Below are 115,343 nucleotides of genomic sequence, written 5' to 3' on the forward strand. Positions count from 1 at the left end.
TGACCGCCATCAACGACAAGGCGGGCAAGCCGGCGAAGACCGTCGTGCTGGTGCATGAGGATGGGCTGTTCGGCTCCGGCCTCGCCAAGCTGCTGCAGGCCGAGTTGCCCAAGCGCGGTTTCGAGGTTCTGGAGACCATCGCCCATCCGACACCGGCGCGCGACATGTCCAACGTGGCGCTGCGCATCCGCTCGCTGAACCCCGATCTGGTCATTCCGTCCAACTACTATGGCGAGTTTGTGCTGCTCGCCCGCACCATGCAGCAGCAGCGCATCAAGCCGAAGGGCGTTTATGCGATCCTGGGCGGGGCCGCGTCGAACGGGCGCTTCGTCAAGGAGTTCCCGCAGGCCGCCCAGAACGTCATCGATTGCAACCACTGGCACGATCCGAAGAATCCGAAGGCACTGGCCCTGCGCAAGACGGTGGAAGGGCAGGGCAAGTCCTTCGCCTACAATGTCTCGCTGAACTATTCGAACGTTCTGCTGCTGGCCGATGCCATCGAGCGTGCCGCCTCCACCGACCGCAAGAAGATCATCGAGGCGCTGAACGCCTCCCGCTTCGCCGGCCACATCATGCCCTATGGCCCGACCAAGTTCGTCAACGGCCAGAACGAGGGCGCCACCCCGATCAACACCCAGATCCAGGGTGAGGACATCAAAGTGATCTATCCGGAGGCATTCGCCGAGGCGAAGGCCAACTTCCCGGCGGCCTGATCGTTTTTTTTCGCCGTCGCACCTCCGCATTCCCCCCACCCGCCCGCGACGCCGCAATCCGGCACATCGCGGAGCGGGTGAGGGGATCATTCCCCTCATGCGCGGGCTGCCATGTATTCACCTCAGATCATCCTGGAAGCGTCGCTGAACGGTCTGATGACCGGCGCGGTCTATGCCCTGATCGCGCTTGGCCTGACGCTGATCTACGGCGTGCTCCACATCATCAACTTCGCCCACGGCGCGCTGCTGACCTGCGCGATGTTCGCGGTCTGGATCGCCTGGGCGGTGTTGGGGATGGACCCCTATCTGGTCATCCTGCCGCTGGTACCGCTGATGTTCGCTCTCGGCTACGGCCTGCAGCGCTTCGTCATCGGGCCGGCCAGCCATGGCGACGACGGCAACATCCTGCTGGTCACGCTGGGCCTGTCCATCGTGCTGGAGAATGTGCTGCTGGCGCTGTTCCAGTCCGACACCCGCACGCTCGACACCGACTATTCCTTCCAGGTGGTGGCGCTGGGGCCGCTGCTGCTCAGCTACCCGCGGCTGATCGGGCTGGGGGTGGCGGTGGCGGTGACCGGGCTCTTGTGGCTGGTGCTGAACCGCACCGATACCGGCAAGGCGATCCGCGCCGTCGCCAAGGAGAAGCTGGGCGCCAATCTTGTCGGCATCGACGTGCCCCATGTCTATGCCGTGACCTTCGGGTTGGGCTGCGCCTGTCTTGCCGTCGCGGCGGGGCTGTTGATGCCGACCTTCTATGTCAACCCGCGCATCGGCGGCGCCTTCGTGCTGGTCGCCTTCACGGTGGTGGTGCTGGGCGGCATGGGATCCATCCCCGGCGCGCTGCTGGGCGGCCTGTTCATCGGCGTGGTGGAGAGCCTGTGCGGGCTGTTCCTGGGCGACAGCCTGGGCCAGCTCGGCATCTTCCTGATCTTCATCGCCGTGCTGCTGGTGCGGCCGACCGGACTGTTCGGAGCCAAGGCATGACCGCGCGCGACCTGATCCCGATCGCCGTCCTGACCATCCTGGCGGCTCTGCTGCCGCTGGTGGTGACCTCCAGCCCGGTGCTGAACTTCCTGGTCTTCATGCTGATCGTGGCGCTGGGCGCGCAGGGTTGGAACATCCTGGGCGGCTTCGGCGGCCAGTTCAGCTTCGGTCATGCCGCCTTCTTCGGCACCGGCGCCTATGTGACGGCGATCCTGCAACTGCGCTACGGCGTCAATGCCTGGGCCGGGCTGCTGCTGGCGACGGTGGCCGGCGGCGTGGTCGGCTGGGTGATCGGCTTCCTCAGCTTCCGCTCCGGCCTGCGCGGGTCATATTTCGCGCTGGTGACGCTGGCCTTCGCCGAGGTGTTCCGTATCCTCGCCAACGCCACGCCCTTCACCGGCGGCGCCGCCGGCCTGCTGATAAAGCTGGATGTCCGGGCCGCAAACCTGCAATTCGACGACCGCGCCGTCTTCTATTGGCTGGTGCTGGCCCTCGTCGCCGGGGTGCTGCTGCTGACGCGCTGGATCCAGCGGTCGCGCTTCGGGGCGCAACTTGTGGCGGTGCGCGAGAACGAGGACGCGGCCAAGGCGCTGGGCGTGAATTCCCTCAAGGTGAAGCTGCGCGCCATCGCCCTGTCCGGTGCGGTGACGGCGCTGTCGGGCTGCCTCTATGCGCAATACTTCCTCTACATCGACGCCAACATCGCCTATGGCAGCTGGATTTCGGTGGAGCTTCTGCTGGCCCCGATCATCGGCGGCGTCGGCACCGTATTCGGCCCTGTGGTCGGGGCGCTGACCCTGCACGGGCTGGGCGAGGTCGCCAAGCAGTTCGCCGGCCGCATTCCCGGCATCGACCTGATCGTCTTCGGCGGCGTGCTGGTGCTGGCCGTGGCCTTTGCCCGCGGCGGCATCCTGGGCCTGCTGGAGCGGATGCGCGACCGTGGCCGGGGGATGATGGCGCGCGGACCCAAGGAGGTTTCCCATGCTGGCCGTTGACGGCGTTTCCAAGCGGTTCGGCGGGCTGATGGCGGTGGACAGCGCGACGCTGTCGCTGCAACCCGGCGGCATCATCGGGCTGATCGGTCCGAATGGAGCCGGCAAGACCACGCTGTTCTCGATGATCTCCGGCTTCATCGCACCCACCGACGGACGCATCCGCTTCGAGGGCACCGACATCACCGCCGAGGAACCGCATCGCCGGGCGGAGCGCGGCATCGGCCGCACCTTCCAGATCGTCCAGCCCTTCGCCGGGCTGACGGTGTGCGAGAACATCGCCGTCGGCGCCTATCTGCGCCATGCCAAGCGCGCCGACGCCACCGCCAAGGCACGCGAGGTGGCACGGCGCGTCGGGCTGGGTTCCGAGCTGGATCGGCCGGCCGGCGGGTTGACGGTGGCTGGGCGCAAACGGCTGGAACTGGCCCGCTCGCTCGCCACCGAGCCCAAGCTGCTGCTGCTGGACGAGGTGCTGGCCGGACTGAACCCATCGGAGATCCGCGACATCATCCCGGTGATCCGGGGCATCCGCGACGAAGGGGTGACGATCCTGATGATCGAACACGTCATGCAGGCGGTGATGAACCTGTGCGAGCGCGTGTATGTGCTGGCCCAGGGCCGCATGATCGCCGAAGGGCAGCCCACCGTCGTCTGCGCCGACACCCGCGTGATCGAGGCCTATCTCGGCCACGGCGCCGCCGCTCGTCTGAAGGCGGAGGGGGCGGCCCATGGCTGAGCAGCTTTTGGAAATCCGCGGGCTGAAAACCGGCTATGGCGCCACCGAGGTGCTGCGCGGCATCGACATGGCCGTGCATGCCGGCGAGATCGTCACGGTGCTGGGCTCCAACGGCGTCGGCAAGACCACGCTGAACAAGGTTCTGTCGGGTGTGCTGCCGCCCTGGACCGGCGAGATCCATTTCGGCGGCAAGCGCATCGACGGCAAATCCGCCGCGCGCATCGTCGAGGAGGGTCTGATCCAGGTGCCGGAAGGCCGCAAGATCTTCCCCAACCTGTCGATCCGCGAGAATCTGGAACTCGGCAGCTACCGCCGCGGCAAGCCGAACCGGGCGCGGAACCTGGAGCGCATCTTTGCCACCTTCCCCCGATTGAAGGAGCGCGAGGCACAGTTCGCCGGCACCCTGTCGGGCGGCGAGCAGCAGATGCTGGCGATCGGCCGCGGCATGATGGCGGAGCCGCGTCTGCTGATCCTCGACGAACCGTCGCTCGGCCTCTCGCCGCTGGTGGTGGAGGAGATGTTCGGGCTGATCCGCAAGCTGAACGCCGAAGGGCTGGCGATCCTGCTGGTGGAGCAGAACGTCGTCCAGTCGCTGGAGGTCGCCCGCCGGGCCTACATCCTCGAAAACGGCGTCTTCGCGCTGTCGGGACCGTCCGACGAGATCGCGCGCGACCCCGAATTGAAACGCACCTATCTGGGACTGTGAGCGATGCCCGCTCCGGCCCTGTCCCGACATCTTCCAACCCTGACCCGGCGCTGCCGCGACGGCTTCGCTGACCGGCACCGGGGGGAGCGCTTGACATGACCGTCCCCAGCATCAGTTTCCGGGACCGACTGGCCCAGGACCGCGTCGTCCTGGCGCCCGGAGTCTATGACGCCTTCACCGCTTCGATGGCAACCGCCGCCGGGTTCGAGGCGCTGTACCTGTCGGGTGCCGCCATCGCCTATACCCGGCTCGGCCGGCCCGACATCGGGCTGGTTTCGGTCAGCGAGGTGGCGGACACCATCGCCTTGGTGCGCGACCGGGTGCCGACGCCGCTGATCGTCGATGCCGACACCGGGTACGGCAACGCGCTGAACGTGCAGCGTACCGTGCGCATGTTCGAACGGGCCGGCGCCACCGCCCTGCAGCTTGAAGACCAGAGCTTCCCCAAGCGCTGCGGCCACCTGACCGACAAGGCGGTGATCCCCGCCGGCGAGATGGCCGGCAAGATCAAGGCGGCGGTCGATGCCCGCGCCAGTGAAGCCACGCTCATCATCGCCCGCACCGACGCGGTGGCGGTGGAAGGCGTCCCGGCGGCGCTGGACCGCGCCCGTCTCTACGTCGAGGCCGGGGCCGACGTGCTGTTCGTCGAGGCGCCCAAGAGCCGGGAGCAACTGTCCGCCATCGCCACCGACCTGGGCGGCATCCGCCCGCTGCTCGCCAACATGGTGGAGGGCGGGCAGACGCCGATCAGTTCGGCGTCCGAACTGGGCGAGTTGGGCTACCGGCTGGTGATCTTCCCCGGCGGCATCGTGCGAGCGCTCGCTCGGCAGGCGCAGGACTATTACGGATCGCTGGCGCAGCATGGCACCACCCAGCCCTTCCGCGACCGCATGTTCGATTTCAACGCGCTGAACGAGCTGATCGGCACGCCCGAAATGCTGGCGCTCGGCGAGACTTATAAGGACTTCACACCCGCCAAGCGGGAGGACGCAGTATGACCACCAGAACCACCGCAATCGACCCCGTCACGCTGGCTGTCCTGAAGGGCCGGCTGGAGCAGATCGCCGACGAGATGGACGCGACGCTCTACCGCTCCGCCTTCAACCCGATCATCGCCGAGGCGCGCGACGCCTGCCATGGCCTTTACCATGCGGAAACCGGCGCGACGCTGGTGCAGGGCACCAACGGCCTGCCGATCTTCGTCGGCGCCATGGCCTTCGCGGTCAAGGCGGTGATCGACAAGGTGGCGCGCGAGGGCGACCTGCATCCCGACGACATCTTCCTGTTCAACGACCCCTATGACGGCGGCACCCACCTGAACGACTTCCGTCTGGTGCGGCCGATCTTCCGCAACGGGCAGCTGTTCTGCTGGATGGCGTCGGTCGGCCACTGGCTCGACATCGGCGGCAACGTGCCGGGCAACTTCAACGCCCGCGCCACCGACAGCTTCCAGGAAGGCGTGCGCATCCCGCCGGTGAAGCTGGTCAAGGCCGGCGTGATGAACCACGACCTGCTGGCGATCCTCGCCGCCAATTCGCGCGTGCCGGTGTCGAACTACGGCGACCTGAACGGCCAGCTGAACGCGCTGGATCTGGGCGTGCGCCGCCTGACCGAACTGCTGGACGACCATGGCGAGGAGACGGTCGCCGCCGCCTTCGACGCCTTCACCGCGCGGGCCGACGCGCTGATGCGCAGCGCCATCGGCAAACTGCCGGACGGTGTCTACAGCTTCGAGGATTATCTCGATAATGACGGCATCACGGCGGACCGGCTGCTGATCGCGCTGGACCTGACCATCGCCGGCGACCGGATGACGCTGGACTTCTCGCGCTCGTCGGCCCCCTGCGCCGGGCCGCTGAACATCGCCTATTCCACCGCCGTCGCCTGCTGCTATGTCGCGCTGAAGCATGTCTTCACCGACGTGCCGGCCAATGCCGGCTGCCTCAACCCGATCACCTTCGTCATCCCCGAAAGCACGCTTCTGGCGGTGAAGCCGCCGAAGCCGGTGGGCGGCTATACCGAGACCATCCTGCGGGTGATCGGCGTGGTGTTCGGCGCACTCGCCCTGGCCGATCCGGCCCGCGCCACCGCCGCGCCCTTCGGCACCATCAACGCGCTGTCGCTGGCCGGTCACCGCAAGGACGGGTCGCGCTGGGTGATGTTCTCCTTCTTTGGCGGGGGCTTGGGCGGCAATCCGGAGACGGACGGGCTGAACCACGCCAACAACCCGATCTCCACCGCCACCATCCCGCCGGTGGAAATCCTGGAGGCGGCCTATCCGGTGATGTTCACCCAATGGGCGCTGCGCCCGGACTCCGCCGGTGCCGGCCTGCATCGCGGCGGGCTGGGTGCGGTCTATGAGATCGAGGCGCTGACCGATGCCGACGTCTTCCTGCTGGGCGAGCGCGGCGTCTTCGCGCCCTTCGGCGTGGCCGGCGGCACCCCTGCGGCGCTGAACCGTTTCACCTGGCAGAGCGACGAGGGCGAGAAGTCGCCGCCGCTCGCCTCCAAGGTCACGGACGTGAAGATCCGCGACGGCCAGCGCGTTCGGCTGGAGACGCCGGGCGGCGGCGGCTGGGGCGACCCGAAGCGGCGCGATGCGGAGGCCGTGGCCCGCGACGTGCGGCTCGGCTATCTCGGCCGTGAGACTGCGCGCAGCGCCTATGGTGTGGCACTGACCGACGACGGCGCGCTCGACATCGCCGCCACCGCGACCCTGCGCGAATCCTCCGCCGCCTGACGACACCGGAAGCAAGACCATGAGCAACGGCATTTCCAAGGGTGCAATCGTCGGCGTCGATGTCGGCGGCACCTTCACCGACCTGTTCCATTACGACGAGGCGCGCGGCAGCTTCCGCACCGCCAAGGTCCCCTCCAACCGCGGCGACGAGGCAGTCGGCTTCCTCGCCGGCCTGCAGAGCTTCGGGCCGGTCGCCGAACTGGGGTCCATCGTCCACGGCACCACCGTCGGCACCAACGCGCTGCTGGAGCGCAAGGGTGCCAAGGTCGGGCTGATCACCACCGCCGGCTTCCGCGACGTGCTGGAGATGCGCCGCCGCGATCGCCGCCACACCTGGGGCCTGTGGGGCGATTTCGTCCCCGTCGTCGACCGCGACATGCGGCTGGAGGTGGCGGAGCGCACGCTGGCCGACGGCACCATCCGCACCGAAATCGATCCGGAGGAGGTCCGCGCCGCCGCCCGCCGGCTGGCCGACCAGGGGGCGGAGGCGCTCGCCATCGTCTTCATCAACGCCTACGCCAACCCGGCCAACGAACTGGCGGCGCTGGGGGCGGCGCGCGAGGTCTGGCCGAACGCCAACCTGGAATGTTCCTCCCGCATCCTGCCGGAAATCCGGGAGTTCGAGCGCACCTCCACCACCGCGCTGAACGCCTATCTCCAGCCGGTGGTCGGCAGCTATCTTGCCAAGCTCGACAATGCGTTGGCGGGTGAGGGGTTCGGTGGGCGCTTCCACATCGTCCAGTCGAACGGCGGCGTGATGTCCACCGACACCGCCCGGCGGCTGCCGGTGCGCACCGCCCTGTCGGGGCCGGCGGCCGGCGTCATCGCCGCGGCGGCGATCTCCAAGGCGGCGGGTTTCCCCAACGTCATCACCGGCGACCTAGGCGGCACCAGCTTCGACGTGTCGCTGGTGGTGGAGGGGCAGACCATGCTGGCCGCCCAGACCACCATCGATTTCGGTCTGGTCGTCCGCACCCCGATGATCGAGATCACCACCATCGGCGCCGGCGGCGGCTCCATCGCCGGGGTCGATCCCGGCGGCATGCTGCAGGTCGGGCCGGAGAGCGCCGGCTCGCGGCCGGGGCCGGTCTGCTATGGCCAGGGCAACACCCGCCCGACGCTGACCGACGCCAACGTGCTGCTCGGCCGCATCAATGCCGAGCGCCCAATCGGCGGCAAGTTGGCGCGGCTGGACGTCGATGCCGCCCGCACGGCAATCGCCACCCATGTCGCCGAGCCGCTCGGCCTCGACGTCATGGCGGCGGCGGAGGCGGTGGTGCGCATCGCCAACAGCAAGATGGCCGGCGCCATCCGCCTCGTCTCCATCGAGCGCGGCCACAACCCGGCCAAGTTCGCCGCCGTGCCCTTCGGTGGCGGCGGCGCGCTGCATGTCGGCGCGCTGATCAAGGAGGTCGGCTTGAAGGCGGCGCTGGTGCCGCGCTTCCCCGGCGTGACCTCGGCGCTCGGCTGCGTCATCGCCGACATCCGCCATGATCAGGTGCAGACGGTCAACCTGCCGCTGGCGGGCATCGACGCGCGCTCGCTCGACCGCCGCATGGTGGAGGAGGCGGCCGCCGCCCGCGCCGTGGTGGAATCCGCCGGGCTCAGCGTCGATCGCATTGACCTCGTCTTCGAACTCGACATGCACTACATCGGCCAGACCCACACGGTCGCCGTGCCGCTGCCGGTGTCGGTAGAGAACGGTACCACCGGGATCGACGAGGCGACCATCCGCGCCGCCTTCGAACGCGCCTATCAGGCCTCCTTCAGCCGGCTGCTGCCGGGCGTCGGTGCCAAGATCGTCAACCTGCGCACCGCCGCCATCGGCCGCCGTCCGCATTTCGACCTCTCCGCCCTCGCTCCGGCGGCCGGCACGACGGTAGCGGGCGCCCATGCCGGGTCGCGGCCGGTGTGGTTCGACGGGGCCTGGCACGAGACTGCCGTCTACAACCGCCTCGACCTGCCGGTCGGCGCGTTGATCCAGGGTCCGGCGATCCTTGAGCAGCCGGACGCCACCACCGTGATCGACCCCGACCTGTCCGCCCGCGTCGACGCCTACGGCAACGTCATCGTGGAAAGGAGCGCCCGATGAGCGCCACCGCGATCCCTGTCGAGCGCACCGCCCTGCTGGTCTGCGACCTACAGAACGACTTCATCCACCCCGACGGCGCCTATGGCCGTGCCGGGCAGACGGCGCCGGAAATCCTGGCCCTGCCGGGGCGGGTGAAGCCGCTGGCCGACCTGCTGCGTGCGCGGGGCGGCTGGGTCATCTCCACCAACTTCACCCTGGTGCCCGGCCGCGGCGGCGAGCCGATGATCTCGCCCCATCTGAAGGCTCTGCGCCCCTTCCTGACCAAGGGCGATTTCATGCCCGGTGGTTGGGGGCATCGTACCGTCGACGCGCTCCAGCCGGTCGATGTGGAGGTGGAGAAGGTCGCCTATTCCGCCTTCTACATGTCGCGGCTGGAATGGGTGCTGCGGAAATGCGGGGTGGAGCGGCTGCTGGTCTGCGGGATCGTCACCAACGGCGGCGTCGCCTCGACCGTGCGCGACGCCCATGTCCGCGAGTTCGACACCATCCTGCTGGAGGACGGCTGCGCCGCCTTCAGCCGTGAGGTGCATGAGGTCTCCGTCGCCGCCCTGCGCCCGGTCTGCCGGGTTGCGACCGTCGCAACGATGCTGGAGGAGGTGGCAAGCCAATGAGCCGCATCCTGCCCGCCGACGGCGTGGAATTCGAGTTCACCGTTCCCGTCGTCGTGATCGGCGGCGGGGCGGCCGGGATGATCGCCGCCCTCGCCGCCCACGAGCAGGGCGCCGGCGTGCTTGTGCTGGAGCGCGATGCGCTGCCCCAGGGCTCCACCGCCCTGTCGGCCGGGCTGATCCCGGCACCGGGCACCCGCTGGCAGCGCGCTGCCGGAATCGAGGACAGTCCGGAGCGCTTCGCCGCCGACATCATCGCCAAGGCGAAGGGCGAGCCGGACCCGGCGGAGGTCGCCCGCGTCGCGCAGGCCGTGGGGCCGGCGCTGGAATGGCTGGCCGACCGCTACGGGCTGCCATTCTCGGTGGTGGACAATTTCAGCTATCCCGGCCACAGCGCGCGGCGCATGCACGGGCTGCCCAGCCGGTCGGGGGCGGAACTGATCGACCGGCTGCGTGGAGCCGTCGAGACCGCTGGCATCGACGTGCTGTGCGAGGCGCATGTCACGGCGCTGTACGCAGACGGTGCGCAGGTACGCGGCGTTGAGATCACGCGGCCCGACGGAAGCGTCGAGCGGGTCGGCTGCGGCGCGCTGGTGCTCGCCTGCAACGGCTATGGCGGCAACAGGGCGCTGGTGGAGCGGCATGTGCCGGAACTGGCCGACGCGCTCTATTTCGGTCATCCCGGCAACCAGGGCGACGCGCTGCTGTGGGGGCAGGCGCTGGGCGCCGCCACCCGGCACCTGTCGGGGCACCAGGGTCATGGCTCCGTCGCGCATCCCGCCGGCATCCTCGTCACCTGGGCGACGATCACCGAAGGCGGCGTGCAGGTGAACGCGGAGGGCCGGCGTTTCTCCAACGAGGCGCAGGGCTACTCGGAGCAGGCCGCCATCGTGCTGCGCCAGCCCGACGGCATCGCCTGGACCGTCTTCGACGAGCGCATCGCCGGCATCGCCCGCCAGTTCGAGGATTTCCGGCAGGCCGAGGCGATGGGCGCGGTGCTGACCGCCGACACGCCCGTCGAACTTGCCCGTCTGATGAAGATCGACGCCGACGCTTTGGCTGCCACGCTCGCCGGGAACGACCGGTTGAAGGCGGAGGGAGGAACGGACGGATTCGGCCGCAGCTTCGCCGGCTCGGCCCCGCTGGTTCCGCCCTACCGGGCCGTCCGCGTCACCGGTGCGTTGTTCCATACCCAGGGCGGGCTGGTCGTCGATGACGATGCGCGCGTTCTGGATAGCCGAGGCACCCCGCTGCCCAACCTCCATGCCGCCGGCGGCGCCGCTTGCGGCGTCTCGGGATCGAAGGCGTCCGGCTATCTGTCCGGCAACGGCCTGCTGACCGCGGTGGCGCTGGGGCGCATCGCCGGGACGGCCGCGGCCCGTGCCGTCAAGGAGAAAACCCAATGACGCAACAGCCACGCAGCCTGTTCGAGAAGGTCTGGGACGCCCATGTCGTGGCGATCCGGCCGGACGGTCAGTCCCTGCTCGCCATCGACCGTCATTTCCTGCATGAGGGGTCCTTCCACGCCTTCGGCATGATCGACCATGCCGGCCGCAAGGTGCGCCGACCGGAGCTGACCTTCGCCGTCGCCGACCATTACGTGCCGTCGCACAGCCGGTCCAAGCCCATCGCCGACCCAGAGATCGCCAACATGGTGACGATGCTTGAGGCAAATGCCGGCCGCCATGGTCTGCGCCATTTCGGCCTGCACGACCCGGCGCAGGGCATCGTCCATGTGCTGGCGCCGGAACAGGGACTGACCCTGCCCGGCCTGACCATCGTCTGCGGCGACAGCCACACCTCGACACACGGCGCCTTCGGGGCATTGGCCTTCGGCATCGGCGCCACCGAGGTGTCGCATGTCCTGGCGACCCAGACCCTGTGGCAGCGCCGGCCGAAGACCATGCGCGTCACCGTGGATGGCGTGCTGGGGCCGCATGTGACGGCAAAGGACCTGATCCTGGCGGTGATCGCCGCCATCGGCGCCGACGGGGCCGCCGGCCATGTCATCGAATATGCCGGCAGCGCCATCCGCGCCCTGTCGATGGAAGGCCGTCTGACCGTCTGCAACATGTCGATCGAAGCGGGCGCGCGGGCCGGGATGATCGCCCCCGACGACACCACCTTCTCCTGGGTCGAGGAACGACCCTATGCCCCCAAGGGCGCGTTGTTCGACCGGGCGGTGGAGCATTGGCGGAGCCTGCCCAGCGATCCGGGTGCCGTCTTCGACCGCGAGGTGACGCTGGATGCCGCCAGCATCGCCCCGGCCGTCACCTGGGGCACCAGCCCGGAAACCGCGGTTCCGGTCACGGCGACCGTGCCCGATCCGGGGGCGGAGAGCGACCCGGTGCGCGCCGGCCAGATGCGCAAGATGCTGGACTACATGGGCCTTGCCCCCGGCATGGCGCTGGAGGACGTTGCCATCGACCGCGTCTTCATCGGCTCCTGCACCAACGCCCGGCTGGAGGACCTGCGCGCCGCCGCCGCCGTGCTGCGCGGCCGGCGCGCCGTGGTGCCGGGGCTGGTGGTTCCGGGATCGGTCCCGGTGCGCCGTCAGGCGGAGGCGGAGGGGCTGGACCGCGTCTTCATCGACGCCGGGCTGGAATGGGGGGAGCCGGGCTGCTCCATGTGCGTGGGCATCAACGGCGACCTCGTTCCGGCGGGGGAGCGCTGCGCCTCCACCACCAACCGCAATTTCCCAGGCCGTCAGGGACCGAACGCCCGCACGCATCTGATGAGCCCGGCGATGGCCGCCGCCGCCGCCGCGACCGGCAGGCTTACTGACGTCCGCAAGCTGGGAGCCGTATGAATGGACCCCTTCATCACGTTGACCGCACCGGCGGTGCCGCTCGACATCGCCAACATCGACACCGACCAGCTTCTGCCAGCCCGCTTCCTGAAGAAACCGCGCAGCGCCGGCTACGGCAACTTCCTGTTCCATGACGAGCGCAAGCCGGGCTTCCCGCTGGACGACCCGGCCTATGCCGGGGCGGCCGTCCTGGTGAGCGACCGGAATTTCGGCTGCGGCTCCTCGCGGGAGGGGGCGGTCTATGCGCTGGTGGACGGGGGCTTCCGCTGTGTCGTCGCCCCCAGCTTCGGCGACATCTTCGCCGCCAATGCCGCCAAGAACGGCCTGCTGACCGTCACCCTGCCGGAGAACGCGGTGGCCACCCTGCGCCGCCAGTTGCAGGAAGCGCCGGGCGCCGCCGTCACCGTGGATTTGCCGGCCCAGATCCTGACCGGTCCGGACGGACGGCCGCTGCCCTTCGCCATCGACGCCTTCAAGAAGGAGTGCCTGATCGAAGGGCTCGACGACGTGGCGCTGACGCTGCGCCACCAGGACGCCATCGACCTCTTCGACCGGCGCGACGCCGAGCGGCGGCCGTGGGTGGTACCGGGGGTGGTGCCGGGCGCGGTCTGAGCGGCGGCGCCTTACCCCTGGCCGCTCCGCTCCTCGTCGGAAACGCCGTAGACCGGCAGGTCGGGTTCGATGCCCAGCACCTCCGCGGCGATGCGGGCGACGTTGCCGTTGACGGGGGGCGGGGCGATGTTCACACCCTCTTTCAGGGCATTGGTGACGATCTCCAGCACCTTGAGGCGGGCGAACCATTTGGAGTTCGCCTCCACCGCATGCCAGGGCGCCTCGGGGGTGGAGGTGCGGTCGAACATCGCCTCGGCCGCCTTGACGTAATCGTCCCATTTGGCGCGGTTGCGCAGATCCTCCTCCGTCAGCTTCCAGCGCTTATAGGGATTCTTCATCCGCTCGCGGAAGCGTTCCAGCTGTTCTTCCGGGGTGATGTGCAGGAACAGCTTGATGATGCGCACGCCGTCGTCGGTCAGCAGCCGTTCGAACTCGTTGATCTCGTCATAGGCGCGCTTCCACTGATCCTTGGTGGCGAATTTCTCCACCCGCTCGACCATGACCCGGCCATACCAGGACCGGTCGAAGATGGCGAAGGTGCCGGCCGCCGGCAGCTTGGTCCAGAAGCGGTACAGGTAATGCTTTCCCTGTTCCTCCGCCGTGGGGGAGGAAATCGGCCAGACATGGAAGCCGCGGGGGTCGAGCGGTTCGGTCATGCGGCGAATGGCCCCGCCCTTGCCGGCAGCGTCCCAGCCTTCGAACACCACGATGGCGCGGCGTTTCTCGTGCCAATAGGTCTGCTGGATGTGCAGCAACTCCTTCTGCAGCTTGCCGAGTCGGCGGTCGTACTCCTCCGCCGTTTCGATCCGCACCTTCTTCTGGTCCAGTTTACCGAGGCGGATTTTCGAGACCTTGCCGGGCTTCTCGGCCATTAGGTGCATCCTGTGCTGGTGGTATCCGTTGCGGGTTGCCATATGCGGCAGGCGGAACCTTCGCCGCCCCAGCCGGTTGACCGGCGGGAGCAAGGTGTCGGCCGCTGTCGGGCATCGGTGCATTCCGGAGGGGAACGGCGCCGATGCCGCTTCGTCGATCCCACAACGGGGACCGGCGGCTGTCAACGGAGAAGCAGGGCCAAGGAAGGGGGTTCCATGAGTATCGTCGGACCACGCATCTACAACCTGTTTCCGACCCTGGTCGGTCCGGTCCGCGATTGGACCGGGCACCTGCCGCGGATCCAGGGGATGGGATTCGACTGGATCTTCCTGAACCCGATCCATCAGCCGGGTTTCTCCGGCAGCCTTTATGCTGTGAAGGATCCCTATCGGCTGCATGACGCGCTCCGCGGCGGCTCGCATGAGAGCGACGACGAGTTGCTGCGCCGCTTCATCGGGGAGGCCGGGGCGCACGGCCAGTCGGTGATGATGGATTTCGTCATCAATCACACCTCTCGTGATGCGCTGCTGGTCGACCGTCACCCCGACTGGTACAAGCGCGGCCCCGACGGCGACCTGCACCGTCCGGGTGCCGTCGATCCCAACAACACCGCCCATGTCACGGTGTGGGGCGACCTCGCCTCGCTGGACTATGACCGGGCGGAGTCGCGGGCCGGGCTGATCGGCTACTGGTCGGACTATCTGCGCCATTACATCGCGCTGGGCGTGAAGGGCTTCCGCTGCGACGCCGCCTATCAGGTGCCGGCGGAGGTGTGGAAGAGCCTGATCGACGCTGCCCACGCCGTGAATCCGGAGGTGAAGTTCTTCGCCGAGACGCTGGGCTGCACGGTGGAGCAGGTGCGCGAGCTGTGCGGCGCCGGCTTCGATTTCCTGTTCAACAGTGCCAAATGGTGGGACTTCAAGGCCGACTGGCTGCTGGACCAGTATGACGAGTTCCGCTGGATCGCGCCGTCCATCGCCTTCCCGGAAAGCCACGACACCGACCGCCTGGCGGCGGAGGTCGGCAGCCAGGACGCGGTGCGGCTGGCCGCCCAGTTGAAGATGCATTATCTGTTCGCCGCCAGTTTCTCCACCGGCGTGCTGATGCCGGTCGGCTACGAATACGGCTTCACCCGCAAGCTGGACGTGGTGCGCACCAGCCCCGCCGACTGGGAGCAGCCGAAGCTGGACCTGACCGGCTTCATCGGCGCGGTCAACGCCATGAAGGCCGCCACCCCGGCCCTGAACGTCGAGGGGCCGCAGCGCCGCGTGACCTCGCCGCACAGCCCGGTGCTGGGGCTGATCCGGCAGGTGGACGGCGCCGCGCTCGACCAGCCCGACGGCTGCGCCATCCTGGTGCTGAACCCCGACGAGAACCGGCCGCACATGCTGGATGTCGGCCCGGTGCTGGCGGCCACCGGCGGCACCTATGAGGCGTTCGAGGATGTGACGCCGGAGGCGGAACCGCTGCCGATGGAACCCGGCGCTCCGATGACGCTGCGCCCGATGGAACTGCGCGTCTTCCGCGCCCGCGCCGCCCGCAGCCACCCGGTCGAACTCCACGACGTGGAGGAGCGGGAGTGGATGGATTCCATCGCCGCCGGCCGGATGACCATCGAGAATGTCTATCCGGAGTTGGATGGCGGCCGCTTCGCCATCAAGCGCGCGGTCGGGGACGTGATGGAGGTGTGGGCCGACATCTACACCGACGGTACCTTCGTTCTCGCGGCCTCCGTCATGTACAAGGCGAACGGCGACGAGGAGTGGAGCGAGGCGCCGATGCGCTTCCACCAGAACGACCGCTGGGTCGGGCGCGTGCCGCTGACCCGCAACGCCCGTTACACCTACAGCATCGAGGCGTGGCGCGACGTCTGGGAAAGCTGGCGCGCCGACTTCAAGAAGAAGGTCGATGCCGGCATGGTCGTCGATCTGGAACTGGTGGAGGGCCGCCGCTTCGTCGAACAGGCGTTGGACCTGAACCATGGTGACGGCCGCGCCGCGCTGGAGGCGGTGATCGAGCGGATGCAGTCGCTGGCCGGCCGCGACGCCGTCGACTACGCCCTGTCGGACGAGCCGCGCCGCATCATGAAGCAGTATGGCGAGCGGCAGTACAAGTCGCGCTATGTCCGCGAACTGGAGGTCTATGTCGACCGCACCGCCGGCGCCTATTCGGCGTGGTTCGAGATCTTCCCGCGTTCCGCCTCGCCCGACCCGTCGCGGCCGGGCAACTTCGACGACGTGGTGAACCTGCTGCCCATGGTGCGGGACATGGGTTTCGACGTTCTGTATTTCCCGCCGATCCACCCGATCGGCCGCGCCTTCCGCAAGGGCAAGAACAACACGCTGAATCCCGGTCCCGACGATCCCGGCGTGCCCTATGCCATCGGCGCGGAGGAGGGCGGGCACGACGCCATCGACCCGATGATCGGCGACTTCGACAGCTTCCGCCGGCTGGTGCGCGAAGCCAAGCGCCATGGCATCGAGATCGCGCTGGACTTCGCCGTGCAATGCTCCCCCGACCATCCCTGGGTGAAGGAGCATCCGCACTGGTTCTACTGGCGGCCCGACGGCACCATCCGCTATGCCGAGAATCCGCCGAAGAAGTACCAGGACATCGTCAATGTCAGCTTCTACCGGCAGTCCTATCCGGATCTGTGGTACGCGCTGCGCGACGTGGTGCTGATGTGGTGCAAGGAGGGTGTGCGCATCTTCCGCGTCGACAACCCGCACACCAAGCCCTTCCCCTTCTGGGAATGGATGATCCGCGAGGTGCAGGACCGCTACCCCGACGCCCTGTTCCTGGCCGAGGCCTTCACCCGGCCGAAGCTGATGAAGCGGCTGGCCAAGGTCGGCTTCACCCAGTCCTACAGCTACTTCACCTGGCGCACCACCAAGCCGGAGCTGACCGAATACCTGACGGAGCTGACGCAGGGTGAATCGCGCGAGTACATGCGGCCCAACTTCTTCGCCAACACACCCGACATCCTCCCGCCGATCCTGACCCATGGCGGCCGGCCGGCGCATATGATGCGGGCGGTTCTGGCGGCGACGCTGGCCGGTGTCTACGGTCTCTATGGTCCCTATCTGCTGTGCGAGGCGGAAGCCTATCCCGGCAAGGAGGAATACAACCACTCGGAGAAGTACGAAGTCCGGCATTGGGATTGGAACAAGCCCGGCAACATCCGCGACTACGTCACCGCCATCAACCGGATCCGCCGCGAGAACCCGGCGCTGCAGCAGTTCACCAACCTGCGCTTCTACAACGCCTTCGACGACAACATCCTGCTGTACGGCAAGATGACGGAGGCCAAGGACAACGTGATCCTGATCGCGGTGAACCTCGATCCCCACAACGGCCATGGCGGGACCATCGAGATTCCGCTGTGGGAACTGGGTCTGCCCGACGGCGCCCATGTTCAGGTGGAGGACCTGTTCAGCGGCCACCGTTTCACCTGGATCGGCAAGTTCCAGCATGTCTGGCTGGACCCCCACCGCAACCCCGCGGCGATCTGGCGGATCGTGCCGCCGGGGGTGTGAGGACGTTCTGGCACCCGATGCCCAAACTCCAGACAAAAAAAGCGGCCCCGCAGGGCCGCTTTTCTCAATCCCGTCCGTCCAGCGAAGTCACCGCCGCCGGATCATCGTCACGCCGCCGACGGTCTTGTCGAGGAAGGCGATCATGGTGTCCGGCTTCGGCCCGACCGATGAGGCGGCGAACGCCATCCACCAGCGCGCCATCGGGGTGGTCCAACCGTAGCGGTCGGCGATGATCTGGACATCCATGGTAGAGGACATGGTCGACTGGGCGGTCGTCGGCGCGCGGAGGGCGCCGGACGGGGTAACCTGGGATTCGACGCTGTGCATGGTTCCTCCCAACGGGGACGTTCGGTGTCCGCTTATGCGGTACCTTAGCCCTCAACCGCTGAAAGTGGCAGAGTTGCTTTGGTCCTAAGGGGTACTATACCTTTGGCTGCGAAGGTCCCATGCCCCGGACTGCGCCTTTCAGGTAGGCGGAAGCGGCAATCCGCCGGCCCAAGCCACGATCGCCACCAGGGCCGCCCGGTTGGCCGGCCGGAACAGCAGCGCCAGCCGCACCCACAGCGGCGAAACCTTGAATTCGGCCGCTATTTCCTCGACTTCGGCCGGGGACAACCGCAGGCCGGGAGCAGGGTCTTCACTCAGATCTTCACGCATTGCCAACCTTCCGCGAGTGCCGTCGGTCATGATGGATAAGGAACAATCCGTCTGACCGGCGATCGCGCAGCCGCGTGTGACAAATTGTAGCGCCCTTTACTTGGCCGCCAGCAGGGCCCTTGGCGCCCGGTCGGCACCGCTGGCCAGCGGCACCTTGGGGTTCCCGATCCAGGCGATGACGTCGTTGACGACCAGCTTGCCCTTCAGGTCGCGCAGCAGCATGTGGTAGCCGTCCGGATAGACGGCGACGACATGACGCCCGCCCGCCTCGAAATCCTTCAGCGCGCGTTCCACCGGCCGCGGCGGCAGAACCTCCTCATGGGCGCCGTAGAGCACCAGCGAGGGGGTTTGCAGGCGCTGGCAGGCGTCGAGCGCGGACCCCATCAGATCGGTCAGCCCTTCCAGCGCATCGACGCGCGAGCCCTTGATGACCATCGGGTCGCGGCCCAGCGCCCGCAGCATCTCGATGTTGTCGGACGGATGGATGCCGAGGTCCTGCGGCGGATGCACCACCATGCCCGGCACCAGATTGTAGGTGATCCACAGGGCGGCGCGCGGGAAGAAGCCCATCGCCTGCCGGCCCCAGACGGCGGGGGCGACCAGGATGGTGCCGTCGACCTTGGGCGGGTTGGGCCCGGTCATCGCGGTCAGCACCACCGCCCCGCCCATGCTCTCGCCCATCAGATAGACCGGAACGCCGGGATGGCGCCTGCGCACCATGTCCACCGCTGTGCGGGCATCGCTGACCAGGGTCGGGGTGCCGGCCCAGACGCCGCGTTCGCGGGTGGCGCCGAAACCGCGCTGGTCGTAGGCGTAGGTGGCGATGCCGGCCGCGGCGAAATCGCGGCCGGCGCCGTCGAAGGCGTTGGAATAATCGTTGTAGCCGTGCAGGGCCACCACCACGGCCCGCACGCGGCCATCGGCCGGAAGCCAGGTGCGCATCGGCAGTTCGAAGCCGTCGGCGGCGATCAGCACGCGGTCGTTCAGCTGCGGCTGGACGACGGCCGTTCCCATCGGCTGGAAATCCGCGGCACAGCCGCCAAGCAGAAGCCCCAACCCCAGAACAGCCGCCAAGCCGACAGCCGCCGATCCGCTATGCCGCATGGATTACCCCTGTGTCGCTGTGCGCACCACCCGTCAGTTGGAGGAATATATCCTCGAGATCCGATTCCTCGGTCGTGACATCGACGATCCCGATTCCCGAAGCGGCAAGAGCGGACAGGATGGCGCCGGCGCGCTGGCGGCTCGGCTGATAGCGGACGACCAACCGCCGCGGTTCCGGCAATTCCACCGTATAGCCTTCCAGCGACGGCGGCGGGGCGGTCAGGTCGCGCTCCAGCGTCAGGCACAGCGCCTTGTTGTCCACCCGGCGCAGCAGGGTCGTCTTCGGCTCGCACGCCACCACCTGCCCGTGGTTGATGATGGCGATGGTGTCGCACAGCTCCTCCGCCTCCTGCAGGTAGTGGGTGGTCAGCAGGACGGTGGTGCCGGACTTGTTGAGCTGGCGGACATACTCCCAGAGCTGGCGGCGCAGCTCCACGTCGACGCCGGCGGTCGGCTCGTCGAGGATCAGCACGGGCGGGGTGTGGACCAGCGCCTTGGCGACCATCAGCCGGCGCTTCATGCCGCCGGACAGCGAGCGGGCATGGGCATCGGCCTTGTCGGCCAGCCCGACCGCCTCCAGCAGTTCGTCCGTCCGGCGTTCCCTCTTCGGCACGCCATAGAGGCCGGCCTGAAGCTCCAGCATCTCGCGCGGGGTGAAGAAGGGGTCCATGTTCAGTTCCTGCGGCACCACGCCGATGGAGGCGCGGGCGCGACGCGGATGCTCCGACACCTCGTGGCCCCAGATGGTGGCAGTGCCGCCGGTCTTGTTCACCAGCCCGGCGAGGATGTTGATCATCGTCGACTTGCCGGCACCGTTGGGGCCGAGCAGCCCGAACAGGGACCCGCGCGGAATGGCGAGGTCGATGCCCTTCAGCGCATGCTTCGGCCCGGCCTTGCCGGTCGGCTGGTAGATCTTGGTCAGGCCGCGCAGCTCCACCGCATTGGCCGGGAGCGAGACGGGCGTGGGGGTATCGGTGGGCGCGGCCATTGATCCTGAACCATGATGTTTGCGGTTGACGAAAAAGCCCACGAGTCCGGTGGTTTCCCCCGTTGATCCGCGGCGCGCGATGGGTATCATCCGGCCCGCGCGCGCGGAACCCTGATCGGGGGCCCGGACAGCGGGCGTGTCCACGATGGCGTGAACCGGCGCGCCTGTCAAAACAGAGGATGACTGCCATGCAGCCGACCGAGACGATCCTTGTTGAAACCTCGACCGTCGGATGCGACGGCGGCGGCGGCGCCCTGGGCCATCCGCTGGTCTATCTGACGCTGGATCGCGAGGGGCAGGTCGAATGCCCCTACTGCTCGCGCCTGTACAAGCTGAAGGAAGGCGCCAAGGTCGCCCACGGGCACTGATTGCGCTCCGGTCCTGCCGGCGGGCCGATCAGACCCGGCCGGCCAGCAGGACCAGCACCGCCAGGGCCAGCAGCGCCGACAGCCCCTGCCAGAAGGCCAGCGGGTTGCGGTCGATCAGCGGCCGGCGCCGCGTTCCGGCGGCATGCTTGCGCGGGTGGCGCAGGTCGTACAGGAACTCCGACAATTCCTGATAGCGCTTTGCCGGGTCCGGATGGACCGCCTTGCGCAGCACCCCGTCGATCCAGGCGGGGATGTCCCGCTGGTCGCTGAGCGCCGTGCGGTAGGCCAGCTTGCGCTGGCGCGCCCGCGTGGTGGCGGTCGCCGCATCGGCGCCGTAGGGCAGGCGGCCGGTCAGCATCTGATAGGCGATGACCCCCAGGGCATAGAGATCGGAAGCCGGTGTCCCGCCTTCGCCCAGCAGATATTCGGGCGCGGTGTATTGCAGGGTGCCGAGGATTTCGCCGTGGTCGGCGTCCGGCATGGTCTCCAGGATGCCGGGGACCAGGACCGATCCGAAATCGACGATCTTCACGGTCCCGGTCCGGTCGATCATCACATTGTCGGGCCGCAGATCCTGGTGCAGCATCTCCAACCGGTGGAAGGCCTGCAGCCCCTTGCCGATCTGCTCGACGATGGCGCGGACGGTGGGCAGGTCGGGATCGGGATGGTCCCGCATCCACTGGGTCAGCGTCTGCCCGTCCAGATAGTCGGTGACGACATAGAGGTGGCGGCGCGGCCGGCTCTGAGGCGGGGCCTTCAGCACATGCGGGCTGTTGATCCGCCGGGCGATCCACTCCTCCATCAGGAAGCGGCGCAGATGGGCGCGGTCGTCGCGCCGGTCGATGGCCGGCACCTTCAGCGCCACCGCCGGACCCGCCGCTCCGTCCTGGGCCAGATAGACATGGCTGCGGCTGCTGGCATGCAACTCGCGCAGGATGCGGTAGCCTTCGAATTCCTCCCCCGGTTCCAGCAGGGGCGGCGGGGGCAGATCGGACAGCCGGGATAACAGGTCGCCGGCATCCGCATCGGGGATCGCGTCGATTCGCACGATCTGGAGCGTCAGATTGTCGGTGCTGCCCCGCCGTAACGCCTCCTCCACCGCGAGTCGGGCCGCGCGGTCGAGGTCGTCGGCATGGTCGGCGATCGCGTTGATCAAAAAATCGGCATCGACATGCTCATAGACGCCGTCGGTGGCCAGCAGGAAGATGTCGCCGGCTTCCACCGGCAGATCCCGGCAATCGATCTCCACATGCGGCACCACGCCCATCGCCCGGCCGAGATAGCTGACCTCCGACGACACCACCACCCGGTGGTCGGTGGTCAATTGTTCCAGCGCGCAGCCGGCGATGCGGTAGATGCGGGAATCGCCGACATGGAACAGATGCGCTGTGGCCGATTTCAACACCAGCGCGCTGAGCGTGCAGGCAAAGCCGCGGTCCTGGTCGTAGCGGTATTCGCTGCGCCGGTTCTGGGCGTGCAGCCAACTGTTCGCCGCCGCCAGCACCCGCTGCGCCGAGGTCCTCACCGACCAGCTTTCCGGCGTGCAGTAATAGTCGGTTAGGAAGCTCTTCACCGCGGTTTCGCTGGCGATGTGGCTGACCCGGCTGCTGCTGATGCCGTCGGCCAGCGCCACCGCGATCCCCTTCATGCCCAACAGCGGCGGCGTCGGGATCAACGCCCCGTGGAAATCCTGGTTGGACTCCTTGCGCCCCTTGTCGGAGCACTGGCCGATGGAGATCCGCAGCTCTTTCAAGATGTCGGCACTTGGCACGATGTCGGCCCTTGGCAAGAAAAACCCCGGCCCAAGGCGGACCGGGGTGGTGACGGGATGACGGTCAGGGTGCCTTATTCAGCGGGCTGCAGGCCGGTTTGATGCAGGCGGCGCTTCGGCGCCGTGCGGACATGGGTGGCGTAGAGCGTCAGCCCGGTGAAGGCCAGACCGCCGACCAGATTGCCCAGCACCGTCGGCAGCTCGTTCCAGATCATGTAGTCCATGATCGAGAATTTGCCGCCCATCAGCATCGCCGACGGGAACAGGAACATGTTCACCACCGAATGCTCGAAGGTCATGCCGAAGAACAGCATGATCGGCATCCACATGGCGATCACCTTGCCGCTGACCGAGGTGGAGATCATCGCGCCGACGACGCCGGTGGAGACCATCCAGTTGCACAGCACGCCGCGCAGGAAGATGGTCAGCATGCCGGCGGCGCCATACTGGGCATAGCCGAGCGTCCGGTTCTCGCCGATGTGCGAGATGACCGACCCGACCTTGTCCGGCGGGGTGGAGAAGCCATAGGTGAAGACCACGGCCATCATCACCGCGACCGTCAGCGCGCCCAGGAAGTTGCCGATGAACACCAGCCCCCAGTTGCGCAGCACGCCGCCGATGGTGACGCCCGGCCGCTTGTCGATCAGCGCCAGCGGCGACAGCACGAAAACGCCGGTCAGCAGGTCGAAGCCCAGCAGATACAGCATGCAGAAGCCGACTGGGAACAGGATGGCGCCGATGATCGGGAAGCCCGTCTGGACCGTGACCGTGACGGCGAAGACCGCCGCCAGCGCCAGGATCGCCCCGGCCATAAAGGCGCGGATGACGGTGTCGCGGGTGGACATGAAAATCTTGGATTCGCCGGCATCCACCATTTTGGTGACGAACTCGGAGGGCACCAGATACGACATGACGAGTCCCCTTGGAACAAGCGCTGAAGGAACGGCACGCAGCGTCCGGTGGAGCCCGTGCGGCACCGGTCCGGTGCGGGGCGGGGGAGGGAAGACGCGCTGCGTGTGATTTGGGTGCGGGCCCCGGTCTTTGGTCCCGCGCGGGTCAAACCGCCGTTGGCTTGAACGGGAAACCGCTTTGCACGCGATGTGCCAAACGCGCAGATGCCGGAAACCCGGCGGGTTTCGCCCATCGCCCTTCCTGTCGCGGTGCGGTGCGGAACCGCAGTTGCCCAAAGACTGTGCTGCGATGAATAAAAAACAGCCATTTGTATAAGAACGATTGTGAGACCAGATCGGCTTGATGCCGTCAGCCGTGCCGCGGTTGGATCAAAGTCTTTCAGATTTTTAACCGTGCGAGAGAAGACTATCGTTCTGCATCAATGCTTTGGCCGAAAGCAGGCGACGCCGGCCCGCCTATGGGTCAGGTTCGGTTACCTTTTTGTTATAATTTCCCTTCATATTGTGAGACAGTATCGGCGATGTCGCTTGACGGGTCTCTCCGAACCGGCGTCTACTTTGCCGCGTTGCGGAAAAGTGGAAGTTCCACAATCGTTGTTTGAGTTGCAGGCTTATGTTTTTTCCAGGCGGTTCGGGATTGGCGTCGGATGAGGCGCGCACGATGAGTCACGAGACGGAAGAACAGTATCGCAGCATCTTCGAAAATGCTGTCGAAGGCATCTATCAGACGACTGTCGACGGCCGTTACCTGCGGGTCAATCCGGCACTTGCCGACATCTACGGCTATGCTTCGCCCGAAGACCTGATCGCCAACCTCACCGACATCGCCTGCCAGCTCTATGTCGATCCCGGCAAGCGCGAGGCCTTTGCCGACCTGATGGCCCGCCAGGATCGGGTCCACAGTTTCGAGGCGCGCGTCTTCCGCCGCGACGGCTCCATCATCTGGATCGCGGAAAGCGCACGCTGCGTGCGCGATGCTGCCGGCCGAATCCGCTATTACGAAGGCACCGTCCAGGACATCACCGAACGCAAGCAGCATGAGGAGAAGATCCGGCTGCTCGCCACCGTGTTCGACAGCGTCGCCGACGGCATCCTGATCGTCGATCCCGAACTGACGGTGCAGGCGATCAACCCGGCCTACGAGATCATGACCGGTTTCCAGCGGGAGGAACTGCTGCGCCGGCCGCTGGTCCTCTTCGCCCCCGGCTCGCACGAGCGGGAGTTCATCGACGCCATCTGGACCACCGCGCGGCAGGCCGGGCGCTGGCAGGGGGAGGTCACCAGTTTCCGCCATTCCGGCGACGCCTTCGCCGCCGCCCTGTCGGTGACGTCGGTCCGCGCGCCGAGCGGCGTGCTGGAACATTATGTCCTGACCATCGCCGACATCAGCCAGCGCAAGTCGCAGGAACACCAGATCCGCTATCAGGCCAGCTTCGACCGGCTGACCGACCTGCCCAACCGCTGGCTGGTCTGCGAAAGGCTGGAGGAGGCGATCGTCCGCGCCCAGCGCGGCAAGAGCAAGGTCGCCGTGGCCTTCCTCGACCTCAACCGCTTCAAGCAGGTGAACGACACGCTGGGCCACCATGCCGGCGACGAGCTGCTGAAGCTGGTGGCCCGGCGCCTGCGCAACTGCACCCGCATGACCGACACGGTCGGCCGGCTGGGCGGGGACGAGTTCCTGATCGTCGCCCCCGACGCCGCCGACCGCTCCGCCGGGGCCCGGCTGGTGGAGAAGATCCTCTATTCGATGGCGGAGCCGTTCAGCGTCCATAATCAGGAGCTGTTCTGCGGCGCGTCCATCGGCATCGCCTTCTACCCCGACGACGGCGAGACGGCGGACCAGCTTCTGCGCAACGCCGATCTGGCGATGTACCATGCCAAGCGCAACCCGGAGCACAAATACGTCTTCTACGACAACGGGATGCGCGAGCGGTCGGGCTTCACCCTGGGGCTGGAGAGCGATCTGCGCCGCGCCAGCGGCGGCGACGAGTTCGAACTGCATTTCCAGCCGAAGATCGACCTTGCCGGTAACCGCACCATCGGGGCGGAGGCGCTGATCCGCTGGCGCCACCCGGTGCGCGGCATGGTCAGCCCGGCGGAGTTCATTCCGCTGGCCGAGGAAACCGGTTTGATCTGGGAAATCGGCGCCTGGACGCTGATCGAATCCTGCCGCCGGCTGGCGGGTTGGATCGAGCGCGGTCTGCCGATCCCCTCGGTGTCGGTGAACCTGTCGCCACGCCAGTTCCAGGACGCCCGCCTCGTCGGCTTCGTCCGCAGCGTGGTCGAGTCCGCCGGAATCCCGGCCGACCGGTTGGAACTGGAACTGACCGAAGGTGCCATGATCGGCGACATCGAAAAGGCGGTGACGATCCTCAACGGGCTGAAGGACATCGGCGTCCGCCTGTCCATCGACGATTTCGGCACCGGCTATTCCTCGCTGGCCTATCTGAAGCGCTTCCCCATCGACACGTTGAAGATCGACCGCAGCTTCGTCCGCGACATCGTCAAGTCGACCACCGATCCGGCCATCGTCGGCACCATCGTCAATCTGGCCGAAAGCCTGGGCTTCGACACCATCGCCGAGGGGGTGGAGACGCAGGAGCAGGCCGATATGCTGCGCCTGCAGCGCTGCACCCGCATCCAGGGCTATCTCATCAGCCGGCCGCTGCCGGTCGACCAATTCGAAACCTTCCTGACCAACAGCGTGGTGCCGGCCTGACGCCGGCAAGGGACGGGCGCCGCCATGCCGGCGCCCGTGCGCATTCTCCCAGGATTACGGTGCCGCCCGCTCCAGGAAATACTCCATCTCCTGGATGATGCCGCTCTGCGCGGCCCAGAGTGCGGCCTGGGTGCGGTTGCGGACATTGATGGTCTGCATGATGTGACGGACATGCAGCTTCACCAGATCCTCCGTCATCCCCATCTCGCGCGCGATCTCCTTGTTGCTGCATCCGTCCATGATGAGCTTCAGGATACGGGCGTGGCGCGGGTAGAGGCCGGGATAGCCCAGAAGTTCGCTTTCATGCTGGGCAATCGCCCCATCCTCTCCGCCCCGGCGGAGCGCGGTGGGCGAGAAATAGTCGAAGCATTCTTCCGGCACGACCGGTTCGCCGGCATGGATCAGGCGCAAGGACAGCACGAAGGCGGTCGGAGCCATCCGGTTCAGCAGATAGCCGCGAACGCCGAAGCGCAGGGCCATCCGCATGTGGTGGGCGGAGAATTCGTCGGCGATCATCGCCAGCTTGGCCTGTTCGCCGTACCAGTTGCGGAAGTTCCAGGCGTCGGTCTTCAGAGAGGCGAGGTCGAACAGAACGATGTCCGCCGTCCGTTCGGAACTGCCGTTGCCCGCCGGCGGTTCCAGCGTGACCACGGCCCCGCCGGCCGACATGCCGTCGGAATAACGGTCGGGGCCGCCGTTCGCCCGGCCATTCCACATCGTCTTGGGTGAAAGTCCGGTTGCGAGGCGGCTTTGCGGATCGATGACCTCGAAGCAGTCGTCCAGGATGTTCAGGATGGATTCGCGCAGCAATCGGCTTTGGTTGTGAACAATTACCCGAATGCGATCGGACATGTCCGTCTCCCCCAAGAAATAGACGAATTGGTGGACGGCATCGCGCGGCCGGAAGGCAAGGATTCCCCCCTGGACGCTTTGCTTCGACGTCGATTGCACCGGTGCATTGCAATTCGGGTCTGCCGGATTCTGGTGCCCGGCGTGAAACCCTCGGCCCCCCGTTCGGGCCGTTGCCACCTTTGTCTCCGGTACCTCCGCGCCTGGCCGCGCAATGCCGCATATCCGATGGACGGTGCACGTTGTATCGGTCTTCTCGTGCTCGCCCGATCGAATTTAGATCAAACTATGATCCGGCACTCACGGCATTGTCTGCTGCACTTCTGGAATGATTCCAGGCTCAGTGGGGTGTGAACTCATACTGTCCGGGCAGAGTCCTTCGTCAGAAGGCCGGCAGTAATAAGTCATCCTTGCACGCGAATATGGAAGTGATTACCCGCTAAAGCCATGCCGGTCTCCGGCGGGTATCGCCAAGTGGGGAAGGTCGCAAGCAAAGGAAGCCAAACGATATTGCCGTTCAAAGAAGAAAAAGCTCTTTGCAAGACAACTTATGTTAGATGGCTGGACTTGGGGTCAAGCTGCACTGGGCGAGTTCGTTAGCGATAATATAGACTCTTAAACAGAGTTTGCCAGGACAATTTTCACTGAACATCGAAACGAAAACGGAGCCCCGCCGGGACGGGACTCCGCTTTCGTTCCGACGACCTGCCTGCCGGCTTCCGCCTTACGCCGCCACGTCGTGGGTGATGGCGAAGACGCCGGTGTCCCAGCGGGCGATGGTGGTGTCGAAGCCGCCGACACCGTTCACCACGTCGAAGCCCTGCGTGGTGTTGTGGATCAGGTCCTGGACCGTGTAGTGGCCGTTGGCGAGCTGAAGCTCCACATGGGTGGCCACCGCCTTGCGCGCCGCGGTGTCGTTGAAATCGACCCGGTCGGAGGCGACGACGATCAGCCGGTCCTTCTGGTCGTAGAAGCCGTAGCCGGTGATCTGGGCGTCCGGATCCTTGTCGGTGAAGGTCAGCGGGTAATGGTAGTTCAGCGCCTCGTCGCCGATCAGGACCGGCGCCTTGGCCTTCAGGGCGGCGATCTCGGCGTCGCTGAACAGGTTGTGCCCGTCATAGGTCGCCTGCGGAATGATCCAGGCGCTGGGCGTGCTGGCCTTGGTCATCGACGGCAGGGCCGCGTCGCTGACGTAATAGCCGAAGGTCGCGCCGGCATCATGCAGCTTGGTGATCGGCTCCAGCAGTTCGCCCAGATAGGCGTTGCCGATGGCGTTGCCGTCGGGCTCCAGCGCGTTCATCGCCTTCTCGGCATTGGCGCTGTAATAGAGCGCCGGGCCGAAGGGACGGGTCGGCACGATGTCGCGCAGCATGTCCAGCCAGGGCTGCTTCACCTCGCCCCAATCGTGATAGCTGCGCGACCACTGCTCCGCCGCGCGGCGGACGCCGCCCTGGTCGTCGGCGATCATCGTCCAGCCGCTCTGCAGCCAGGTCTGTTCCAGACGGCCCCAGCCCAGTTCCTCGCGCACCGTACCGGTCACGCCGGTGTAGAGGCTGTTCACCGCACCCCAGTAATCATCTTCCGACGAGGACATCATGTGGCCGAAATGGGCGTCCGGCGCGCGGGCGGCATGGATGCCCAGCATCGCCTGCTCGTAGGAGGCCGGTGCCTGCTTGTGCTGCATCTCGAAGCGTTCGAGGGTCTGCACGTTGAACAGGATGTCCTTCTCGTTCATCTTGTCCGCGATCACGCGGGCATCGACGCCGGCGAATTCGCGCATTGCCGCCGGGGTGAAGGACACCTGGGTGGTCAGCCACGCCGCCTTGCCGGTGTTCTTGACGATGGCGTCATCCAGCGCCTTCCAGCTATAGGCCCAGCCGTCGACGAAGTAATCCAGCCACTGGGTCGGGTGGTTGTCGACGATGTCCGCCGCCTGCTGCGCCAGCGTGCTTCCCGCCACCTTGATGCCGGTTTTGGCGCTGAACTCCGCGATCATGCGGCTGTTGAAGAAGTCCATCACGCCGGAATGCGGGCTGCCGTCGAAGAAGTCGGCCAGTTCATAGCCGCGGGTGCCGGTCAGGGCCGACAGGCGGCCCAGCTTGTCGGCCATCCAGTCGGCGTAATGGGCGGTGCCGCCGGTCCAGCCGGCCGGCGCGTCCTTGGCGTCCAGCGGCATCAGCGGGCTGACATAGCCCCAGCCATAGGGATTGCTGCTGTCGGCGTTCAGGACGTAGCCGTCGGCGTCGCGGCCCAGATACTGCTGATGGGCCTTGACCCAGGACACCCAGGCCTTGTGGCCGCCCAGGCTGGCGAACTCACCGCCGTTCTGCGACTCTGTGAAGGTGTCCTCCCACAGCTGCAAGCCGATCAGCGGCATCACCCCGTCGGACAGATGACCGGCGGCGACGTCGCGGGTTTCCTTGAGATGGGCGGCGTTGGAATAATCGGGCACCGATTCCCAGAACAGGTGCTGCGGCGCCAGCCCGCGGTCGGCGCCCCAGGAGATGGTCGACACATCGGACATCAGCGGCGGCCGGTCGCTGCTGACCCCGGCGCTGGCGCTGTGGTCGTTCTTCGGCAGCGTGGCGGTGGGTGCCGTCGGAGCCGGCGTGGTGGGGGTGGGAGCGGTCGGTGTGGGGGGCGTGGTCGTCGTGGTGCCGGCGAGCATGTCCTTGGTGACGGGAACGCTCAGCGTGCCGTTCCACCAAAGGCCCTGCTGGCCGGAGATGACGTCCTTGCCGTCCAGCGCGCCACGGTCATAAGTGACCCCGGCGGCGGTCGAGGCGACGCTGTGCCCGTTCACCACGACCGAGCCGACATAAAGGCTGCGGTCCTGGCCGTTGACGACGGCGTCGTTGTCGTACTGGACCTGGACCTTGTGCGCCTGGGTCGGGTCGAGATCGACCGTGAATTTGTAGGCGGTCTGGCTGGTGGCGGCCACCTTGGCGTCGCCAACCGCCTTGCCGTCGACGAGAAGCTTGAAGTGCGGCGGCACCCCGCCCGCGCTCTTGCCCCAGGCGTTGACGACGACGCTGTAGGACTTGGTCGCCGCCGGAGCCGCGGTAATGGCATCGTCCGCCGGGAACAGCGACGCCGGCAGCGGCACGTTCAGCGCACCGCCCCAGTAAAGGGCTTCCTGCCCCTTCACCACGTCCTTTCCGTCGACCGCACCCCTGTCATAGGTGACCGACGGATCGGTGGCGGCGATCGACGTGCCGTTCACCGAGACGGCCTGGACGAACAGGTTGCGGTCGACGCCGCCCGAAAGGCCGTCATTGTCGTAGACGATCTGCAGCTTGTGCGCGCTGTCGGCCGCGACCTTGGTGGAGATGGTGTAGCGCCCCAGGCTGCTGCTGTTCACCGTCGCCTGACCGATGGTCGCGCCGTCGAGCTTGAGCGCCAGATGCGGCCAGACGCCGCCGGCTGCTTGTCCCCATGCGTCGATCGCAAAGGTGACATCGATGAGATTGGACCCGGTGAGCGCCATCGGCACGACTCCCATTAATCGGATATTAAGATCTTGCTAGACTGGGTTAACCGTATCGGTTGGATTACCCTGCTCGTTGGGAGTAGTCGCACAGAATTCGCTATAGAATGGAGAGTCAATCTTGGGACATGACTCTGACTCATCTTTGACTCTTCCAAAAAAATCGATTTTGAGTCCGCGAATGTTTTAGTGTCTGAAGGACTGAGTCCAACAACGGCAGTCTTAAGCCTGTTGTGTGGCGTCCGTATCTTTCGTTTGTTTGGCGTGGGTGCCGGCGCCGTGGTCCACTTCGGCACGAACCGCCGCAGATACCGCCGATCAAGCCGGGCAGGAGATCGCCTTATGCGCACCGCTTCCCTGCGCATCGCCGTCGTCACGCAAAAGATCGTCCGGCATGACGGACAGGGGCGCGTGAACGCCGTCGTGGTCGATGAACTGCTCCGCCGTGGGCATGAGGTCGTCGCCATCGCGTCGGAATTGGCGGATGAGTTGGCGCGCCATCCCCGTTTGCGCTGGGTGCCGGTCAGCGGCGGCGGTGTGCCGACGCAGTTGGCGAAGGACCAGCTGTTCGCCTGGCGCGCGAGCCGGGCCCTGGCGCGGGAACGGCAGGCGGGGATAGATCGGGTGGTGGTGAACGGTTTCGTCAGCTGGGCGCGGTCGGACGTGAACGCCGTGCATTTCGTCCACTCCGCCTGGATGCGCTCCGCCACCCATCCGATCCGCAAGGGCGTTTCGCCGTTGTCGCTCTATCGCGCGCTCTACACCCTGCTGAATGTCGGGTTCGAGCGCTGGAGCTTCCGCCGCGCCGGCCGGCTGGTGGCCGTCTCACGGACCGTTGCGGACGAACTGCGTCGGGACGGCATCGAGACTGCCCGGCTGCGGGTGATCGACAATGGCGTCGATGTCCGGGAGTTTCGTCCGGGCACACCCGATCCGACGCTGTTCGGCCTGCCGCCCGGCCGTCCGGTGGCGCTGTTCGTCGGCGACGCCCGCAGCGACCGCAAGAATCTGGACGGGGTGCTGCGCGCGCTTGCCGACGTGCCCGATCTGGCGCTGGCGGTGGTCGGCGACGAGCGCGGCGGCCCGTTCCCGGCAATGGCGCGGGCGCTGGGGGTGGACGATCGGGTCCGTTTCCTCGGCCACCGGCGCGACGTGGCGGCGCTGATGCGGGCGGCCGACCTGTTCGTTTTCCCGACCCGCTATGAACCCTTCGGGCTCGTCCTGCTGGAGGCGGCGGCCAGCGGCCTGCCGGTGGTCACCACCCGGCTGGCCGGCGCCGGCCGTCTGCTGGAGGATGGTGCAGCCATCCTGCTGGATGATCCGGACGCGCATGGGGATCTGGTGCGGGCCATGCACGATCTTGCTGCGGACCCGTCCCTGCGCCGCCGGATGGGCGAGGCGGGCCGCCGCATCGCCGAAAGCCAGGACTGGTCGGTGACGGCCGGACAGTATGCCGATCTGCTGGAGGAACTGGGTCCGGCGGATCAGGCGGTCGACGGGCGGCGGCTGTTGGCCGGGTCGGCATCCTGACCTGCTCCCCTTACCGCAACTCCAGCCTCAGCTCCATGACCACGCTGTCGGTTCCCGGCGCAGCGTCCGCCACCGCGATTCCGACCGGCGCCGCCGCTCCAGGGGTGGGATCGACACGCTGGGGGGTGCCGCCGCCGGGGCGCAGGACGGTGCCCATGCGGATGGCGGCGCGGGTCTTGCCGACCGGCACGGTTCCACCGGTGGCGACGGGAACGATGCCGCCGGCGGCAGCCGTGGTCAGGGCGACGCCGTCGGCCGGGCGGTCGGGCTCCAGCCGGCGCACCCGGTCGTAGTCGCGCTGCACCAGATTGCCGGCATCGACCCCGCCGGCGCCGACCTTGCGGAACTCGCCGGAGCAATCCAGCGCCTCGAACCGGTTGGCGCGGCAGGTGCCGGAGATGGCGAGAGCCGGGGCGAAACCGTCACGGCCCAGGCGGATCAGCCGCTCCGCATCGTCGAAGCGGTTGCCGACGGCGGAGGCGGCGACGATGGCGGCGGTCTCGATGTCGGCGGCGCGGTCGTTGGTGCCGTCGCCGAAGCTGGCGCTGCCGCCGGTGAACTCGTTGCGCTCCAGCGCGCGCACCACGATCAGGCCGGTGACCGGCCGCTTGGCCAGGCGATAGACCGGCAGCAGCGAGCCGCTGCAACCGATCAGGACATTGCCGTACATCTCCGCCATCGGCCCCTGGATCCAACCGTTGCCGCAGGCCTCGAAGGCGCAGTCCAGGAACTTGTTGTTGGACAGGAAGGTCCGCTTCGCCGGCCCGTCCTCCGCCAGGATCGCGTAGGGCGAGAAGCCGAAATGGCAGGAGATGAAGCTGGAATGGTCGATGCCGTTCTCCGGCGCCACAGCGATGGAGGCCAGCGTATTGCCGGCAAGGTCGGTGTCGAGGAACAGATGATCGCCGAAGCTGTCGGTCCCCGCCGACCAAAAGGCGCCGATGTGGTTCTTGGTCAGCTGGCAGGAGATCAGCGAGGAATGATCGCGCCAGACATCCACCCCGGCGCGGAAGCCGAACACCCCGACCCGCTCCAGCAGGAAGCGGGAGGTCAGCGCCAGCCCATCCATGCCCGGCGGCGGGTCGCCCGGCCGATTGCCGGGCTTCGGCCCGCGCAGGCTGATGTGCGCGATGCGGCTGCGCTGATAGCCCTTGTCGTCGTCGCGCACGCCCTGCCGGCTGCCGGCCCGGATTGCGAAGCGTCCGGGGCCCAGATCCTCCGGCCAGGACAGCAGCGAGGCGCGCATGCCGGCGCCGACGATCTCCACCTCGTTGAAGGCGTCGTCGTAGCGGTCGAGGTTGGGCAGGACGATCTCGCCATCCAGCCGGTAATCGCCGGGCGGCACCAGCACCGTCCCGCCCTGTCCGCTGCGCGCCAGTTCCAGCACGGCGCCCTGCAGAGCCGCCCAATCGCATTCCTGGTCCAGGGATCGGACATGCGGATGGACGCGCCGTGCCGCCTCCAGGCTCTTGTAGCGCTCCGACAGGGGATGGCTGCGCCCGTCACCGACGGCGCCGCGTTCGCGGATCGACAGGGCTGGGCCGCTTCTCTGCGGCGGGTCCGGTGCCGGGCGCAATGGCTTGTCCTGGGCGGCTTGGGCGGCAGCGGGCGTCCGGGCGGCGGGCAGGGCGAGGGCGGCCGCCAGCAACGCACGCCTGCCGATGCGGCAGCCGGGACCGCCGGTCATGGCCCGAAGTCCCGCGATCGACGGCCAGGCCGGCCCAGCGAACCGATGCCATCACTGAGCGCCGCGCGATAGACCTGCTCCAGCCGGTCGAGATGGCGGTCCAGCGTGAAGGGCGCGCGCCAGTACCCGTCATGGGCGTTCCGGCCCATCCGCTCCACCTCCGCGTCGTGGGACAGCAGCCGGAGGCAGCGGGCGAGGTCGGCGGCGTCGCCGCTGCGGAACAGAAAGCCGTTCTCTCCGGGCCGCACAGCCTCCGCCGCCGCGCAATTGTCGCTGACGACGATCGGAACGCCGTTCGCCAGCGCCTCGTAGGCGGCGAGCCCGAACGTCTCGTACCACAGCGACGGAACCACCAGGGCCCGCGCCCGCCGCACCTCCTCCAGCACGGCATCGGGCGGCAGCCAGCCGGCAAGTTCCGCATCCGGGTTCAGCCGGCGCACCGCCGCCGCCTCGTCGCCGTCGCCGACGAAGCGCACCGGACAGTTGGCCTGTGCCGCCGCCTCGGCCAGCAAAGCGGCGCCCTTCTCGCGCGACAGGCGGCCAACGAACAGCACGGGGCGGTTGCCGGCGACCGGGGCGGGGCCGCGATCCCTGAGTTCGTCCGGGACTTCCACCGGGTTGGGGACGGGCAGGGTGACGGTGCCGGGCGGCAGATGGCGGGCGACCACCGCGCGCTGCCGGTCGCTGAGCGTCACCAGTGCCATGCCGCCGGTGAAGCCGCCGGCCAACGCCCCCGCCGCATGGCGGGCGGCGCGCCACCATTTGTGGTGCCGGGCGCGGGCGTCGCAGTCGGTGGCGAGACAGCCGGTGGACAGCGCCCGGTGCGGGCAGTTGACGCCCTCGGGAAAGACGAAGAAGGCGCCGTTGGGGCAGAGCGGGAAATAGTCGTGCAGGGTCAGCAGCACCGGCAGGCCGGATTTCCGGCAGACCGGGAAGACGCTGGGCGACAGCGCCTTGGCCCAGCCATGGATATGGACCACCGTGTCGTTTGCCGGGCAGCTGCCGAGCAGGCTTTCCAGCGCGCGCGCCGCCTCCCGGTTCCAGATGCCGCGCAGCGCCGCCTGCACGCGGTCGGCGTTGCCCTTCAGGTCGGGCTGCTCCAGGCAATGGACGGTGATGCCGTCGGTCAGCAGGGCAGGGTCGATGGGAGGGACGGCGGTGAAGAAATGGACCCGGTGGCCGCGCCGGGCCAGCCCGACGGCGCCGGCGATTGCGACCTTCGCCAGCCCGCCGCTGGGATGGGCATGGTCGCAGAGGATGACGATCGTGCTCATCGCAGGGTGCTCATTGCAGGGCGCCGCGATAGACTGCCGCGGTGCGGGCGGCGATGACCGGCCAGTCGAACCGGCTGCGCACCAGCGCCCGGCAGGCGTCGGCGTCCGGCAGCCGGCGGACGCCGGTCAGCGCCTCCGCAAGGCCGATGCCGATGGAGCGTGCGTCGGTCCCGGCCAGCACGAGGTCGCCGTCCAGCCCCTCCACCACCTCTGGCAGGCCGCCTATGGGCGTGACCATCACCGGCGTGCCGGCCGCCAGCGATTCCAGCGCGGTCAGGCCGAAGCCCTCCAGCGCCTGCGACGGCATCACGCACAGGTCGGCGGCGCGGTAGGCGAGCGGAAGATGCGCGTCGGGAACGAAGCCCAGCAGCCGCACGTGGTCCTCCAGCCCCAGCGCGCCGATGCGGTCCTGAAGGGCCGCCGCCTCTGGCCCGCGGCCGGCGACCACCAGCAGAACGTCGGGCACCCGGCGGCGCAGTTCCACCATGGCATCGACCAGGGCAGTCAGCCCCATGCGCTTCACCAGCCGGCGCACCGTCAGCAGGATGGGACGCCCCTGCGGCCAGCCGAGGCGGGCGCGCGCCTGATGGCGGTTGTCGGAAAGGTCGTAGCGGTCGGCATCGACCCCGCCGGGTACCCGGTGGATGCGCTCCGGCTGGATGCCATAGCGCTCGGTCAGGATGGTGGCGAAGGACTGCGACAGGACGACGAAGCGGGCGGCGCGGCGATAGACCAGCCGCTCCACCAGGAATTTCAGCCGCACCGCCAGCGGACCGGCGCCCTCGGCGGCGCTTTCCAGCGCCCAGGGGCCGTGGAAATGGACGACCAGCGGCCGGTTGCGCAAGGCGGGCAGGGCGCCCACCATATTCAGCGCGAAATGGGAGGCGACGAGGTCGGGCGCCTGCCGGCGCAGCGTCTCGGCGATGGCGGTCCGCGCCGCGGCCACCCGGCGCGGCAGCGAGGCGGTCGGCGGTGCGAAGCTGTCGATGCGGGCGCCATTGTCCAGCGTCCGGGAAACGGTGCCGAGCACCAGCCCGGAAAAGGCAATGCCCTGCTGCGGCAGGTAACGGGCGAGGTGGTAGAACATGTTCTCCGCCCCGCCATGGGTCTCCGGAAACCAGCCCAGCCCAAGCTGAAGCACGCTGGTCTCCCGCATCTCCCCCGGCAGCGGGCCGGGCAGGATCAGGCTTCCGTCCATTGCTTGTCCTCTTGGAATTGATGGGCGGGGACAGACGTCGGGACGGCGCCCTGCAGGCCGGCGAGCCCGTAATTCTTGGCCGCAATCGCCATGCCCAGGAAGAACCAGAAGCCGACGCCCGTGACCTTCACCAGCGTGTGTTCGAACACCATGCAGCCGAGCATCGTCAGGGCCGCCGTTTCGGCGCAGCGGGCGAAGGGGTCGGGCGGGGCGCCGCCGCGGCGCAGCATCCCGGCCGTCAGCATGATCAGGCCGGCGACATAGCCGAACGCGCCGGGCCACCCCAGCTCATAGGGCACGCGCAGGATGCCGCTGTCGAAATAGGCCATGACGCCCAGCTGCCCGTCCTCGTTGGTCAGCTTGGTCGCGGTGTCGATGGTGCCGAGCCCGGCGCCGCGCACCTCGGTCAGCGCATAGAACAGGAAGGTGACATAAAACTCCTGCCGGTCCTGGTAGCTGCGGTCATTCTCCATTGAATTCAGCGTGTCGAACCGGGAGACGATGGCCTGATTGACCCTAGGCACGCTCAGCAGCGGCAGGGAGCACAGGACCAGCCCGACGCCGACCGCGATCAGCCGCATCCGGTGGCGGCCGGGCATGGTCAGCATCAGCCAGGTGAAGGTGAACAGCCCGGCCAGCCAGGCCGCGCGCACAAGACTGAGCAGCAGCGAGCCCAGGGCCAGCGCGCCGGCGATCGGAACCAGGATGCCGCGTGCGGCCGGCAGCACGGCCAGCCCCGTGACCAGCAGGAAGGCCAGCGGGCCGGAGGAGTTCATCGTGCTGAACACCCGCACCTGCATCGGCAGCGGCAAGCCCTGGTTGGTCATCCCGACATTGAGGAGCCATCGCGCATCCCAGGCCGGCATGACGAAGTATTGGATCAGTCCATAGCCGCCGACCAGCGCCAGCCCGAGGACGAAGGCGCGCAGCACGGCGTCACGCATCTGCGGGTAGATCGGCCAGTGCAGGGCGACATAGAGCCCCAGCATCACCGGCACCACCCAGTTCAACAGTGCGAAGGTCGCCGCCGCCACGCCGGCCTGGGAGATTCCATTGAAGTAGGCGTAGGAGATGCCAAGCATCACCGGCAGGAAGCCGAAATAGGCGCGGTAGCGCAGCATCGGAAGATACTGCGCGATCACCAGCCCGGTCATGGCGCCGACGACGAAGGGCGTCACCATGATCGGGCTGATGACGCTCCAGCCCGACTGGTAATCGACCAGCCGGCGCACCTCCGGCGTCAGGAACCACAGCCACCACGTGAAGGCGGCGAACCGGGCAGGATCTCGTGTCACCAGCAGCGCGCCGACGGCGAGCGCCCCAATCGGAAAGACGATCTCCAGCACACCGGCCTTGCCCATCAGGACCGGGACCGCCACCAGGAACCAGAAGACCGGTGCCGCCATTCTGTTCAGGGAGGGCAGGCCGCCGGTGCCGTGATGGCCGGTGTCATGATGGGCCGTGCCGTGATGGCCATGCTCCAAGCCGGCTGTGGCGAAGGTCATGCCGCCGTCTCCCGCCAGTCGCGCATTCCCTCCAGCCGGCCGCGCAAGGTGGCGCGCAGCTTCGCCCCGGCATGGCGGTCGCCGCGCAGCGCCAGCCGCGCCCATTGCGCCAGTCCGGGAAACTCGCAGGTCCCCACCAGCATGGCCCAGGCGGCGAAGGCCGCGCGGTTGGCCGGGCCGAAATGGGCCATCAGGGCCAGCGTGTCGTTGAAGGTCGCATTCTCCTGCGCCAGCGGGTGGAAGTGGTTCGCGCCACGCTGGTCGATGTCGAAGCGCACAGCCGGGAAGTGGTCGACCGCCACCAGCGGGTCGTAGACCAGCCGCCACCCCTGGCGGGACAGGCGCAGGCAGAAATCCACCTCGTTGCGGACCTGGGCGCCGCTGCCGCGCAGCCGGGTGTTCAGCCGCTGGCCGTCGATCGCCGCGCGGCGGAAGCTCCAGTTGGCGCCTTTCAGCACGTCGACATCCCGCCCCGGACCGACGCCCAGATGATGGTTGCCGATGACCCGGCCGAACCATTGCAGCCGGCCGACGACCAGGGCCTCCCCGGTTTCCGGCACGCCGTCGTGATAGACATGGTCGCGGCCGCCGACGCCGCCGATGCGCGGATCGGCCCGGTACCAGGCCTCGATCCGCTCGACCCAGTCGGGATGGGGGACGGCGTCGTCGTCGGTGATGGCGACGATGTCGCCGCGGGCATGATCCATGCCGCGGTTGATCGCCGCCACCTGCCCCGGCACGTCGATGCCGGCGACCTCGACCGGCAGGGTGGAGGCATAGCGCCGGGCAACCTCTGCGGACTCCGGATCGGTGTCGCGCACGGTGACGACCACCTGGACCGGCGCCAGCGTCTGCCGGACCAGACCGTCCAGGCAGCCGGCCAACTGGTCCGGCCTGCGATAGGTCGGTACGATCACGGTGACGCCCAGATGTTCGACGGCATGGGGGTCGATCGGGACATGGGAGGCGGGGCGGGGCATGCCGGTGGGGTTGCCAGCGGAATTCATGGTCACGCTCATGCCGGAGCCAGCTCCCGCCCGCGGGCGTCGTTGGCGGCGGCCCGTGCCGGGGCCAGGGCCGGTTCCTCGCCGTTCACCCAGCTGTCGATGGTCTCGCGCAGCCGCGCCTTGAACACCGAACGGTCGAAGCGGGCGGCATAGGCCTGGATGACGGTGGGATTGAAGCGGTGTTCCTGCGCCTCGAAGCGTTGCACCGCCTCGATCAGCGCTTCCGGCGTCTGCTGGTCGAAGAACAGGCCGGACAGGCCGTCCCTCACCGTCTCGGTCGCGCCGCCACGGTTCAGGGCGATCACCGGCCGGCCGGCGGCCATCGCCTCGACGGGGACGATGCCGAAATCCTCGTTGGCGGTGAAGACCAGGGCGCGGCAGGCGGCATATTGCCGGTCCAACTCCTCGGCGGAACAATGGCCCAGCAGTTCCACCGTCGGCCCGGCCATCTGCTTCAGCCGGCGGTACTCCTCGCCCTCGCCGACCACGACCAGCTTGCGGCCCATGCGGTTGAAGGCTTCGATCGCCACGTCGGCGCGCTTGTAGGACACCAGCTGGCTGACGAACAGGTAGTGATCGCCGGGCGGCTCCGCGGTGGCGAAGCGCCGGGTTTCCACCGGCGGGTTGATGACGGTGGAGTCGCGGCGGTAGACCCGCCAGATGCGCTTCGCCACCGTCTCGGAATTGGCGATGAAACGGTCGACCCGCGCCGCCGTCGCCAGATCCCATTGCCGCAGCCGGTGGATGGCATAGGGCATCAGCGGCCGGACGATCGGCCCGGCCGAGTGCAGGTAATCGTGATAGCCGCTCCACACATAGCGCATCGGCGTGTGGCAGTAGCAGACGTGCAGCGCGTCCGGCCTGGTCAGCACCCCCTTCGCCGGCCCGGATTCACTGCTGATGACGAGGTCGTAGGCGCTGAGGTCGAGCTGCTCCAGCGCCAGCGGCATCAGCGGCAGATACTTCTGATACATCCGGTGGGCCATCGGCAGCCGGTCGATGAAGGTCGTGGTGACCTGATGGCTGCGGATGATCGGGGAGATCCGCTCCGGCCGGTAGACGTGGGTGAAGACGTCGGCCTCCGGATACAGCTCGCACAGGGCTTCGATAACCTTCTCCCCCCCGCGCATCCCGACGAGCCAGTAATGGACGATCGCGACTTTCATTGTGGGTCCTCCGGCAAGGGGCAGGCCTTCACTTGGGCCGAGGGTAATTGGGTTCTGGATACTTCCGCTCAGGCGATGCGGCGCAGGCGGTAGGATCGGCCGCTGGGCGGACGGGCGCCGTATTCCAGGTTCGCGTGGTCGCGGGCGTTGACCATCGACAGCACCGCGCCGCCGATCCGCCCGCCGACCTGCCGCACCTGCTTGATGCCGGCGCTGGCAAGGCTGGTGGCGGTCCGCGCCCAGCGCACGACATAGAGGACGCGGTCGGCCAGCGGCGCCAGGATCAGCGCGTCGGACACCGACAGCACCGGCGGCGTGTCGAGGACGACGACGTCGTAGCGTTCGGACAGCTCGACCAGCAGCGACAGCATGGCCTTGGAGCCGAACAGGATCTGCGGCCGGTCGACCGGCCGGCCGGCGGTGATCACCGCCACCCGGCGGCGATCGTCGACCTGCACGACCTGATCCAGCGTCGCATCGCCTTCCAGCAGGTCGGTCAGCCCCTTTGGCGGGCGGGTGCCGCCGAGAAGCCGGTGCACGGCGGGGCGGCGGGTATCGCAGTCGACGATGACGACCCGGCGGCCGGTGTCGGCCAGGAAGGCGGACAGCGCCACCGCCAGCGTGGTCTTGCCTTCGCCCGCGACCGACGAGGTCAGCATCACCACCTCGCCGCCCTTGACGGTGGCCGGCTCGGCGCCGGTGCGGACCAGATGCAGCCGTGCGCAGAGCCGCCAGACCGCCTCGGCGAATTCGCCGCCGCCGGTGTTGGAATAGGGGTCGCGGTTGGCGTCGGAGCGGGCGGACCGCTTGATCCGGCCCAGCAGCGGAACGATGCCGACCGCCGGCAGGCCCAGGACCGCCTCCACCTGATGGGAGCTGTAGACACCGCGCTGGCTGGCGGTCCGCACCAGCGCGACGCCGGTGGCGATGGCGCCGCAGACCACCGCGGCCAGGGCCGCCAGCACGGACTTGCCCGGCCCGACCGGCCCCACCGGGACGTCGGCGGAGGACACGATCCGCACGTCGGGCGTCATCTCCAGCGCCTGGAGCACCTGGGTCTCCTTCAGGCGGGTGACGGCGCGGCGATAGTTGTCGTCGGAAGCGTCGGCCTGCCGCTGAAGCTCGCGCAGCCGCACGTCCGCCTGCAGGTTGTCGAAGGACTCCGTTCGCAGGGCCTCCAGCCGGCGGGACAGGCTCTGGATCTTGGCGATCTGCTGTTCCACCTCGCCCCGCAGGCTGCGGATCACGCGATCCACCTCGGTGGCGAGGGCGGCATTGAGTTCGCGCAGCTCGGCGGCGGGCCGCGCGAGCGCCGGGTGACGGTCGCCATATTGCGCGCGCAGCTCTGCCAGCTGGGCGCTCAGTGCCGTCTGGCGCTGGCGCAGGCCGGTGATCAGCGGGTCGCCGCCGATATCGGCACCGGTCAGCGATTCGGGATTGCCGGGCTGTACGGACTGCAGTTGGCGCAGCCGCCCCTGGGCGTTGGTCAGCGCGGTGCGCGCCTCCGCCAGCTGGGCGTTCAGGGCCGACATCTCTTCGTTCACCAGGGGAGCATCGCGGCCCTTGGCCATGCCGGTCTCGGCACGCATCGCCTCGACGGCGGCGCGGCCGGTGGTGGTCATGTCCTGGCGCAGTTCGTCGAGCCGGCTCTGCAGCCACTCGCTGGCATTCTGGGTGGCCTTGCGCTTCGCCTCCACCTGGATGGCGATGTAGGCGTCGGCGACGGCGTTGGCGGCGCGGGCCGCCAGCTGCGGGTCCTTGGCCTCGACCGCGATGCGGATCGCGCGCGACTGCACGCCGGGGCTGACGCGCAGGTTCTTCTGGAAGGCGTAGATCAGGCGGGCGGTTTCCTTCTCCTCCGCACTGCCGGTCGGAGCGGGCGGGCGCGCGGCCGGCGTCAGCAGGGCGGACAGCGGTTCGGGAAGACCGGACGCCACCTCCGTCAGCAGGGCGCGGCCTTCCTCGAACAGGGGGGTCAGAAGGCCGGGCTTGTCGGGAGTTGCGGCGTATTCCGGCTCGTTCCCCAGATTCAGCATCTCCACCACCCGGCGGGCGAGATCGCGGGATCGCAGGATCTCGACCTCGGTGTTGACGGTGTCGAGATACATTCCCATCGGTTCCGACACCGAGGGGATGTTGATGACGCGGTTCGTATGCGGATCGATCACCACGACGGCCGACGCGCTGTAGAGCGGCGTCATCGCGTTGATCAGCAGCACCGCGGGCAGCCACAGCACCGCGGTCAGCCCAAGGATCAGCCATTTCTGGCGCCACAGCGTCTGTACCAGCCGGCCTACGTTGACCTTATCGGCGCCCGTTCCGACCGGCGGTGCGACAAAGCCGGAGGGGATACCGGCCGTGCCTGGCGGCAATCGGTGTTCCGGTGCGTCCATGGGCTGAACTCCTTCATCTCGACAAACGGTGCGCGGAGGTGCGATGCGGCCGCGATGGTTCAGGCGACCTCTGCCGGGTCTCGGGTGGGCTGACGGGGGGCGGACGGGGCGTCCGGCGCCGGGTCGCCGCGGATCTCCGCCGGCAGCTCCGGGGTTGTCGGGGTGGCCCGTCCCGCCTTCGTCTCGGCCAGGATGCGGGCGTATCGGGCGACGGTGTTGGGCGTGACGTTGACCAGCGTTCCGGTCCCGCCGCCGTCGGCGACGAGCCGGGCGACCTGGAACAGCGCGCGCCCCTTCTCCAGCACCTCGCCCGGCAGCATCCACAGGATGGAATCGATGTTGGACGCCAGCCATCCCGGCCGCCCGCCGCGGGTCAGTCGGCGTTCGGCCGCCCGCACCTGTGCGGTGTTGCGGATGGTGTAGAAGGGCGACCAGCCGTCCCAATCGCCGGCGGTGAAGGGCAGGGCCACGAACTCCCCGTCGACCAGCGCCGGTTCGGCCGAGCCGAAGGCGGCCTTGGTCCACATGTAATCGAAGCCGGCGGAGCGGACGGCGGCGGCGATGTCCTGCCGCAACGGACCGGGGCGGGCGCTGTCATAGGGCCGCCACGCCTCGTAGAAGCGGTCGAGCCGGTAGCGGCGCAGCGCATTGCCGATCATGCGCCGGGCGTCCATGGCCGGAGCCCCGGCCCGCGTCGGCGCCTTGCGGGGCGTGCCCTCCGACGCGGCCTCAACGCTGGCGGCCGGAGTTTCGGACGGGCGCGGACGGGGCGAGATGCGCAGGACGGGCCGGCCCTCCTCCCAATGCAGGCGCGGGGTGCGGCCCGGCACGAGCGGCGAGTCGACCAGCGGCCACCAGCCGCGCGGCATCAGCCCCGGCGGCAGCATGGTCGCCATCTCCGCGCGGGCGTCGGTCAGCAGCCGGGCCAGTTCGTCGCCCGGCATTTCGCCCTCGGCGCAGACGCCGCGGCCGGTGCTGCCCAGCAGAAGCTCCACCCGGCCCAGCACGCCGCCGCGTTCCTCCGGCACCGACAGCAGTGCCAGGTCGGCCGGGCTGGACTGGGTGAGGCTGTCGACGGTGACCACCAGCCCGCAGCGCAGGCCGGTCGCCGCCACCAGATCGAGGATGCGCGGGATGCAGTGAAGTTCGCGGATCATGCCGGACCACAGCACCAGCGTGGTCAGCACCCGCCCCTCCGCCGCCCAGCGGCGCAGGGTGGCGTCGTCGGGTTCGTAATCGGTGAAGGGGCGCGGCGGCTCCGCGATGCGCAGAGGCACGTCGGCCGTGCTGGCGAAGGGTGGATCGGGATCGACGATCTGCAGCCCGCGGCCCAGGCGGCCCAGGGCGAAGAAGTCGTGGTCGTCGAACTGGCGGCCATAGACCGGGTCGGCCCCGTTGCGGATCAGGTCGGCGGCGCGCTCGATCACGTCGGTCTGCGGCCGGCCATAGAGCGGCAGCAGCCGCTTGGCCGCCGCCAGCGGCAGCTGCGCCGCGATCAGATCGGGATCGCCCAGCAGCGTTCCACGGCCCCAGCCGGCATGGCGATGGGCCAGCGCGGCGCTGAAGCTGGCATAGCTTTCCCCTGCCACCCTGCCTTCGACCGCATCGAGGCCGCCGGGGAAGTGACGGGCCCGCACCGGGTCGACGCAATGGCCGGTGAAATGGCGGGCGCCCAGCGCCTCCAGCCTCTGCCGCAGCCCGGCATCGGCACCGACGTCGATGCCGAGGCAGGGCTTCGCCATCAGTTGCGGGTAGAGGAACGGGGCGGCGACGATGCCGAGCGGGGTCTGCGGCGCCATGTCCAGCACCGCGACCTCGTCCGGGATCGGCTGCTCCAGCAGGCGAAAGGCGGCCTCATAGAGCGCGGCCGGGTCGGTGCTGCGCAGGGCGCATTCGCCCCCTGCCTCCACCACCGGCCACAGGGGGGAGGCAGGGTCGCCCAGCGCCACGACGCGGAACCGGGTGGTCAGCCACAGCGCATGGTCCAGGTGCCGGCCGCCGGCCATCAGGCTGCCGGTGCCGGTCGCCTCGGTCCGGTTGCCGTCCTCCCAGCCGCCGAAGTGCCGGCCGCTGCGGCGTCCGTCGTAATAGAGGTCGAAGGCCCAGCCGGCGCGTTCCGCCGCGGCGGCCAGCACCGGCGCGATGGCGACGCGGTGCGGGTCGCCGCCATGGGCAAGGAAAAGGAGCAGGGGCGGTTTGGTCACGATGCGTGCCCCTCCGTGCCCTTGCCGCCGCGCCGGCACCACCACAGGTGCCATTTCGCCACCCCCGGCGGGCCGAAATGATCGGTCTTCTGCAGGGTCAGGCCGGTGGCGGCGATGGCCTTGCGCATTTCCGGCGCCCAGTGGTGGCGGACCAGCGCCTTCCATTCCGGCAGGACGCCGTGGCAGCGCATGGTCGCCAGCAGCCGGTCGGGCCGCCAGCGGTAGTAGCGGGGATAGGCGATCACCCACAGCGGGTTGGCGTTGGTGGTGTCGCAGACGATCCGCCCGCCGGGCTTGACCACCCGCTGCAGTTCGCGCACGCCGGCTTCCAGGTCCGGCAGGTGGCAGAGCAGGTCCATGGCGATGACGATGTCGAAGCTGTCGTCGGCGAAGGGCAGCTTGCGGGCGTCGGCCTGCTGGACGGTCAGGGCCGGGAAACGCTCCTTCGCTTCGGCCAGCATCTCGTGGGAGATGTCGACCAGCGTCACGTCGTGACGGTCGGCGAAGGGACCGGTGATGCGGCCGTATCCGCCGCCGACATCGAGGATGCGCATCCGCGGCAGCCGCTCCAGCTCCGCCGCCACCGCGCGCCGCTTCTCGTCATAGATGCGGTAGAAGGGGGTGGTCGGGTGGTCGGGGCGGAAATGGCGGCGATAGCCGTTGTTGTAGATGCCGGAACCTGCGGCCTGCGACCGCTCCGCCTTGGCGTTCTCCAGCAGGGCGGCGACCTGGGCGGCGACCGTGTCGACATCGAAGCTCTTTGCATGCTCCAGCCCGGCGGCGGCGGCGGCCTTCAGCCCTTCGGGGTCCGCCAGCCGGGCGATCAGCATGTCGCGCAGCGGCTCCGCCTGCCCGGGCGGGACCAGCCAGCCGGTGCGGCCGTTCTCGATGATTTCCGGGAAGCCGCCGCAGTCGCTGGCGACCACCGGCACACCCAGCGCCATCGCCTCCACCACCACGAAGCCGAAGCTTTCCCACAGGGAGGGGACGACCGCCATTTCCGCCCGCGCCACCACGGCCAGCGCGTCGTTGCGCGGCAGGGCGCCGGTGAAATGGACGCGGTCGGCGACCGGAGCGACGTCGCGGCGGAACTGGTCGATGATCGCGGCGCTCGCGGAGTCCTCGCCGCCGATCATCATCAGGTGCAGGTCGGGGTTGGCGGCCAGCACGCCGGGAATGGCGCGGCCCAGAGTGGCGATGCCCTTGCGCCCCTCCAGCCGGCCGAAGAAGGCGATGAAGCGCTTCGGCAGCGCCATCGGCGGCTCGGCCGTCCGGTTCGCCGCCACCGCGGCGAGATCGATGCTGTTGGGGATGACCTGGATCATCTCAGGCGGGATGCGCCAGTAATCGGCCACCCGCCTGGCGATGGCGCGGGTGGAGGCGTAGATCGCCGCGCTGCGTTTGGTCTGGTCGCGTTCGAGCGCGTTCAACAGGTGGGTGTGCGGCACCCAGGGCTGCGTGTTGGTGTCCATCACCAGCCCGGTCGGCGTCGCCAGCCGCGTCACCACGGGGATGGTGCTGAAACGGGTCAGCCACCAGGCGTCGGCGTCGAACTCGGCGGCATGAACCACGTCGGGACGGAAGGCGCGGACCGCGTCGGCCAGCCGGCGGTTGGTCCGGAAGCGGTCCACGACCGCATGCAGATGCGGCCCCGGATCGACGCGGTTCACCGTCACGCCGTCCTCGATGGTGGTGCCGGCCGGCAGGCCGTTGGCCTTCCACGGGGTCACCACCTGGACGGCATGGCCCAGCCGTGCCAGCGCACGGGCCATCGTGTGGGTGTGGGTGGCGATACCGCCGAGCTTTTCGCCGGGTGGGTATTCGGGCGTCAAGAGCGACAGTCGCATTGTGGGTCCCCCAAATCCTTTAGGTTCTGTCATTTGCCTGCGGGTCCGGCCGGAGCGGCGGTCGCCGGAGACGGTTTGGCGAGTGCGATCAGGCGCCGCGGCAAGGCCGCGAGCATTGCCGGGTCGGGAAGGAAGACGCGCCAGGGCAGTCCGGTCGCCCGGCGGTAGAGGGTCGCCGCGGTGGCGAACACCAGCGTGTAGGCCACCGTGGAGACGATGGCCGCGGCCAGGATCCCGCCGCTGCGCAGGAACAGCAGCAGGCCGCCCAGCGTGACCAGCATGCCCAGCAGATTGGCCGTGGTGGCGGTGAAGGGCCTGTTCTCCGCATAGAGCCCGTTCAGCAGGATCGACGCGGCGGCGTAGAGAACGGCGCCCGGCAGCAGAAGCCGCAGCGGAAGCGCGCTGTCGGCGAAGGACGGGCCGTAGACCAGTCCGATGGCGATATCCGCGAAGACGAACAGCCCGCCGCCGAGCAGCCCGCCGATGGCGAAGGTCACCTGCAGGCTGTTCAGCACGAGCGCCCGCCCCGACTGGCCCCGGCGGGTGGCGGCGGGCATCACGACGGTGGCCAGCGCGCCGGACAGGCTGACGATCAGCCAGGACAGGCTGGTCGCCAGGGCGTAGAGCCCGACCTGGGCCGCCGGCAGGAAGGCGGGAATGATCAGCAGGTCCAGCCGCTGGGTGATGACGCCGCCCACCACGTCGCCGTGGGTGCGCAGCGCATACCAGAGCGTCCGCCGGCCGAGCGCCGGATCGGGACGGCCGATCCCGTGGCGGCGGACCAGCAGGGCCGTGGCCATGACCAGCACCAGCGTGCTCATCGCCGCCTGCACGATGACGGCGGCCTCCACCGTGAAGTGGCCGGTGGCCCAAAGGACGCCGTAGAGCGTGGCGACGCCGGCCGGCTGGATGAAGTTCAGCGCGTTGAAGCTGCGGAAATCCTGGTCGCCCAGGATCAGCCCGAGCATCAGCTCCGCCAGAAGGGCCATGGCGATCATCGGCAGGTAGAGCCGCGCCAGTACCAGCGTCTCAACCGGCTGCGCGGCCAGCAGCAGCGGCAGCAGCAGGTAGCCGGTGCCGATCGCCAGCGCCGCCAGCGGCAGCAGGATCAGCGTCCAGGTGCTCAGCAGCCGGCCGCCGGCCGAATGGTCCCGCGACAGCGCGTAGGTGACCGCCTTGCCGCAGCCCATGCCGAACAGCCAGCCCAGCATCTGTATGGTGGTGAGGACGGCGGTCAGCGCACCCCGACCCTCCGGACCGATGGTGCGGGCGACGAGGATTCCCGTCAGCAGTCCTAGCGCCATCGTGGCGGCGGTGACGAGTACAGTCGTCACGCCATGACGGGCGAAGCTGCCCCCCTTCGCCGCCGCCTTGCGTCCGGTCAGACCTTTCAGCATCACGCCTTCACCCCCGTCGAAGTCCCTGAAGTGTGCGCACCGCGTTCTCCCCCGGATTCGTGTTTCTTGTTTTGTCGGCCGGTTGGCCCCCACTAGGGGTGACCATCGTGGGTCATGAATGCCACCAAGAATTAGTTGATCTCTCCAACAATTACTTGGTTACCCTAAAAATTGTCGCAGAGTGGAACAGCGATTTGTGGTCGCCGTTATTAGCTAGGGCGAGCATTTTTGTTGTGCATTGCAAACGGAACGGTAGTGGGGTGTTGGGCGACGGTCAACGCCGCTTTCGGAACTGTTCTTCCCGCACACCGGGGGAGTATTTTTCTTTGATCATCCGTTGCCGGGAACCGCGAGTCTTAGCGTATCTTTCGGGCGTCGGTTATCGGCAACGCCCATGTTCCGGCATCGGGAGTAGTCCGTTGCCGGGTCGGCGGCACACGAGAGGAGAGGGGGAAGCGCGGTTGCGTTTCGCTGCCGGGTGCGGCGGCGGTGACGCAGCCCGTTTGATGCGGGCACCAATGCCCGCCCAGTCGGGCCGGTCCACGAAAGGTTGCGGCCGGGGCAGTTCGCCCAATCGCCGCGGGACGCGCCGGTTCAGTCCGGCCGGTTCAGTCGGCGTCGGCCATCCGCGCGGCGGTGGAACCGCGCACGATGCAGGTGCCACCCAGGACGAGGCGGCGGCGGGGACGGTCCGGTGCTTCCAGCCGTTCGAACAGCAGGGTCATCGCCGATTGGCCGATGTCCTGCACCGGCTGCTCGATGACGGTCAGGCCGGGTCCGACCAGCTCCGTCCAGGGTTCATTGTCGAATCCGGCGACCGCCAGCCCATCGGGGATCGACAGTTTCAGCCGGCGGGCGGCCTTCACCACCCCCATCAGGAACAGGCTGTTGCTGACGATGAAGGCTTCCGGCCGGTCGCGTTCCGCCATCCAGTCCACCACGGCCGCCTCCGCCGCGTCGGCATAAGGGGCGAGGAAGCGGGCGGCCGGAGCCAGGCCGCGGGCCGCCATGGCGGAGCGATAGCCCTCGTACCGCTCCTGGCCGGTGGTGCTGGTGTTGCCGAACAGGCCGGCGATGCGGCGATAACCCTGGGCGTGCAGGTGCTCCACCAGCATGGCCGCGGCGCGCGGGTTGTCCAGGACCACTGCGTCGTGGCGGGCGGTCGGCGCGTTGCGGTCGATCAGCACGACGGGAAAGTCGAGGTCGAGCGTGTCGAGCCGGTCGAGCGTCGCGCGGGTCGGGGCGAAGATCAGGCCGGTGATTCGCTCCTCCTGCATCAGGCGCAGGTACAATTCCTCCCGTTCCGGATTCTCGTCGCTGTTGCACAGGATCACGCGCATGCCGGCGCGATAGGCCGCATCCTCCACCGCGCGGCTGACGGCGGTGAAGAAGGGGTTGCGGATGTCCGAGACAACCAGTCCGATCGTCTGCGAATGCTGCGAGCGCAGCCGCCGTGCCGACAGGTTGGGGCGGTAGCCGGTGGCGCGCACCGCATCCTCCACCCGCTTGCGCAACGCCTCGCTGACCGGGCCGTTGCTCAGCACGCGCGACACGGTGGCGACCGATACGCCGGCGGCCAGGGCCACGTCCTTGATGCTGGCGGTCTTGCCGGAGGCGTTCATCTGCAAACCAGTGGTGGTAGAGGGCACCCCGAACGGGGAGGCGATCTTAGCCGTGCGCGGCCCGGCCTGACCAGAGCGGGTTGGGGCGGGGGCCACTTCTGAAAACGTTTCCAGTGCGATGCCCGGAGCATTCCCCATTTCAGCCCGCTTGACAAGACGCTTCGCCGAAAAAGTGCTTATGCTGCATTGCGGCAGCCGTTGACAGTCCGACTGTAATCGTTTTCACTAGGCATCAAGAGGACAGACAAGAACCTGCGGAGGAGACGGTTGCCATGGCCACCGACACGCACCCCTTGAGCCTTCCCCCCGATCTGATCCGCCTGGGCGCCGCCCCGGCCGGGAAGGAGGCGGCGATCCGCGAGGCGGCGCAGCTGCTGATCGCCGCGGGCTGCATCGACCCCGCCTATGCCGACAGCATGATCCGGCGCGAGACGGTGGCGAACACCTTCCTCGGCCACGGCGTCGCCATCCCGCACGGCATGGTGGACGACCGCAATCTGGTCCGCCGCAACGGCATCGCCATCCTGCAGGTGCCGGACGGCGTGGTGTGGAACGACGGGCAGACCGCCCGGCTGGTCGTCGCGATCGCCGCCCAGTCCGATGCCCACATCGCCATCCTGCGCCGCCTGACCCGCCTGATGCAGGACGAGGTGCGGTTGAACGCCCTCTTCACCACCGGCGATCCCGCCGATCTCGCCGCCGCCCTGTCGGACGACAGCGCCGCCCCGGCCACGCCCGCCACCGAGGCCGGCGACCTTGCGGAAAGCTTCGAATGGGTGGTCGATTATCCGACCGGCCTGCATGCCCGCCCCGCCGCCGCCTGGGTCGAAACCGCCCGCGCAGCATCCGGCCGGGTCCGTATCCGCCATGGCGAGGAGGCCGCCGACGGCAAGACGCTGGTGGCGCTGCTGCAACTCGGCCTGCGCCCCGGCGACCGCATCACCGTGTCCGCCGACGGTCCCGAAGCGCGCGCGGTGCTGAACCGCCTGCGCGCCACCATCACGGGCCTCAGCGCGCGGGAGAAGGCAGATGCCGCAGCCGCGGCGCGCAAGGCGAAGGCCATGGTCCAGGGCTGGACGCCGCCGCCCGCGGCCGGGCGCGAGATGCCGGTGGTCGCCGGTGTCGGCGCCAGTCCCGGCCTCGCCATTGGTCCGGTGCATGTGATGCCGAAGGCCGACCTGACGGTTCCCGACCGGCCGGTACCGCTGCTGGAGGGCGGCAACCGCCTGCACGAGGCGCTGAACCTGACCCGCCAGCAGTTGAAGGCGCTGGCCGACGATACCGCCCGCCGGCTGGGTCCGGCCGAAGCGGGAATCTTCGCAGCGCAAGCGGAGCTGCTGAACGACACCGACGTCATCACGCTCGCCTGCCAGTTGATGGTGGAGGGGCATGGCCCCGGTTGGTCGTGGAACGAGGCGGTGGAGCGCAACGCCGCCAAGCTGGCCGCCAATCCGAACCCGGTGTTGGCCGGCCGTGCCGCCGATCTGCGCGACGTCGGCCGCCGGGTGTTGACCCGCATCGATCCGGACCTGCGCGGCGGCTCCATCCGCGACCTGCCGGACACCCCCTGCATCCTGGTCGCCGACGATCTGTCGCCGTCCGACACCGCAGCCCTCGACATGGGCCGCGTCATCGGTCTGGCGACGGCCCAGGGCGGACCGACCTCCCACACCGCGATCCTGGCCCGCACGCTGGGGCTGCCGGCGATGGTGGCGGGCGGCGGCGCGCTGACCGAGCTTGCCAACGGTACGACCGCCATCCTCGACGGCCAGTCCGGCCGCCTGTACCTCGATCCGCCCGACACCGCTCTGGCCGCCGCGCTTGGCTGGATCGAGGAGCAGCGCGTCAAGAAGGCCCATCAGGAGGAGCGGCGCGGCCTGCCTGCCCGCACCCGCGACGGCCACACGGTGGAGATCGGCGCCAACGTCAACCGCCCGGATCAGGTGCCGGTGGCCCTGTCCCAGGGTGCGGAAGGCGTCGGCCTGATGCGCACCGAGTTCCTGTTCCTTGAGCGCGGCGACGCCCCCAGCGAGGAGGAGCAGTACCAGACCTACCGCGCCATGCTGGAGGCGCTGGACGGCCGTCCGCTGATCGTCCGCGCGCTCGACATCGGCGGCGACAAGCAGGTGCCGCACCTGCAGTTGCCGCACGAGGAGAACCCCTTCCTCGGCGTGCGCGGCGCCCGCCTGCTGCTGCGCCATCCGGAACTGCTGGAACCGCAGCTGCGCGCCCTCTACCGCGCCGCCAAGGGGGCGAAGCCGGATGCGCTGCTGATCATGTTCCCGATGATCACCACGCTGCGCGAGATCGAGGCGCTGCGCGCCGTCTGCGACCGCATCCGGGCGGAACTGGACGCCCCGGCGGTGCCGCTGGGCATCATGGTGGAGGTGCCGGCCGCCGCCATCCAGGCCGACGTGCTGGCCCGCCATGTCGATTTCTTCTCCATCGGCACCAACGACCTGACGCAATACGCGCTGGCCGTCGACCGGCAGCATCCCGAACTGGCGGCGGAGGCCGACAGCCTGCACCCGTCGGTGCTGCGCCTGATCCGCATGACGGTGGAGGGGGCCGCGAAGCATGGCCGCTGGGTCGGCGTCTGCGGCGGCATCGCCGGCGATCCGTTCGGCGCCGCCCTGCTGGCCGGCCTCGGCGTCCGCGAGCTGTCGATGACCCCGCGCGACATCCCCGGCGTCAAGGACCGGTTGCGCGACAGCGACCTCGACGGCCTGCGGGCGCTGGCGCAGCGGGCACTGGACTGCGAATCCTCCGACGAGGTGCGTGCGCTGGAGGGAGAGGCGTCATGACGAAACCCGTCGTCACCGTTACGCTGAACCCGGCCATCGACCAGACCATCACGGTCGAGGCGCTGAAACCCGGCAGCGTCCATCGTGCCAGGGCGGTGCGCCACAATGCCGGCGGCAAGGGCGTCAACGTCGCCAGCTGCCTTGCCGATTGGGGGACGCCGGTGGTCGCCACCGGACTTCTCGGTACCGGCAATGCCGCGCCGTTCGAGGCGCTGTTCCAGGCGAAGGGCATCGCCGACGCCTTCCTGCGGCTGCCGGGCGAAACGCGCGTCAACATCAAGATCGCCGACCTTGCGGCCAACGACACGACGGACATCAACCTGCCGGGCCTCACCGCCGATCCCGGCGCGCTCGGCCGGATGCAGGAGACGGTTCGCCGGCTGGTGGAGCCGGGCACCCCGGTCCTGTTGGCCGGCAGCCTGCCGGACGGACTGCCCACCGACACCTACGCCATTCTGACCGCCGATCTGGCGGCGGCCGGGGCCCGCGTGGTGCTGGACAGCAGCGGGGCGCCGCTGGCGGCGGCGCTGGCCACCACCGGCGCGCTGCCCCATTGCATCAAGCCCAACCGGCATGAACTGGAGGATTGGGCTGGCCGGCCGCTGCCAAGCGACGCCGACCTGCTAGATGCGGCGCGCGGACTCAACCGGCGCGGTGTCGGCGTGGTCGTGGTGTCGCTGGGGGCCGACGGCGCTCTGTTCGTTGATCGCACACGCGCCCTGCATGGCCGGTTGCCGCCGGTCCAGGCGCTGAGCACCGTCGGCGCCGGAGACGCGATGGTGGCGGGGTTGATCGCCGCCTTCCAGCAGGAGGGCGGGCTGGAGGATGTGGCCCGGCTGTCGGTGGCCTTCGCCGCCGCCAAGCTCGGCTGCTTCGGTCCCAACCTGCCCGATCCGGCGACAGTGCGGGCGCTTGCGGCACAGGTGACGCTGACCGGGCTTGACTGACAGTGCCGATGGCATCGGACGGGACTCAAACAGAGTGACAGGCGCGGGCATGAACCCGCCAGGAGGAAACAATGGCGAACCTGTTGGCCGTGATCGCGGCGGGAGACCTTACCACCCAGGCCGTACTGGCCGCCGAAGCCTTGCGCAAGGCGGCATCGTCGGCCGGCCACCGCATCCAGGTGGAAATCCGCACCAGCCTCGGCATCCAGTCCCCGCTCGATCCGGCGGCACCGGCGGCGGCGGACGGCGTGGTCCTGGTCGGCAGCGGCGACCTGGATGAGGGCCGCTTCGGCTCGGTCAAACGCGCTTCCGCTTCGCTGGACGAGGTGCTGCGAAATCCCGGCGCCGTGCTGGCGAGCGTGCTCGGTTCCGTTTCTCCCTCTGCCTCTCCTGCGGCGGCATCTGCGCCGCGCCGCATCGTCGCCATCACGTCCTGCCCGACGGGCATCGCCCACACCTTCATGGCGGCCGAAGGCATCCAGCAGGCGGCGACCGCGCTGGGCCACAAGGTCCGGGTGGAGACGCAGGGCTCGGTCGGTGCGCGCGACACGCTGACCGAGGACGAAATCCGCGAGGCGGACGTCGTCCTGATCGCCGCCGACACCCAGATCGACCTGTCGCGCTTCGCCGGCAAGCGCGTGTTCCTGAGCGGCACCAAGCCCGCCATCAATGACGGCAAGGCCCTGGTCAACCGCGCCCTGGCCGAGGCGAAGACGCACGGCTCGGCAGTCCCGCTTGCCGACGCCGTCGCCGCCGGCAAGGCCGAACGGTCGGCCCAGCGCACCGGCCCCTACAAGCATCTGATGACCGGCGTGTCCTTCATGCTGCCCTTCGTGGTGACGGGCGGCCTGCTGATCGCGCTCGCCTTCGCGCTGGGCGGCATCTACGTCTATGAGGAATCCAACGCGGGGACGCTGGGCTACGCCCTGTTCCAGATCGGCGCCAAGGGAGCCTTCGCACTGATGGTGCCGGCGCTTGCCGGCTACATCGCCTATTCCATCGCCGACCGCCCCGGCATCGCCCCCGGCATGGTGGGCGGCATGCTGGCCGGCAGCATCGGCGCCGGCTTCCTCGGCGGCATCGTCGCCGGCTTCATCGCCGGCTATGGCACCGCCTTCCTCAACCGGCACATCAAGCTGCACCGCAACCTGGAAGGGCTTAAGCCGGTGCTGATCCTGCCGCTGCTGGGATCGCTGCTGACCGGCCTGCTGATGATCTACGTCGTCGGCACGCCCGTGGCGGAAGCGCTGGCGTGGATGAGCGCCTGGCTGAAGGGCATGCAGGGCAGCAGCGCCATCCTGCTCGGCCTGCTGATCGGGGCGATGATGGCTTTCGACATGGGCGGTCCGGTCAACAAGGCGGCCTACGCCTTCTCCACCGGCCTGATCGCCTCGCAGGTCTACACCCCGATGGCCGCCGCCATGGCCGCCGGCATGGTGCCGCCGCTGGGTCTGGCGCTCGCGACCAAGCTGTTCGCCGACCGCTTCACCCATGAGGAGCGCGAGGCCGGCAACGCCGCCGCCGTCCTGGGCATCGCCTTCATCACCGAAGGCGCCATTCCCTTCGCCGCCCGCGATCCGTTGCGCGTCATTCCGGCGCTGATGATCGGCGGCGCGCTGACCGGCGCCATTTCGATGGCGGTGGGGGCTGAGTTGAAGGTGCCCCATGGCGGCATCTTCGTCCTGCCGATCCCGAACGCGGTGACGCATCTGCTGGGCTATGTGGTGGCCCTGGTGGTCGGCACCGTGGTGACCGCGCTGGCGTTGCGCCTCCTGAAGAAGCCGGTCGCCGCCGCTGCCGCTGCACCGAAGGCGGCGGTTCAGGGAGCCGGGGTGCACGCCTGACCTTTACTCCCCCTTTCCTCTCGGGCGTCCTCCCGACCCTGGCCCCTTTCCGCACCCGCGGGGAGGGGCCTTTTTTTGCCGAAGGTTCTTTTTGCTCGAGATTCCGCGCCAGCTTTCGCCGTGCCGTCCGTGTGAACCGTCACGACATCGCCCGGAGTGACCGATCCATGCTCGACGAGAAGCCCGATGTGATGCTGGGCAACATGCTGCTGCATGTGAACCTGCTGGCGCTTGGCACGCTGATGACCAAGATGATGGCGGAGATGTTCCGCAAGGACGACGACCCGGCCGGCAAGGCGGACGAGTGGCTGCGCCTGTTCGAAGCGACCGCCGCGCAGATGACCTTCGCCAGCGAGACGCCGGAGTGGAGCGACCTGACCGCACAGGAGTTCCGCGACGTGCTGATGCAGCACATCCACCGTGCCCGCGCCATGGCGCTGGGGAAGGAATGCGATCCGAACGCCTATCTGCGCCATCATGGCTGATCGGGCGGCTGACCGGAAATCAGGCGACGGCGGCCAGGACCATGACCGCCGCCACGATGCATAGGACGGCAAACGTCAATTGCAGCCGCAGCCCGCGCGGGCTGACCAGGGTCGGCGGCTGGTCGAAATCTTCGGTTGTCGTAAGCCGCTCCAGCGCCTTGCGGCGGAAAAGGCGTTCGGCACCCTGCGGTCCGGCTGCAGTCCGCATCACAGAATCCCTTGTCCTGCGGGATTCGACATGCGCGCCGGCGTTGAAAGCCAAGCAATTTTATTGTTGCGCCGAAACAGTTCCATGTCAGTCCTGACACCGCTTATTGCTTGCACCCCTTTGTTTCGCACGCATAATGGTTAGAGAGCATCCGGATTGTCCAGCGGACTTCGCAGGGTTTCCATCTCTTCCAGAGTGTGCATGATCGGGATCGCTGGCGTGAAGGACCGGGTTGGGATGAACGATGTCACGGCGCCGACTGGCGGCATTGCCGGCCTTCGCGTCGCGCCGTTGTCCGGCAATGCCGCAGCATTCTCCACTCTTGGTTTTCCCCGGCTGGCTCCGGTGCTGAATCAACTGGAGCCGCCCTGGGTGGCCGTGGGCGCCACGGTCGGCGGTCTGCCGGCCGGACTGGCGCTTGGGCAGATACAGGATGACGGGGCACGGCTGCTGTCGCTGACGGTCGCGCGCAGCCTGCGCAACCGCGGCATCGGGCGAACCCTTGCCGAAGGGTGGGGGAGGGCCGCCGCCGCCGCGGGCGCCACCGGTCTGGTCACCGCCTTTTCGGACAAGCTGCCGGAACGCGCGGCGCTGGCCGCCACCCTGTCGGCGGCCGGCTGGACTGCGCCGCGCCTGACCCATGTCCGAGCGATCGGCGAGGCCGCACCGATGGTGGAGGCGGTCGGCCGCTGGCCATCGTTGACCGGCCGGCTGCGCGATCCCGACGGTTTCAGCTTCGATCCCTGGCGGACACCGGACGCCGACGACCGCGCCGCCATCGCCGATCTGGCCGCGGAACCCGAACATCTGCCTCTGATGCATCCCGATGTCCGGGCCGAGCGGATCGAGCCCGCCTGCTCCATCGCGGTGCGGCGGCGGGGTATGCTGGTCGGCTGGGTGCTGGCGGAGCGGGCGGAAAGCGTGCCGCTCGACGGCTATCGCGACCGGCCGGCGATCGATTACCGCAGCGCCTATCTGGCGCGGTCGCTCTGGCACACGGGAATGCTGGTCGGGGCCTATTGGCACGCCTATGCCCGGCAGGTGGCCGCCTTCGGTCCCAACTCCATCGCCATGTTCGGCACCATGTTCCCCCGTATGATGTCGCTGGTCCGCCGCCGCTTCGCCCCGATCTCGCTGCGGGTCGACGAGACCTTCGAGATGATCCGCGAACCCGCGGCCGGTTCGCCGTGATCGCCGGCCGCAGCGCTTCCTTCAGCCCTTCACCCAATCGCCAACAGGAGTGTTTCCGAAATGAGCAGCATTGACTTCGAGCAGATGTACGGCGCCGATGCCATCGCCGCGGCGGCGGAGCGCCTGAAGACCGACGAAGCCTTCCGTGAGGAGGCTCTGGCCGACCTGAACGCGGCCGTGAAGCGCCATTACGATGTCGACCTGCCGATGCCGATGCGGCTGGTCGAGACCGAAGGAGAACTGCTTGCCGTTCCGGCCGACGACAGCCAGCCGGAACTGAGCGACGAGGAACTCGACATGGTTGCCGGTGGCTTCCCGCCCGTCGGATTCGGCCAAAAGGAGGTGAAGAAGGGTTCCGGATTCGGCCGCTGAGGTCTTCCGAACCGGCAGGCGTTGCGTCTCGCGGAGGTGATCCCCGCGGACGCGACCTGCAGCAAGAATGAGCAACTCCCCACCATCCAATTTTGCCCGCCGAGGTCAAGGCCAAGGCCGAAGGCGGACGGCGACGCCCGAATTGCGCCAGGGCGAGATCGCCGAGTGCGGTCTGGCGGCGCTCGGCATCATGCTGGCCCATCACGGCTGTCCGGTTCCCCTGGAAAAGTTGCGGGCCGAGGCGGGGTCGACCCGGCTCGGCGTCAATGCCCGCGCCCTGATCCGCATCGCCCGCGACCACGGCATGGTCGCCCGTGCCTTCCGCACCGAACCGGACCGTCTGTCCTCCCTCGGCTTTCCGCTGATCGCCCACAGCCGCTTCATCCATTTCGTCGTGGTGGAGGCCGAGACCCGCGACGGGCTTCTGGTCAACGATCCGGGCGGCGGGCCGCATGTCATGGGCTGGGACGAGGTCGACGACTCCTTCACCGGCATCGCCATCACCATCCAGCCGCCGGAGTCCGGCGTATACCGACCGCGGGGAGCTTGGCGCCCGCCGACACCGGTGCGGGCGCTGGCGACGCGGCTTCTGCCGCAAGCTGGCGTCGTGGCCGCGATTCTGCTGTCCGCCGCGCTTGGCCGCGCCGCCGGTGTGGGTGCGGCACTCGCGGCCGGACGTTGGGCCGAAGGCGCCGCCGGCTTGGTCCCGCTGACGGGCGCCTGTGCCGCTGCGGTCGCCGCCGGCTGGGGCTGGGGCCGGCTGACCGCGCTTCTGGGCATGAGGCTGGCCGACGACACCGCCGCCGGCGTGTTCGGCCGGCTGCGGCGGATGCCTGCCGTCTGGTTCGCCCGCCGGGATACGGCACAGGTGCTGGAGGTGCCGCTGGCGGGCGGCGCGCTGCGACGGCACATCGGCGCCATCATGCGGCTGGTGGAACTTTCGCTGCTGGTCCTGCCGGTCGGAGCCGCTCTGTGGATCGACGGGTGGACCGGGGCGGTGCTGCTGCTGACCGTCATCGCCGCCCTGGCCGCGCTTGGCAGGGTTCATCTCCGGCGCGGTGCCATGGCGGCACGCCGGGATGCGCCGGCACCGCTGGTTCCGGACGGCGGAACCATCACGACGCTCCACACCCACAGGATGGGTGGGCGCGATGGCGAGGTGCTGGCCCAGCTTGCCGGCCGCCATGCCGTGCAGACCATCTGGGGGCAGAAGTCGGTGGTCCGGCATGCGCGGCTCATGGGGTTGCTCACCGGTATCGCCGGGGCTGGTCTTGCAGCAGTGTTGGTGGCGGGTCTGGCCGCCAACCGGGTAGGCGTCGGCGGGGTGGTGACGCTTGCCATGCTGACGTTGGCGGCACATCGGCAGGTCCTGCGTCTGGACCGCGTCATGCCGGCATTGCAGGATTTGAAAGCCGCCCTGCATCGCCTGGACGATCTGGAGGCGGCGGCAGCCGAGGCGGAGCTTCACCCTGTGGCGGAGCGTCCCGCCGCCCGCCTGTACGTCCAGTCCGTCGGGTTTCAACCATCACCACAGGCGCCGCCGGTGCTGTCCGGAGTCGATTTGCGCCTCGAACCAGGGGAACGGATGGGAGTTTGCGGTCCCTCCGGTTCCGGAAAGTCGGTGCTGGCCAAGCTCGCCTGCGGGCTGCTGGAACCGTCGTCCGGAGGCATTCTGCTGGATGGCCGGCCGGTGGCAACGATTGCCCGCCAATGTCCCGGCGCGGTGGCCCTGGTCGACCGCTCCAGTCCGGTGATCGCCGGCACGGTCGCCGAGAATCTGCGGGTCGGCGATCTTTCCGCAAGCGATGCGGCGCTGGTCACGGCGCTGGAGCAGGTCCGGCTGTGGAGCGATCTGGACCCGCGCGGCGGCCTTTTCCTGGAACTGTCCGAAGGCGGCCCGGAACTCAGCGGCGGACAGCGACGCCGGTTGGCCTTGGCGCGGGTGCTTCTGCGCGATCCGGTCCTGCTGGTGATCGACGATGCTCTGGATGCGCTGGAGCCGGATTTGGCGCGTCGGATTCTCGACGGGCTGCGGCGACCCGACCGCATCGTCCTGGTGATCAGCCGGCGCCCGGCGACGCTGGAGGGCTGTGAACACCGCCTTCAACTCGACCCGTCGGCGGCCGGTGCGGAGACGACGTCGTGACCGGTAAGGCCCGCGACATCGTGGACGGACTGCGCACCCTGATCCGTGACGGGACCCGCGACGGCGGACGGGAAGCGGACTTGCGTGCGGCGGCCCCGGCCTTTGGAATGCGCCTGCGCCGGGTGCGCTTGCCGCCGGGCAGCCGGGGAACGACGCCCTGGTGGCAGCGCGACCAAGGGCCGCTTCTGGCCTTCCGGAAGTCCGACGGCGAACCGGTGCTGCTGCTCCCCGACCGGCGTGGCGGCTATCGTCTGGAGGAGGCCAACGGGCGGTCCCGCCCGCTTGATGCCACTCTCGCCGCGGCGCTTTCCCCCGATGCCTGTGCGCCTGTCCGCACCGGAGGTGTCGGGCCGCTGACGCCTGAACGCTGGCTGAACACCGCGCTGAGCGATGGCCGGGCCGACCGGATGCTGGCGCTGCTCGCGGCGTCCGGCGGTGGCGTGGCGGCGGTGTTGCCGGCGGTGGCGGTGCTGCTGCTGGGCGAGCGCGCCTTGGCGGGCGGCGCGACGGCGGTCACCGCCCTGGCGGGGGTTATTCTGCTCGCGGCGACGGCGGCCGGACTGTGCGAACGGGTGCGGCGGGTCGCCTCGGCACGCTCCGGCGCCGCATCCGACCTCGGGCTGCAAGGCCTGCTGTGGGAGCGGCTTCTGGCCGTAGCGCCCGCCATGCTGCGGGCGGTTCCCGGTGCCGTTCAGGAAGACCGGCTCCGCGACGGCATCACCGCGATGCAGCAGGCGGTCGCACGCCGTCAAGCGATGGTCGAAGCCTTGGTCCGGTTGGGGCCGGCGCTGGCGGTGATGGGATGGGCTGCACCTTGGCCGGCGCTGGCGGGCGGATGCGTGACCATCGTCGGCGGGCTGCTGCCCGCGTGGCTGTTGCGCCGGTCTGCTCGGGCACGGAGGGCGGGGAGGGATGCTGCGGCCGCTTCCTGGCACAGGATCGAACTGCCCTCTGCCAGCCTGCCGCAGCTTCGCCTGCTGGGGGCCGACCTGTGGGCGACCGATCGAGCGATGACGGCCTTGCGCAGGCTGTCCGCTCAGGTCGGCCTCGCGGCGGCACGCAGGGCAGACGCCGATGCGGTCGCACAGGCCCTGATGCTGGGAGTGCCGCTTCTGGTCGGCGGGCTGGCGATGCGGGAGGGCGGCGGCCTGCCCGTCGCAGCTGCCGCAGCCTTGGCGGCGTTGCCGGCGGTACGGGCCGTGCTGGGTTTGGCAGGTGCGTTCGGCCGGCTTACAGGTGGTGAACTTATCGCCGCCCTGCGCCCGCTGCTGGAGGCAGCGCCCGACAGCCCGGTTGGCGCGCCCGATCCGGGACCGGTCGAGCGCCTTGATCTCTGCGACATCACCTTCACCCATCCGGGGGCGCCGGCGCCCTGCCTGCGCGGCGTGTCGCTCGGCCTTGCGCGGGGGCAGGTGGTGGCGGTCGCCGGCCCGTCCGGCAGCGGGAAATCGACCCTGATCGCGCTGGCGCTCGGCCTGCTTCGGCCGGATTCGGGGATAGTGCGGATCAATGGCCGCGACCTTCGCAGCCTGGATGCCGCCGCCGTCCGTGGCCGCATCGGCGCCGTTCTGCAGGACGAGCAGATCGGGGTGGCGACCATCAGGTCGGTCATTCTGGGCATGGCGCCGCTGCCGGTCGAGCGTGCGTGGGAGGCGGCGCGGCTGGTCCGGCTCGACGCCGACATCGCGGCCCTGCCGATGGGCATCCAGACGCTGGTTGGCGAGGACTCCTTCCCGGCCGGATTGATGCAGCGACTGCTGATCGCCCGCGCGCTGGCCCGCGATCCGGACCTTCTGGTTCTCGACGAGGCGACCGCCGCGCTGGACGAGGATATCCAGGCCGCCCTGTTCGCCGACCTGCGCGCCCGCGGCATCGCCGTGCTGGTGGCGAGCCATCGCCCGTCCACCCTCGCGCTCGCCGACCATGTGCTAGACCTGTCCAACTCCGCACCAAGCTGACCGGCCGGCTCCAGGCCGTTCACCGGTATTCCGGCCGCCGCGCCAGCCCGTCCTTCAGGTGCCGGATGGCCGCATGGACCTTCGCCGGCACATGCCGTTTCTGCGGATAGACCGCCCAAACCGCCGTGTTGGGCGGCCGGTGCCGGTCCAGCAGGGAAACCAGCCGTCCCTCCGCCACCGGCCCGCGCACATAATAGTCCGGCAACTGGCACAGCCCGAATCCGCGCAGTGCCGCGTCCAGCACCGAGAATCCGCTGTTGCAGCGCCAGCGCCCGCGCGGGCGGAACAGCCAGTCCTGACCGTTGTCGTCGAACAGCCAATGGTCGGTGGTGCCGATCAGGCATTGATGGGTGGCAAGGCTCGCCAGACTCTCTGGCGCACCATGGCGCTCCAGATAGCTCGGGGCGGCGCACAGATGCATGACGCGCGGGGCGATGCGCGTCGCCACCAGACTCGATTCGCTGAGGCGTCCGAGGCGGATCGCCAGATCATAGCCTTCCTGCACCAGATCGAGCTGGCGGTTGGTCAGTTCCACCTCGACGCTCAATTGCGGGTGGCGCTCCATCAGGTCGTTGATCAGCGGCATGATGAACTGCTCGCCATAGGCGGTGGCGCTGGTCATGCGCAGCAGCCCCTTCACCTCGCTGTCGCTGCCGCCCTGCAATGCGCCGACCGCGAGAAAGGCGTCGTCGCGCTGTTCCGCCAGCCGCTGACAGCGGGCGAGGAAAGCCCGGCCGCTCTCGGTCAGGCTGACCTTGCGGGTGGTGCGGTAGAACAGGCGGGCCTGCAGCCGGTCCTCCAGCCGCGCCACGCTGCGGCTGACATGGGAGGAGGAAACGCGCAGCCGTTCCGCCGCGCGGGAGAAGCTGCCGCTCTCCGCCACCGCCACGAATTCGTCGATGCCGTCCCAGCCGCTCATCGAATTACACCCTGAACCCGCAGCATTATCCCCGTACCGCAAAAATCTATTCCCGAAATCGCCGTTCTGGCAATGACCCGAGGCGTTTACACTGTGGGAATCAAAAAGCCATCCGCATTGGGGAAGGAAACCCACATGGTTCTGTCACGCGCCGCCGTCGCCTGGGAAGCCAACCGTCCGCTGGAGATCGAAGAAGTCGAGGTCGCGGCGCCCAAGGCCGGCGAGGTGATGGTCCGCATCGTCGCCACCGGCGTCTGCCACACCGACGCCTACACGCTGTCCGGCAAGGATTCCGAAGGCGTGTTCCCCTGCATTCTCGGCCATGAGGGCGGCGGCGTGGTGGTGGAGGTCGGCCCCGGCGTCACGTCGGTGGCGGTCGGCGACCACGTCATCCCGCTCTACACGCCGGAATGCGGCAAGTGCAAATTCTGCCTGTCCGGCAAGACCAACCTGTGCCAGGCGATCCGCGCCACCCAGGGCAAGGGCCTGATGCCGGACGGCACCAGCCGCTTCTCCCTCAAGGGCAAGCAGATCGCCCACTATATGGGCACCTCGACCTTCTCCGAATACACGGTGCTGCCGGAGATCGCGCTCGCCAAGATCAACAAGGCCGCCCCGCTGGAGAAGGTCTGCCTGCTGGGCTGCGGCGTCACCACCGGCATGGGCGCGGTGATGAACACCGCGAAGGTGGAGCCCGGTTCGACCGTCGCCGTCTTCGGCCTGGGCGGCATCGGCCTGTCGGCCATCATCGGCGCCACCATGGCGAAGGCCAGCCGCATCATCGGCGTCGACATCAACCCGTCGAAGTTCGAGATCGCCAAGCAACTGGGCGCCACCGACGTCATCAACCCGATGGACTACGACCGCCCGATCCAGGAAGTGCTGGTCGAACTGACCGACGGCGGCGTCGATTACAGCTTCGAGTGCATCGGCAACGTCAAGGTGATGCGCGCCGCGCTGGAATGCTGCCACAAGGGCTGGGGCGAGTCGGTCATCATCGGCGTCGCCGGCGCCGGCGAGGAGATCTCCACCCGTCCGTTCCAGCTGGTCACCGGCCGCGTCTGGCGCGGGTCGGCCTTCGGCGGCGTCAAGGGCCGGTCGGAGCTGCCGGAATATGTGGAGCGCTACCTGCGCGGCGAGTTCGAACTGGACACCTTCATCACCCACACCATGGGTCTGGAGGACATCAACCACGCCTTCGACCTGATGCATGAGGGCAAGAGCATCCGCTCCGTCATCCTCTACAACCAGTAAGGTGACGAGGGCTCCCTTCTCCGCACCGGGCCACCGCACCGGGGGAGGGAGCCTTGCCGCCATCGATTTTCAAAAGGCGTTTCCATGACCGACCCCCTGACCACCCTGTCGGAAGCCCGCGTCTTCGGCGGCCGGCTGAAACGGGTGCGGCACCAGTCCGCGGCGGTGAATTGCGAGATGACCTTCGCGATCTTCCTGCCGCCGCAGGTGGAGGCCGGCGCGACGGTTCCGGTCTTCTATTGGCTGTCGGGCCTGACCTGCACCGACGAGAACTTCACCCTGAAGGCCGGCGCCTTCCGCGTCGCGGCCGAACTCGGCCTCGCCATCGTCGCCCCCGACACCAGCCCGCGCGGGGAGGGGGTGCCCGGCGATCCCGACGGCGCGTGGGACTTCGGCCAGGGCGCCGGATTCTATGTCGATGCGACCGAGGAGCCGTGGGCGCACAACTACCGCATGCACGACTACGTGACGCGGGAACTGCCGGCGCTGATCGAGGCGAATTTCCCGGTCACCGACCGCCGGTCCATCGCCGGCCATTCGATGGGCGGGCATGGCGCGCTGGTCTGCGCGCTGAAGCATCCCGGCTTCTACAAGGCGGTATCGGCCTTCGCCCCGATCGTCAACCCGGCGGCGGTGCCCTGGGGCGAAAAGGCTTTCGGGCGCTATCTGGGGCCTGACCGCGACCGCTGGCTGGAGTGGGACGCCTGTGCACTGATCAGGACCGCGCCGGAGCGGCTGCCGATCCTGATCGATCAGGGCGACCGCGACAGCTTCCTGGAAGCGCAACTGAAGCCGGAGGCGCTGGTCACTGCGGCTCAGGAGGTCGGGCACCCGGTGACGCTACGCATGCAGCCTGGTTACGACCACAGCTATTTCTTCATCAGCACGTTCATCGAGGATCACTTGCGCCACCATGCGGCGGCGCTGGTGGGGTAGGGACTGAATGGGAGGGGTGTCATTGCCCCCTCCCTAACCCTCCCCCGCGTTTCGCGGGAGAGGGAACTCCGCTGCCCTTGCGCTTAACTCCCTCTCCCGCAAAGCGGGGGAGGGTCGGGGAGGGGGCAGAACACCCCCTTTCATTGACACTCGGCGTCAAGCCACCCGCCGCGTCAGGTGGTTGTCCCAGCGGAAGGCCGGCGCCTTGCGCTCCGGACCCGCTTCGGCGCTGACCGACACCGGCTCGATCACGCCCAGCCCGCTGGTCGCCAGATAGCCCTCGCCGTTCGGAGCCAGACCGCAGCCGTCGGCCAAAGCGGTGGAGCCCAGCCACGCACCGTCCGCCGCGTTCCACAGCCCGATGAGCCCGCCCATCGGCGAGCTGGCGGCCACCGTCCTGCCGTCCGACGCGACGCTGCCGATGTAGCCCTGCATGCGCGACAGCACATCCTCCGGTGCGTCGAACAGGCGGACCGCGCCGCCGCCGGGACGGTGGGCGCCGGTCAGGGGCTGCAGCATGCCGATGGGGCGCTCGTCCTGCACGCCGAAGGCGACCCCGCCGTCGTCCAGCAGGGCGATGTGGCGGATGCCGAGGTTGGCATGCTCCTCCGGCAGGCGCACCTTGTCGAGCAGCTTGCCGGTCGCCGCCTCCACATAGGTCAGCGAACTGTCCATGCTGTCGAGGTTCAGCTTGGCCCGGCCGGTGTCCGGGTGGGTGATGACGCCGCCGTTGGCGACGGCCAGGGTCGAGCCGTCGCTCATCAGGATCAGCTCGTGCGGACCAAGCCCATGGGTCGGGATGACGCCGATCCGGCGGTAGCCGTCGGTGGCGTCGTAGACGCCGATGGCGCCCTCCTCGCGCGGGACGTCGTCCTCGGCGACATAAAGGATGCGACCATCGGCGGAATAATCGCCATGGCCGGTGAAGCGGCGGTCGTCGGGTGCCGGCACCACCGGGCCGGGGGTGCCGTCGGCCAGCGACAGGGTCTGGAACCAGCGGCCGGGACGGCGGGCGAAGACGACCGCCTCGGCCACGCCCGGCCGCGGCATGATGGCGTGGGCGCGGCCCGGCGTGGCGGTGGTGAACAGCACCTTGCCGCTGCGGTCCAGCGCCGCGACGCCGAAGCTCGGCTCCGCCCCGGCGGTGGCATAGGCGTTGAGATAAAGCGTGCCGGCGTCCGCCGCATGGGCCTTGCCGGTCAGCACCGCCAGAAGCCCGCCAACGATGCGCCCACCCAAGGTTCGCCCAGCAAAGGCCGGCCCGGCGACCATGCCCAGGATGTTCCTGCGGTCGATCGCCATGGTCAGTCTCCGTCCAGCTCGTTGAAGCCCAGCGTGATGTCCAGCAGCGGGGCCAGCGTGCCCAGCATCTCCACCCGCGCCGCCTTGACCAGCCGCAGCGCACTTTCGGTCTTCTTGCGGTTGGCGGGGTCGGTCACCGCCTTGTCCAGCGGGCCGGGGATCGCCTCCACGGCGCCGATGGCGGCGGCGAAGCTCTCGTCGATCGCCTGCTTGGCGGTTGCGCCGTCGTCGTTGGCCGGCAGCAGCGAGACGAAGCCTGGCCCGCCATGCTCTCCCATCAGCAGGGCGCGCAGCCCCTCCAGGTTCAACGCGATGTTGCGGAGCGACCGGCCGCTGCGCAGCGCCTCCACCACCAACGGCTTGGCGTCCTCGATGCCGGCGCCGAGCGGCGCCATCAGCTTCTGGTCGATTACCACCTGCATGGCGGTGATGGCGGCGGAGTAGAGCGTGTTGACCGCTTCCGAGGCGGTCGGGCCGAGGACGGTCGGCTGGCCGGCGGCGAGCGGGGCCTCCAACTCCTTCCAGCCGTCGCGCGCTTCGGTCGCGATGGCGGCGATGTTGCGGGCGGCGGCGAGGGCCAACTGCCCGCGGTATTTCTTGGCGTCGCTGCCGGTGAAATTGTCCGCGGTGACGCCCTCGTCGAACAGCAGCCGTTCCAACACGGTCAGCCCCTGCACCGCTGCGCTCTGGCGGGCCAGCGCGCCCGGCTGCAGCAGCTTCGGGTCATGGTCGCGCAGCATCTGGCCGATCTGGCGCTGGACCACGCCCGGCCGCTCCGGCCAGAAGGACATGCGGTCGGCGCGCAGGTTCATGGTCAGCGGACCCGGCCGCAGATGCTGCACGGACGCCCAGGCATCGGTGACCTTGGCGTGGGCCGCGCGCGCCTCCTCCAGGCCGGCGGCGGTGGGACCGGCGGCGAAACGGTCGAGCGTGTCGACGTAACCTGTGGCGGCGGCAACCAGCGCGTCGAAGCGCGGCAGGGCATGGGTGCGGACCATGCCGCCCAGGAAGACGGCATCCTTGTCGGACTGGCGGGCGGCGAAGGCCGGCGTCCGCGGCAGCAGAGCCGCCACGGCGGCGGCGGCCGACATCAGTCCAAGCACTATGCGGCGTCGCATACGATCAAATCCCTTCTGCCGTTGGTTCTGCCGTTGGTGTGGATCGAAGCCCCCGCCCTTCCTTTACAAACCCAGCACGAAACGCACCAGCCGTTTCCGCTCCTCGCCCGACAGCGACATGAAGCGGTCCTTCGCCCCCTCCGCCTCGCCGCCGTGCCACAGGATCGCTTCGGCGACGCTGCGGGCGCGCCCGTCATGCAGGAGCGACAGCTGCCCGTCCTTGGCCGCCAGCCGGTTCAGGCCCCACAGCGGCGTGGTGCGCCAGTCCGACCCGCGCGCCTCGCCCATCGGCAGCTCGTCCCCCAATGCCGGGCCGAGGTCGTGGAGAAGCAGGTCGCTGTGCGGGAAGATCTCGCGGTTGGAAAGGGCAGGGTGATCCGGCTCCTCCGCCGTGCGCCAGGAGGGACGGTGGCAGGCGGCGCAGCCGGTGTCGGCGAACAGCGCCGCCCCCGCCTTGTCCTTCGGCGCCTCCAGGCTGCCGTCGGGCGGCAGGTCGCGCAGGTAGCCGTCGATCAGGCCGATGATCGTGCTGGGAATCTCCAGCCCCTCGAACTGCTTGGAATCGCCGTGCGGCGCCTCGCGGCAGGCGGTCTGCGCCGGGGTGCAGTCGCCCCAGGGCTCGCGATAGGCCGGCGTCGACATGCCGATGTCGAGGCTGAAGGCCTCCGAATTCTGATGCTCCAGCGTCGGATGCATCGCCTTCCAGCCGAAACGGCCGACCTGACGCTTGCCGTCCACCGTCACATGGTTCACCCGCCCGGAGACGGCACCGCCGGACGCCTCCTGCCGCGCCGCCTCGGCCTCGATGGCTTCGGCGGGGATGCGGTCGAGCAGGCCCATGCCGTGGACGCGCGGCGGCACGCGGGCGGACATCACCGTCGCCTCGGCCAGCGGGCCATAGCCGAGATCCTCGACGACCGGCGTCGGGTGGCGCAGGCGGACGGTCTCACCGTCGGGAAAGCGGACCTCCTCCTCGCGGTAGGTGACACGGGGGCGGCCTTCTATCACCTGTCCGAGAATGGCGTTGGACTGGATCTGCCGGCCATAGACCGGATCGCTGTTCAGCTTGATCGCATAGCCGACGCCCTGGTCGCCCGCCACCGCCGGATCGGGCGGGCGTCCGCCGCCGGCCCGCGGATGGCAGGTGGCGCAGGAGCGGGCGTTGTAGAGCGGCCCAAGGCCGTCCGCGGCCTGGGTCGCGGTGGGGGCGGCGACCCACTTGCGGCGGAACAGCGCCTCGCCGATGCGGTTGTCGAGGCTGTCGGCGGCCTGGGCGGTGGGGGCGGCGAGGAGGAGCAGGGCGGTCAGGGTGGCGGAACGGACCGCGCGTTTCCAAAGCGGAACGTCATCCCCGCGAAGGCGGGGATCCAGGGTCTGCATGGCGGTACTCGTGGAAAGGTCTGGATCCCCGCCTTCGCGGGGATGACGGGAACTGGTTTCCACTGGATCGGGTTCGGCTTTGCGTCGAAGCATCTCAAACAACGCGGATGTATCCCATCATGCCGGTGTCCTGGTGTTCGATGATGTGGCAGTGGAACATCCAGTCGCCGGGATTGTCGGCCTTGATCGCCACGCGCAGCCGTTCCTTCGGCTCCAGCAGCACCGTGTCGGCATGGTGGGGCACCACCTTGCGGCCGTCGGAGGACAGCACCTTGAAGGTGTAGCCGTGGATGTGGATCGGGTGCAGGTGCGGCGTCAGGTTGGCCAGCTCGAAGATGTAGCTGCGGCCCTTTTCCAGCGTGACCAGCGGCGGCGGCAGATGCTCGTGCCCGCCTTCCGGCCAGCTCTGCTGGTTGATCGCCCAGAAGGTCTTCGCCGACAGGCAAAGCGCGTCGGCATAGGGCAGGCCGGCCAGCACGTCCGGGGCGAAGCTCTGTGCCACCGCCGTGGCGGAGAAGGCCATCGGGATGATCGGCGCGTCCTTCAGGTCCGGTTCGGGAATGGCGGAGGCGGGCAGGGCGCGCGGCTTGAAGCGCTTGTTCGGCCGGGCGGGGCCGACGGCGCGGAAGGTGGCGAGCGGCCGGGGCTCCGCCGAATAGACGTTGGTCAGCCGCAGGGTCTGGCCCGCCTTGGCGGGCGCCCGGAACAGCACGTCGATGCGCATCGCCGGCCCCATCGGCCAGCCGTCCAGCGGGCGGGGCGGCAGCGGATTGCCGTCGACGGCGATGATCCAGGCATCCGCCCCCTCCACCCGCAGATCGACCACGCGCGTGCTGTCGATGTTGTAGAGGCGGGCACGAATGTCGCCGTTGGTGGGCACTTCGATCACCGGATCGATGGCGCCATTGACGGTGGACACGCTGCCGAAGGTGCCGGCGCGCGAGGCGCCGCGGTCGGTCATGAAGGTGCCGAACTTGCCGGTCTTGTCCAGTTGCCAGTCCTTGACCAGACAGACGAGGTCCGCGTCGAATTTGGGCGCGTCCGGCTCCTCGACGATCAGGACGCCGGCAAGGCCGCGGCCCAGAAGTTCCACCGTGTTGCAATGGGGATGGAAGAAGAAGGACCCGGCATCCGGCGGGGTGAACTCGTAGACATGGCGCTCGCCCGGTCTGGTCGGCGGCTGGGTCAGGTAGGGCACGCCGTCTTCCAGGTTCGGCAGGCGGATGCCGTGCCAGTGGACGGAGGTGTGCTCGTCCAGCTCGTTCACCAGCGTGGCGCGCAGCCGCTGGCCCTTGCGCATGCGGATGATCGGGCCGGGGAAGTGGTCGGCATAGGTGATGAGCGGCGATGGCTCCGCCGGTTCGGGCAGGATGCGCTGCATCCGCTGCTTGGCGACCAGTTCGACCTCGACCAGATCACCGGTCGAGGTGACGGGCGCCGGGGCGGCAAGGCCGGGCTGCAGCGCGCCCGCATCGGTAGCTTTCAATCCGGTCCCGCCAAGTGCCGTCGCCGCGACGGCGGCACCTCCGGCACGCAAGAGGGCGCGGCGGGAGAGAGGAACGGCGGGACGATGCGGCATGACGGCGGTCCAAAAACTTCAGGCGGGAAAAGTGCCGGCTCCGGTCCCGCCTCCGTCCCTCGCCGGATCGGCCCGGAAGGGAAGCGCGGGTGGTTCGGTCATGCGCGGGACGGCGCGGGACCGGGCCGGGTTAGACGTGCTTACTTGCCGACCTTCGACGGGTCGTCGAGGCTGTCGGACCCCTTGACCTCGACCGAGACGCCGAGCGCGGCGACGGCGCCTTCCAGCGCCTTCTTCTGGGCGACCAGACCGTCGATGCCGTTGGCGACCAGCTTGTTGCCCTCGTCGTTGTCGGCGGCGATCATCTGGTCGTAGGCCATCTTGCCGCTGTCGGCGGTGTCCTTGATCGCCTGCATCGCCTTCATGGTGTTGCCCATGGCGGTCTTCACCGCGGCGTCGGCGTCGGCGGACTTGGCGGCGACCAGCTGCGACAGCGAGGCGCCCGACACGGTCTTGCCGTCGGTGCGCTTGTAGCTGCCGTTGTAGACGTTCACCATGCCGACTTCGTCGTAATAGTGCGAGTTGTGGGTGTTGTCGGAGAAGCAGTCATGCTCCTCCTCCGGGTCGTGCAGCATCAGGCCGAGCTTCATGCGTTCGCCGGCCAGTTCGCCGTAGCTCAGCGAGCCGAGGCCGGTCAGCATGCGGGCGACGCCCTCGCCCTCCGGCGCCTTGGCGATGGAGACGCGGGCCTTGCCCTTGGCGGCCCAATCGGCCGTCATCTCGGACAGATCGTCGACCAGCATCTGGGTGGCGACCTTCAGGTACTGCGCGCGGCGGTCGCAATGGCCGTTGGTGCAGTCCTTGCCCTTGGCATAGTCGCTGGCCTTGCGCTCGCCCGCGCCGGGACCGGTGCCGTGCAGATCCTGGCCCCACAGCAGGAATTCGATGGCGTGATAGCCGGTGGCGACGTTCGCCTCGACCTTGCCGGCCTCGTGCAGCTTTTCGGCCAGCAGCTCCTTGGTGATCTTGGTGGCGTCGATGGTCTTGCCGCCGGCGGTGATCTTCGGGTTGGCGATGACGTTCGCCTTGGCGTAGGGGTTGCTTTCGCCGCCGGCATAGCCCTCGTCGACATAGTCGATCAGGCCCTCGTCCAGCGGCCAGGCATTCACCTTGCCTTCCCACTCGTCGACGACGGGATTGCCGAAGCGGAAGGCTTCCGTCTGCATGTACGGAACGCGGGCGGCCTTCCAGGCCTCGCGCGCCTTCGCCAGCGTCTCCTCGGTCGGGTTGGCGACCAGGGCGTCCACCGCCTTCTTCAGCGCCTTGGCGCCGTTGGTGGCGTCCTGATAGGCGGCATGGGCGATGTCGGCGTAATTCTTCGCCACGTCCTTGTAAGCCGGACCGGCCGCCTGGGCGGCGAACGGCAGCAGGGCAACGACGGCTACGGCGGCGAAGCCGGCAGCGCGCTTCGACATGGAGGTCTCCTCGAACGTCGGTGGTCGGTAATGGCAGCAAGTGCGACTTATTCTCAGCGAATAACGTCGCGAATCATTCTCACTGTCAAGCCCTATCCGCGTTGGGGGTACTCGGAAAAGCGCATGCCGCCGGTGCCGCGTCGATATGTCCCGGCGCTCAGCCCTGGCCGGGTGGCTGGCAGAGCGCCTGATCCAGGTCGTCGTAAAGATCGTCGGGCGACTCCAGGCCGACCGACAGGCGCAGCAGGTCGCCCGGCACCGGGGAGGTCGGGCCTTCGATGCTGGCGCGATGCTCGATCAGGCTCTCGACCCCGCCGAGCGAGGTGGCGCGGCGCCAAATGCCGACGCGGGCGGCGGCGTCGATGGCGGCCTGGGTGCCGCCCTTCACCCGGATGGACAGCATGCCGCCATAGCCGCCGGTCATCTGGCGCGAGGCGATGCCGTGACCGTGGAAGCCGGGCAGGCCGGGATAGAGCACCTCCGACACCCGCGGATGGGCCGACAGCCGCTCCGCCAACGCCATCGCCGCTGCGCTCTGCCAGCGGACGCGGGCGAACAGGGTGCGCAGGCCGCGCTGCAGAAGCCATGCCTCGAAGCTGCCGAGGATGCCGCCCTGCTGGGTCTGTACCGCCTTGATGCGGCCCCAGAACTCGTCCTTGCGGGCGGTGGTCAGGGTGCCGGCGACGATGTCCGAATGACCGTTCAGGTATTTGGTCGCCGAATGCATGACGATGTCGGCGCCCAGTTCGATCGGCCGGGTCAGCACCGGCGTGGCAACCGTGCTGTCCACCGCCAGCCACGCCCCGGCCTCGTGCGCCAGTTCGGCGACGGCGGCGATGTCGGTGACGGTCCACAGCGGGTTGGCCGGGGTCTCGACCCAGACCAGCCGTGTCTGACCGGGGCGGAGCGCGGAGCGCACCGCGTCGGTATCGCTGGTGTCCACCCCTTCGACCTTCAGCCCCCAGCGGGTGGCTGGTCCATGCACCCAGTTGCGGAAGGCCCAGTACATCACGTCGGGCACCAGCACATGGTCGCCCGGATCCAACGCCTGGAACACGGCGGTCGCCGCCGCCATGCCGGAGGCGAACAGCAGGGTGTCGGCGCCCTTTTCCAGTTCGGTGATCGTCCGCGACGGAATGTCGAAGGTGGGGTTGTCGGCGCGGGCATAGACCCGGCCGCGGCCATAGCCGTTGTCGGGGTCGCGGACATAGGTTGTGGACGGGTGGATCGGCGGAATGACCGCGCCGCTGGCCGCGTCCTCGAAGCCGAGGGCGCCGGCAGCGATGGTTTCGGGACGGTGGGGACGGTCGGTCATTGCCGGGGCACTCCGATATCGGGCCCGGGATCGGGCTTGAGGGGGGCAACAAGGATACGCCCCGCTTCGCCGTCGGCGCAACGTCCCGTCCCGGCTATCCGCTTTTGTCCGGAAGGCTCAGGCGTAACGGGCGATCAGCCGGGCCAGCGGCGGCCCGGACAGCACCACCACGAACAGCCGCAAGGTCTGCAGCGCCAGCACCAGCGGCAAATCCACCCCGCTGCCCAGCGCGATCACCACCACGGAATCGAGCCCGCCCGGACTGGTGGCGAGGAAGGCGGTCAGCGGGTCGGTCGGCAGCAGCGTGACCAGCACCCAGGCCGACAGGCTGCACAGCGCGATCATCAGCCCGGTCGACAGCAGCATCTGCGGCACGGCGCGCATCGCGTGGCGCAGCACCTCGCGGGTGAAGCGCAGGCCGATGCTCCAGCCGATGACGGTGTAGGTGACGGTCAGAAGCAGGTGCGGCAGCTGCAGGGTCACCCCGGCGCCGGCCTGGACCAGCGCACCCAGCACCATCGGCACCAGGAGCGCGCCCGAGGGGATGCGGAACCGCTGGCCGATCCAGCCGCCCAGCCCGGCGACCAGCAGCGTCGCCGCCAGCCCCCGCAGGTCCATCGCCTCCACCGGCGCCACCGGCAGGGCGCCGCCGTCCGGGGCGGCGGTCAGCGCGTGCGTGACCAGCGAAGCGCTGAGTACGACAAGAACCACGCGCAGATACTGCATCACCGCCACCAGCCGCGCGTCCGCGCCGTATTCCCCGGCCATGGCGACCATGGCGGCGGCGGCGCCCGGTGACACCCCCCAGGCGGCAGTGGTGCCGGGCAGGCTGCCGTAGCGGACGAACAGCCAGCCGACGATGCCGCTGACCAGCACCGTCAGCCCGACGGTTCCCAGCATCAGCGGCCAGTTCCGCGCGATGGACAACAGGATCGACGAGGTGACGGCATGGGCGACCAGACAGCCGATGATCGCCTGCGCCATGGTGAAGCCCGAGGGCGGCACCCGGATGGACGCGCCGCCGACCCCGAGCGCGATGGCCCCGATCATCGGCCCGATCAGCCAGGCCGCCGGCAGCCCGACCGCCTCCAGTCCCAACGTCACCGCGGCCGACAGGGCGAGCAGCCCCGCCCATTGCGCCACCGTCCGCGCGCGGAGCTTCGGCCAGCCCCCCTCCGACCCGTCCCTTGTCCCGACCACGAACTCTTACCTTTACGAATGATTTGCGTCCCCGGCATGCTGCCTGCCGCCGGCCTTGCCCGTCCAGCAGGCGAACGGGCGCGGCAGCCATGCGCGGCCGACGTTGAACAGGAGTGCGGAACCGGGGTGCGGGGAGCCCGATCAGCGGGCGGTGCGGATACGGGTCAGGAAATCGCCGACGCCGCGGTTCAGGTCGTCCGCCTGCCGGTGCAGCAGCCCGGCGGCGGCCAGCACCTCCCGGGCGATGCCGCCGGTCTCCGACGAGGATTGCGTCACCTGACCGATGGAGTCGGTGACCCGGCGGGTGCCGACCGCCACCTCCTGCACGTTGCGGGTGATTTCCTGGGTCGCGGCGGTCTGCTGCTCCACCGTGGCGGCCACGGTGGTGACGATCTCGTTGATGTGGGTGATGGTGCGGCCGACCGCGTGGATCGCCTCGGCCGCATTGCCGGCGGCGCTCTGCATGCCGGCGATCTGGCTGGAGATGTCCTCCGTCGCCTTGGCGGTCTGGTTGGCGAGGTGCTTCACCTCGTTGGCGACGACGGCGAAGCCTTTGCCCGCCTCCCCGGCGCGGGCCGCCTCGATGGTGGCGTTCAGCGCCAGCAGGTTGGTCTGGCTGGCGATGTTGCTGATCAGCTTGACCACGTCGCCGATGCGCTTGGCTTCCTCGACCAGCCCGCTGACGGTGCTCTTCGTCCGCTCCGCCTCGTCGACGGCGGAGGAGGAGATGCGGGACGATTCGGTGACGTGGCGGCTGATGTCGGCGATGGAGATGGAGAGCTGTTCGGTCGCCGCGGCCACCGTCTGCATGCTGGACGAGGTGACTTCGGTTTCCGACGCCACGTCGGAGGAGCGGCGGCTGGTGCTGGTGGCGATTTCCGACATGCGCTGGGCATGGGCCTGCATCTGGTTGGAGGCGGCGACCGTGCCCTCCACGATGCCTTTCACGCTGTCCTCGAATGTGCCGGCGAGCCGGTCGAGCGTGGCGCGCTTGCTCTCCTCCTCCGCCTCGCGATAGGTCTCCAGAAGCAGCTCGATGTCGAACCACGCGATCTTGTTCAATGTCTCCAGCTGTGCGGCGCGGGTGCGGCGGGCGGCGGCACCGAACAGGTTGGCGGCCAGACCATCGTCGCCACCGGTGAGGCCAAGCTCGCGGGCGATGTTGGAACTGACGACGTAATGGCAGATCGACACCGCATAGGCGGGGACGCCGTTCCGATAGAACAGGGTCGCGAGCCGTTTCGCGGATTCGGCGAACTCGGCATCGATCCGGCCGGACGCGGCCCGCGTCCAGTGGTCCAGCCGGGCGGCATGAACGTCGGGAAGCTTCAGCGCCGCCTGGATCTCCGGCCAGGCGTCGAAATGCCGGTGCCATTCATTCAGAAGCGCGGGAAGCCGCCGCTCCGCAAATTCGCGGTTGCCCCGAAGCCGGGCCAGATCGTCATTGGTAATGGAGAAGGTGGCAAGTCGCTTCGTCTGCGAATCAGTCAGCTCGGCGGTCATGATTTTCGACGATCCTTGGTTCAGGTGCCTCTCAAGGATCGTTCTACGCAATCTTGGCCGTTCCGGATTGCCGGAGAGCGGTCGCGGATGCCCCCTTTTTCTGCATACGCTGATATGCGTACGAAAGAGTTCAGCGGCCGATCATAGACGGAAGACGGCCTATGAGTCCGTGCACTTTCGACCTGTCATGCGGGTCGCGGGCGCAGGCCGTTCAGCAGAAGGGCGATGGACTGCCGCGAGATCTCCGCCGGGTCCAGGTCACCGTCGGGACGATACCAGCGCGCGACCCAGCTGAGCGCGCCCGACAGGGTGAAGGCGGCGATCTTCGGATCGCAGGGGGCGATGCTGCCCTCTGCGATGCCGCGCTCGATCAGGCTGCGGAATTTCAGGTCGATGCGGCGCTTCAGGCCGCGCAGGGTGCGGCGGCTCTCCTCGGTCAGCGGTTCCTCGCCGACGCGGATCACGCACATGCCGAAATCCATGGTGACGATGCCGACATAGGTGCTCATCACCGCCACCAGCTCGTCATAGGCGCTGCCGCCATGGCCGATCACTTCGCTTGATGCGTTGTCGAGCAGTTCCAGCCCGATCCGCACGCACTCGAACAGGATTTCCTCCTTGTTCTTCACATAATAGTAGATCGTCGGCTTGGTGACGTTCAGCCGCCGGGCGATGTCGTCCAGCGAGGTGGCGTGATAGCCAAGCTCGTTGAACGCCTGCGCCGCGGTTCGCAGCACGGCGATCCGCTTTTCCTCGCGCTCGCTGCGGCGGTCGGCGACGGTCTTCCACGGCGAGTCCGACATCCGGCACAGGCTCCCTTCGATCATTTCCCAAACCATCCCGCGGGGCTTCGCGGCCCATCGCTTTCCCATTTGCCGGTGCCCATGTCCAGGGGCAGCATAAATCCGTTCGTTCAGCAAACTTGTTTCCGTTCCTACTTTCAAGTAACTTAAGTTCCAGCCAGTAAAAAAGAAAGCTGGCCACGCCCGTGCTGCGGTGAGCGGCGCCGGTCGCGAAAACCTGAAAACCGGGAGGACACGCATGCCTATGGACGTTGCGAACAACGCGATCGCCGCGGCGCGCGGCATCAGCATCGGCGGCGCTCTGGCGCGGGCGGCACGGCGGTATGGCGACCGCATCGCGCTTCGCTATGAAGGGCGGGAATGGAGCTTCAGCGATCTGCACACCGCCGCGAAGCGGGTGGCAAGGCGGTTCACGGACATCGGCCTGAAGCGGGGGGATCGGGTGGCGGCCTTCGGGCGCAATTCTGACGCCTATGTCGTGGCGTGGCTGGGCTGCGCGGTCGGCGGCTTCATCCATGTGCCGGTCAACTACGCCCTGACGGGGGAGGAGCTGTCCTACATCCTGACCCAGTCCGGCGCGCGGATGGTGCTGCACGATGCCGATCTCGCCGGCCCTCTGGCCCATGCCGGGAAGACCGCGCGGCTGGAATGGACCGGCACGCTGGCCGCCGGAACCGGCGAGCTGGACGTACTCGCCATCGCAAAGGATGCGGGCGCATCGGCGGACATCGACGTGGTGGTGGATGCCGACACGGTGGTTCAGCTTCTCTACACCTCCGGCACCACCGCGGCGCCGAAGGGCGCGATGATGACCCACGGCAGCCTGCTGGCGGAGTATGAAAGCGCCATCCACGACTGCCGTTTCGCCGAAAGCGACCGGTCGCTGGCGGCGCTGCCGCTCTACCATTCGGCGCAGATGCACGTCTTCCTGATGCCGCAGCTGATGGTCGGCGCAACCACGCTGCTGATCCAGGCCCCGGCGTTGAAACAATGTCTGGAACTGATCGAGGCGCACCGCATCACCTCCTTCTTCGCGCCGCCCACCGTCTGGGTCGGGCTGCTGCGCCATCCCGATTTCGACGCGCATGATCTGGGGTCGCTGGAAAAGCTCTATTACGGCGCCTCGATCATGCCGGTGCCGGTGCTCCAGGAGCTTCGCCGGCGCCTGCCCAACGCCCGCGCCTTCAACTGCTACGGCCAGAGCGAGATCGGCCCGCTCGCCACCGTCCTGGCGCCGGAGGAGCATGAGGAACGCCCCGCCTCCGCCGGCCGCCCGGTGCTGAATGTCGAGACGCGGGTGGTCGATCTGGAAATGAACGATGTGCCGCCGGGCACCCATGGCGAGATCGTCCACCGCTCCCCCCAGCTGATGGTCGGCTATTGGGACAAGGAGCGCGAGACGGAGGAGGCCTTCCAGGGCGGCTGGTTCCATTCCGGCGACGTCGGCTATCTCGACGAGGCCGGCTATCTCTACATCGTTGACCGCATCAAGGACGTCATCAACACCGGCGGCGTGGTGGTCGCCAGCCGCGAGGTGGAGGAGGCGATCTACACCCACCCCGCCGTCGCCGAGGTCGCGGTGGTGGCGCTGCCCGACCCGAAATGGATCGAGGCGGTGACCGCCTTCGTCGTGCTGCGCAGCGGCCAGAGCGTCGATGCCGAGGGGTTGATCGCCCATTGCCGGGGCCATCTGGCGCCCTTCAAGCTGCCCAAGCAGGTGCATTTCGTCGACAGCCTGCCGCGCAACACCGCCGGCAAGCTGCTGAAACGCGAGCTTCGCCGCGCCTATAGCGAGACCGTGGGCGGCGAGACCGCCGCATGAGCGCCTATGAACCGCCGCTGCAATCCGTCCGCTTCCTCGTCAACGAGGTGCTGAAGGCTCCCGCGGCGCTTGCCGCAGCGGGTTGGGAGGACGCGACGCCCGACCTGTTCGACGCGGTGCTGGCCCAGGCCGGGCGGCTGGCGGTGGACGTGTTGCTGCCGCTCGACCGTTCCGGCGATGAAGAGGGCGCGCGGGTGGAGGGCGACGGCGTGCGGATGCCCGCCGGCTTCGGTGAGGCGTGGCGGCACTGGCGCGAGGGCGGCTGGAACGGGCTGGCCGGCGACCCGGCCTATGGCGGGCAGGGAATGCCGGCGCTGCTCGACACGCTGGTGACGGAGATGGTGTGCGCGGCGAACCTCGCCTTCAGCATCACCCCCGGCCTGACCCAGGGCGCCATCCGGGCGCTCGCCGCCCATGGCGACGCGGCGGTGAAGGAGCGCTGCCTGCCGCCGATGCTGGCCGGCGACTGGACCGGCGCCATGGCGCTGACCGAACCGCAGGCCGGCACCGATTTGGGGCTGCTGCGCACGCGGGCGGAACCGGCGGGCGATGGCACCTACCGGTTGGCGGGGCAGAAGATGTTCATCTCCTCGGCCGATCACGACCTGACCGACAACCTCGTGCATCTGGTGCTGGCCCGTCTGCCGGACGCGCCGCCGGGTACCCGCGGCATCAGCCTGTTCGTCGTGCCGAAGCGTCTGTCCGATGGCGCCCGCAATAGCTGGTCGGTGCTGTCGGTCGAACGCAAGATGGGCCTGCATGCCTCGCCGACCTGCGTGGTGTCCTATGATGGCGCCGTCGGCTGGATGGTGGGAGAGCCGCATCGCGGCCTTGCCGCCATGTTCACGATGATGAACCACGAACGGCTGTTCGTCGGCATCCAGGGCATCGGGGTGGGAGAACGCGCGGCACAGGCGGCCTTGACCTATGCTCGGGAGCGCGTGCAGGGCAGGGCGCCCGGTGGTGGCGGAACGGGTGGAGCGGGCGATCCGATCCTGCATCACCCCGACGTAAGGCGGATGGTGCTGACCGCCCGCCTGCTGGCCGATGCCGGACGGGCGCTCGCCGGATGGGTGGCGCTGTGGCTCGACCGCGCCGCCAAGGATCCGTCGCTGGCGGAGGAGGCGGAGGATTGGGCGGCGCTGCTGACCCCGGTGGTGAAGGCAGCCGGCACCGATTTCGGCTTCGAGGCGGCGGTGCTGGCCCAGCAGGTGATGGGCGGCCACGGCTATATCCGCGACAATGGCGTCGAACAGCTGGTCCGCGACGTGCGGGCGACGCAGATCTATGAGGGCACCAACGGCGTCCAGGCGCTCGACCTCGTGCAGCGCAAGCTTGGCCTGCATGGCGGCCGGCCGCTGATGCGGATGCTGGACGCGGTCGAGGATGCGGCGGCGACGCTGGCCGACGATCCGGCGACGGCCGAACTGGCGGAGCCGCTGCGGAGCGCTGCCGACCGGCTGCGCGGCCTCGCCGGCTGGCTGCGGCAGGAGGGGCGCGACCCGCGCGACGGGGCGGCCGGGGCGACCGACCTGTTGCGGCTGACGGCGCTGGTCGCCTATGGCTGGATGTGGGGGCTGACTGCCAGCGCGGCGGCCCAACGGCCGGACGGTTATGACCCGGCATTCCTCGATGCGCGCATCGGGCTGGCCCGCGTCTTCATGACCCGGCTGCTGCCCGAAACCGCCATGCTGGAAGCACGCATCCGCAGCGGCTATGCCGGATTGGACGCGGGGCTGCCCGACCGGTTGGAGGGCGTCGAAGGATAGCGATCCCTCACGCAGCCGCGACGATCAGAACGGCCGCGATCAGCGCCACCGCATCTTCCAGCAGGGCGGCGGGGCGGTCGCGGCCGAAGGCGGCGGCCATGCGCATGCGCGCGGCGTAACCGACGAGCGTGCCTGCGACGGCGCCGATGCCGCCGGCGACCAGACCGTCGACCCAGAATCCGGCATTCGCCCCGATGGCAGCCCCGGCTATGGCGCCGCCGGCGATGCGGCTGGCGAAGGGGAAGGGCAGCTTGCGGCTGGGCGTGGTCGGCAGCTTGTCCACAACCAGCTCCACCACGGCCATCGCGGTGAAGACCCAGGGCGACACCGGGTGTCCGAGGAAGAACAGCCAGCTCCCCGACACATCGAGCCAGCCGCCATAGGCGGCCCAACTGACCGCGGCCGGGGCGAGCAGCGTGCGCGAGCCGGAGACGGCGCCAATCAAAAAGGCGAGGATCAGGGCAGGCATTCTGTCATCCACCGTCAATTACAGAATCGTCAATTACGGGACCGTCCACGCACCGCCCGCAACATCCGTCGGAGAGCCTCGGTTCTGGTACCGGGGCCGCCATGGAACAGGCGCAGGGCCGCCAGCATCAGCGCGTCGTCGCCCTCGCGCGGAGCGTCGAAATGCGGGCGCAACCGCCCCCTGCGCACCGAGACGGTCTTCACCTGCGTCATCTCCAGAAGTCCTTCGGCACCACGGGTGACGCCCCAGCCGCTGGCATGCCGTCCGCCGAAGGGCAGGCGCGGGTCGGCGGTCGGCACGATCAGGTCGTTGATCGTTACCGTCCCGGCATCGATCCGTCCCGCCAGTTCCCGCGCCTGCGCCACCGGCCCGAAGACCGACGCCCCCAGCGCATAGGGGCTGTGGGCTGCCGCCTCCAGTGCCTCCACCATATCCCGGACCGGCACCAGCGACAGGACAGGGGCGAAGATCTCCTCGCGCAGCAACGCCATGCCGGGCCGCGCGTCGGCGAGGATCAGCGGCGTCATGGCGGGGCGCTCCTCCGTCGGCACAATCCCCAGCGCACGCGCCCCCTCCGCCACCGCATCACGCGCCAGGCTGGCAAGCCGCCGTCTGGTCGGCAGGGGCACCGGCACCTGCGGGATCGCGGCGGCGTGACGGACAAGGGCATCCTCCAGACCTGCGGCCATCCCGCGCGGCACGAAGACCCGCCGTGGCGCGATGCAGGTGGCGGAGCCGTTGAGCCGCAGGCCGAAGGCCAGCGCGCGAGCGACCTGCTCCACCTCCGCGCCCTTTAGGACGAAGACGGCGTCGTTGCCCGACAGCTCCATCGTCGAGGGCACCAGATGGCGGGCGAGTTGTTCCGCCACCGCCCGTCCGGTGTCGGCAGATCCGGTCAGCACCAGCTTGTCGATGCCCGCCGCGATGGCCTCGGCCACCGCCCCGGCGGACTCGTCCAGCACCCGGAACAGTCCCGGCGGCAGGCCGGCCTCCTCCAGCCATTCCCCCAGCAGGACCATCGGCGCGCCGCATCCCGGCGCCGGTTTGACCAGCACCCTGTTGCCGGCCACCAGCGCCTGGACCGCCTGCACGCCCGGCAGCAGCAGCGGGTAGTTGGACGGCCCGACGATCAGGACCGCGCCGACCGGCTCCCGCCGCACCTCCGCCTCCACCCCGAACAGCCAGAGCGGACGCCCGCGCCGGCCCAGCCGCCTTGGCGCCAACAGGCCGGCCGCCTCGCGTTCCAGAAACCGGCAGGCCTCAGCCAGCGGCAGGATTTCGGCGCTCACGCTTTCCGCGGCACGTCGGCCCGGTCGTGTTTCCAGTGATCGCACGAGCCTTTCGGCATCGGCCGCGATCCGGTGGCGAAGTCCGCGAATAACCGAAAGTCGTAGTGAAACGCATTGGGCGTTCCACGCCGTATAATCGGCGGATTGCCAATACCTTTCATTTCTTTCCGAAAGGGTTACGACATCAGGGGAAGGGCTGTTGTTGCGATCCATTTTCGACCCGGCTTCGTAACCACGAAGACAGAGTTCGGCAGCGCAGGAGCGTTTGGCAAGCGGATGGAACGACAAGTCGTGATCATCGGCGCGGGACCGGGCGGATTGGCATCCGCGATGCTCCTGGCGCTTACGGGTGCGAAGGTGACGGTGCTGGAGCGGCAGGACCGTATCGGCGGCCGGTCGGCCGGCTTCTCGATGGACGGATACCGCTTCGACACCGGACCAACCTTCTTCCTCTATCCCCGCATTCTGGAGGAGATCTTCGAGGCCTGCGGACGGCGCCTGTCGGACGAGGTCGACCTGATCCGCCTCGACCCGCTCTACCGTCTGGTGTTCGAAGGCGGCGGCGAGTTGCGCGTCCAGGCCCAGATGTCGGCGCTGATGGCGGAGATCGCCAAGCTCAGCCCGCGCGACGCCGAGGGTCTGCCGCGCTTCCTTGCCGACAACCGGGCGAAGATGGAACGCTTCCGCCCGGTTCTGGAATCCGACTTCTCCAGCCCCTGGGCCCTGGCGTCGCTGCCGATGCTGAAGGCGTTGGGCCGGCTGTCTCCGCACCGGTCGGTGGACCGCGACCTGTCCCGCTACTTCCAGGACCCGCGCATCCGCCTCGCCTTCTCGTTCCAGAGCAAATATCTGGGCATGTCGCCCTTCCGCTGCCCCAGCCTGTTCACCATCCTGTCCTTCCTGGAGCATGAACACGGCGTCTTCCACCCCCGTGGCGGGACGGAGGCGGTGATGGAGGCGATGCGCCGCGTGGCGGAAAGCCTGGGCGTCACCGTGCGGCTGAACGAGACGGTGCGCCACATCCGGTTCCAGGGCCGACGCGCCGTCGGCGTGCGGACGGAGGCCGGCGACTATCCGGCCGACGCGCTGGTCATCAATGCCGACTTCGCGCGGGCGATGACGACGCTGGTGCCCGACGACCTGCGCCGGCGCTGGAGCGACGCCCGCCTCGCCACCAAGAAATTCTCCTGCTCCACCTTCATGCTCTATCTGGGCATCGAGGGCAGGGTGGACGGGCTGGACCACCACACCGTTTATCTGGCGGAGGATTACGCCCGCAACCTCGCGGAGATCGAGGAGTGCCGGGAGTTGCCGCGCCGCCCGTCGATTTACGTCCAGAACGCCTGTGTCACCGATCCGGAAATGGCACCGCCCGGCGGCAGCACGCTCTACATCCTGGTGCCGGTCGGGCACCAGCGCGGCCACATCGACTGGAAGGCGGAGGCGCCGCATTACCGCCGGCTCGTGCTGGACCGGCTGGCCGGCTTCGGGCTCGGCGATCTGGAGCGTCGCATCCGGGCGGAGCGGGTGGTGACGCCGGCCGACTGGGAAAGCCGGTTCGCCATCCATCGCGGCGCCACCTTCAATCTGGCGCACAGCCTGGACCAGATGCTCCACCGCCGGCCGCGCAACCGGTTCGAGGATTTGGACGGCGTCTATCTGGTGGGCGGCGGCACCCATCCCGGCAGCGGATTGCCGGTCATCTTCGAAGGCGCACGCATCACGGCACGGCTGCTGGCTCAGGAACTGGGCCTGCCGACGCCCTGGCGCACGAAGACCATAGGTTTGTCCGGCATGCTGCGGCAGGCCGTTGCAGGGGGGATGGCATGACGGATCGGATCGCGGTGATCGGCGGGGGGCTGGGCGGGCTGGCGGCGGCGGTCGTGCTGGCGGCGCGCGGGCACAAGGTGACCCTGCTGGAAAGGAATGCCTGGGTCGGCGGCAAGGCGGCGGTGCTGGAGGACAGCGGCTTCCGCTTCGACATGGGGCCGACCATCCTGACGGTGCCGCGCGTCCTGCGCCGCATCCTGGAAGAAGCCGGCTGCGACCTCGACCGCGAGTTGGAGATGGTGCGGCTGGAGCCGCAATGGCGCTGCTTCTTCGACGACGGCACGGTTCTGGACCTGTCGGAGAATGTCGGGACCATGGCGGCCGAACTGGACCGGCTGGCCCCCGGACGCGGGGCGGGGGAGGGCTATCGCCGCTTCCAGGCGATGTCGGAACGGCTGCACGGCATCTCCGAACGCTTCTTCTTCTGGAAGTCGGTGGAGGATTTGGGCGACACGCTGAACTTCCGCAACAGCTTCAACGCCAGCACCCTGTCCGACGTGCTGGCCCTGCGGATGGGCAGCACGGTGGCGGGCACCATCCGCAACCATGTGCCGGATGCGCGGGCGGCGCAGATGCTGGACCATTTCACCCAGTATGTCGGCTCCTCCCCCTACGGCTCGCCGGCGGTTCTGTGCGCCATCGCCCATATGCAGACCAATGACGGCGTCTGGTATCCGATGGGCGGCACCCGTGCCGTGCCGGCGGCGCTGGAGCGGGTGGCGCGTCGGCTGGGCGTCGACATCCGCACCGACACCGGCGTCCGCCGCCTGCAGGTGGAGCGCGGGCGCGTGGTGGCGGTCGAGACCGACGGGGGCGAGCGCATCCCGGTCTCCGCCGCCGTGTCGAACATGGATTCCGTCCGGACCTACCGGGAGCTGGTCGGGGGTCAACCGGCCAAACGGTTCGCCAGACGACGCAGCTACGAGCCGGCCTGTTCCGGCGTGGTGTTCTATCTGGGGCTGGACCGCGCCTACGATCACCTGCTGCACCACGACTTCGTCTTCTCCCGCGATCCGGAAGAGGAATTCGACTGGATTTATCGTCAGGGAGAACCGGCGCCCGACCCGACCTGCTACATCGCCGCCCCGGCCCGCACCGAGCCGGGCGTCGCGCCAAAGGGCGGCGAGGCGCTGTATGTGCTGGTCCATACCCCCTATCTGCGCGAGCGCCATGATTGGAGCCGCATGCTGCCGGCCTATCGCCGGGTGGTGTTCGACAAGCTGAAGCGCACCGCCGGCATGCCCGATCTGGAGGACCGCATCCGGGTCGAACATGTGCTGACGCCGCAGGACATCCACGACCGCTACAATGTGCTGAACGGCGCCATCTACGGCTTGGCGAGCCACGGCCGCTTCATGGGCGCCTTCAAGCCCGGCAACCGTTCGCGCGATGTGGAGGGGCTGTATCTGGCCGGCGGGGCCGCCCATCCGGGGCCGGGCATGCCGATGGTGCTGATGTCGGGCTGGATCGCCGCCGACAGCCTGGACCAGGACCTGCGCGGCAGCGCCATTCGCGCCGTGGCCTGACGGAAGGCGACGGGAGGCATGACGGAAAGGATGACCGACGATCCGGTTGCGTTACGGTCGCGGCTGCTCTGCTGGTTCTTCGGCGGAGTGATGGCCCGGCGTTTGCGGCGCGGCTTCCATGCCGTGCGGCTAGCGCGGCCGGGTTGGCCGGTGCTGCCGCCGGGCCGACCGGTCATCGTCTATCTGAACCACCCGTCCTGGTGGGATCCCGCCCTGCTGATCGTGATGGGAACCACCCGGTTCCGCGGCCGGCCCGGCTTTGGGCCGATCGATGGGGAGATGTTGCGCCGCTACCGCTTCATGCGCCGGATCGGCCTGTTCGGGCTGGAACCCGGCCGCGCCGGATCCGTCACCTTCCTGCGCACTGCCGAGCATATCCTGGCCGATCCGCGCGCGATGCTGTGGATCACGGCGGAGGGCGCCTTCACCGATCCACGCCGCCGCCCGGTGACCCTGCGGCCGGGAATCGCCCATCTGGTCCGCCGCACGCCCTCGGCCCTGGTGGTGCCCTTGGCCGTCGAATACCCGTTCTGGGACGAACGCACGCCGGAGGCTCTGCTCCGTTTCGGCGAGCCGATGGAGGCCGCCTCCTTCGCCGACCTGCCGGTGCCGGAGATCGCGGCGGATCTGGAAGGGCGGCTGGAGATGGTGATGGACCAGTTGGCGCTCGACGCGCAATGCCGCGACCCGGCGCGTTTCCTGACGCTGATGGAGGGAACGGTGGGGGTCGGCGGGGTTTACGACCTGTGGCGCCGGGCGCGGGCCTGGGCCGGCGGACGCGCTTTTTCCGCGGCACACAGCGAAGGGCAGAGACGGATGCCGGAGCGGGAGGTGAAACGGCCATGAGCGTCATCGACCTGATCGCCGGCCTGTCGCTGGCTCTGGCTCTGCTGCCGCTGGGGCAGGGGATCCTCAACCTGTATCTCTATCGCAGACCGACCGTCGCCCCGCCGCTGGGCACCGCCGTCAGCATCCTGATCCCCGCCCGCAACGAGGAGGCCGGCATCGCCGCCGCCGTCGATGCGGCGCTGCTCAGCCGCGGCGTCGAGGTGGAGGTCGTGGTGCTCGACGACCACTCCACCGACCGCACGGCGGAGATCGTCCGCGCCATCGCCGCCCGCGACCCGCGCGTGCGGCTGGAGCCCGCACCGCCGCTGCCGCCGGGCTGGTCGGGCAAGCAGCATGCCTGTCAGGTGCTTGCCGGCCTGGCGCGCTATCCCGTGCTGCTCTTCCAGGACGCCGACGTGCGGTTGTCCCCCGCCGCGGCCCGTTTGACCAGCGGCGCCCTGCTGTCGGGCGGGAACGGCCTGGTCAGCGGCTTCCCGCGCGAGGAGACCGGGACGCTGGCCGAGGCGCTGGTGATCCCGCTGATCCATTTCCTCCTGCTCGGCTACCTGCCGATGGCGGGAATGCGTCGCACCACCGATCCACGCTTCGGCGCCGCCTGCGGCCAACTGATCGCGGTGAGGAAGGCGGCTTATCTTCAGGCGGGCGGCCATGCCGCCATCGCCGCCTCGCTCCATGACGGGGTGACGCTGCCGCGCGCCTTCCGCCGGGCCGGACAGGGCACCGACCTGTTCGACGCCACCGGCCTTGCCTGCTGCCGGATGTATCGCGGCTGGCGTGAGGTGTGGTCCGGCTTCTCCAAGAACGCGACGGAGGGGATGGCGACCCCGGCCGCCCTGCCGGTCTGGACCCTGCTGCTGTTCGGCGGCCATGTGCTTCCCTGGATACTGCTGGGCTGGACGGCTCTGCACCCGCTGCCCATGGCGGCGGTCGTCATGGCCGGGTTGGCGGCGGCGGCCGGGGTGATCTTCCGCCTGCTGTTGGCTGTCCGATTCCGCCAGAGCGTCGTCGGCGCCCTGCTGCACCCGATCGGAATCCTCGTCATGCTGGCGATTCAATGGTCGGCGCTGCTGCGTGCCCGCCATGGCAAGCCGGCGGAGTGGCGGGGCCGGGCCTATCCGGCCGGGCCGGGACCGGAGGCGCCATGACCCCTTGGCTGCGCCGAAATGGGCACCGCATCTTCCACCCGCTGGCCGGCGCCGACGCCGCCACGCTGGCGACCGTGCTGCGCGACGGCGGCGGGGTCGGGCCGCTGCACCTGCACCGCGTCGCCACCGCGCTGGGGGCCGCCGCGATCCGCGCGCCGTTCGATTTGCTGGAGCAGAGGCGGGTGAAGCGGTTCGCGGGGCAGGGCAGGGCCGCCGGATCGCCGCCGTTGTTCATCCTCGGTCACTGGCGCAGCGGCACCACCCATCTGCTGAACCTGCTGGCCCAGGACCCGCGCTTCGCCGCCCCCGATCCGCTGGCGGTCGGCCTGCCCTGGGGCTTTCTGGGCCTGAGTTCCTTCTGGCGCTCCCGGCTGGAGGAATGGCTGCCGCCCGACCGAATCATCGACGCCATGCCGGTCGACCCCACCTCTCCGCAGGAGGACGAACTGGCCCTCGCCCTGATGCAGCCGCTGTCCTATTACCACGGCATCTTCTTCCCCAAACATCTGCGCCGCGCCTTCCACCAGGGCGTGCTTTTCGAGGATTGCCGCCCGGAGGCCGTCGACCTGTGGCGCCGTCGGATGGCCCTCTACCTGACCAAGATGCAGATCTATTGCGGCGGCCGGCGCCTGCTGATCAAGAATCCGGCCCACACGCCGAAACTGGCGGAGCTGCTGAGGCTGCGCCCCGATGCGCTCTTCGTCCATATCCATCGCGACCCGTACGAGGTCTTCAGTTCCACCCGCCGCATGCTGCTGACCCTGCTGCGGGAGTTCTCGCTGCAATCCTACGATCTGCGGGCGGTGGACGGGCTGGTGCTGGACCTCTACCCGGCGATGATGGCGCGTTTCGACCGCGACCGGGCGCTGTTGCCGCCCGGCCGGCTGGTGGAAATCCGCTATGACCGCTTCGTCGCCGACCCGCTGGAGACGCTGGGCGAGGTCTATGACGGGCTTGCTCTCGGCCCGTTCGAGCCAGTACGGCCGCGGGTCGAGCGCCACCTCGCCGACGTCCGCGACTACCGCCGGGCCCGTCACGACCTGGAGGACACGGCCCGCAGCGCCGTCCGCCGGCGCTGGGCCTTCGCCTTCGACCGCTGGGGCTATTGAGCCGTCAGGCTTCGCCGCGTTCCTCGCGCTTTGCCTGCTGCCACAGCGCTTCCATCTCGTCCAGCGTCGCGTCCTGCGGCTTGCGCCCCACGGTGGACAACAGCGCCTCGATGCGGTGGAAGCGGCGTTCGAACTTGGCGTTGGTGCCGCGCAGCGCCGCCTCCGGCTCCACCTTCAGCCGGCGGGCGAGGTTGACCAGCGCGAACAGCAGGTCGCCCAACTCGTCCGCCACCCGTTCCTGAGCCGAACCGGCGTCCATCTCCGCCCGCAACTCCCGCACCTCCTCCTCGATCTTGTCGAGGATGTCGCGGGCATCCGTCCAGTCGAAGCCGACGCGCGCCGCACGGTTCTGCAGCTTCAGCGCGCGGGTCAGCGCCGGCAGCCCGGCGATCACGCCCTCCAGCGCCGACGGCGCCCGGCCTTCCTCGGCCGCCTTCGCCGCGCGCTCGGCCGCCTTGTGGTCCTCCCAGCGCGAAGTCTGATGGTCCGACGACTTCACCTCTTCCGGTCCGAAGACGTGGGGGTGACGGCGGATCATCTTGTCGGTGATGACGCCGGCCACTTCGTCGAAGTCGAACAGCCCTTCCTCGCGCGCCATCTGGCTGTAATAGACGACCTGGAACAGCAGATCGCCCAGTTCCTCGCGCAGGGCGACCTTGTCGTCCTTCTCGATGGCGTCGGCGACCTCATAGGCCTCTTCGATCGTGTGCGGCGCGATGGAGCGATAAGTCTGCTCCAAATCCCACGGACACCCGCCGTCGGGATTCCGCAGCCGCGCCATCACGTCGAGCAGCCGGTCGATGTTGCGGGTCATGTCGTGCCGTCTCCGATTGCGGGGAGGGGAAAGTCCGGGACGATAGCGGACGGGCGTCGATGGGGGAAGGTTCGCGGTACCGGCACTGACATTCCTACTTTGCGGGCGGGCTTAGCGCACATAACTTTCATTATGGAAAAATATTGCTGATCTTCGGCGATTGTCCCACCCCGGGCGAAGGCCTATACTCACGGCAGGCGCCGGCGTAAATTTGGCCATGCCGGGAACCCTTCGGGGCCGCTGGGATGTGATGGCTCCCAGGCCGGCGCCTCTCAATCCAGCGTTTTTCGGACCAATTCGCCGCGCCGATGAAAGCGCGGAAGGTCGGCGGGTCGCATACGGCGGAAGGATTGCAGGTAAACTTCCTTGCCGTCGCGTGTCGTTTTCAGTGCGGCATACCACCATTTGCCATTGAAATGCGCGACAACAACGTGGTGGTCACGGTCCGCCCGGACCTCGCCACGGTTAAGTACCTCTTGAAGGTATGCGAAAATCTCGGCTGTCCACGCATGGTGCCCATGGGTGTCTCGGGTTCCGCCAGATAGGAAAACGCGCGTCGTCTTTGCCTTCAGATGCGTCTGTATATCAAGCGGCAGCTTGGCGACCACGATCACGCCGGACGCATCTCCCTCCAGAAAATCCTTCACGCCGACCGGTTCCTCACGACGGTTTACGGTGGCGACGCTAACGCAGCCAACGGAGAGGCGAAAGCCCACGCCTGCATACAACCGCGCGACAAATGGCCTGCCCTTCTCCTCCCGCACCGCAGCAATCCAGCCATGCGGCAAGCGTGGCCGCAGGCGAACCCTACCCCCTTGCCGAATTTAGATAGCAAACCTATTAAATAGGAATGCTACAAGATAAGCCTCTGCGCCTTCCGCCCAATTTCGGCCTACACCTGTTCCGCGCCTCCCATCTGTGGCGGCGGGCGGCGAACAAGGTGCTGGCGGACAGCGGGTTTTCCACGTCGGCCATCGCGCCGCTGATGCTGCTGGCCGAACTCGGCGACGGGTTGCGGCAGCGCGAACTGGCGGAGGAGATGGCCGTGGAAGGCCCGTCGCTCGTCCGTCTTCTCGACGGGCTGGAAGCGGCCGGGCTGCTGGAACGGCGCGAGGATGCCTGCGACCGCCGGGCGAAGACCCTGCACATGACCGACGCCGGCCGTCATCTGTTGGTTCAGGTGAACGAGGCGTTGAACGACGTCCGCCAGCGGTTGATGGCAGAGGCGACGGAGGCCGATGTGGAGGCCTGCTATCGCGTGCTTTCCATCATCGAGGCCAACGCCAAGCGTGAACAGACCTGACCGCAGCGTGTTTTCCGGGGACGTGTTTCCGGGGCAGCGCCACGGCCGGTCCCGGCCGCGCTGCGCCTCCGGTCGCATCGTCCGCGGTGATCGAGGAACCCTGACCGTGACATTTCTTCCTTCCTTCCGAGCCATGGCCCGGATCGCCGTGACCCTGCTGGTGACCGTGGCGGCGGTCGGCGGCGGACTGTGGCTTTGGGATTACTATATGAACGAGCCCTGGACCCGAGACGGCCGCGTCCGCGCCGACATCGTCCAGATCTCCTCCGACGTCGCCGGTCTGGTGACCGACGTGCGGGTGGCCGACAACCAGCTGGTCCGCAAGGGCGAGGTGCTGTTCGTCGTCGATCCCGGCCGCTACCGTCTGGCGGAGGAGCAGGCGCAGGCCAACCTCGACAGCGCCAAGGCCGAGCTGGCCTATCGCACCGCCGAGGCACACCGGTACGAGCAGTTGGGCAACAACGTCGTCTCGACCGCGCAACGCCAGGAAGTGATGTCGGCGATGGCCAAGGCCGCGGCCGCAGCCAAGCAGGCTGAGGCCGCACTCGACCTCGCCCGCTTCAACCTCGGCCGCACGGAGGTGAGGGCGACCGTCGACGGCTATGTCACCAACCTGCAGATGAAGGCCGGCAACTATGTCGCCGCCGGGCAGGCGGTGGTGGCGCTGATCGACAGCCATTCCTTCTATGTGATGGGCTATTTCGAAGAGACCAAGCTGCCGCGCATCCGTGTCGGCGCCCCCGTGTCGGTCCGGATCATGGGCGTGAGCACCGAACTGCGCGGCCGGGTCGACAGCATCGCCCGCGCCATCGTCGACCGCGACCGGGCGGAGGGCACCGGGCTGGTCGCCAACGTCAACCCGACCTTCAACTGGGTGCGGCTGGCCCAGCGCATCCCCGTGCGCATCGCCCTGGACGAGGTGCCGGAGTCGCTCCAGCTGGTTGCCGGCCGCACCGCGACGGTGTCGGTGGTGGGCGCGCCCGACGGCACGCCGAAGGTCGCCGAACTGCCGGCCAGGCAGTGAGCGCGCGCCGATGCCCAAAGCCCCTACCCTCGACGAGCTGGTCTTTTCGCTGAAATCCTTCGCCGCCTCCATGCTGGCGCTCTACATCGCCTTCGGCATGGGGCTGCCGCGCCCCTTCTGGGCGATGCTGACCGCCTATGTGGTGTCGAGCCCGCTGTCGGGCACCGTGCGGTCGAAGGCGGTCTATCGCGTCGCCGGCACGGTGGTCGGCAGCATCGCCGCCGTTGTCCTGACGGTGGAGCTGGTCAATGCGCCGGAGCTGCTGTCACTGGCGGTCGGGCTTTGGGTCGGCGGCTGCCTGTTCATCTCGCTGCTGGACCGCACGCCGCGCAGCTACGCCTTCATGCTCGCGGGCTACACCGCCGGGCTGATCGTCTTCCCGGCCGTTTCCAATCCGGAGGCGATCTTCGACACCGGGCTGGCGCGGGTGGAGGAGATCATCCTCGGCATCGTCTGCGCCACCGTCATCCACAGCGTGATCCTGCCGCGCGGTATGGGACCGGTGCTGCTCGGCAAGCTCGATGCCGCCCTGCGCGATGCGGAACGCTGGACGCTGGACGCGCTGGAACAGGTCACCACCGACACGCGCCTGCAAGACCGCCACAGGATGGCGACGGACCTGACCGAACTGCGGGTGATGACCACCCACCTGCCCTACGACACCTCCGACCTGCGCTGGATGACCCGGCCGATGCGGGCCTTGCAGGACCGCATGGTCTATCTGCTGCCGGTGCTGACCGCCGTGCATGACCGGCTGGGTGCGTTGCGGCGACCGGACGGGGCGACGCCGCCGGATGTGGCGCCGGTGGTGGCTGCCGTGCGGGACTGGATCGCTGCCGGCGCCGATGCCGATCCGGCGGACGCCGCCCGGCTGATCGGCTGGCTCGATCGGCTGGAGGCGGAGGAGGCGGGGCGGGCATCGGCCGGCTGGCAGGCGGCGACACGCTTCAGCTTCATCCGGCGCCTGCGGTCTCTGGTGGAGATTCACCGCGACTGCAGGGACCTGCGGGCACACATCGCGACCGGCGACCGCGACCTGCCCGACCATCTCGACCCGCTGGCCCGCAAGCGCTCGCGCGGCGTCTTCCATCTGGACCAGGGCATGGCGGCATGGTCGGCGGCAGCGGCCCTGCTGGGCATCACCATCGTCTGCGCCTTCTGGATCCTGACCGGCTGGTCGTCCGGGTCGGCGGCGGCGATGATGGTGGCGGTGTTCACCTGCTTCTTCGCATCCTTCGACGACCCGGTGCCGGGCATCCGCCTGTTCCTGGTCTACACGCTGGCGTCCATTCCGCTGTCGGCCTTCTATCTGCTGGTGGTGCTGCCGTCCTTCGACAGCTTCCCCATGCTGGTGCTGTGCCTGGCGCCGACGCTGGTGACGCTGGGCGTCTTCGTCGCCCGGCCGGCGACGATGGGCAAGGCGATGGCGCTGATCTTCGGCGTCGGCGGTTCTCTCAGCCTGCTCGACACCGGAAACGGCGATTTCGCGTCCTTCCTGAACAGCAGCACCGGGCAGATCGTCGGCATTGTCACCGCGATGCTGGTCACCCGCATGTGCCGGTCGGTCGGCGCGGCCTGGAGCGCGCGGCGCCTGCTGCACATCGGCTGGCGCGAGATCGCCGATCTGGCGCGGATGCGCGGGGTGCCGGCGAATGACGGCTTCGAAAGCCGCATGCTGGACCGCGTCGGGCTGCTGTCGGCCCGGCTGGCGCAGGCGGGCGGATCGGTGGATGTGGACGCCATCGACGCTGTGCGGGACCTGCGGGTCGGGCTGAATGTGGTGGAGCTTCAGCGTGCACGCCCGGTTCTGGGGGTGGCCGGCGGGGCGGCTCTGGAGCGCCTGCTGCGCGGCATTACCGACCATTTCCGCGCCCTGTCCGCCAAGCGGCCAGTCCCGGCGCCGGCCGGGCTGCTGGACAGCATGGACGACCTGCTGTCGGCCATCGACGACGCCCCGCCCTGCCCCGAGCGCGACCGTGCGGTGGTGGCGCTGGCCGCCCTGCGGCGCGCCCTGTTCCCGGACGCGGCCCTGGAGGCGCAACCGATTGCCCCAGATGGCACCCACGAGTCATTGCGACAGGAAAGGGCACGCGCATGATCGGCGAAATCGACGTCTACGGCCTGTTCCTGCCGCCGCTGCTGATCCTGGCCGTGGTGGCCTGGGCGGTGTCGGCGCTGCTGCGCCGGGGGCTGCGCGCCATCGGCGCCTATGGCTGGGTCTGGCACGCGCCGCTGTTCGACTTCGCGCTCTATGTGCTGGTGCTGAGCGGCCTTGCCGGCCTGTGGTCGATCTGGTCCGCCTGAAATCGTCCACACCATGGCTGTCGCGGCGTGCTAGTCTGCGCGCCATGACCGCCCCGCTGTCGCAGCCATTTTCCATGCCCGGCATGATGCCCGATGCCGACGCAGAGAGCGCCTGGATCGACGTGATCCGGAAGATGGACGAGACCTATGCCAATCTCGTGACGCAGCAGGTGGAGCTGGAACGCAAGAATGCCGAGTTGGAGGAGGCGCAGGCCTTCATCGCCAGCGTCCTCGGCTCCATGACCGACGTTCTGATCGCCTGCGACCGCGATGGCCGGATCGAGCAGACCAACCCGGCGGCCGAACGGGCGCTGGGCTGTGCCGGGCGCGAGCTGACCGGGCGGCCGTTGCGCGATTTCCTTGACCCCGCCTTCCATTCCGCCTTCGCCCGCCTGTGTAGCGCCGCCCTTCAGCGCGAAGAGGTCAGCGATGTCGAGCTATCGCTCCGCGGGCCGGCCGGTCCCTTCCCCATCGCGGTCAACAGCACGGTGCGCTACGACCAGCGCGGCCACGCCATCGGGCTGGTTCTGGTCGGCCGGCCGGTCGGCGAGTTGCGCCGCGCCTACCGCGACCTCGCCGCCGCCCACGAAGGGCTGAAGCAGACCCAGCAGCAGCTCGTCCATTCGGAAAAGATGGCGTCGCTCGGCCGGCTGGTCGCCGGCGTGGCCCATGAACTGAACAATCCGATTTCTTTCGTCTATGGCAACGCCCATGCCATGCGCCGCTATGTCGACCGCATGACCGCCTATCTCGACCGCGTTCACGAGGGGGCCGCGCCGGCGGAACTGGCCTCCCTGCGCAAGGAACTGCGCATCGACCGTGCCCGCGCCGACGCCGCGGCGACCCTGGACGGCATGCTGGAGGGGACCGAGCGGGTGCGCGACATCGTGGCGGAGCTTCGCCGCTTCTCATCGGAGCAGAAGCACGCCTCGGAACGCTTTGATCTGACGGCACTTCTGCGCTCCGCCGTTACCTGGGTGGCCAAGGCGCAGATGCCGGACCTGACCGTCGTCTTCGATCTGCCCGACACGCTGGACATTGCCGGCCATCCCGGCCACCTGCATCAGGTCGCCATGAATCTGGTCCAGAACGCCATCGACGCCATGGCCGGCGCGCCGGTCAAACGGCTGGAACTGCATGGACGGGAAGAGGAGGGGACGGTCGTCGTCACCATCCGCGACACCGGACACGGCATTCCCGACGCGATCGTCGGCCGCGTTTTCGATCCCTTCTTCACCACCAAGCCGGTCGGGAAGGGCACCGGGCTCGGCCTGTCGATCAGCTATCAGCTGGTGCGCGACCATGGCGGCGATTTGGCCGCCGCGAACCATCCGGATGGCGGGGCGCTGTTCACCCTCACCCTGCCGGCCGCCGGGCGGCGCGAAGGAGCCGTAAGATGAGGGCGCGTCCGCTGTCGGTGCTGTGGCTGCAATCGGGCGGCTGCGGCGGCTGCACCATGTCGCTGCTCTGCGCCGAATCCCCGGACCTGCTGACTCTGCTGGAGACCGCCGGCATCCGTCTGCTCTGGCACCCAAGCCTGTCGGAGGAAAGCGGGGCCGAGGCGGTGGACCTGTTCGAACGCATCCTGTCGGGGGCCGAGCCGCTGGACGTGCTGTGCGTGGAGGGCTCATTGCTGCGCGGGCCGAACGGCACCGGGCGTTTCCATGTGCTGGCGGGGACCGGGCGGGCGACCATCGACTGGGCGCGCGATCTGGCCGCCGTCGCCGGCACCGTGGTCGCCGTCGGCACCTGTGCCGCCTTCGGGGGCATAACGGCTGGGGGCGAGAACATCGCCGACGCCTGCGGCCTGCAGTATGAGGGCACGCAGCGCGGCGGCGCCCTGGGCGCGGAGTTCCGGGCGCGCGGCGGCCTGCCGGTGGTCGATGTCGCCGGCTGCCCGACCCATCCGAACTGGGTGACCGAGACGCTGATGCTGCTGGCCGAAAATGCGCTCGCCGCCGGGGACCTGGACGTCTACCAGCGCCCGCGCTTCTACGCCGACCATCTGGTCCACCATGGCTGCCCGCGCAACGAGTATTACGAGTACAAGGCCAGTGCGGAGAAGCCGTCCGATCTCGGCTGCCTGATGGAGCATATGGGCTGTCTCGGCACCCAGGCGCATGCGGACTGCAACACCCGCCTGTGGAATGGCGAGGGGTCCTGCACCCGCGGCGGCTATGCCTGCATCAACTGCACCGCGCCGGGGTTCGAGGAGCCGGGGCACCCGTTCCAGCAGACGCCGAAATTCGCCGGCATTCCCATCGGCCTGCCCACCGACATGCCCAAGGCATGGTTCGTGGCACTGGCATCGCTCGCCAAGGCGGCGACACCGGAGCGGGTGCGCCGCAATGCCGCCGCCGACCGCATCGTCGTCGCCCCCACCGTCCGCCCCACCCGGAAAGGCTGACCCGGTGAGCGAGGAGCCCAAACGCCGCCTGATCGTCGGTCCTTTCAACCGCGTGGAGGGCGATCTTGAGGTCAGACTTGAGATTTCCGGCGCAAGTGTCTCTGCCGCCTATGTGAATTCCCCGCTGTTCCGCGGGTTCGAGCGCATCCTGGAGGGCCGCGACCCGATGGATGCGCTTGTGGTGGCGCCGCGCATCTGCGGCATCTGCTCGGTTTCGCAAAGCCATGCGGCGGCGCTGGCGCTGGCCGGGGTCTTGGGGGTGGAGGTGCCGCGCAACGGCCTGCTCGCCACCAATCTGATGACGGCGACGGAGAATGTCGCCGACCATCTGACCCATTTCCACCTGTTCTTCATGCCCGACTTCGCCCGGCCCGCCTACGAAGGGCGACCCTGGTTCGAGCGGGCTGAGGCGCGTTTCAAGGCGGCGCAGGGCAGCGCCGTGCGCGGCGCCACATCGGCGCGGGCGGAACTGTTCCATGTGCTGGGCATTCTGGGCGGCAAGTGGCCGCACACCCTGACGCTCCAGCCCGGCGGCGTCACGCGCGCGGTGGACGCGCGCGACCGGGTGCGACTGCTCGCGACCGTCCGCAGTTTCCAGCGCTTTTTGGAAGACAGCCTGTTCGGCGCGCCGCTTGAGCGCGTGCTGGCGCTTGGCGCTCCGGAGGATTTGGAGCGCTGGCGGATTTCCGGCCCCGCCGGAGACTTCCGCCTGTTCCTGGAGATCGCCGAGGATCTGGATCTCGGGCATCTCGGCCGCGCCCATGGCCGCTTCCTCAGTCACGGCGCCTATGCCGACATGGAGGGCGGACATCTGTACCGCCGCGGCACCTTCGCCGACGGAAAGGACGCTCCCTTCGATCCGGATCAGGTGGCGGAGCATCACCGCTTCAGCCGCATGGCCGGGCAGGACCGCCCTCACCCACCCTTCGCCGGCTCGACCGTGCCGGACGGGATGGACGAAACCGGGTATAGCTGGTGCAAGGCGCCGCGGCTTGCCGGACTGCCCTACGAGACCGGCGCGATTGCCCGGCAGTTGGTGGACGGCCATCCGCTGATCCGGGCGCTGGTGGCACAGGATGGCGGATCGGTGCGCAGCCGCGTCGTCGCCCGCCTTCTGGAATTGGCCCGCACCACCGACGCGATGGAGGGCTGGCTGCGCGCCATCGATCCTTCCGCTCCCTGGTGCGCGGCGGCGGAGATGCCGGACAGCGCCCAGGCGGTGGGATTGACGGAAGCAGCGCGGGGAGCGTTGGGACACTGGTTGCGGGTGGAGCGCGGGCGCATCGCCGGCTATCAGATCATCGCACCGACCACTTGGAACTTCTCACCCCGCGACCTCGATGGGGTGCCCGGTCCGCTGGAGCAGGCCCTGGTCGGCGCCCCGGTGCGAGAGGGGGAGCGTACGCCGCTGTCGGTGCAGCACATCGTCCGGTCCTTCGACCCCTGCATGGTGTGTACGGTTCATTGAGAGGAAAATACACGTCCGTGCAAGGTGTTGGAATGGAATGCTGAAGCGCCGTCATAGGATGATCGTCAGGAGACGATGAACGCCGCGTAGGACATGACGCCGACGAACATCAGAAGCGAAACCATGCGTGCCATTTGAACCTCCATCGGGCGGCAAGCTGTCCGCCCTGATGGAAGAGATCTATTCCTGCGCGGGTCCGGGATAAACACACGGATCCTGATTTCACTGTTCGACCGGCGCGAACAATCGCACGCGCTTCAGTCTTCCTCCAGATACACCCTGACGAGCTTCCAACCCGGTCCCATCTTCTGGAACTGAAAGGGTCCGACGCGGGAAACTTTGTCGGTCATGCTGACCGCTCGGGTCGTTCGGTCGATATCCGAAAGCCTTTCGACCAATGTGCGGTTGGTGACACGCTCCCGCAGCGAGGTGCCGCTGTCTTGCGAAAGCACCTGATCAATCACGAGAGCAAGCTGATCCTTGGCGATTTTTCGAATTGGGGTGCTGTCGTCGACGCCCCGCACCTCCAGCGGCACGCGGGTCAGTGCCGCCAACTGCTCATTGTTGCCGGACAGCAGAGCATTCCGAAATGCCGGCCAATGCGCGCGGAAGATATCCGACGGTTGCCCCGCACTGGCCATCGGCGCAGTCTGAGCCGGTGACGGTGACGCTCCGCTGATAACCAGGAATGCCGTGAGTACTGCGATCAGGCAGGGCCGACGGATCATGATCGCTCCGAGCGGGAGATTACGGCCAGCGATAGGCCCGGATCGTGTATCCGCCATGGGAGAAGCGGGAGACCTTGACCGAGTCGCTTTGATTGCCGCCGAGCAGTTCAAAGTGAGTACCGTCGGAGCGCAAGAAGAAACCAACATGGAATCCGCTGGTCGATCCGGTTTTGGCGTCATGCCCGGCGCTGTTCTTCTTGATGACGGTTATGGCACCATAACGTGGATCGGTCGGTTTTCCCCAGTTTATCCAACTTGCCGCAGCGGCACTGTTGGTTCCGACATGGCCGGCCTGGCGCATGACCCAATTCACGAAGGATGAGCACCAGGCGACCTCGTCGCTCGTGGCAGCCAGCGAGGTCGTCGCATGGTAGGCCAGAATGCGGGGATTGTGCCGGTTGCCGGCAATTTCATGCTGACCAAGTTCGCTCTCTGCTATGGCCATCCATGCCGGAGCCTCCGCTCCATGGTCGTAGGTCTGTTGAGAGGCGGACGGTGCGCCGGCTGCGATCAGCTCGCCCGGACTGTTGCCGAGCGCCCTCGATTGCATCCTCTGCAATGTTTCCAGGGCTGTGCGTGTACGTGGTCCGAATAGGCCGTCCACCTTCAGGTTGGGTGAGGGCCGCAATGTACCGTTCAGCTTCGCCTGAAGCTGTTTCACCTGATCCTTCGACATACCGACAGGCATGGCCACCACGCACCGATCAGTCCATAGATGGAAAATGATATGCCGGCAAGCAGCTTCGGTCAACAGCTGCACAACTCGTGCGTGCACAGAATTTGGACACGGAATGATCTTCCCCGACCTCCATTCGACGGACTTTTCACGAAGCGGCAGCAAACCATCCAGACTGGCAAGTTAGTAGCCAGCTCAGGTTCCATCTGTAATGTTTATATCCACAATCGCTGTTCTGCCAAACAGCCGGCGTGATCCAACTGGCCCTCTGCAAGGGGTTCGGAGGCTTTCCCCGATTGGCACGAAAATTGTAGTACGCATGGATAAGCGGCAATCCGCGACGAAAATGAGGCCTTTGGGGAGCGACCGGATAATGTCTGGCGATGGCCATATCCTGGTGTTGGGCATCGGCAACATCCTGTGGGCCGACGAGGGATTCGGTGTCCGCACGGTGGAGCGCTTGGCGGCCGATTGGCGTTTTCCCGACAACGTCACCCTGATGGATGGCGGGACCCAGGGCCTTTACCTGCTGCCGCATCTGGAAGCCGCCGATGCGTTGATCGTGGTCGACGCCATCGACTATGGCCTGCCGCCCGGCACCCGCCGGGTGTTCCATGGCGACGACGTGCCGGCCTTCCTCGGCGCCAAGAAGATGAGCCTGCACCAGACCGGCTTTCAGGAGGTGCTGGCGAGCGCCATGTTCCTCGGCCGCTGCCCGCAAAAACTGATCCTCGTCGGTGTCCAGCCGGAATGCCTGGAGGATTACGGCGGCGGCTTGACCGACACCGTCGCCGCGCAGGTCGCCCCCACCATCGACGTCATCCTGACTCTTCTGCGCGACGAGTTCGGCGTGGAAGGCACGCCCTTTGAGGCCGCCGCCGACATCGCCGCCCCGGCCATCGCCCGCGACGCCTACGAGGGTGGGCGGCCGAGCGCCGAGGATGCCTGCCGCATCGGCGACGCCCGCATTCTGGCGGCGCTGTCCGCCCCTGAGACCTGAGCGGAGCGCCCGGCCATGTGCATCGGCATTCCCCTGCGCCTGACCCATGTCGACGGCGTCGCTGGCCGGACGGAGGACGGGTCGGTCATCGACCTGTCGCTGGTCCCCGAAGCCGGTCCCGGCGACTGGGTGCTCGGTTTCCTGGGTGCGGCGCGCCGCCTGCTGGAACCGGAGGAGGCAGCCCGGATCCTCGACGCGCTGGTGGCGATGGCCGCGGCGCTGGACGGGGAACGGCTCGACAGCGCCTTCGCCGACCTGACCGACCGCGAACCGACCCTTCCCCCCCACCTGGAGGCGGCCCGCGCGGCCGGCCTGACGGAGGCCTGACGCCGATGACCAACCTTGCCCCGCCGCTCGCCAAGCCGCGGCTGCCCCTGCCGCCGCTGGTCGATCTGCTGACCGATGTCCATGGCTATCTGCGTCTCGACCATGCCGACGACCGGCCCTGGCTGGACGATTTGGGCAAGGATTGGCCGGTCAAGGAATGGGTGGTCTTCCTCCCCGGCCATGGCAAGGGCAATGCGGAGACCGCCGACGTTGCCGTCATCCTGCCGGAACTGGTCCGTGCCCTGCACCCGCGCCTGACCCCGGCGGTGGCCGGCGAAGCGGCGGAGCGTGCGCTCCTGGCCCTGACCGGCATGATGAGCCTGCCGGCGCTGGTCTTCCTGCGCGGCGACCGGCTGCTGGGCAGCATCCCGCGCGTTCGCGACTGGGACGATTATCTCCAGCGGATCGGCGAGATTCTGGAAGGCGCTTCGGAAGGCGGTGCGGCATGAGTTCCCTGTTCGGCATGACCCATCCGCCGGTCGGCTTCGGCCCCGGCAGCCAGCCCGACGCGACCGAGGAAGGTCTGGAATATCTGCCGATGCCGTCGGGCATGCGCGTCTATGAACCGCATCTGCCGGAGGTCGCCGATCCCGCCCGCGCCGCCGCCGCCCGCGCCGTGCTGACCCGCATCCACGAAGGGCTGGTCAACTGGACCGCCGGCGAGGAAATCCGCATTCCGGTCGATGACCTCGACGCCCCGGTGCTGGCCCTGGTCGACGAGGCGCTGGGCGAGGGCGAAGTCGCGGTCATGGTGCAGCGGGCCGGCGATCGGCTGGAGATTCAGGAGGCTTCCCTTGCCGGCGTCTGGCGCGTGCGTGGCTTCGGTGACGGGGCCGTGCGCGAAAGCCTGCTGATTGGCGCCTTCCCGCGGGTGGCGCTGAACCGCGCCTTCACCGCCGTGGCACCCGTGGTCAACGGGCCGGCGCCGGCCGGACTGATGAACGGCCAGCCGATCCTGACCGAACTGCTGGACCGCAGTGCCGCCTGGCGCCGCGGCGACGGCCCCCACGCGGTCAATTTCAGCCTGCTTCCCCACACGCCCGAGGATCTGGCCTTCGTCGAGCAGCGGCTGGGTGTGGGCGCCACCACCATCCTGTCGCGCGGCTACGGCAATTGCCGCGTCACCGCAACCGCGACGCCGAATGTCTGGTGGGTGCGCTATTACAACTCGGTCGACACGCTGATCCTCGATACGGTGGAAATCGTCGACGTGCCGGCGGTGGTCTGCGCCGCGGCGGAGGACATCGCCGACAGCGCCGAACGGCTGGCCGAAATCCTCGATGCGCTGGCGACCGACCTGGAGCGGGCGCGATGAGCGCCGCCGCCTCCCGCTTCGAGGGCTCCTATCTCGGCGACGCCACGCGCATCGGCGCCGCCACGCGGATGGAATGCAAGATCTGCTGGCATGTCTACGACCCGGCACAGGGCTGCGAGCACTGGCAGGTGCCCCCCGGCACGGGCTTTGCCGCCCTGCCCGACCATTGGCGCTGCCCGGTCTGTGACGGTGCCCGTGACCAGTTCATGACGCTGGACAGCGAGTTTGTGACAACCGAAGCGGCGGCGACGGCTGCGGTCCCGTTGGCGGATGCCGGCCCTGCCCTGCCGACCGAAACCATCGCCCGACTGGAAGCGGCGTTCCGCGAGGTCCACACCGCGCAGATGCGCGGCCTGCCAATCGTCAACGATGCACTGGCGGTGAAGGCCGTGGGCTTCCACCGCCGTGGCGAGCGCTGGCTCGGCGCGCTGGTGACGCCCTGGTTCCTGAACCTCGTCCTGCTGCCCGGTGAAGGCGACGAGTGGTCGGAACTGGTGCCGGGCGCGAAGGAGCTGATCGAGTTCCCGTCCGGCCGATACGAATTCGTCCATGCCAACCGCAAGGGCGTGGGCGCCTACAAGGCCTGCTCGCTGTTCTCGCCGATGTTCGAATTCGCCTCCATGCTCCAGGCGACCGAAACGGCCTCGGCGGCTCTGGTCTCCCTCTTCGATCCCTCCATCCGCGAAGACGGCGCCCAGACCGCCGAGATCCGGCGCCGGCGCGAGGAGGAACTCACCCCACCGCCCGATCCCGCACCGGTTCAGGCCGACCCGGCGCGTCCGTCGCGCCGGGCGCTGCTCGGCATGGGGTCCGCAGAGGCTGCTGATGCATGAAATGGCGCTCTGCGAAAGCCTGCTCCAGGCGATGGAGGAGGCCGGGCGGGCGAACGGCTTCAGCCGCGTGACCAGGGTCCGGCTGGAGATCGGCCGCTTCGCCGGGGTGGAGGTGGAGGCGCTGCGCTTCGGCTTCGACGTGGTGACGCGCGGGTCCCTGGCCGACGGGGCGGAACTGGAGGTGCTGGAGGTGCCGGGCCGCGGCTGGTGTTTCGACTGCAACGACACGGTGGATCTGGACGACCGGCTGTCACCCTGTCCACACTGCGGCGGCAGCCGGCTGCATCCGAATGGCGGTACCGAGATGACGATCAAGGATCTCGAGGTCGAATGAGGCGAGGTCGAATGAGAAAGGACCCGGCGCGATGACCGATCCCGCCCGCCCCGGCATCCTGGTGGTGGATGACGAGCCGCGCTCCGTCGAGGTCATCGCCCGCCTGCTGGACGAGGAGTTCGAGGTCTTCACCGCCCTGTCGGCGGAAGACGCCCTGCGCCTGCTGGAAACCGAATGGATCCAGGTGGTCTTCTCCGACCAGCGGATGCCGGAGGTCAGCGGCGTGGAATTCCTGACCCAGGTACGCGAACGTTGGCCCGACGTGGTGCGCATCGTCATCACCGGCTACATCGACCCCGAGGACATCATCGGCGCCATCAACACCGCCGGCATCCACCAGTTCATCACCAAGCCCTGGCACCCCGACCATCTGCTGCTGACCGCCCGCAACGCCGCGAAACTGTACCAGCTCCAGCGCGAGCATGACCGGCTGACCAGCGAGTTGAAGCTGCTGCCGCCGCTGGCCGAAACCCGGGTGGCGACCAAGCGGGACCGGGTGCGCCAGTCCTACCGCTTCGACGGCCTGATCCGTGCCGAGAGCAGCCCGGTCGAGGAGGTCTGCCGGCAGGCGGAGCGGGTGGCCGGATTCAACGTGCCCGTCCTGGTGCTGGGCGAGACCGGCACCGGCAAGGAGCTGCTGGCCCGCGCCATCCATTACGGCAGCCCGCGGTCCGACCAGCCCTTCTACTGCGAGAATTGCGGCGCCATCCCGGACGAACTGCTGGAAAGCGAACTGTTCGGCCACAAAAAGGGCGCCTTCACCGGTGCCCACACCAACCGTGTCGGCCTGCTGGAACAGGCGGACGGCGGCACCATCTTCCTCGACGAGATCGGCGACATCAGCCCGGCCTTCCAGGTCCGGCTGCTGCGGTTCCTGCAGGAGGGCGAGATCCGGCCGGTCGGGTCCAACGAGACGCGGCGGGTCGATGTCCGCGTCGTCGCCGCCACCCACCGCGACCTGACCGCCGAGGTGAAGGCCGGCCGCTTCCGCGAGGATCTCTATTACCGGCTCAGCACCATGACGCTGACCATGCCGCCCTTGCGCGACCGGCCGGACGATATCCCGGTGCTCGCCCGCCACATCCTGGACCGGCTGTCCGCCGCCCATGGCAAGCCTGTCGCCGGCTTCACCCCCGACACGCTGTCCTGCCTGGAGGGCTATGGCTGGCCCGGCAATGTGCGGGAGTTGCAGAACGAGATCATGCGCATGCTTGTGCTGTGCGAGGGCGACACGCTTGGGGCCGACCTGCTGTCCGACCACGTGCTGCGCGGTGCGGCGCTGAACGCCCGCCCGGCCTCGCCGGAGGACGGTCCGCTGCCGCCGCTCGACCTGATCGGCCAGGGCGGGCCGCTGAAGTCGCGGATCGAGCGGGTGGAGGCCGGCATCCTGATGGAAACACTGGTCCGCTGCCGTTGGAACAAGAGCAAGGCCGCCGACGAGCTTGGCCTGTCGCGCATGGGCCTGCGCGCCAAGCTGGAGCGCTACGGCATCGAGCGCGGCCCGGCGCAGCGGCATTGATGCCGCGTATTCCCATTCACTAAAACCACAAGAACCCCGAGGAGCCGTTCGATATGTCGAAGATCACTCGCCTTGCCGCCGTCTCTGCGGCCATCGCGCTTGCCGCCACCCCTGCCCTTGCCCATCCCGGCCATCTCGCCGGGGCCGGCTTCCTCGACGGCGCCGCACATCCGCTGGGCGGGCTCGACCACCTGATCGCCATGGTCACCGTCGGCGTCTATGGCGCCACCATCGGCGGGCGTGCCGTGCTGGCGGTGCCGGGAGCGTTCCTGGCCGCCATGCTGGCCGGCGGGCTGTTCGCGCTGACCGGTGGCGAGCTGCCGCTGGTCGAGCCGACGATCTATGCCTCCACCGTGGTGCTGGCCCTGCTTTGCATGATGCCGATGTCACGCAACGGCCTGGTCGGTGTGGTCTTCGCCGCCTTCTTCGGCCTGTTCCACGGCTTCGCCCATGGGGCGGAGATGCCGGCCGATGCCGCGGCGCTGGGCTATGCCGCCGGCTTCCTCGCCAGCACCGCCGGGCTGCATGCGGCCGGCGTGGCGATTGGCTACGCGATCCACCGCCTGATCGGCCGGCCGGAAGAGGACGGCCGGACGGCCTGACCCCACCGGCAACTCACCTTCCACCCCGGCCGTCGTTTCGGCCGGGGAGTTGCCAGCGGTCGAGGCCCCGGCCCCTTTGTGACCGTTGGTTTGCCCAATGTTCGTACTACGGCACGATTGTTGCCTATGGCCCGCGGAGAAGCGCACCGGATCCTCGCACGCCGGTGCCGCCCGACGGGAGAAAACAAACCGATGGCAACGCTGGAAACCTTCTACGAGGTGATGCGGCGGCAGGGGATCACACGCCGTTCGTTCCTGAAATACTGCTCGCTGACCGCAGCGGCGCTCGGCCTCGGGCCGGAACTGGTGCCGCAGATCGTCCACGCCATGGAAACCAAGCCGCGCACGCCGGTGCTGTGGCTGCACGGGCTGGAATGCACCTGCTGCTCCGAATCCTTCATCCGCTCGGCGCACCCGCTGGTGAAGGACGTGGTGCTGTCGATGATCTCGCTGGACTACGACGACACGCTGATGGCGTCGGCCGGCCACCATGCCGAGGCGATCCTCGACGAGGTGATGGAGAAGTACAAGGGCAACTACATCCTGGCGGTTGAGGGCAATCCGCCGCTAAACCAGGACGGCATGTCCTGCATCATCGGCGGCAAGCCCTTCACCGACCAGCTGCGCAAGGTCGCCAAGGATGCCAAGGCGATCATCTCCTGGGGCTCCTGCGCCTCCTTCGGCTGCGTCCAGGCGGCGCGTCCGAACCCGACCCGCGCCACCCCGGTGCATGAGGTCATCACCGACAAGCCGATCATCAAGGTCCCCGGCTGCCCGCCGATCGCCGAGGTGATGACCGGCGTCATCACCTACATGCTGACCTTCGACCGCATTCCGGAACTGGACCGCCAGGGCCGGCCGAAGATGTTCTACAGCCAGCGCATCCACGACAAATGCTATCGCCGGCCGCATTTCGACGCCGGCCAGTTCGTCGAATCCTTCGACGACGAGGGCGCGCGCAAGGGCTATTGCCTCTACAAGGTCGGCTGCAAGGGTCCGACCACCTACAACGCCTGCTCCACCGTCCGCTGGAACGAGGGCACCAGCTTCCCCATCCAGTCCGGCCACGGTTGCATCGGCTGCTCGGAGGACGGCTTCTGGGACAAGGGGTCCTGGTACGCCCGCCAGTCCGACATCCTCCAGTTCGGGATCGAGGCCAACGCCGACGAGATCGGCACCACCGCCGCCGTCGGCGTCGGCAGCATCATCGCCGCCCACGCGGCCGTCAGCGCCCTGAAGCGCGCACAGCACAAGGGAGACGTCTGACCATGGGCATCGTCCAGACCCCGAACGGGTTCTCGCTCGACAATGGCGGCAAGCGCATCGTCGTCGATCCGGTCACCCGCATCGAAGGCCACATGCGCTGCGAGGTGAACGTCGACAGCGACAACATCATCCGCAACGCGGTGTCGACCGGCACGATGTGGCGTGGCCTCGAAGTCATCCTGAAGGGCCGTGACCCGCGCGACGCCTGGGCCTTCGTCGAGCGCATCTGCGGTGTCTGCACCGGCTGCCACGCGCTGACCTCGGTCCGCGCGGTGGAGGATGCGCTGCAGATCCGCATCCCGAAGAACGCCCATTTGATCCGCGAGATCATGGCGAAGACGCTGCAGGTCCATGACCACATCGTCCATTTCTATCACCTGCACGCGCTGGACTGGGTCAATCCGGTCAACGCGCTGAAGGCCGATCCGCAGGCGACCTCGGCTCTCCAGCAGGCGGTGTCGCCGCGCCATGCTAAGTCCAGCCCCGGCTATTTCCGCGATGTCCAGACCCGCCTGAAGAAGTTCGTGGAGAGCGGCCAACTCGGCATCTTCAAGAACGGCTACTGGGACAACCCGGCCTACAAGCTGTCGCCGGAAGCCGACCTGATGGCGGTGACCCATTACCTGGAGGCGCTGGATCTCCAGAAGGACATCGTCAAGATCCACACCATCCTGGGCGGCAAGAACCCGCACCCGAACTACATGGTCGGCGGCGTTCCCTGCGCCATCAACATGGAGGGCACCGGGTCGTCGGGCGCGCCGCTGAACATGGAGCGGCTGAACTTCATCCGCGCCCGCATCCAGGAAGCCACTGCCTTCGTCGAGAACGTCTATCTGCCGGACGTGCTCGCCATCGCCAGCTTCTACAAGGACTGGCTCTATGGCGGCGGGCTGTCGGCGACCAACGTCATGGACTACGGCGATTACGAGAAGGTGCCGTACGACCATTCGACCTGCCAGCTGCCGGGCGGCGTCATCCTGAACGGCAACTGGAACGAGGTCCACCCCATCGACCCGCGCGATCCGGCGCAGGTGCAGGAGTTCGTCGCACACAGCTGGTACCATTACGAGGACGAGAGCAAGGGCCTGCACCCGTGGGACGGCGTGACCCAGGCCAAGTTCGAACTGGGCGCCAACACCAAGGGCACCCGCACCGACATCAAGGAGCTTGACGAGGCCGCCAAGTACTCCTGGATCAAGGCGCCGCGCTGGCGCGGCCATGCGGTGGAGGTCGGTCCCCTGCCCCGCTACATCCTGGCCTATGCCCAGGGCGTCGGCTATGTGAAGGACCAGATCACCGAATCTCTCGGCGCCTTCAACAAGCTGGCCGGCACCAGCTTCACGCCGCAGCAGGCGCTGCCGACCACCATCGGCCGCACGCTGGCCCGCGCGCTGGAATGCCAATACTGCTGCACCATGATGATGGACGACTGGAACGCCCTGATCGCCAACATCAAGGCCGGCGACACCGCCACCGCCAATGTGGAGAAGTGGGACCCGAAGACCTGGCCGAAGGAGGCCAAGGGCGTCGGCACCGTCGCCGCCCCGCGCGGCGGGCTCGGCCACTGGATCAAGATCAAGGACGGCAAGATCGACAACTACCAGTGCGTCGTGCCGACGACCTGGAACGGCAGCCCGCGCGATCCCAAGGGCAACATCGGCGCCTTCGAGGCCTCGCTGCTGAACACGCCGATGGCCCGCCCGGACGAGCCGGTGGAGATCCTGCGCACCCTGCACAGCTTCGACCCGTGCCTTGCCTGCTCCACCCATGTGATGGCGCCGGACGGCGCCGAACTGGCCCGCGTCACCGTGCGCTGACCGGCAACCGAGGAGGATTACGTCATGGCTCCTCTCGACGATGCGAAGCCGGTCGCGACACCGGATGAGGAAGGGACGGCCGCTCCGGCGGCCGGCCGCTTCCTGAAGGCGATCTATGTGTACGAGGTGCCGGTGCGCGTCTGGCACTGGGTCAACGCGCTGGCGATCATGGTGTTGTCGGTCACCGGCTACCTGATCGCCAATCCGCTGCCGACCATGCCGGGCGAGGCCAGCGCCAATTTCCTGATGGGCTACATCCGCTTCGTCCATTTCGCGGCGGCCTACATCTTCGCCGTCGGCTTCATCGGCCGGCTCTATTGGGCCTTCGCCGGCAACCACCATGCCCGGCAACTGTTCCGCTTCCCCTTCTGGGACCGCCATTGGTGGGGGGAGCTGTTCCTGGAAGCCCGTTGGTACCTGTTCCTGGAGCGCAAGCCCAAGCTGTATGTCGGCCACAACCCGCTGGCGCAGTTCGCCATGTTCTGGGCGATCGCCGTCGGCAGCGTCTTCATGATCGTCACCGGCTTCGCGCTCTACAGCGAGGGTGCCGGCCAGGGCAGCTGGCAGGACCGGCTGTTCGGCTGGGTCATTCCGCTGTTCGGCCAGAGCATGGACGTCCACACCTGGCACCATATGGGCATGTGGGCGATCCTGCTGTTCGTGATCGTCCACGTCTATGCCGCGGTGCGCGAGGACATCATGTCCCGCCAGTCGATCATCTCCACCATGATCAGCGGCGTCCGCACCTTCAAGGACGCGGAAGCCCCGGCCGATGAGGAGCATGAGCGGCCGGTGAAGAAAACCGCGCGCGCGGGATGAGGTTGCGTTGCCGCCGATCGGCCGCGTGGCGAAAGAAATTGAGCCACTCTTGCGTTGATACCCTGGCAGCGCGTATCGATTGACGATCGATCACGCCGCCGGGGACCGGACATGGGTTTCGCCAAAGAACTCTACACCCGTGAATATTTCACCGGGCGCGACGCCAAGGGAAACAAGCTCCATTATGGCGCGATCGGGATGGAGGAATGGGAGGTCGGCGGCATCTCCCCCATCCACCGCAAGTTGATCGATCAGTTCCCGCTCACCGATGCCCATGTGCTGGAAATCGGCTACGGGCGTGCCGAAAGCGCCCGTTACCTGCTGTCCACCGGAAAGGCCGCCCGTTATGTCGGCGTGGATTTCTCAGAAGCCGCCCATGCGCTGGCCGGGGAGACGCTGAAGGAAATCCCCGCGGATCGCTGGCAGGTCCACTGCGACGATGCCCTGCAGTTCATCACGTCCAAAGGCTTCCGGAACGCTTTCGACGCGATCCTGATGCTGGACGTGATCGAGCATATTCCCAAATCGGAGGTGCGGTCCCTTCTTCCCCACCTCTTTGCTGCGTTGCGTCCCGGCGGCTACCTGATCGTCAACACTCCATTTTACGCGGTGGACGAGGATTATATCGCGCAGAATTTCGAATACATCATGCCGTCGGCCACCGATCTCTTCCCCGAGACGCGCGGCATGCACTGCAACAAATACACCGAACAACGCTTGCATCAGGAATTGGCCGCAGCCGGATTCTTCCGCATCGGCCCGGCCCTGTTCCGGCGTGCGCCCGAATTGGCGGAAAGCGCCAAATGCGCCGTGGTGATCCCGGTCGGTCCCGGACATCAGGCACATTACCAGCAGGCGATCAATTCCGTGATGGCCGCCGCGCAACACGATCCCGGCCCCTTCACCGACTTCGATTGCGTCGTGATCGACGATACCGCAGGCATCAAGGGCAGGTCCGCCGCCCGCAATGAAGGTGTGCGCGAGGCGGCCGCCCGTGGAGCCGACTGGCTGTTCTTCCTGGATGCGGACGACCTGATGATGCCGCAGGCGTTCCAGCAGATGGCTCCGCACATGGACCGGGCCGACGCCGTGTGGGGTCTGATCCTGGAAAGCGTGGATGGCGGGCTTGGCCAGGAGACGGTTTCCGGCCGGATTCGTCTTCCGCAATTGCCGCGGATCGAAACGGTGAGCGATCTTCTGCTCCATGACCCCTACGTCACTTTGCAGATGGGACACTTCGTCCGCACCTCGGTCGCTCTGGCAACTCCGTTCGACGAATCGCTCGATGTGGGGGAGGATTTCGAATACTACCTGCGTGTCTGGAACAGTGCCCGGTGCGCGAAGATAACCGCACCGCTGTTCCTGAACCGCAGGGGAATGCATTCCTCCGGGCCGCGCTCCGGCAATGGCGCCGATTGGCGGGAGTCGGTCGGCCGGGTTCTGGAGAAGGCGCGGCAGGCAAACGGCCTCGATCGCGACGGCTCTGCCGCGATCGAGGCCCGCAATGCGGCTACGGCGGACACCCGCATCTGGCAGCGTGGCTTCGGCGCAGTAGAACCCGGGAGCCACTATTCCATCAGCCGACAGTTCCCCTATCACGGATTCCTGGAAATCGAGCCGACCATCGGCGAACCGATCGTTTTGTTTGACGACAACGACGACCTTGTCTGCATGAGCCTGGGCTGGCGTGGTCGCTATCAGCCTGCGTCCCTGCGGCTCTGGCAGGCTCTGGCCACGCAAGGGCATGTCATCTTCGATGTCGGCGCCTACACCGGCATCTACACGCTGATGGCGGCGCGGGCCAACCCGGAGGCGCGCATCGTCGCGGTGGAGCCGGTCTCGGCAAATCTGGCGCGGTTGAAGAAGAACCTGGACGCCAACGGCTGCGACGACCGCGCTTTGGCGGTGCAGGCCGTGGTCCTGGACCAACCGGGCGAGGCGATGGTGTCGCGGGACGCCCCCCACGATATCCTCACCCCCGGAACCCTCATCGTCCGGGCCGCTTCAGGAGAAAGCAACTCCACCGAAGTGGTTCAGGGCGTTACCGGGGTCGAACTGCTGGCACTGCTCGGCGAGACGACCGTGGATCTCGTGAGGATCGACCTGAAGGGTGCCGAGGCGCCGACACTCGCCAGCATGGCCGGAATTCTGGGGCGCAGCGGCCCCGACCTGCTGATCGCCTGCCCGAACGAGGAGTCATCCGCCGAGATCGATGCGATTCTGCGACCACTCGGCTACCGGTTCTACACCGTTGACGACGAGGCCTTTCGGGTGGAAGAGATCGGGCGGTTCGTGGCTCCCGGCGGTGAGAACTCGCTCAACTGTTGGGCGACACGACGCGATCGCGCCGCGGTTGAAGACCTCGTGCGGACCGCTTTGCTGAGCGTCGCCCAAAGCTGACCGGTGGGTAGAGTCTTGCGCTGTACCCCTTGCAAACCTTGATTTGTTCCGTATGCGTTCCCATATCCAGGGGGTTCCGAAACAACGGAGTCTCCCAGATCGGCGCCACCCAATGCGGGTGCGCCAGGAGGACGTCATGCCTTATCTTCCGACCATAGACTTGACCCCGCAGGTGAAAATGCTGCTGGCCCGCGGGGCGTTGACGCTGAACCCCGGCCAGTGGGTGCGGGGGGAGAAGGGGCGCGGCCGGTTCCTGCGCACCGATCCCCGCACCGGCACCACCTATGTCAGCTGGCTGCAACCGGGCGACGATTGGGAAACCGCATCGCAGCGGTTCCACCGCGCCTGCCGCAAAGGCTATATCGGCAAGTATCGCGGGCTGTACGCGTTCGACAAGGTGAACCGCATCGCCGAAATTCCGCCCCGGCGCAAGACGGTCCGGGCACCGGTCCAGATGCCGCTGTTCCCCTACAAGGCGAAGGACGCCGTCCACGCCTGACCGAGGCTGAGCCCGCCGTCATTGGCGGGAGCCAGCCGCGGCAGCAGCGCCTCCACCCCGGCCGCGCGGAATCCGGCGACCAGCGCCTCCGCAAGCACCGCGTTCATCAGGCAGCCACCGGACAACACCACCCGGCGGAAACCGTGGGAACGCAGTACCGGCAGCGTCCAATCCACCAGCGCGGCGGCCAGAGTGCCGTGGAACAGATCCGCCCCCTCCGTCGCGTCGGCAACGAACAGCAGGCGCTCCAGCAGGGGCGTCAGGTCAAGCTCGCCGTTCTCGATCCGCCAGGCGCCCTCCGCCACCCGTGGCCGGCGCACCAGCGATTCCAGCGCCATCGGCGCCTCTCCCTCGAAGCCCGCCACGGCGCGGACGCCCAGCAGCCCGCAGGCGGCGTCGAACCAGCGCCCGCAGGAACTGGTGAGCGGCGCGTTGATGCCGCGCTCGATCATCCGCCGCACGCCCTCGGCCGGTCCGTGGCCGGCGAAGCGGCGGACGATCTCGTCGGCGCGGCCCATCCGCACCAGGGCGGATGCCGCCATCCGCCAGGGCTGGCGGGCGGCGACGTCGCCGCCGGGCTGGGCGAGCGGAGCGAGGCTGCCGAGCCGCTCGGCCCGCAGCCCGTCGACCAGCAGCATCTCGCCCCCCCAGGACCCGCCGCCCTCCCCCAGCCCGAAACCGTCGAGCGCAAGGCCCAGCGCCGGCCCGTCGATGCGGTGTTCGGCCATGACGGCGGCGACATGGGCATGGTGGTGCTGGACCGCGATGGCGGGCAGGCCGCTCATCTCGGCGAAGCGGGTGGACTGGAAGTCCGGGTGCTTGTCATGGGCGACCGCCACCGGCTCCACGCCCAGGATGTGCAGCAGATGGGCGACCGTCTCCGCCAGAAAGCCCAGCGTCGCGGCATTGTCGAGGTCGCCGATGTGCTGGGACAGGAAGGCCTCGTCGCCGCGGGTGACGCAGACCGTCGCCTTCAGGTGCCCGCCGACCGCCAGGATCGGCGGCACGGGGCGGGCCAGCCGGATCGGCTCAGGCACATGGCCGCGGCCCCGGCGCAGGAAGGCGGGCGCGCCGGCCAGCTTGCGCACCACGCTGTCGTCGGCGCGGACGACGATGTCGCGGTCGTGATCGACGATCAGATCGGCGATGCCGTCCAGCCTCTCCCGCGCCTCGCCGTTGCCGATGGCCAGCGGCTCGCCGCCGGGATTGGCGGAGGTCATCACCAGCGTCAGGTCCTGCGGCCCGCCCAGCCAGCCGGTGCCGTTCGGTCGCCCGGCCGCCTCGTGGAACAGCAGGTAATGCAGCGGCGTGTAGGGCAGCATCACGCCCAGCCACGCCAGATCCGGGGCGATGTCGGGTGCCAGTTCCGGTGCGTCCTCCCGCCGCCGCAGCAGGACGATGGCGCGCGCCACGCCCTCCAGCAATTGGCGTTCGTCGGCATCCATCCGGACATGGCGGGCGGCGGACTCCGCATTGGCGACAATCAGCGCAAAGGGCTTGCCGTTGCGCTGCTTGACCCGCCGCAGCCGCTCCACCGCATCCGCCCGCGTGGCGTCGCAGGCAAGATGGAAACCGCCCAGCCCCTTGATGGCAACGATCCTGCCGGCCTGCAGGGCGGCCAGGATATCCTCCGGTGGGTGCGACAGCTGGGGACCGCAGATCGGGCAAGCGGTCGGCTGGGCATGGAAGCGGCGGTCGGCCGGATCCCGGTACTCCGCCAAGCAGTCCGGGCAGAGCGTGAAGCCGGCCATCGCCGTCTGCGGCCGATCATAGGGAAGCCGCCGGGTGATGGTATAGCGCGGGCCGCAATGGGTGCAATTCAGGAAGGCATAGCGATGGCGGCGGTCGGACGGGTCGAACAGCTCGACCAAGCAGGACGGACAGACCGCGGCGTCCGGCCCGATGCCGGTGGCGACGGCGCCCGCCGACTCGCTGTGGTGGATAGCGAAGGAGTCCTCGCCGGGAAGCGGGGCGATGGCTTCGTACTCCACGGCGTCGATGCGGGCCAGCGGTGGCGGCTCCGCCGTCAGGGCGGCGAGCAGATCGGCGGCGGCGATGCCCTGCACCTCGATCAGTACGCCCTGCTGGTCGTTCAGAACCCAGCCGGTCAGGCCGAAACGCCGGGCGAGCGCATGGACATGCGGGCGGAATCCCACCCCCTGCACCCGTCCGCGCACCCGAATGCGCAACCGGCACTCAACACCAGTCATCGGCTTTCCCAATAGGCCTTCGGCTGCGCCGAACACCCTCATCCTAACCTTCTCCCCGTCTTTCGGCGAAACATGGATTCGCCGAAAGGCGGGGAGAAGGGATCTCGCAACGATCCCGACAGTCACCGGTTGACTGGGGGACATGCGGAACCGAAACGGAGACGCCGTCATGAGCGCAAGCAAGCACGATAAGACCGACGAGCCCACCGACGCCGACCTGAAGAACAACCCGCAGATTTCTGCCTGATCCCTCCAGCGTCGCCGCTTTCGACGGCATGGAGATCCATGACAAGCCGGGCGCGGACGAACGGGCGACGGCACACTGACGGACTTTTACCGGCGGCCTTTTACCAGGGGTTGCCTGTCGGCTGACGTCATTCTTGTCAAAGTGCGCTCGCGCGCCCGAAAGTCGATAGTCTTTTGAGCAGGCGGGCAACGGCGCAATAGCCTCACCATATTCCTGTTCTCTGATATGGCGGGATCGCTGCCCCGCCCGTGGTTTTACCTGACGGCATTTTAATTGGCGGCAGCATGCAGGAGGCAGAATGTCACCCGATCCGCGGCTGTTGTCGGTCGCCACGGCGTTACCGCCCAATCGCTTCGAACAGGCGGAGACTCTGACGGTCGCCCGGTCGGTGTTCGCCCATCGCCTGCGCGATTTCGACAGGCTGGCCCCCGTCTTCGCCAACACCGGCATCCGCACCCGCCATGCCGCCTGCCCGCTGGACTGGTATCTGGAGCCGCATGGCTGGGCCGAACGCGCCGCCATGTTCGAACGGGTGGCGCTGAACCTGCTGGAAGAGGCGGCGGCCAAGGCGCTGTCCGCTGCCGGCCTGCGCCCCGCCGATGTCGACGCCATCGTCTGCGCCACCACAACCGGCATCGCCACCCCCAGCCTGGAGGCGCTGCTGCTCGACCGGATGGGCTTCCGGCCCGACACGGTGCGGCTGCCGGTCTTCGGGCTGGGCTGCGCCGGCGGTGCGCTGGGGCTGGCGCGGGCCGGCATGATGGCGCGTGCCATGCCCGGCCGAACCGTGCTGTTCCTGGTGGTGGAGCTGTGCACCCTGTCCCACCGGCCGGAAGAGGCCACCGCCACCAATGTCGTCGCCAGCGCGCTGTTTGCCGACGGTGCCGCCGCCGCCCTTCTGCGGACCTCCGGGGCCGATGACGACACCCCCGGTCCGCGCTTCGTCGACAGTGCCGAGCATACCTGGCCCGGCACGCGGCGGATCATGGGCTGGCGCATCGAGGACGAGGGCTTCGGCGTCGTCTTCAGTCAGGACATTCCCCGCCTGATCCGCGAAAGGCTACCCCCGGTGATCGACGGCTTCCTGACCGGCCGCGGCATGTCCCGCGCCGATCTGGCCGGGGTGATCTGCCACACCGGCGGCGCCAAGGTCCTGCAGGCGCTGACCGAGGTGCTTGACCCCGCCATCGCCGGCATGGACGATTCCTGGGCGGTGCTGGGCGACTGCGGCAACATGTCGGCCGCCAGCGTGATGTTCGTTCTGGACCGGCGGATGCGCAGCGGGGCGACCGGACCGCACCTGATGCTGGCGCTCGGCCCCGGCTTCACCGCCGGTCTCACCCTGCTGGATCTGTGACGATGGACTCCATCGGCTGGCCGCAGATCATCCTGCTGGCGGTGGCGGCGCAACGGCTGCTGGAACTGGTGATCGCCCGCCACAATACCGCACGCCTGCTGGCCGACGGCGCGCGGGAGGTCGGGGCGGCGCATTACCCGCTGTTCGTCGCGCTGCATGCCGGCTGGCTGCTGGCGTTGTTCGTCATGGTTCCGGCAGACGCGCCGGTGCACGGCTGGCTGCTGGCGCTGTTCCTTCTGCTCCAGGCCGGGCGGGTCTGGGTGATCGCCACGCTCGGCCGTTTCTGGACGACGCGGATCATCACGCTGGACGACGCACCATTGGTCCGCCGCGGCCCCTTCCGCTGGGTCCGGCATCCCAACTACCTCGTGGTGGCGGGAGAGCTTGCGGTTCTGCCGCTGGTTTTCGGCGAGGTCTGGATCGCCATCGCCGCCACGCTGCTGAACATTCCGCTGACCCTGCACCGCATCCGGGTGGAAGAGCGGGCGCTGAGCGGACGGGA

General features: G+C 68.5%; 93 protein-coding genes (2 of these 93 cut by a window edge). 55 read left to right on the forward strand and 38 right to left on the reverse strand.

Going from position 1 to position 115,343, the window contains the following annotated elements; translation table 11 throughout:
• From FZ029_RS13520 to leuD, 12 genes are all read left to right on the forward strand, one after another.
• Window positions 1-713, forward strand: partial view of an ABC transporter substrate-binding protein gene (locus FZ029_RS13520; protein ID WP_149269699.1) — the 3' portion only. Its footprint begins 532 nt before the window's first position; the window shows 713 of its 1,245 coding nt (coding positions 533-1,245); its start codon lies off the left edge, out of view; it ends in the stop codon at window positions 711-713.
• A 111-nt stretch (window positions 714-824) separates the two neighbouring features.
• Entirely contained in the window at window positions 825-1,697 is an 873-nt protein-coding gene (locus FZ029_RS13525) for a branched-chain amino acid ABC transporter permease (protein WP_149269700.1), read from the forward strand.
• Window positions 1,694-2,692 carry a branched-chain amino acid ABC transporter permease gene (locus FZ029_RS13530; protein WP_149269701.1) on the forward strand — a complete coding sequence of 333 codons (999 nt, stop codon included), beginning with the start codon at window positions 1,694-1,696 and terminating at the stop codon, window positions 2,690-2,692. The genes FZ029_RS13525 and FZ029_RS13530 overlap by 4 nt, the downstream gene beginning before the upstream one ends.
• On the forward strand, window positions 2,679-3,425 hold the full coding sequence (locus FZ029_RS13535; RefSeq protein WP_149269702.1) for an ABC transporter ATP-binding protein: 747 nt from the start codon (window positions 2,679-2,681) through the stop codon (window positions 3,423-3,425). Before FZ029_RS13530 ends, FZ029_RS13535 begins: the two co-directional genes overlap by 14 nt.
• Entirely contained in the window at window positions 3,418-4,131 is a 714-nt protein-coding gene (locus FZ029_RS13540; RefSeq protein WP_149269703.1) for an ABC transporter ATP-binding protein, read from the forward strand. The genes FZ029_RS13535 and FZ029_RS13540 overlap by 8 nt, the downstream gene beginning before the upstream one ends.
• A 95-nt stretch (window positions 4,132-4,226) precedes the next feature.
• A complete protein-coding gene (locus FZ029_RS13545) occupies window positions 4,227-5,129 on the forward strand; it encodes an isocitrate lyase/phosphoenolpyruvate mutase family protein (protein WP_188051929.1) in 903 nt (300 codons plus the stop codon).
• Window positions 5,126-6,871 carry a hydantoinase B/oxoprolinase family protein gene (locus FZ029_RS13550; protein ID WP_149269704.1) on the forward strand — a complete coding sequence of 582 codons (1,746 nt, stop codon included), beginning with the start codon at window positions 5,126-5,128 and terminating at the stop codon, window positions 6,869-6,871. The genes FZ029_RS13545 and FZ029_RS13550 overlap by 4 nt, the downstream gene beginning before the upstream one ends.
• A gap of 19 nt (window positions 6,872-6,890) precedes the next feature.
• Window positions 6,891-8,963 (forward strand): hydantoinase/oxoprolinase family protein, encoded by a 2,073-nt coding sequence (locus FZ029_RS13555; protein ID WP_149269705.1) that lies wholly within the window; start codon window positions 6,891-6,893, stop codon window positions 8,961-8,963.
• Window positions 8,960-9,574, forward strand: coding sequence for a cysteine hydrolase (locus FZ029_RS13560; protein ID WP_149269706.1), 615 nt, complete (start codon window positions 8,960-8,962; stop codon window positions 9,572-9,574). The genes FZ029_RS13555 and FZ029_RS13560 overlap by 4 nt, the downstream gene beginning before the upstream one ends.
• Entirely contained in the window at window positions 9,571-10,977 is a 1,407-nt protein-coding gene (locus FZ029_RS13565) for an FAD-dependent oxidoreductase (RefSeq protein WP_149269707.1), read from the forward strand. Before FZ029_RS13560 ends, FZ029_RS13565 begins: the two co-directional genes overlap by 4 nt.
• Complete coding sequence (gene leuC / locus FZ029_RS13570; protein ID WP_149269708.1) at window positions 10,974-12,380, forward strand: 3-isopropylmalate dehydratase large subunit; 1,407 nt, start codon at window positions 10,974-10,976, stop codon at window positions 12,378-12,380. The genes FZ029_RS13565 and leuC overlap by 4 nt, the downstream gene beginning before the upstream one ends.
• On the forward strand, window positions 12,381-12,992 hold the full coding sequence (gene leuD / locus FZ029_RS13575) for a 3-isopropylmalate dehydratase small subunit (RefSeq protein WP_149269709.1): 612 nt from the start codon (window positions 12,381-12,383) through the stop codon (window positions 12,990-12,992).
• Between the two features lie 11 nt (window positions 12,993-13,003).
• Here leuD and FZ029_RS13580 read toward each other — a convergent pair whose 3' ends face one another.
• Window positions 13,004-13,864 carry a polyphosphate kinase gene (locus tag FZ029_RS13580; protein ID WP_247892295.1) on the reverse strand — a complete coding sequence of 287 codons (861 nt, stop codon included), beginning with the start codon at window positions 13,862-13,864 and terminating at the stop codon, window positions 13,004-13,006.
• Window positions 13,865-14,080: 216 nt separating this feature from the next.
• On the opposite strand from FZ029_RS13580, the gene FZ029_RS13585 reads away from it, so the two are divergent.
• A complete protein-coding gene (locus FZ029_RS13585) occupies window positions 14,081-17,401 on the forward strand; it encodes a maltotransferase domain-containing protein (RefSeq protein WP_149269710.1) in 3,321 nt (1,106 codons plus the stop codon).
• Between the two features lie 87 nt (window positions 17,402-17,488).
• Here FZ029_RS13585 and FZ029_RS13590 read toward each other — a convergent pair whose 3' ends face one another.
• From FZ029_RS13590 to FZ029_RS13605, 4 genes are all read right to left on the reverse strand, one after another.
• The gene (locus tag FZ029_RS13590) at window positions 17,489-17,728 is read right to left on the reverse strand and encodes a hypothetical protein (protein ID WP_149269711.1); all 240 of its coding nucleotides are present in this window, start codon (window positions 17,726-17,728) and stop codon (window positions 17,489-17,491) included.
• A gap of 138 nt (window positions 17,729-17,866) precedes the next feature.
• Window positions 17,867-18,058 (reverse strand): hypothetical protein, encoded by a 192-nt coding sequence (locus FZ029_RS13595; protein ID WP_149269712.1) that lies wholly within the window; start codon window positions 18,056-18,058, stop codon window positions 17,867-17,869.
• Window positions 18,059-18,154: 96 nt separating this feature from the next.
• Complete coding sequence (locus FZ029_RS13600) at window positions 18,155-19,162, reverse strand: alpha/beta hydrolase (protein WP_149269713.1); 1,008 nt, start codon at window positions 19,160-19,162, stop codon at window positions 18,155-18,157.
• Complete coding sequence (locus tag FZ029_RS13605; protein WP_149269714.1) at window positions 19,152-20,150, reverse strand: ABC transporter ATP-binding protein; 999 nt, start codon at window positions 20,148-20,150, stop codon at window positions 19,152-19,154. Before FZ029_RS13605 ends, FZ029_RS13600 begins: the two co-directional genes overlap by 11 nt.
• Before the next feature lie 179 nt (window positions 20,151-20,329).
• Between FZ029_RS13605 and FZ029_RS13610 the strand changes: the two genes are divergently transcribed.
• Window positions 20,330-20,518 carry a zinc-finger domain-containing protein gene (locus FZ029_RS13610; RefSeq protein ID WP_085086595.1) on the forward strand — a complete coding sequence of 63 codons (189 nt, stop codon included), beginning with the start codon at window positions 20,330-20,332 and terminating at the stop codon, window positions 20,516-20,518.
• A 28-nt stretch (window positions 20,519-20,546) separates the two neighbouring features.
• Here the strand turns inward: FZ029_RS13610 and FZ029_RS13615 are convergent, their stop codons facing one another.
• Both FZ029_RS13615 and FZ029_RS13620 read right to left on the reverse strand, forming a co-directional pair.
• A complete protein-coding gene (locus FZ029_RS13615; protein WP_247892296.1) occupies window positions 20,547-22,271 on the reverse strand; it encodes a bifunctional protein-serine/threonine kinase/phosphatase in 1,725 nt (574 codons plus the stop codon).
• A gap of 92 nt (window positions 22,272-22,363) precedes the next feature.
• Window positions 22,364-23,200, reverse strand: coding sequence for a formate/nitrite transporter family protein (locus tag FZ029_RS13620; protein WP_149200965.1), 837 nt, complete (start codon window positions 23,198-23,200; stop codon window positions 22,364-22,366).
• Between the two features lie 661 nt (window positions 23,201-23,861).
• Between FZ029_RS13620 and FZ029_RS13625 the strand changes: the two genes are divergently transcribed.
• A complete protein-coding gene (locus FZ029_RS13625) occupies window positions 23,862-25,919 on the forward strand; it encodes an EAL domain-containing protein (protein WP_149200966.1) in 2,058 nt (685 codons plus the stop codon).
• A gap of 54 nt (window positions 25,920-25,973) precedes the next feature.
• Here FZ029_RS13625 and FZ029_RS13630 read toward each other — a convergent pair whose 3' ends face one another.
• Entirely contained in the window at window positions 25,974-26,771 is a 798-nt protein-coding gene (locus FZ029_RS13630) for a response regulator transcription factor (RefSeq protein WP_149200967.1), read from the reverse strand.
• Window positions 26,772-27,492: 721 nt separating this feature from the next.
• Complete coding sequence (locus tag FZ029_RS13635; RefSeq protein WP_247892297.1) at window positions 27,493-30,255, reverse strand: carbohydrate-binding domain-containing protein; 2,763 nt, start codon at window positions 30,253-30,255, stop codon at window positions 27,493-27,495.
• A gap of 342 nt (window positions 30,256-30,597) precedes the next feature.
• Between FZ029_RS13635 and FZ029_RS13640 the strand changes: the two genes are divergently transcribed.
• The gene (locus FZ029_RS13640; protein ID WP_149269716.1) at window positions 30,598-31,785 is read left to right on the forward strand and encodes a glycosyltransferase family 4 protein; all 1,188 of its coding nucleotides are present in this window, start codon (window positions 30,598-30,600) and stop codon (window positions 31,783-31,785) included.
• A 10-nt stretch (window positions 31,786-31,795) separates the two neighbouring features.
• On the opposite strand, the gene FZ029_RS13645 is transcribed toward FZ029_RS13640, so the two are convergent.
• The 11 genes from FZ029_RS13645 to FZ029_RS13695 form a co-directional block, all read right to left on the reverse strand.
• Window positions 31,796-33,472: a DUF2190 family protein gene (locus tag FZ029_RS13645; protein WP_149269717.1), complete on the reverse strand. Its 1,677-nt coding sequence runs from the start codon at window positions 33,470-33,472 to the stop codon at window positions 31,796-31,798.
• A complete protein-coding gene (locus FZ029_RS13650; protein ID WP_149269718.1) occupies window positions 33,469-34,746 on the reverse strand; it encodes a glycosyltransferase family 4 protein in 1,278 nt (425 codons plus the stop codon). The genes FZ029_RS13645 and FZ029_RS13650 overlap by 4 nt, the downstream gene beginning before the upstream one ends.
• Window positions 34,747-34,756: 10 nt before the next feature.
• Window positions 34,757-35,944 carry a glycosyltransferase family 4 protein gene (locus tag FZ029_RS13655; RefSeq protein ID WP_247892298.1) on the reverse strand — a complete coding sequence of 396 codons (1,188 nt, stop codon included), beginning with the start codon at window positions 35,942-35,944 and terminating at the stop codon, window positions 34,757-34,759.
• Window positions 35,929-37,449: an O-antigen ligase family protein gene (locus FZ029_RS13660; protein ID WP_149269719.1), complete on the reverse strand. Its 1,521-nt coding sequence runs from the start codon at window positions 37,447-37,449 to the stop codon at window positions 35,929-35,931. Before FZ029_RS13660 ends, FZ029_RS13655 begins: the two co-directional genes overlap by 16 nt.
• On the reverse strand, window positions 37,446-38,468 hold the full coding sequence (locus FZ029_RS13665) for a glycosyltransferase family 2 protein (RefSeq protein ID WP_247892299.1): 1,023 nt from the start codon (window positions 38,466-38,468) through the stop codon (window positions 37,446-37,448). The genes FZ029_RS13660 and FZ029_RS13665 overlap by 4 nt, the downstream gene beginning before the upstream one ends.
• On the reverse strand, window positions 38,465-39,622 hold the full coding sequence (locus FZ029_RS13670) for a glycosyltransferase (protein ID WP_149269720.1): 1,158 nt from the start codon (window positions 39,620-39,622) through the stop codon (window positions 38,465-38,467). Before FZ029_RS13670 ends, FZ029_RS13665 begins: the two co-directional genes overlap by 4 nt.
• A gap of 68 nt (window positions 39,623-39,690) precedes the next feature.
• On the reverse strand, window positions 39,691-42,015 hold the full coding sequence (locus FZ029_RS13675) for an AAA family ATPase (RefSeq protein WP_149269721.1): 2,325 nt from the start codon (window positions 42,013-42,015) through the stop codon (window positions 39,691-39,693).
• 59 nt (window positions 42,016-42,074) lie between these two features.
• On the reverse strand, window positions 42,075-44,219 hold the full coding sequence (locus FZ029_RS13680) for a hypothetical protein (RefSeq protein WP_188051931.1): 2,145 nt from the start codon (window positions 44,217-44,219) through the stop codon (window positions 42,075-42,077).
• A complete protein-coding gene (locus FZ029_RS13685; protein ID WP_149269722.1) occupies window positions 44,216-46,066 on the reverse strand; it encodes a glycosyltransferase in 1,851 nt (616 codons plus the stop codon). Before FZ029_RS13685 ends, FZ029_RS13680 begins: the two co-directional genes overlap by 4 nt.
• A 29-nt stretch (window positions 46,067-46,095) precedes the next feature.
• Entirely contained in the window at window positions 46,096-47,463 is a 1,368-nt protein-coding gene (locus FZ029_RS13690) for an oligosaccharide flippase family protein (RefSeq protein ID WP_149269723.1), read from the reverse strand.
• A 608-nt stretch (window positions 47,464-48,071) separates the two neighbouring features.
• Window positions 48,072-49,085 carry a LacI family DNA-binding transcriptional regulator gene (locus FZ029_RS13695; protein WP_149200978.1) on the reverse strand — a complete coding sequence of 338 codons (1,014 nt, stop codon included), beginning with the start codon at window positions 49,083-49,085 and terminating at the stop codon, window positions 48,072-48,074.
• A 272-nt stretch (window positions 49,086-49,357) separates the two neighbouring features.
• Here FZ029_RS13695 and ptsP point away from each other — a divergent pair, with 272 nt between their 5' ends.
• From ptsP to FZ029_RS13715, 4 genes are all read left to right on the forward strand, one after another.
• Window positions 49,358-51,889: a phosphoenolpyruvate--protein phosphotransferase gene (ptsP, locus tag FZ029_RS13700; protein WP_149269724.1), complete on the forward strand. Its 2,532-nt coding sequence runs from the start codon at window positions 49,358-49,360 to the stop codon at window positions 51,887-51,889.
• Window positions 51,886-52,836, forward strand: a complete 951-nt coding sequence (gene pfkB / locus FZ029_RS13705) for a 1-phosphofructokinase (protein WP_149269725.1) — start codon at window positions 51,886-51,888, stop codon at window positions 52,834-52,836. The genes ptsP and pfkB overlap by 4 nt, the downstream gene beginning before the upstream one ends.
• Window positions 52,837-52,907: 71 nt before the next feature.
• Window positions 52,908-54,680 (forward strand): fructose-specific PTS transporter subunit EIIC, encoded by a 1,773-nt coding sequence (locus tag FZ029_RS13710; protein ID WP_149269726.1) that lies wholly within the window; start codon window positions 52,908-52,910, stop codon window positions 54,678-54,680.
• 167 nt (window positions 54,681-54,847) lie between these two features.
• On the forward strand, window positions 54,848-55,165 hold the full coding sequence (locus tag FZ029_RS13715) for a hypothetical protein (RefSeq protein ID WP_149269727.1): 318 nt from the start codon (window positions 54,848-54,850) through the stop codon (window positions 55,163-55,165).
• Between the two features lie 19 nt (window positions 55,166-55,184).
• On the opposite strand, the gene FZ029_RS13720 is transcribed toward FZ029_RS13715, so the two are convergent.
• On the reverse strand, window positions 55,185-55,373 hold the full coding sequence (locus FZ029_RS13720; protein WP_149269728.1) for a hypothetical protein: 189 nt from the start codon (window positions 55,371-55,373) through the stop codon (window positions 55,185-55,187).
• A 237-nt stretch (window positions 55,374-55,610) separates the two neighbouring features.
• Between FZ029_RS13720 and FZ029_RS13725 the strand changes: the two genes are divergently transcribed.
• The 4 genes from FZ029_RS13725 to FZ029_RS13740 all read left to right on the forward strand — a co-directional run bounded on the left by FZ029_RS13725 (window position 55,611) and on the right by FZ029_RS13740 (window position 61,040).
• Window positions 55,611-56,564, forward strand: a complete 954-nt coding sequence (locus FZ029_RS13725; protein ID WP_149269729.1) for a hypothetical protein — start codon at window positions 55,611-55,613, stop codon at window positions 56,562-56,564.
• 60 nt (window positions 56,565-56,624) lie between these two features.
• Window positions 56,625-56,936, forward strand: coding sequence for a hypothetical protein (locus FZ029_RS13730; RefSeq protein ID WP_149269730.1), 312 nt, complete (start codon window positions 56,625-56,627; stop codon window positions 56,934-56,936).
• Between the two features lie 142 nt (window positions 56,937-57,078).
• A complete protein-coding gene (locus FZ029_RS33940; protein ID WP_188051932.1) occupies window positions 57,079-59,082 on the forward strand; it encodes a cysteine peptidase family C39 domain-containing protein in 2,004 nt (667 codons plus the stop codon).
• Complete coding sequence (locus FZ029_RS13740; RefSeq protein WP_149269732.1) at window positions 59,079-61,040, forward strand: ATP-binding cassette domain-containing protein; 1,962 nt, start codon at window positions 59,079-59,081, stop codon at window positions 61,038-61,040. The genes FZ029_RS33940 and FZ029_RS13740 overlap by 4 nt, the downstream gene beginning before the upstream one ends.
• Before the next feature lie 19 nt (window positions 61,041-61,059).
• Here the strand turns inward: FZ029_RS13740 and FZ029_RS13745 are convergent, their stop codons facing one another.
• The gene (locus tag FZ029_RS13745; RefSeq protein WP_149269733.1) at window positions 61,060-61,959 is read right to left on the reverse strand and encodes a LysR family transcriptional regulator; all 900 of its coding nucleotides are present in this window, start codon (window positions 61,957-61,959) and stop codon (window positions 61,060-61,062) included.
• A 135-nt stretch (window positions 61,960-62,094) separates the two neighbouring features.
• Between FZ029_RS13745 and FZ029_RS13750 the strand changes: the two genes are divergently transcribed.
• Together FZ029_RS13750 and fghA are read left to right on the forward strand one after the other, a co-directional pair.
• Window positions 62,095-63,213 carry an S-(hydroxymethyl)glutathione dehydrogenase/class III alcohol dehydrogenase gene (locus FZ029_RS13750; protein ID WP_085086643.1) on the forward strand — a complete coding sequence of 373 codons (1,119 nt, stop codon included), beginning with the start codon at window positions 62,095-62,097 and terminating at the stop codon, window positions 63,211-63,213.
• A gap of 84 nt (window positions 63,214-63,297) precedes the next feature.
• Window positions 63,298-64,149, forward strand: a complete 852-nt coding sequence (gene fghA / locus FZ029_RS13755; RefSeq protein WP_149269734.1) for an S-formylglutathione hydrolase — start codon at window positions 63,298-63,300, stop codon at window positions 64,147-64,149.
• Window positions 64,150-64,305: 156 nt separating this feature from the next.
• On the opposite strand, the gene FZ029_RS13760 is transcribed toward fghA, so the two are convergent.
• The 9 genes from FZ029_RS13760 to FZ029_RS13800 form a co-directional block, all read right to left on the reverse strand.
• A complete protein-coding gene (locus FZ029_RS13760; protein ID WP_149269735.1) occupies window positions 64,306-65,451 on the reverse strand; it encodes a DUF1513 domain-containing protein in 1,146 nt (381 codons plus the stop codon).
• Window positions 65,452-65,453: 2 nt separating this feature from the next.
• The gene (locus tag FZ029_RS13765; RefSeq protein ID WP_149269736.1) at window positions 65,454-66,569 is read right to left on the reverse strand and encodes an imelysin family protein; all 1,116 of its coding nucleotides are present in this window, start codon (window positions 66,567-66,569) and stop codon (window positions 65,454-65,456) included.
• A gap of 63 nt (window positions 66,570-66,632) precedes the next feature.
• A complete protein-coding gene (locus tag FZ029_RS13770) occupies window positions 66,633-67,949 on the reverse strand; it encodes a di-heme oxidoredictase family protein (protein WP_149269737.1) in 1,317 nt (438 codons plus the stop codon).
• 94 nt (window positions 67,950-68,043) lie between these two features.
• A complete protein-coding gene (locus FZ029_RS13775) occupies window positions 68,044-69,528 on the reverse strand; it encodes a multicopper oxidase family protein (RefSeq protein ID WP_149269738.1) in 1,485 nt (494 codons plus the stop codon).
• A 140-nt stretch (window positions 69,529-69,668) separates the two neighbouring features.
• Window positions 69,669-70,943, reverse strand: coding sequence for an imelysin family protein (locus FZ029_RS13780; protein ID WP_149269739.1), 1,275 nt, complete (start codon window positions 70,941-70,943; stop codon window positions 69,669-69,671).
• A 157-nt stretch (window positions 70,944-71,100) separates the two neighbouring features.
• Window positions 71,101-72,258 (reverse strand): aminotransferase class I/II-fold pyridoxal phosphate-dependent enzyme, encoded by a 1,158-nt coding sequence (locus FZ029_RS13785; RefSeq protein ID WP_149269740.1) that lies wholly within the window; start codon window positions 72,256-72,258, stop codon window positions 71,101-71,103.
• 117 nt (window positions 72,259-72,375) lie between these two features.
• The gene (locus FZ029_RS13790; RefSeq protein WP_211104152.1) at window positions 72,376-73,458 is read right to left on the reverse strand and encodes an AbrB family transcriptional regulator; all 1,083 of its coding nucleotides are present in this window, start codon (window positions 73,456-73,458) and stop codon (window positions 72,376-72,378) included.
• 141 nt (window positions 73,459-73,599) lie between these two features.
• Window positions 73,600-74,961, reverse strand: a complete 1,362-nt coding sequence (locus tag FZ029_RS13795; protein WP_149200997.1) for a globin-coupled sensor protein — start codon at window positions 74,959-74,961, stop codon at window positions 73,600-73,602.
• Between the two features lie 185 nt (window positions 74,962-75,146).
• Complete coding sequence (locus tag FZ029_RS13800) at window positions 75,147-75,764, reverse strand: TetR/AcrR family transcriptional regulator (protein ID WP_247892300.1); 618 nt, start codon at window positions 75,762-75,764, stop codon at window positions 75,147-75,149.
• 238 nt (window positions 75,765-76,002) lie between these two features.
• Between FZ029_RS13800 and FZ029_RS13805 the strand changes: the two genes are divergently transcribed.
• A complete protein-coding gene (locus tag FZ029_RS13805) occupies window positions 76,003-77,586 on the forward strand; it encodes a fatty acyl-CoA synthetase (RefSeq protein WP_149269741.1) in 1,584 nt (527 codons plus the stop codon).
• Window positions 77,583-79,355 (forward strand): acyl-CoA dehydrogenase, encoded by a 1,773-nt coding sequence (locus FZ029_RS13810; RefSeq protein ID WP_149269742.1) that lies wholly within the window; start codon window positions 77,583-77,585, stop codon window positions 79,353-79,355. The genes FZ029_RS13805 and FZ029_RS13810 overlap by 4 nt, the downstream gene beginning before the upstream one ends.
• A 7-nt stretch (window positions 79,356-79,362) precedes the next feature.
• Here the strand turns inward: FZ029_RS13810 and FZ029_RS13815 are convergent, their stop codons facing one another.
• Together FZ029_RS13815 and FZ029_RS13820 are read right to left on the reverse strand one after the other, a co-directional pair.
• On the reverse strand, window positions 79,363-79,824 hold the full coding sequence (locus FZ029_RS13815) for a DUF4126 domain-containing protein (RefSeq protein ID WP_149269743.1): 462 nt from the start codon (window positions 79,822-79,824) through the stop codon (window positions 79,363-79,365).
• Between the two features lie 29 nt (window positions 79,825-79,853).
• Entirely contained in the window at window positions 79,854-81,326 is a 1,473-nt protein-coding gene (locus FZ029_RS13820) for an aldehyde dehydrogenase family protein (protein WP_247892301.1), read from the reverse strand.
• Between the two features lie 117 nt (window positions 81,327-81,443).
• Between FZ029_RS13820 and crtI (FZ029_RS13825) the strand changes: the two genes are divergently transcribed.
• Genes crtI (FZ029_RS13825) through FZ029_RS13845 form a run of 5 tightly spaced genes read left to right on the forward strand, consistent with a single transcriptional unit; the run spans window position 81,444 to window position 87,572 of the window.
• Entirely contained in the window at window positions 81,444-82,943 is a 1,500-nt protein-coding gene (gene crtI / locus FZ029_RS13825) for a phytoene desaturase family protein (protein WP_247892302.1), read from the forward strand.
• Window positions 82,940-84,469 carry a phytoene desaturase family protein gene (crtI, locus tag FZ029_RS13830; RefSeq protein ID WP_149269745.1) on the forward strand — a complete coding sequence of 510 codons (1,530 nt, stop codon included), beginning with the start codon at window positions 82,940-82,942 and terminating at the stop codon, window positions 84,467-84,469. The genes crtI (FZ029_RS13825) and crtI (FZ029_RS13830) overlap by 4 nt, the downstream gene beginning before the upstream one ends.
• Window positions 84,470-84,487: 18 nt before the next feature.
• Complete coding sequence (locus FZ029_RS13835) at window positions 84,488-85,315, forward strand: lysophospholipid acyltransferase family protein (protein ID WP_247892303.1); 828 nt, start codon at window positions 84,488-84,490, stop codon at window positions 85,313-85,315.
• Window positions 85,312-86,463 (forward strand): glycosyltransferase family 2 protein, encoded by a 1,152-nt coding sequence (locus tag FZ029_RS13840; RefSeq protein ID WP_149269746.1) that lies wholly within the window; start codon window positions 85,312-85,314, stop codon window positions 86,461-86,463. Before FZ029_RS13835 ends, FZ029_RS13840 begins: the two co-directional genes overlap by 4 nt.
• Complete coding sequence (locus FZ029_RS13845) at window positions 86,460-87,572, forward strand: sulfotransferase (RefSeq protein WP_149269747.1); 1,113 nt, start codon at window positions 86,460-86,462, stop codon at window positions 87,570-87,572. Before FZ029_RS13840 ends, FZ029_RS13845 begins: the two co-directional genes overlap by 4 nt.
• A 4-nt stretch (window positions 87,573-87,576) precedes the next feature.
• Here the strand turns inward: FZ029_RS13845 and mazG are convergent, their stop codons facing one another.
• Both mazG and FZ029_RS13855 read right to left on the reverse strand, forming a co-directional pair.
• On the reverse strand, window positions 87,577-88,386 hold the full coding sequence (gene mazG, locus FZ029_RS13850; RefSeq protein ID WP_149201006.1) for a nucleoside triphosphate pyrophosphohydrolase: 810 nt from the start codon (window positions 88,384-88,386) through the stop codon (window positions 87,577-87,579).
• A gap of 272 nt (window positions 88,387-88,658) precedes the next feature.
• Window positions 88,659-89,033 carry a hypothetical protein gene (locus tag FZ029_RS13855; protein WP_211104153.1) on the reverse strand — a complete coding sequence of 125 codons (375 nt, stop codon included), beginning with the start codon at window positions 89,031-89,033 and terminating at the stop codon, window positions 88,659-88,661.
• Between the two features lie 203 nt (window positions 89,034-89,236).
• Here FZ029_RS13855 and FZ029_RS13860 point away from each other — a divergent pair, with 203 nt between their 5' ends.
• The 7 genes from FZ029_RS13860 (at window position 89,237) to FZ029_RS13890 (ending at window position 96,892) form a co-directional block, all read left to right on the forward strand.
• Window positions 89,237-89,689, forward strand: a complete 453-nt coding sequence (locus FZ029_RS13860; protein ID WP_149269749.1) for a MarR family transcriptional regulator — start codon at window positions 89,237-89,239, stop codon at window positions 89,687-89,689.
• A gap of 106 nt (window positions 89,690-89,795) precedes the next feature.
• Complete coding sequence (locus FZ029_RS13865) at window positions 89,796-90,713, forward strand: HlyD family secretion protein (protein ID WP_247892304.1); 918 nt, start codon at window positions 89,796-89,798, stop codon at window positions 90,711-90,713.
• A gap of 10 nt (window positions 90,714-90,723) precedes the next feature.
• Entirely contained in the window at window positions 90,724-92,811 is a 2,088-nt protein-coding gene (locus FZ029_RS13870; RefSeq protein WP_149269750.1) for an FUSC family protein, read from the forward strand.
• Window positions 92,808-93,017, forward strand: a complete 210-nt coding sequence (locus FZ029_RS13875) for a DUF1656 domain-containing protein (protein ID WP_109151982.1) — start codon at window positions 92,808-92,810, stop codon at window positions 93,015-93,017. Before FZ029_RS13870 ends, FZ029_RS13875 begins: the two co-directional genes overlap by 4 nt.
• Before the next feature lie 44 nt (window positions 93,018-93,061).
• A complete protein-coding gene (locus tag FZ029_RS13880; protein WP_149269751.1) occupies window positions 93,062-94,417 on the forward strand; it encodes an ATP-binding protein in 1,356 nt (451 codons plus the stop codon).
• A complete protein-coding gene (locus FZ029_RS13885; protein WP_149269752.1) occupies window positions 94,414-95,424 on the forward strand; it encodes a HupU protein in 1,011 nt (336 codons plus the stop codon). The genes FZ029_RS13880 and FZ029_RS13885 overlap by 4 nt, the downstream gene beginning before the upstream one ends.
• 4 nt (window positions 95,425-95,428) lie before the next feature.
• Window positions 95,429-96,892: a nickel-dependent hydrogenase large subunit gene (locus FZ029_RS13890; protein WP_149269753.1), complete on the forward strand. Its 1,464-nt coding sequence runs from the start codon at window positions 95,429-95,431 to the stop codon at window positions 96,890-96,892.
• 257 nt (window positions 96,893-97,149) lie between these two features.
• On the opposite strand, the gene FZ029_RS13895 is transcribed toward FZ029_RS13890, so the two are convergent.
• Together FZ029_RS13895 and FZ029_RS13900 are read right to left on the reverse strand one after the other, a co-directional pair.
• Window positions 97,150-97,620 carry a hypothetical protein gene (locus FZ029_RS13895; RefSeq protein ID WP_149269754.1) on the reverse strand — a complete coding sequence of 157 codons (471 nt, stop codon included), beginning with the start codon at window positions 97,618-97,620 and terminating at the stop codon, window positions 97,150-97,152.
• Between the two features lie 19 nt (window positions 97,621-97,639).
• Window positions 97,640-98,371, reverse strand: coding sequence for a TIGR02594 family protein (locus FZ029_RS13900; RefSeq protein ID WP_149269755.1), 732 nt, complete (start codon window positions 98,369-98,371; stop codon window positions 97,640-97,642).
• A gap of 298 nt (window positions 98,372-98,669) precedes the next feature.
• On the opposite strand from FZ029_RS13900, the gene FZ029_RS13905 reads away from it, so the two are divergent.
• The 13 genes from FZ029_RS13905 (at window position 98,670) to FZ029_RS13965 (ending at window position 111,027) form a co-directional block, all read left to right on the forward strand.
• A complete protein-coding gene (locus FZ029_RS13905) occupies window positions 98,670-99,296 on the forward strand; it encodes a HyaD/HybD family hydrogenase maturation endopeptidase (protein WP_149269756.1) in 627 nt (208 codons plus the stop codon).
• A gap of 15 nt (window positions 99,297-99,311) precedes the next feature.
• Window positions 99,312-99,623: a HypC/HybG/HupF family hydrogenase formation chaperone gene (locus FZ029_RS13910; RefSeq protein ID WP_149269757.1), complete on the forward strand. Its 312-nt coding sequence runs from the start codon at window positions 99,312-99,314 to the stop codon at window positions 99,621-99,623.
• Window positions 99,624-99,628: 5 nt separating this feature from the next.
• Window positions 99,629-100,072 (forward strand): hydrogenase, encoded by a 444-nt coding sequence (locus FZ029_RS13915; RefSeq protein WP_149269758.1) that lies wholly within the window; start codon window positions 99,629-99,631, stop codon window positions 100,070-100,072.
• Window positions 100,069-100,938, forward strand: a complete 870-nt coding sequence (locus FZ029_RS13920) for a hydrogenase expression/formation protein (RefSeq protein WP_149269759.1) — start codon at window positions 100,069-100,071, stop codon at window positions 100,936-100,938. The genes FZ029_RS13915 and FZ029_RS13920 overlap by 4 nt, the downstream gene beginning before the upstream one ends.
• On the forward strand, window positions 100,935-101,771 hold the full coding sequence (gene hybE, locus FZ029_RS13925) for a [NiFe]-hydrogenase assembly chaperone HybE (protein ID WP_149269760.1): 837 nt from the start codon (window positions 100,935-100,937) through the stop codon (window positions 101,769-101,771). The genes FZ029_RS13920 and hybE overlap by 4 nt, the downstream gene beginning before the upstream one ends.
• Window positions 101,764-102,105 carry a hydrogenase maturation nickel metallochaperone HypA gene (gene hypA / locus FZ029_RS13930; protein ID WP_149269761.1) on the forward strand — a complete coding sequence of 114 codons (342 nt, stop codon included), beginning with the start codon at window positions 101,764-101,766 and terminating at the stop codon, window positions 102,103-102,105. Before hybE ends, hypA begins: the two co-directional genes overlap by 8 nt.
• 31 nt (window positions 102,106-102,136) lie before the next feature.
• Window positions 102,137-103,624, forward strand: a complete 1,488-nt coding sequence (locus FZ029_RS13935; protein ID WP_149269762.1) for a sigma-54 dependent transcriptional regulator — start codon at window positions 102,137-102,139, stop codon at window positions 103,622-103,624.
• Between the two features lie 53 nt (window positions 103,625-103,677).
• The gene (locus FZ029_RS13940) at window positions 103,678-104,226 is read left to right on the forward strand and encodes a HupE/UreJ family protein (RefSeq protein ID WP_149269763.1); all 549 of its coding nucleotides are present in this window, start codon (window positions 103,678-103,680) and stop codon (window positions 104,224-104,226) included.
• A gap of 192 nt (window positions 104,227-104,418) precedes the next feature.
• Complete coding sequence (locus FZ029_RS13945; protein WP_188051935.1) at window positions 104,419-105,492, forward strand: hydrogenase small subunit; 1,074 nt, start codon at window positions 104,419-104,421, stop codon at window positions 105,490-105,492.
• Window positions 105,493-105,494: 2 nt separating this feature from the next.
• Window positions 105,495-107,309, forward strand: coding sequence for a nickel-dependent hydrogenase large subunit (locus FZ029_RS13950; protein ID WP_149269764.1), 1,815 nt, complete (start codon window positions 105,495-105,497; stop codon window positions 107,307-107,309).
• Window positions 107,310-107,333: 24 nt separating this feature from the next.
• A complete protein-coding gene (gene cybH, locus FZ029_RS13955; RefSeq protein ID WP_149269765.1) occupies window positions 107,334-108,128 on the forward strand; it encodes a Ni/Fe-hydrogenase, b-type cytochrome subunit in 795 nt (264 codons plus the stop codon).
• A 111-nt stretch (window positions 108,129-108,239) separates the two neighbouring features.
• Window positions 108,240-110,528, forward strand: coding sequence for an FkbM family methyltransferase (locus FZ029_RS13960; protein WP_149269766.1), 2,289 nt, complete (start codon window positions 108,240-108,242; stop codon window positions 110,526-110,528).
• A 136-nt stretch (window positions 110,529-110,664) separates the two neighbouring features.
• Window positions 110,665-111,027: a hypothetical protein gene (locus tag FZ029_RS13965; protein ID WP_149269767.1), complete on the forward strand. Its 363-nt coding sequence runs from the start codon at window positions 110,665-110,667 to the stop codon at window positions 111,025-111,027.
• On the opposite strand, the gene hypF is transcribed toward FZ029_RS13965, so the two are convergent.
• Window positions 110,997-113,237: a carbamoyltransferase HypF gene (gene hypF / locus FZ029_RS13970; RefSeq protein ID WP_149269768.1), complete on the reverse strand. Its 2,241-nt coding sequence runs from the start codon at window positions 113,235-113,237 to the stop codon at window positions 110,997-110,999. The two genes, FZ029_RS13965 and hypF, sit on opposite strands and share 31 nt — an antisense overlap.
• A 545-nt stretch (window positions 113,238-113,782) precedes the next feature.
• On the opposite strand from hypF, the gene FZ029_RS13975 reads away from it, so the two are divergent.
• Together FZ029_RS13975 and FZ029_RS13980 are read left to right on the forward strand one after the other, a co-directional pair.
• Window positions 113,783-114,841: a 3-oxoacyl-[acyl-carrier-protein] synthase III C-terminal domain-containing protein gene (locus FZ029_RS13975; RefSeq protein WP_149269769.1), complete on the forward strand. Its 1,059-nt coding sequence runs from the start codon at window positions 113,783-113,785 to the stop codon at window positions 114,839-114,841.
• A gap of 2 nt (window positions 114,842-114,843) precedes the next feature.
• Window positions 114,844-115,343, forward strand: the 5' portion of a protein-coding gene (locus tag FZ029_RS13980; protein ID WP_149269770.1) for an isoprenylcysteine carboxylmethyltransferase family protein. Its footprint extends 103 nt past the window's final position; the window shows 500 of its 603 coding nt (coding positions 1-500); the start codon lies at window positions 114,844-114,846; the stop codon falls past the right edge of the window.

This window comes from Azospirillum sp. Sh1, from assembly GCF_008365135.1.
GTDB lineage: Bacteria > Pseudomonadota > Alphaproteobacteria > Azospirillales > Azospirillaceae > Azospirillum > Azospirillum oryzae.

Excerpts from the sequence above, each read along its gene's own strand:
- FZ029_RS13525 (WP_149269700.1), top strand. The coding sequence starts at position 825 with ATGTATTCACCTCAGATCATCCTGGAAGCGTCGCTGAACGGTCTGATG.
- FZ029_RS13530 (WP_149269701.1), top strand. The coding sequence starts at position 1,694 with ATGACCGCGCGCGACCTGATCCCGATCGCCGTCCTGACCATCCTGGCG.
- FZ029_RS13535 (WP_149269702.1), top strand. The coding sequence starts at position 2,679 with ATGCTGGCCGTTGACGGCGTTTCCAAGCGGTTCGGCGGGCTGATGGCG.
- FZ029_RS13540 (WP_149269703.1), top strand. The coding sequence starts at position 3,418 with ATGGCTGAGCAGCTTTTGGAAATCCGCGGGCTGAAAACCGGCTATGGC.
- FZ029_RS13545 (WP_188051929.1), top strand. The coding sequence starts at position 4,227 with ATGACCGTCCCCAGCATCAGTTTCCGGGACCGACTGGCCCAGGACCGC.
- FZ029_RS13550 (WP_149269704.1), top strand. The coding sequence starts at position 5,126 with ATGACCACCAGAACCACCGCAATCGACCCCGTCACGCTGGCTGTCCTG.
- FZ029_RS13555 (WP_149269705.1), top strand. The coding sequence starts at position 6,891 with ATGAGCAACGGCATTTCCAAGGGTGCAATCGTCGGCGTCGATGTCGGC.
- FZ029_RS13560 (WP_149269706.1), top strand. The coding sequence starts at position 8,960 with ATGAGCGCCACCGCGATCCCTGTCGAGCGCACCGCCCTGCTGGTCTGC.
- FZ029_RS13565 (WP_149269707.1), top strand. The coding sequence starts at position 9,571 with ATGAGCCGCATCCTGCCCGCCGACGGCGTGGAATTCGAGTTCACCGTT.
- leuC (WP_149269708.1), top strand. The coding sequence starts at position 10,974 with ATGACGCAACAGCCACGCAGCCTGTTCGAGAAGGTCTGGGACGCCCAT.
- leuD (WP_149269709.1), top strand. The coding sequence starts at position 12,381 with ATGGACCCCTTCATCACGTTGACCGCACCGGCGGTGCCGCTCGACATC.
- FZ029_RS13580 (WP_247892295.1), bottom strand. The coding sequence starts at position 13,864 with ATGGCCGAGAAGCCCGGCAAGGTCTCGAAAATCCGCCTCGGTAAACTG.
- FZ029_RS13585 (WP_149269710.1), top strand. The coding sequence starts at position 14,081 with ATGAGTATCGTCGGACCACGCATCTACAACCTGTTTCCGACCCTGGTC.
- FZ029_RS13590 (WP_149269711.1), bottom strand. The coding sequence starts at position 17,728 with ATGCACAGCGTCGAATCCCAGGTTACCCCGTCCGGCGCCCTCCGCGCG.
- FZ029_RS13595 (WP_149269712.1), bottom strand. The coding sequence starts at position 18,058 with ATGCGTGAAGATCTGAGTGAAGACCCTGCTCCCGGCCTGCGGTTGTCC.
- FZ029_RS13600 (WP_149269713.1), bottom strand. The coding sequence starts at position 19,162 with ATGCGGCATAGCGGATCGGCGGCTGTCGGCTTGGCGGCTGTTCTGGGG.
- FZ029_RS13605 (WP_149269714.1), bottom strand. The coding sequence starts at position 20,150 with ATGGCCGCGCCCACCGATACCCCCACGCCCGTCTCGCTCCCGGCCAAT.
- FZ029_RS13610 (WP_085086595.1), top strand. The coding sequence starts at position 20,330 with ATGACTGCCATGCAGCCGACCGAGACGATCCTTGTTGAAACCTCGACC.
- FZ029_RS13620 (WP_149200965.1), bottom strand. The coding sequence starts at position 23,200 with ATGTCGTATCTGGTGCCCTCCGAGTTCGTCACCAAAATGGTGGATGCC.
- FZ029_RS13625 (WP_149200966.1), top strand. The coding sequence starts at position 23,862 with ATGAGTCACGAGACGGAAGAACAGTATCGCAGCATCTTCGAAAATGCT.
- FZ029_RS13630 (WP_149200967.1), bottom strand. The coding sequence starts at position 26,771 with ATGTCCGATCGCATTCGGGTAATTGTTCACAACCAAAGCCGATTGCTG.
- FZ029_RS13635 (WP_247892297.1), bottom strand. The coding sequence starts at position 30,255 with ATGGCGCTCACCGGGTCCAATCTCATCGATGTCACCTTTGCGATCGAC.
- FZ029_RS13640 (WP_149269716.1), top strand. The coding sequence starts at position 30,598 with ATGCGCACCGCTTCCCTGCGCATCGCCGTCGTCACGCAAAAGATCGTC.
- FZ029_RS13645 (WP_149269717.1), bottom strand. The coding sequence starts at position 33,472 with ATGACCGGCGGTCCCGGCTGCCGCATCGGCAGGCGTGCGTTGCTGGCG.
- FZ029_RS13650 (WP_149269718.1), bottom strand. The coding sequence starts at position 34,746 with ATGAGCACGATCGTCATCCTCTGCGACCATGCCCATCCCAGCGGCGGG.
- FZ029_RS13655 (WP_247892298.1), bottom strand. The coding sequence starts at position 35,944 with ATGGACGGAAGCCTGATCCTGCCCGGCCCGCTGCCGGGGGAGATGCGG.
- FZ029_RS13660 (WP_149269719.1), bottom strand. The coding sequence starts at position 37,449 with ATGACCTTCGCCACAGCCGGCTTGGAGCATGGCCATCACGGCACGGCC.
- FZ029_RS13665 (WP_247892299.1), bottom strand. The coding sequence starts at position 38,468 with ATGAGCGTGACCATGAATTCCGCTGGCAACCCCACCGGCATGCCCCGC.
- FZ029_RS13670 (WP_149269720.1), bottom strand. The coding sequence starts at position 39,622 with ATGAAAGTCGCGATCGTCCATTACTGGCTCGTCGGGATGCGCGGGGGG.
- FZ029_RS13675 (WP_149269721.1), bottom strand. The coding sequence starts at position 42,015 with ATGGACGCACCGGAACACCGATTGCCGCCAGGCACGGCCGGTATCCCC.
- FZ029_RS13685 (WP_149269722.1), bottom strand. The coding sequence starts at position 46,066 with ATGCGACTGTCGCTCTTGACGCCCGAATACCCACCCGGCGAAAAGCTC.
- FZ029_RS13690 (WP_149269723.1), bottom strand. The coding sequence starts at position 47,463 with ATGCTGAAAGGTCTGACCGGACGCAAGGCGGCGGCGAAGGGGGGCAGC.
- FZ029_RS13695 (WP_149200978.1), bottom strand. The coding sequence starts at position 49,085 with ATGAACGCCTCCGGCAAGACCGCCAGCATCAAGGACGTGGCCCTGGCC.
- ptsP (WP_149269724.1), top strand. The coding sequence starts at position 49,358 with ATGGCCACCGACACGCACCCCTTGAGCCTTCCCCCCGATCTGATCCGC.
- pfkB (WP_149269725.1), top strand. The coding sequence starts at position 51,886 with ATGACGAAACCCGTCGTCACCGTTACGCTGAACCCGGCCATCGACCAG.
- FZ029_RS13710 (WP_149269726.1), top strand. The coding sequence starts at position 52,908 with ATGGCGAACCTGTTGGCCGTGATCGCGGCGGGAGACCTTACCACCCAG.
- FZ029_RS13715 (WP_149269727.1), top strand. The coding sequence starts at position 54,848 with ATGCTCGACGAGAAGCCCGATGTGATGCTGGGCAACATGCTGCTGCAT.
- FZ029_RS13720 (WP_149269728.1), bottom strand. The coding sequence starts at position 55,373 with ATGCGGACTGCAGCCGGACCGCAGGGTGCCGAACGCCTTTTCCGCCGC.
- FZ029_RS13725 (WP_149269729.1), top strand. The coding sequence starts at position 55,611 with ATGAACGATGTCACGGCGCCGACTGGCGGCATTGCCGGCCTTCGCGTC.
- FZ029_RS13730 (WP_149269730.1), top strand. The coding sequence starts at position 56,625 with ATGAGCAGCATTGACTTCGAGCAGATGTACGGCGCCGATGCCATCGCC.
- FZ029_RS13745 (WP_149269733.1), bottom strand. The coding sequence starts at position 61,959 with ATGAGCGGCTGGGACGGCATCGACGAATTCGTGGCGGTGGCGGAGAGC.
- FZ029_RS13750 (WP_085086643.1), top strand. The coding sequence starts at position 62,095 with ATGGTTCTGTCACGCGCCGCCGTCGCCTGGGAAGCCAACCGTCCGCTG.
- fghA (WP_149269734.1), top strand. The coding sequence starts at position 63,298 with ATGACCGACCCCCTGACCACCCTGTCGGAAGCCCGCGTCTTCGGCGGC.
- FZ029_RS13760 (WP_149269735.1), bottom strand. The coding sequence starts at position 65,451 with ATGGCGATCGACCGCAGGAACATCCTGGGCATGGTCGCCGGGCCGGCC.
- FZ029_RS13765 (WP_149269736.1), bottom strand. The coding sequence starts at position 66,569 with ATGCGACGCCGCATAGTGCTTGGACTGATGTCGGCCGCCGCCGCCGTG.
- FZ029_RS13770 (WP_149269737.1), bottom strand. The coding sequence starts at position 67,949 with ATGCAGACCCTGGATCCCCGCCTTCGCGGGGATGACGTTCCGCTTTGG.
- FZ029_RS13775 (WP_149269738.1), bottom strand. The coding sequence starts at position 69,528 with ATGCCGCATCGTCCCGCCGTTCCTCTCTCCCGCCGCGCCCTCTTGCGT.
- FZ029_RS13780 (WP_149269739.1), bottom strand. The coding sequence starts at position 70,943 with ATGTCGAAGCGCGCTGCCGGCTTCGCCGCCGTAGCCGTCGTTGCCCTG.
- FZ029_RS13785 (WP_149269740.1), bottom strand. The coding sequence starts at position 72,258 with ATGACCGACCGTCCCCACCGTCCCGAAACCATCGCTGCCGGCGCCCTC.
- FZ029_RS13795 (WP_149200997.1), bottom strand. The coding sequence starts at position 74,961 with ATGACCGCCGAGCTGACTGATTCGCAGACGAAGCGACTTGCCACCTTC.
- FZ029_RS13800 (WP_247892300.1), bottom strand. The coding sequence starts at position 75,764 with ATGTCGGACTCGCCGTGGAAGACCGTCGCCGACCGCCGCAGCGAGCGC.
- FZ029_RS13805 (WP_149269741.1), top strand. The coding sequence starts at position 76,003 with ATGCCTATGGACGTTGCGAACAACGCGATCGCCGCGGCGCGCGGCATC.
- FZ029_RS13810 (WP_149269742.1), top strand. The coding sequence starts at position 77,583 with ATGAGCGCCTATGAACCGCCGCTGCAATCCGTCCGCTTCCTCGTCAAC.
- FZ029_RS13815 (WP_149269743.1), bottom strand. The coding sequence starts at position 79,824 with ATGCCTGCCCTGATCCTCGCCTTTTTGATTGGCGCCGTCTCCGGCTCG.
- FZ029_RS13820 (WP_247892301.1), bottom strand. The coding sequence starts at position 81,326 with ATGGATCGCAACAACAGCCCTTCCCCTGATGTCGTAACCCTTTCGGAA.
- crtI (WP_247892302.1), top strand. The coding sequence starts at position 81,444 with ATGCTCCTGGCGCTTACGGGTGCGAAGGTGACGGTGCTGGAGCGGCAG.
- crtI (WP_149269745.1), top strand. The coding sequence starts at position 82,940 with ATGACGGATCGGATCGCGGTGATCGGCGGGGGGCTGGGCGGGCTGGCG.
- FZ029_RS13835 (WP_247892303.1), top strand. The coding sequence starts at position 84,488 with ATGACGGAAAGGATGACCGACGATCCGGTTGCGTTACGGTCGCGGCTG.
- FZ029_RS13840 (WP_149269746.1), top strand. The coding sequence starts at position 85,312 with ATGAGCGTCATCGACCTGATCGCCGGCCTGTCGCTGGCTCTGGCTCTG.
- FZ029_RS13845 (WP_149269747.1), top strand. The coding sequence starts at position 86,460 with ATGACCCCTTGGCTGCGCCGAAATGGGCACCGCATCTTCCACCCGCTG.
- mazG (WP_149201006.1), bottom strand. The coding sequence starts at position 88,386 with ATGACCCGCAACATCGACCGGCTGCTCGACGTGATGGCGCGGCTGCGG.
- FZ029_RS13860 (WP_149269749.1), top strand. The coding sequence starts at position 89,237 with ATGCTACAAGATAAGCCTCTGCGCCTTCCGCCCAATTTCGGCCTACAC.
- FZ029_RS13870 (WP_149269750.1), top strand. The coding sequence starts at position 90,724 with ATGCCCAAAGCCCCTACCCTCGACGAGCTGGTCTTTTCGCTGAAATCC.
- FZ029_RS13875 (WP_109151982.1), top strand. The coding sequence starts at position 92,808 with ATGATCGGCGAAATCGACGTCTACGGCCTGTTCCTGCCGCCGCTGCTG.
- FZ029_RS13880 (WP_149269751.1), top strand. The coding sequence starts at position 93,062 with ATGACCGCCCCGCTGTCGCAGCCATTTTCCATGCCCGGCATGATGCCC.
- FZ029_RS13885 (WP_149269752.1), top strand. The coding sequence starts at position 94,414 with ATGAGGGCGCGTCCGCTGTCGGTGCTGTGGCTGCAATCGGGCGGCTGC.
- FZ029_RS13895 (WP_149269754.1), bottom strand. The coding sequence starts at position 97,620 with ATGATCCGTCGGCCCTGCCTGATCGCAGTACTCACGGCATTCCTGGTT.
- FZ029_RS13905 (WP_149269756.1), top strand. The coding sequence starts at position 98,670 with ATGTCTGGCGATGGCCATATCCTGGTGTTGGGCATCGGCAACATCCTG.
- FZ029_RS13910 (WP_149269757.1), top strand. The coding sequence starts at position 99,312 with ATGTGCATCGGCATTCCCCTGCGCCTGACCCATGTCGACGGCGTCGCT.
- FZ029_RS13915 (WP_149269758.1), top strand. The coding sequence starts at position 99,629 with ATGACCAACCTTGCCCCGCCGCTCGCCAAGCCGCGGCTGCCCCTGCCG.
- FZ029_RS13920 (WP_149269759.1), top strand. The coding sequence starts at position 100,069 with ATGAGTTCCCTGTTCGGCATGACCCATCCGCCGGTCGGCTTCGGCCCC.
- hybE (WP_149269760.1), top strand. The coding sequence starts at position 100,935 with ATGAGCGCCGCCGCCTCCCGCTTCGAGGGCTCCTATCTCGGCGACGCC.
- hypA (WP_149269761.1), top strand. The coding sequence starts at position 101,764 with ATGCATGAAATGGCGCTCTGCGAAAGCCTGCTCCAGGCGATGGAGGAG.
- FZ029_RS13935 (WP_149269762.1), top strand. The coding sequence starts at position 102,137 with ATGACCGATCCCGCCCGCCCCGGCATCCTGGTGGTGGATGACGAGCCG.
- FZ029_RS13940 (WP_149269763.1), top strand. The coding sequence starts at position 103,678 with ATGTCGAAGATCACTCGCCTTGCCGCCGTCTCTGCGGCCATCGCGCTT.
- FZ029_RS13945 (WP_188051935.1), top strand. The coding sequence starts at position 104,419 with ATGGCAACGCTGGAAACCTTCTACGAGGTGATGCGGCGGCAGGGGATC.
- FZ029_RS13950 (WP_149269764.1), top strand. The coding sequence starts at position 105,495 with ATGGGCATCGTCCAGACCCCGAACGGGTTCTCGCTCGACAATGGCGGC.
- cybH (WP_149269765.1), top strand. The coding sequence starts at position 107,334 with ATGGCTCCTCTCGACGATGCGAAGCCGGTCGCGACACCGGATGAGGAA.
- FZ029_RS13960 (WP_149269766.1), top strand. The coding sequence starts at position 108,240 with ATGGGTTTCGCCAAAGAACTCTACACCCGTGAATATTTCACCGGGCGC.
- FZ029_RS13965 (WP_149269767.1), top strand. The coding sequence starts at position 110,665 with ATGCCTTATCTTCCGACCATAGACTTGACCCCGCAGGTGAAAATGCTG.
- hypF (WP_149269768.1), bottom strand. The coding sequence starts at position 113,237 with ATGACTGGTGTTGAGTGCCGGTTGCGCATTCGGGTGCGCGGACGGGTG.
- FZ029_RS13975 (WP_149269769.1), top strand. The coding sequence starts at position 113,783 with ATGTCACCCGATCCGCGGCTGTTGTCGGTCGCCACGGCGTTACCGCCC.